At 52.6% G+C, this 115,343-nt stretch carries 104 protein-coding genes, 3 tRNA genes, 1 other RNA gene and 3 pseudogenes (1 of these 111 running past the window's edge); 12 read left to right on the top strand and 99 right to left on the bottom strand.

The window, feature by feature from the left end; translation table 11 throughout:
- Window positions 1-79 precede the first annotated feature (79 nt).
- The 4 genes and pseudogenes from C162_RS00345 to C162_RS00355 form a co-directional block, all read right to left on the bottom strand.
- Window positions 80-814, bottom strand: a complete 735-nt coding sequence (locus tag C162_RS00345) for a hypothetical protein (RefSeq protein WP_156949511.1) — start codon at window positions 812-814, stop codon at window positions 80-82.
- A gap of 778 nt (window positions 815-1,592) precedes the next feature.
- Complete coding sequence (locus C162_RS00350) at window positions 1,593-2,408, bottom strand: hypothetical protein (protein WP_051493108.1); 816 nt, start codon at window positions 2,406-2,408, stop codon at window positions 1,593-1,595.
- Between the two features lie 234 nt (window positions 2,409-2,642).
- Window positions 2,643-2,832: pseudogene (locus tag C162_RS36775) on the bottom strand (transposase); the annotation flags it as partial.
- Between the two features lie 102 nt (window positions 2,833-2,934).
- Window positions 2,935-3,000 (bottom strand) — tRNA-Met (locus C162_RS00355).
- Between the two features lie 772 nt (window positions 3,001-3,772).
- Between C162_RS00355 and C162_RS00365 the strand changes: the two genes are divergently transcribed.
- From C162_RS00365 to C162_RS35105, 3 genes and pseudogenes are all read left to right on the top strand, one after another.
- Window positions 3,773-4,255 (top strand): hypothetical protein, encoded by a 483-nt coding sequence (locus C162_RS00365; RefSeq protein ID WP_036690142.1) that lies wholly within the window; start codon window positions 3,773-3,775, stop codon window positions 4,253-4,255.
- Window positions 4,256-4,635: 380 nt separating this feature from the next.
- Entirely contained in the window at window positions 4,636-4,878 is a 243-nt protein-coding gene (gene tnpB / locus C162_RS37520) for an IS66 family insertion sequence element accessory protein TnpB (RefSeq protein ID WP_156949512.1), read from the top strand.
- A pseudogene (locus C162_RS35105) lies at window positions 4,859-5,214 on the top strand (IS66 family transposase); the annotation flags it as partial. The gene tnpB and the pseudogene C162_RS35105, both read left to right, overlap by 20 nt.
- 258 nt (window positions 5,215-5,472) lie before the next feature.
- Here the strand turns inward: C162_RS35105 and C162_RS00380 are convergent.
- The 11 genes from C162_RS00380 to C162_RS00425 form a co-directional block, all read right to left on the bottom strand.
- Window positions 5,473-5,546: transfer RNA gene (locus C162_RS00380), tRNA-Ile, on the bottom strand.
- 49 nt (window positions 5,547-5,595) lie between these two features.
- A tRNA-Met gene (locus C162_RS00385) sits at window positions 5,596-5,669 on the bottom strand.
- An 85-nt stretch (window positions 5,670-5,754) separates the two neighbouring features.
- Entirely contained in the window at window positions 5,755-5,919 is a 165-nt protein-coding gene (locus C162_RS36545; RefSeq protein ID WP_167347621.1) for a hypothetical protein, read from the bottom strand.
- 567 nt (window positions 5,920-6,486) lie between these two features.
- Window positions 6,487-7,128, bottom strand: coding sequence for an orotate phosphoribosyltransferase (gene pyrE, locus C162_RS00390; protein ID WP_036690144.1), 642 nt, complete (start codon window positions 7,126-7,128; stop codon window positions 6,487-6,489).
- Window positions 7,125-7,910: an orotidine-5'-phosphate decarboxylase gene (gene pyrF, locus C162_RS00395; protein WP_051493109.1), complete on the bottom strand. Its 786-nt coding sequence runs from the start codon at window positions 7,908-7,910 to the stop codon at window positions 7,125-7,127. The genes pyrE and pyrF overlap by 4 nt, the downstream gene beginning before the upstream one ends.
- Before the next feature lie 128 nt (window positions 7,911-8,038).
- Window positions 8,039-11,260 (bottom strand): carbamoyl-phosphate synthase large subunit, encoded by a 3,222-nt coding sequence (gene carB, locus C162_RS00400; RefSeq protein WP_036690146.1) that lies wholly within the window; start codon window positions 11,258-11,260, stop codon window positions 8,039-8,041.
- Between the two features lies 1 nt (window position 11,261).
- Complete coding sequence (gene carA / locus C162_RS00405; protein WP_051493110.1) at window positions 11,262-12,443, bottom strand: glutamine-hydrolyzing carbamoyl-phosphate synthase small subunit; 1,182 nt, start codon at window positions 12,441-12,443, stop codon at window positions 11,262-11,264.
- Between the two features lie 84 nt (window positions 12,444-12,527).
- Window positions 12,528-13,802, bottom strand: coding sequence for a dihydroorotase (locus C162_RS00410; RefSeq protein WP_442792414.1), 1,275 nt, complete (start codon window positions 13,800-13,802; stop codon window positions 12,528-12,530).
- Window positions 13,803-13,931: 129 nt separating this feature from the next.
- Complete coding sequence (locus tag C162_RS00415) at window positions 13,932-14,840, bottom strand: aspartate carbamoyltransferase catalytic subunit (RefSeq protein WP_036690149.1); 909 nt, start codon at window positions 14,838-14,840, stop codon at window positions 13,932-13,934.
- A 2-nt stretch (window positions 14,841-14,842) separates the two neighbouring features.
- On the bottom strand, window positions 14,843-15,424 hold the full coding sequence (gene pyrR, locus C162_RS00420) for a bifunctional pyr operon transcriptional regulator/uracil phosphoribosyltransferase PyrR (protein ID WP_036690150.1): 582 nt from the start codon (window positions 15,422-15,424) through the stop codon (window positions 14,843-14,845).
- A 593-nt stretch (window positions 15,425-16,017) separates the two neighbouring features.
- On the bottom strand, window positions 16,018-16,254 hold the full coding sequence (locus C162_RS00425; protein WP_036690152.1) for a hypothetical protein: 237 nt from the start codon (window positions 16,252-16,254) through the stop codon (window positions 16,018-16,020).
- Window positions 16,255-16,424: 170 nt separating this feature from the next.
- On the opposite strand from C162_RS00425, the gene C162_RS00430 reads away from it, so the two are divergent.
- Window positions 16,425-16,985 (top strand): GNAT family N-acetyltransferase, encoded by a 561-nt coding sequence (locus tag C162_RS00430; RefSeq protein ID WP_051493111.1) that lies wholly within the window; start codon window positions 16,425-16,427, stop codon window positions 16,983-16,985.
- Between the two features lie 123 nt (window positions 16,986-17,108).
- Here the strand turns inward: C162_RS00430 and C162_RS00435 are convergent, their stop codons facing one another.
- The 3 genes from C162_RS00435 to lspA form a co-directional block, all read right to left on the bottom strand.
- Entirely contained in the window at window positions 17,109-18,362 is a 1,254-nt protein-coding gene (locus tag C162_RS00435; protein ID WP_036690154.1) for an LL-diaminopimelate aminotransferase, read from the bottom strand.
- A gap of 101 nt (window positions 18,363-18,463) precedes the next feature.
- Entirely contained in the window at window positions 18,464-19,438 is a 975-nt protein-coding gene (locus tag C162_RS00440; protein ID WP_036690155.1) for an RluA family pseudouridine synthase, read from the bottom strand.
- Complete coding sequence (lspA, locus tag C162_RS00445) at window positions 19,431-19,934, bottom strand: signal peptidase II (protein WP_036690157.1); 504 nt, start codon at window positions 19,932-19,934, stop codon at window positions 19,431-19,433. The genes C162_RS00440 and lspA overlap by 8 nt, the downstream gene beginning before the upstream one ends.
- 287 nt (window positions 19,935-20,221) lie before the next feature.
- Here lspA and C162_RS00450 point away from each other — a divergent pair, with 287 nt between their 5' ends.
- Window positions 20,222-20,950, top strand: coding sequence for a TraR/DksA C4-type zinc finger protein (locus C162_RS00450; RefSeq protein ID WP_036690159.1), 729 nt, complete (start codon window positions 20,222-20,224; stop codon window positions 20,948-20,950).
- Between the two features lie 306 nt (window positions 20,951-21,256).
- On the opposite strand, the gene C162_RS00455 is transcribed toward C162_RS00450, so the two are convergent.
- The 14 genes from C162_RS00455 to C162_RS00520 form a co-directional block, all read right to left on the bottom strand.
- Window positions 21,257-21,592, bottom strand: a complete 336-nt coding sequence (locus tag C162_RS00455; protein WP_036690337.1) for a DUF5665 domain-containing protein — start codon at window positions 21,590-21,592, stop codon at window positions 21,257-21,259.
- Between the two features lie 411 nt (window positions 21,593-22,003).
- Window positions 22,004-25,096: an isoleucine--tRNA ligase gene (gene ileS / locus C162_RS00460; protein WP_036690160.1), complete on the bottom strand. Its 3,093-nt coding sequence runs from the start codon at window positions 25,094-25,096 to the stop codon at window positions 22,004-22,006.
- Window positions 25,097-26,066: 970 nt separating this feature from the next.
- Window positions 26,067-27,119 (bottom strand): pseudaminic acid synthase, encoded by a 1,053-nt coding sequence (gene pseI, locus C162_RS00465; protein ID WP_036690162.1) that lies wholly within the window; start codon window positions 27,117-27,119, stop codon window positions 26,067-26,069.
- Window positions 27,097-27,669 carry a UDP-4-amino-4,6-dideoxy-N-acetyl-beta-L-altrosamine N-acetyltransferase gene (gene pseH / locus C162_RS00470; RefSeq protein ID WP_036690163.1) on the bottom strand — a complete coding sequence of 191 codons (573 nt, stop codon included), beginning with the start codon at window positions 27,667-27,669 and terminating at the stop codon, window positions 27,097-27,099. The genes pseI and pseH overlap by 23 nt, the downstream gene beginning before the upstream one ends.
- On the bottom strand, window positions 27,641-28,735 hold the full coding sequence (gene pseG, locus C162_RS00475) for a UDP-2,4-diacetamido-2,4,6-trideoxy-beta-L-altropyranose hydrolase (RefSeq protein ID WP_036690338.1): 1,095 nt from the start codon (window positions 28,733-28,735) through the stop codon (window positions 27,641-27,643). The genes pseH and pseG overlap by 29 nt, the downstream gene beginning before the upstream one ends.
- A 17-nt stretch (window positions 28,736-28,752) precedes the next feature.
- A complete protein-coding gene (locus C162_RS00480) occupies window positions 28,753-29,550 on the bottom strand; it encodes an SDR family oxidoreductase (protein WP_036690165.1) in 798 nt (265 codons plus the stop codon).
- A gap of 4 nt (window positions 29,551-29,554) precedes the next feature.
- A complete protein-coding gene (locus C162_RS00485; protein WP_036690166.1) occupies window positions 29,555-30,472 on the bottom strand; it encodes an aldo/keto reductase in 918 nt (305 codons plus the stop codon).
- A 17-nt stretch (window positions 30,473-30,489) separates the two neighbouring features.
- On the bottom strand, window positions 30,490-32,259 hold the full coding sequence (locus tag C162_RS35110; protein ID WP_051493117.1) for an N-acetylneuraminate synthase family protein: 1,770 nt from the start codon (window positions 32,257-32,259) through the stop codon (window positions 30,490-30,492).
- A gap of 23 nt (window positions 32,260-32,282) precedes the next feature.
- Window positions 32,283-33,479, bottom strand: coding sequence for a UDP-4-amino-4,6-dideoxy-N-acetyl-beta-L-altrosamine transaminase (gene pseC, locus C162_RS00495; protein WP_036690168.1), 1,197 nt, complete (start codon window positions 33,477-33,479; stop codon window positions 32,283-32,285).
- Window positions 33,476-34,441 carry a dTDP-glucose 4,6-dehydratase gene (locus tag C162_RS00500; RefSeq protein ID WP_036690169.1) on the bottom strand — a complete coding sequence of 322 codons (966 nt, stop codon included), beginning with the start codon at window positions 34,439-34,441 and terminating at the stop codon, window positions 33,476-33,478. The genes pseC and C162_RS00500 overlap by 4 nt, the downstream gene beginning before the upstream one ends.
- A gap of 11 nt (window positions 34,442-34,452) precedes the next feature.
- Complete coding sequence (locus C162_RS00505) at window positions 34,453-35,457, bottom strand: SDR family NAD(P)-dependent oxidoreductase (RefSeq protein ID WP_036690342.1); 1,005 nt, start codon at window positions 35,455-35,457, stop codon at window positions 34,453-34,455.
- Window positions 35,458-35,474: 17 nt separating this feature from the next.
- Window positions 35,475-36,902 carry a CDP-glycerol glycerophosphotransferase family protein gene (locus C162_RS00510; protein ID WP_051493113.1) on the bottom strand — a complete coding sequence of 476 codons (1,428 nt, stop codon included), beginning with the start codon at window positions 36,900-36,902 and terminating at the stop codon, window positions 35,475-35,477.
- Window positions 36,903-36,942: 40 nt separating this feature from the next.
- Complete coding sequence (locus C162_RS00515; RefSeq protein ID WP_036690170.1) at window positions 36,943-37,719, bottom strand: glycosyltransferase family 2 protein; 777 nt, start codon at window positions 37,717-37,719, stop codon at window positions 36,943-36,945.
- Between the two features lie 179 nt (window positions 37,720-37,898).
- Window positions 37,899-38,873 carry a CgeB family protein gene (locus C162_RS00520; RefSeq protein ID WP_036690172.1) on the bottom strand — a complete coding sequence of 325 codons (975 nt, stop codon included), beginning with the start codon at window positions 38,871-38,873 and terminating at the stop codon, window positions 37,899-37,901.
- 113 nt (window positions 38,874-38,986) lie between these two features.
- On the opposite strand from C162_RS00520, the gene C162_RS00525 reads away from it, so the two are divergent.
- A complete protein-coding gene (locus C162_RS00525; RefSeq protein ID WP_036690174.1) occupies window positions 38,987-39,424 on the top strand; it encodes a hypothetical protein in 438 nt (145 codons plus the stop codon).
- A gap of 93 nt (window positions 39,425-39,517) precedes the next feature.
- Here C162_RS00525 and C162_RS00530 read toward each other — a convergent pair whose 3' ends face one another.
- The 36 genes and pseudogenes from C162_RS00530 to C162_RS00705 form a co-directional block, all read right to left on the bottom strand.
- On the bottom strand, window positions 39,518-40,003 hold the full coding sequence (locus tag C162_RS00530; protein ID WP_036690176.1) for a DivIVA domain-containing protein: 486 nt from the start codon (window positions 40,001-40,003) through the stop codon (window positions 39,518-39,520).
- A 131-nt stretch (window positions 40,004-40,134) separates the two neighbouring features.
- The gene (locus tag C162_RS00535; RefSeq protein ID WP_036690178.1) at window positions 40,135-40,917 is read right to left on the bottom strand and encodes a YlmH family RNA-binding protein; all 783 of its coding nucleotides are present in this window, start codon (window positions 40,915-40,917) and stop codon (window positions 40,135-40,137) included.
- Window positions 40,918-40,922: 5 nt separating this feature from the next.
- On the bottom strand, window positions 40,923-41,192 hold the full coding sequence (locus C162_RS00540; protein ID WP_036690179.1) for a YggT family protein: 270 nt from the start codon (window positions 41,190-41,192) through the stop codon (window positions 40,923-40,925).
- Between the two features lie 7 nt (window positions 41,193-41,199).
- Window positions 41,200-41,643, bottom strand: a complete 444-nt coding sequence (locus C162_RS00545; protein WP_036690181.1) for a cell division protein SepF — start codon at window positions 41,641-41,643, stop codon at window positions 41,200-41,202.
- The gene (locus C162_RS00550; RefSeq protein WP_036690182.1) at window positions 41,643-42,338 is read right to left on the bottom strand and encodes a YggS family pyridoxal phosphate-dependent enzyme; all 696 of its coding nucleotides are present in this window, start codon (window positions 42,336-42,338) and stop codon (window positions 41,643-41,645) included. Before C162_RS00550 ends, C162_RS00545 begins: the two co-directional genes overlap by 1 nt.
- Window positions 42,339-42,342: 4 nt before the next feature.
- The gene (gene pgeF / locus C162_RS00555; RefSeq protein WP_036690184.1) at window positions 42,343-43,200 is read right to left on the bottom strand and encodes a peptidoglycan editing factor PgeF; all 858 of its coding nucleotides are present in this window, start codon (window positions 43,198-43,200) and stop codon (window positions 42,343-42,345) included.
- A 90-nt stretch (window positions 43,201-43,290) separates the two neighbouring features.
- Window positions 43,291-43,635: a YlmC/YmxH family sporulation protein gene (locus C162_RS00560; RefSeq protein ID WP_036690185.1), complete on the bottom strand. Its 345-nt coding sequence runs from the start codon at window positions 43,633-43,635 to the stop codon at window positions 43,291-43,293.
- 164 nt (window positions 43,636-43,799) lie between these two features.
- The gene (gene sigG, locus C162_RS00565) at window positions 43,800-44,582 is read right to left on the bottom strand and encodes an RNA polymerase sporulation sigma factor SigG (RefSeq protein ID WP_036690188.1); all 783 of its coding nucleotides are present in this window, start codon (window positions 44,580-44,582) and stop codon (window positions 43,800-43,802) included.
- Window positions 44,583-44,660: 78 nt separating this feature from the next.
- Complete coding sequence (gene sigE, locus C162_RS00570; protein WP_036690190.1) at window positions 44,661-45,383, bottom strand: RNA polymerase sporulation sigma factor SigE; 723 nt, start codon at window positions 45,381-45,383, stop codon at window positions 44,661-44,663.
- Between the two features lie 19 nt (window positions 45,384-45,402).
- Window positions 45,403-46,359 carry a sigma-E processing peptidase SpoIIGA gene (gene spoIIGA, locus C162_RS00575; protein WP_036690192.1) on the bottom strand — a complete coding sequence of 319 codons (957 nt, stop codon included), beginning with the start codon at window positions 46,357-46,359 and terminating at the stop codon, window positions 45,403-45,405.
- Between the two features lie 216 nt (window positions 46,360-46,575).
- The gene (locus C162_RS00580; RefSeq protein WP_036690194.1) at window positions 46,576-47,427 is read right to left on the bottom strand and encodes an Rpn family recombination-promoting nuclease/putative transposase; all 852 of its coding nucleotides are present in this window, start codon (window positions 47,425-47,427) and stop codon (window positions 46,576-46,578) included.
- 122 nt (window positions 47,428-47,549) lie between these two features.
- The gene (gene ftsZ, locus C162_RS00585; protein WP_036690196.1) at window positions 47,550-48,668 is read right to left on the bottom strand and encodes a cell division protein FtsZ; all 1,119 of its coding nucleotides are present in this window, start codon (window positions 48,666-48,668) and stop codon (window positions 47,550-47,552) included.
- 63 nt (window positions 48,669-48,731) lie between these two features.
- The gene (gene ftsA, locus C162_RS00590; RefSeq protein WP_036690197.1) at window positions 48,732-49,994 is read right to left on the bottom strand and encodes a cell division protein FtsA; all 1,263 of its coding nucleotides are present in this window, start codon (window positions 49,992-49,994) and stop codon (window positions 48,732-48,734) included.
- 326 nt (window positions 49,995-50,320) lie between these two features.
- Window positions 50,321-51,085, bottom strand: coding sequence for a cell division protein FtsQ/DivIB (locus C162_RS00595; protein WP_036690199.1), 765 nt, complete (start codon window positions 51,083-51,085; stop codon window positions 50,321-50,323).
- A gap of 65 nt (window positions 51,086-51,150) precedes the next feature.
- The gene (murA, locus tag C162_RS00600) at window positions 51,151-52,434 is read right to left on the bottom strand and encodes a UDP-N-acetylglucosamine 1-carboxyvinyltransferase (protein WP_036690200.1); all 1,284 of its coding nucleotides are present in this window, start codon (window positions 52,432-52,434) and stop codon (window positions 51,151-51,153) included.
- Window positions 52,435-52,620: 186 nt separating this feature from the next.
- A complete protein-coding gene (gene murG, locus C162_RS00605) occupies window positions 52,621-53,736 on the bottom strand; it encodes an undecaprenyldiphospho-muramoylpentapeptide beta-N-acetylglucosaminyltransferase (protein ID WP_036690202.1) in 1,116 nt (371 codons plus the stop codon).
- A 5-nt stretch (window positions 53,737-53,741) separates the two neighbouring features.
- Window positions 53,742-54,839 (bottom strand): stage V sporulation protein E, encoded by a 1,098-nt coding sequence (spoVE, locus tag C162_RS00610; RefSeq protein WP_036690204.1) that lies wholly within the window; start codon window positions 54,837-54,839, stop codon window positions 53,742-53,744.
- Window positions 54,840-54,888: 49 nt separating this feature from the next.
- Complete coding sequence (murD, locus tag C162_RS00615) at window positions 54,889-56,310, bottom strand: UDP-N-acetylmuramoyl-L-alanine--D-glutamate ligase (RefSeq protein ID WP_036690207.1); 1,422 nt, start codon at window positions 56,308-56,310, stop codon at window positions 54,889-54,891.
- A 3-nt stretch (window positions 56,311-56,313) separates the two neighbouring features.
- Window positions 56,314-57,279, bottom strand: coding sequence for a phospho-N-acetylmuramoyl-pentapeptide-transferase (gene mraY / locus C162_RS00620; protein WP_036690209.1), 966 nt, complete (start codon window positions 57,277-57,279; stop codon window positions 56,314-56,316).
- Between the two features lie 15 nt (window positions 57,280-57,294).
- A complete protein-coding gene (locus C162_RS00625; protein WP_327196369.1) occupies window positions 57,295-58,704 on the bottom strand; it encodes a UDP-N-acetylmuramoyl-tripeptide--D-alanyl-D-alanine ligase in 1,410 nt (469 codons plus the stop codon).
- A complete protein-coding gene (locus C162_RS00630) occupies window positions 58,704-60,191 on the bottom strand; it encodes a UDP-N-acetylmuramoyl-L-alanyl-D-glutamate--2,6-diaminopimelate ligase (protein ID WP_036690213.1) in 1,488 nt (495 codons plus the stop codon). Before C162_RS00630 ends, C162_RS00625 begins: the two co-directional genes overlap by 1 nt.
- 95 nt (window positions 60,192-60,286) lie before the next feature.
- Window positions 60,287-62,215: a stage V sporulation protein D gene (locus C162_RS00635; RefSeq protein WP_036690345.1), complete on the bottom strand. Its 1,929-nt coding sequence runs from the start codon at window positions 62,213-62,215 to the stop codon at window positions 60,287-60,289.
- A gap of 90 nt (window positions 62,216-62,305) precedes the next feature.
- Complete coding sequence (locus tag C162_RS00640; RefSeq protein ID WP_036690215.1) at window positions 62,306-64,537, bottom strand: PASTA domain-containing penicillin-binding protein; 2,232 nt, start codon at window positions 64,535-64,537, stop codon at window positions 62,306-62,308.
- 42 nt (window positions 64,538-64,579) lie between these two features.
- Window positions 64,580-64,978 carry a hypothetical protein gene (locus tag C162_RS00645; RefSeq protein ID WP_036690217.1) on the bottom strand — a complete coding sequence of 133 codons (399 nt, stop codon included), beginning with the start codon at window positions 64,976-64,978 and terminating at the stop codon, window positions 64,580-64,582.
- A 23-nt stretch (window positions 64,979-65,001) separates the two neighbouring features.
- A complete protein-coding gene (gene rsmH, locus C162_RS00650; protein ID WP_036690219.1) occupies window positions 65,002-65,955 on the bottom strand; it encodes a 16S rRNA (cytosine(1402)-N(4))-methyltransferase RsmH in 954 nt (317 codons plus the stop codon).
- Between the two features lie 39 nt (window positions 65,956-65,994).
- The gene (gene mraZ, locus C162_RS00655) at window positions 65,995-66,432 is read right to left on the bottom strand and encodes a division/cell wall cluster transcriptional repressor MraZ (RefSeq protein WP_036690220.1); all 438 of its coding nucleotides are present in this window, start codon (window positions 66,430-66,432) and stop codon (window positions 65,995-65,997) included.
- 209 nt (window positions 66,433-66,641) lie between these two features.
- Entirely contained in the window at window positions 66,642-67,913 is a 1,272-nt protein-coding gene (locus tag C162_RS00660) for an adenosylhomocysteinase (protein ID WP_036690222.1), read from the bottom strand.
- Window positions 67,914-67,938: 25 nt separating this feature from the next.
- Complete coding sequence (gene bshC / locus C162_RS00665) at window positions 67,939-69,570, bottom strand: bacillithiol biosynthesis cysteine-adding enzyme BshC (protein WP_036690223.1); 1,632 nt, start codon at window positions 69,568-69,570, stop codon at window positions 67,939-67,941.
- Between the two features lie 194 nt (window positions 69,571-69,764).
- Window positions 69,765-70,685: an ABC transporter ATP-binding protein gene (locus C162_RS00670; RefSeq protein WP_036690346.1), complete on the bottom strand. Its 921-nt coding sequence runs from the start codon at window positions 70,683-70,685 to the stop codon at window positions 69,765-69,767.
- 8 nt (window positions 70,686-70,693) lie between these two features.
- Window positions 70,694-71,233: pseudogene (locus C162_RS37525) on the bottom strand (peptide ABC transporter ATP-binding protein); the annotation flags it as partial.
- A 26-nt stretch (window positions 71,234-71,259) separates the two neighbouring features.
- Entirely contained in the window at window positions 71,260-72,207 is a 948-nt protein-coding gene (locus tag C162_RS00680) for an ABC transporter permease (protein WP_036690225.1), read from the bottom strand.
- Window positions 72,208-72,210: 3 nt separating this feature from the next.
- Complete coding sequence (locus C162_RS00685; RefSeq protein WP_036690348.1) at window positions 72,211-73,143, bottom strand: ABC transporter permease; 933 nt, start codon at window positions 73,141-73,143, stop codon at window positions 72,211-72,213.
- Window positions 73,144-73,367: 224 nt separating this feature from the next.
- Window positions 73,368-75,080: a peptide ABC transporter substrate-binding protein gene (locus C162_RS00690; protein ID WP_036690226.1), complete on the bottom strand. Its 1,713-nt coding sequence runs from the start codon at window positions 75,078-75,080 to the stop codon at window positions 73,368-73,370.
- Between the two features lie 150 nt (window positions 75,081-75,230).
- Window positions 75,231-75,590 (bottom strand): DUF3397 domain-containing protein, encoded by a 360-nt coding sequence (locus tag C162_RS00695; RefSeq protein ID WP_305954367.1) that lies wholly within the window; start codon window positions 75,588-75,590, stop codon window positions 75,231-75,233.
- A gap of 33 nt (window positions 75,591-75,623) precedes the next feature.
- Window positions 75,624-76,604 (bottom strand): ketopantoate reductase family protein, encoded by a 981-nt coding sequence (locus C162_RS00700; protein WP_036690230.1) that lies wholly within the window; start codon window positions 76,602-76,604, stop codon window positions 75,624-75,626.
- A 139-nt stretch (window positions 76,605-76,743) separates the two neighbouring features.
- Window positions 76,744-77,391 carry an RsfA family transcriptional regulator gene (locus C162_RS00705; RefSeq protein ID WP_036690232.1) on the bottom strand — a complete coding sequence of 216 codons (648 nt, stop codon included), beginning with the start codon at window positions 77,389-77,391 and terminating at the stop codon, window positions 76,744-76,746.
- A 346-nt stretch (window positions 77,392-77,737) separates the two neighbouring features.
- On the opposite strand from C162_RS00705, the gene C162_RS00710 reads away from it, so the two are divergent.
- Window positions 77,738-77,974: a DUF2626 family protein gene (locus C162_RS00710; protein WP_036690233.1), complete on the top strand. Its 237-nt coding sequence runs from the start codon at window positions 77,738-77,740 to the stop codon at window positions 77,972-77,974.
- Between the two features lie 171 nt (window positions 77,975-78,145).
- Window positions 78,146-79,282, top strand: coding sequence for a hypothetical protein (locus tag C162_RS00715; protein WP_036690234.1), 1,137 nt, complete (start codon window positions 78,146-78,148; stop codon window positions 79,280-79,282).
- Here the strand turns inward: C162_RS00715 and C162_RS00720 are convergent.
- Window positions 79,274-80,506, bottom strand: a complete 1,233-nt coding sequence (locus tag C162_RS00720) for an extracellular solute-binding protein (protein ID WP_036690236.1) — start codon at window positions 80,504-80,506, stop codon at window positions 79,274-79,276. The genes C162_RS00715 and C162_RS00720 overlap by 9 nt on opposite strands.
- Window positions 80,507-80,884: 378 nt before the next feature.
- Window positions 80,885-82,216, bottom strand: coding sequence for a PhoH family protein (locus C162_RS00725; protein ID WP_036690238.1), 1,332 nt, complete (start codon window positions 82,214-82,216; stop codon window positions 80,885-80,887).
- A gap of 106 nt (window positions 82,217-82,322) precedes the next feature.
- Here C162_RS00725 and C162_RS00730 point away from each other — a divergent pair, with 106 nt between their 5' ends.
- On the top strand, window positions 82,323-82,898 hold the full coding sequence (locus C162_RS00730) for a YhcN/YlaJ family sporulation lipoprotein (protein WP_036690240.1): 576 nt from the start codon (window positions 82,323-82,325) through the stop codon (window positions 82,896-82,898).
- A gap of 34 nt (window positions 82,899-82,932) precedes the next feature.
- On the opposite strand, the gene C162_RS00735 is transcribed toward C162_RS00730, so the two are convergent.
- The 6 genes from C162_RS00735 to C162_RS00760 all read right to left on the bottom strand — a co-directional run bounded on the left by C162_RS00735 (window position 82,933) and on the right by C162_RS00760 (window position 88,611).
- Window positions 82,933-83,385, bottom strand: a complete 453-nt coding sequence (locus C162_RS00735; protein ID WP_036690242.1) for a pyridoxamine 5'-phosphate oxidase family protein — start codon at window positions 83,383-83,385, stop codon at window positions 82,933-82,935.
- Between the two features lie 100 nt (window positions 83,386-83,485).
- Window positions 83,486-84,589: an LCP family protein gene (locus C162_RS00740; protein WP_036690244.1), complete on the bottom strand. Its 1,104-nt coding sequence runs from the start codon at window positions 84,587-84,589 to the stop codon at window positions 83,486-83,488.
- Window positions 84,590-84,676: 87 nt separating this feature from the next.
- The gene (locus C162_RS00745) at window positions 84,677-84,973 is read right to left on the bottom strand and encodes a YlaH-like family protein (RefSeq protein ID WP_036690246.1); all 297 of its coding nucleotides are present in this window, start codon (window positions 84,971-84,973) and stop codon (window positions 84,677-84,679) included.
- A 155-nt stretch (window positions 84,974-85,128) separates the two neighbouring features.
- Window positions 85,129-86,973, bottom strand: a complete 1,845-nt coding sequence (typA, locus tag C162_RS00750) for a translational GTPase TypA (protein WP_036690248.1) — start codon at window positions 86,971-86,973, stop codon at window positions 85,129-85,131.
- A 253-nt stretch (window positions 86,974-87,226) separates the two neighbouring features.
- Entirely contained in the window at window positions 87,227-87,739 is a 513-nt protein-coding gene (locus tag C162_RS00755) for a hypothetical protein (protein ID WP_036690250.1), read from the bottom strand.
- Window positions 87,740-87,951: 212 nt separating this feature from the next.
- Complete coding sequence (locus C162_RS00760; protein ID WP_036690252.1) at window positions 87,952-88,611, bottom strand: TerC family protein; 660 nt, start codon at window positions 88,609-88,611, stop codon at window positions 87,952-87,954.
- Between the two features lie 183 nt (window positions 88,612-88,794).
- On the opposite strand from C162_RS00760, the gene C162_RS00765 reads away from it, so the two are divergent.
- A complete protein-coding gene (locus C162_RS00765; protein WP_036690254.1) occupies window positions 88,795-89,484 on the top strand; it encodes a TerC family protein in 690 nt (229 codons plus the stop codon).
- Here C162_RS00765 and thiI read toward each other — a convergent pair.
- The 6 genes from thiI to C162_RS00795 all read right to left on the bottom strand — a co-directional run bounded on the left by thiI (window position 89,466) and on the right by C162_RS00795 (window position 94,193).
- Window positions 89,466-90,707, bottom strand: a complete 1,242-nt coding sequence (thiI, locus tag C162_RS00770) for a tRNA uracil 4-sulfurtransferase ThiI (protein ID WP_036690349.1) — start codon at window positions 90,705-90,707, stop codon at window positions 89,466-89,468. The two genes, C162_RS00765 and thiI, sit on opposite strands and share 19 nt — an antisense overlap.
- A 57-nt stretch (window positions 90,708-90,764) precedes the next feature.
- Window positions 90,765-91,916, bottom strand: coding sequence for a cysteine desulfurase family protein (locus C162_RS00775; protein WP_036690256.1), 1,152 nt, complete (start codon window positions 91,914-91,916; stop codon window positions 90,765-90,767).
- 114 nt (window positions 91,917-92,030) lie between these two features.
- Entirely contained in the window at window positions 92,031-92,741 is a 711-nt protein-coding gene (locus C162_RS00780; RefSeq protein WP_036690258.1) for a lytic transglycosylase domain-containing protein, read from the bottom strand.
- Between the two features lie 155 nt (window positions 92,742-92,896).
- The gene (locus tag C162_RS00785; protein WP_051493115.1) at window positions 92,897-93,307 is read right to left on the bottom strand and encodes a hypothetical protein; all 411 of its coding nucleotides are present in this window, start codon (window positions 93,305-93,307) and stop codon (window positions 92,897-92,899) included.
- A gap of 13 nt (window positions 93,308-93,320) precedes the next feature.
- On the bottom strand, window positions 93,321-93,542 hold the full coding sequence (locus C162_RS00790; RefSeq protein ID WP_036690260.1) for a DUF1540 domain-containing protein: 222 nt from the start codon (window positions 93,540-93,542) through the stop codon (window positions 93,321-93,323).
- Window positions 93,543-93,695: 153 nt separating this feature from the next.
- A complete protein-coding gene (locus C162_RS00795; RefSeq protein ID WP_036690261.1) occupies window positions 93,696-94,193 on the bottom strand; it encodes a YpuI family protein in 498 nt (165 codons plus the stop codon).
- 288 nt (window positions 94,194-94,481) lie between these two features.
- Between C162_RS00795 and C162_RS00800 the strand changes: the two genes are divergently transcribed.
- A complete protein-coding gene (locus tag C162_RS00800; RefSeq protein WP_036690263.1) occupies window positions 94,482-96,353 on the top strand; it encodes a S8 family peptidase in 1,872 nt (623 codons plus the stop codon).
- 4 nt (window positions 96,354-96,357) lie between these two features.
- On the opposite strand, the gene pdxR is transcribed toward C162_RS00800, so the two are convergent.
- On the bottom strand, window positions 96,358-97,797 hold the full coding sequence (pdxR, locus tag C162_RS00805; RefSeq protein WP_036690265.1) for a MocR-like pyridoxine biosynthesis transcription factor PdxR: 1,440 nt from the start codon (window positions 97,795-97,797) through the stop codon (window positions 96,358-96,360).
- A 96-nt stretch (window positions 97,798-97,893) separates the two neighbouring features.
- On the opposite strand from pdxR, the gene C162_RS00810 reads away from it, so the two are divergent.
- Window positions 97,894-99,108, top strand: a complete 1,215-nt coding sequence (locus C162_RS00810; RefSeq protein ID WP_036690354.1) for an aminotransferase-like domain-containing protein — start codon at window positions 97,894-97,896, stop codon at window positions 99,106-99,108.
- Window positions 99,109-99,216: 108 nt separating this feature from the next.
- Here the strand turns inward: C162_RS00810 and rnpB are convergent.
- The 16 genes from rnpB to C162_RS00885 form a co-directional block, all read right to left on the bottom strand.
- Window positions 99,217-99,634: RNase P RNA component class A (gene rnpB, locus C162_RS33960), an RNA gene on the bottom strand.
- Window positions 99,635-99,697: 63 nt separating this feature from the next.
- Window positions 99,698-100,813: a Nif3-like dinuclear metal center hexameric protein gene (locus tag C162_RS00815; RefSeq protein WP_036690267.1), complete on the bottom strand. Its 1,116-nt coding sequence runs from the start codon at window positions 100,811-100,813 to the stop codon at window positions 99,698-99,700.
- A complete protein-coding gene (locus tag C162_RS00820) occupies window positions 100,789-101,568 on the bottom strand; it encodes a tRNA (adenine(22)-N(1))-methyltransferase (RefSeq protein WP_036690269.1) in 780 nt (259 codons plus the stop codon). The genes C162_RS00815 and C162_RS00820 overlap by 25 nt, the downstream gene beginning before the upstream one ends.
- A complete protein-coding gene (locus C162_RS00825; protein WP_036690271.1) occupies window positions 101,565-102,389 on the bottom strand; it encodes a hypothetical protein in 825 nt (274 codons plus the stop codon). The genes C162_RS00820 and C162_RS00825 overlap by 4 nt, the downstream gene beginning before the upstream one ends.
- Window positions 102,390-102,528: 139 nt before the next feature.
- Window positions 102,529-103,662: an RNA polymerase sigma factor RpoD gene (gene rpoD / locus C162_RS00830; protein ID WP_036690273.1), complete on the bottom strand. Its 1,134-nt coding sequence runs from the start codon at window positions 103,660-103,662 to the stop codon at window positions 102,529-102,531.
- Between the two features lie 40 nt (window positions 103,663-103,702).
- Window positions 103,703-105,538: a DNA primase gene (dnaG, locus tag C162_RS00835; RefSeq protein ID WP_372238047.1), complete on the bottom strand. Its 1,836-nt coding sequence runs from the start codon at window positions 105,536-105,538 to the stop codon at window positions 103,703-103,705.
- Between the two features lie 25 nt (window positions 105,539-105,563).
- Window positions 105,564-106,013 (bottom strand): YaiI/YqxD family protein, encoded by a 450-nt coding sequence (locus tag C162_RS00840; protein WP_235218323.1) that lies wholly within the window; start codon window positions 106,011-106,013, stop codon window positions 105,564-105,566.
- Window positions 106,014-106,219: 206 nt separating this feature from the next.
- Entirely contained in the window at window positions 106,220-108,301 is a 2,082-nt protein-coding gene (glyS, locus tag C162_RS00845) for a glycine--tRNA ligase subunit beta (RefSeq protein ID WP_036690278.1), read from the bottom strand.
- Complete coding sequence (glyQ, locus tag C162_RS00850; protein WP_036690280.1) at window positions 108,294-109,181, bottom strand: glycine--tRNA ligase subunit alpha; 888 nt, start codon at window positions 109,179-109,181, stop codon at window positions 108,294-108,296. Before glyQ ends, glyS begins: the two co-directional genes overlap by 8 nt.
- A 446-nt stretch (window positions 109,182-109,627) precedes the next feature.
- Entirely contained in the window at window positions 109,628-110,383 is a 756-nt protein-coding gene (gene recO, locus C162_RS00860; RefSeq protein WP_036690283.1) for a DNA repair protein RecO, read from the bottom strand.
- 36 nt (window positions 110,384-110,419) lie between these two features.
- On the bottom strand, window positions 110,420-110,563 hold the full coding sequence (locus C162_RS35120) for a YqzL family protein (RefSeq protein ID WP_076154224.1): 144 nt from the start codon (window positions 110,561-110,563) through the stop codon (window positions 110,420-110,422).
- A 110-nt stretch (window positions 110,564-110,673) separates the two neighbouring features.
- Window positions 110,674-111,564, bottom strand: a complete 891-nt coding sequence (gene era, locus C162_RS00865; protein WP_036690285.1) for a GTPase Era — start codon at window positions 111,562-111,564, stop codon at window positions 110,674-110,676.
- An 822-nt stretch (window positions 111,565-112,386) separates the two neighbouring features.
- Window positions 112,387-112,806: a cytidine deaminase gene (locus C162_RS00870; protein ID WP_036690287.1), complete on the bottom strand. Its 420-nt coding sequence runs from the start codon at window positions 112,804-112,806 to the stop codon at window positions 112,387-112,389.
- A 318-nt stretch (window positions 112,807-113,124) separates the two neighbouring features.
- Window positions 113,125-113,520 (bottom strand): diacylglycerol kinase family protein, encoded by a 396-nt coding sequence (locus tag C162_RS00875; RefSeq protein WP_036690289.1) that lies wholly within the window; start codon window positions 113,518-113,520, stop codon window positions 113,125-113,127.
- Window positions 113,520-114,020 carry an rRNA maturation RNase YbeY gene (gene ybeY / locus C162_RS00880; RefSeq protein ID WP_036690291.1) on the bottom strand — a complete coding sequence of 167 codons (501 nt, stop codon included), beginning with the start codon at window positions 114,018-114,020 and terminating at the stop codon, window positions 113,520-113,522. Before ybeY ends, C162_RS00875 begins: the two co-directional genes overlap by 1 nt.
- Window positions 113,992-115,343 carry the 3' portion of an HD family phosphohydrolase gene (locus C162_RS00885; protein ID WP_036690292.1) on the bottom strand. 928 nt of this gene lie beyond the right edge of the window, so 1,352 of the gene's 2,280 nt are visible here — the last part of the coding sequence; its start codon lies off the right edge, out of view; the stop codon is at window positions 113,992-113,994. Before C162_RS00885 ends, ybeY begins: the two co-directional genes overlap by 29 nt.

The raw sequence follows: 115,343 nt of genomic DNA on the forward strand, positions 1-115,343 counted from the left end.
ACTTTTTAAGCTTTGCCTTTCTCGCTTCCGCGATGATTCTGTTGAAGTAGCTTCAATATGATTAGTTTTCAGACACGCCCTAATAAAAAGCTATATTTTTCTTCCTAAATAAATAGAAAACTACGCTGACTTCGATGATCAAATATATGACAAGCACCCCTGTAATCCGAAGTAAATCCTCCCACTGTCCATTAACATATCCCATACTATTCAGCCCAGATGGTAGCCAGTTCCCGACATTAATAATCGGCAAAGCTGCGAGTACCAGCACACCCTGTGCTATAAGACTGTGGGACGCCTCCTTGAACAACCAGGCAGTGACAAATACAATCATGATCCCACTCATTATTTGTAACCAGCCATTGATCAGGAACTGATACAGTACTTGATTAAAATTCACATCAGACTGTACAGTAACTTCTGGCTCAAGAGTTTGTCCGGAGGCTAGACTGACGACTATTGTCAGGACAAGTAATGTAACAAGTAACATAGCTGCCCCCACTCCTACTTGGATACCTAGACGTGCGAACAAGCGGTATAGGGATCGGGAGCGGATCGCAACATAATAGAAACGGCCTGATAAATATTCCGTAATGTACACCTGAAACAGATACACAAAACCCATAAATACAACAACATAGAACAGAAAAGACAATAAGGAAAACCCAGCTTCTGGTGAAACGCCGTAGAAACGGAGATATAGCGTATCCCACACCGTCACCGATTCTCCCCACGGATTATGAAATGGGCTAATGATACCGAATAAGCATAACAAAGCATACACTAAATAAGGATAGCGATCTTTTATCCACATTTTAATCACCGCCATTTTTTTAGAAGAGGTATTACATAGAGGCTAATAAATAAAATTGCTATTATAATCAAAAATGCCGGATAAACAGAACGATATGTCCCATAACTTGATGGAAATGTCATGTAGTTATAAGCTATCAGCTTTGGGAATTCTGGAAAATACCTAAAAGTCACCAGGTTGTATAATAAAATAGCGAAACTGACAATCCCTAAATACAGTAGATTGGAAAAATAAATATAAATAGTTGCAATGAAAGCATGTACAGAAAGCAAGAAAAAAGTTAACAAGCAAAGTTGAAGAATAATGACTAAGTAAGGAGATAAATTAGATTGTCTTGATAATGAACTCATATGATTAAAAGTAGAAATATCTGCTGAACTAAATAAACTCCAATTTGTTTCATACGGTAAACCCAGTGTTAGAAGAAATGAGGTAATCAACACTAATATTGTAGTGACTACAACTACCGGACTGAATGTTTTAACTGTATACAAAACCCATTTCGACCAACTTTGCAAGCGAACCAGATAAGTTAAATTCCATGTTTCCCGAATAGTTAGACAAGATAAAAGGATCATGAAAGGGAGAATTAGGTAGAGCAACAAAATTGGATCACTGGAAATACCGATTAATAGGTCCCACTGATTTAATCTAGATCTTATAGATATGGAGGAATTAATGAGATGTTGACGCTGACCCCAACCAAATATGAATATGAAAATAAATAGAACAGACCATTTCCACGATAAGAACTCATCAAAAATACTTTTAATATATCTCATGAGAAACTGTCAACCTTAGAAGTATTGCGTCTTACATATATCATTAAACAAAAGAGAATAACTACAAGAACCAGGAATGGAACAAAAGCAGTCCATATTGGACTTTGTATACGGTCGAAAGGAAAAATAACATAGCTTAGCCGGTAAATTTCTAAATCCAATGCAATAAGCGTAAATATGACAATAATATATCCGATAAAGGGTAGACTTAGCGCTAGAAAACGATTCTTTATAATTAATACTAGAAAAAAACTTATTGCTGAATATAGGGCTGCATTGATTCCTACCCAAAGCGAGTACAAAATGCTATATGTAAAAGTTCCATATTCAAGAAGTTGCGTGAATGTATACCGTGTGTAGGTATCTACTGTTATATTATCTTTTGTCAATCCAAACCCTTCTGGGTCATAATCAGCAATTCCCAAATAAGGTTCAATATAATAAGCAAATAGAAAGGATATGAAAATCAGACTAAAAAAGAAAAGACATGTTAGGATAATATTAGCTGTTAGTTTTATATATATAGTTTCTATTATTGGCCTACGCATACGAGTATAGACCAAAAAACGATGGTTCACTTCTCCCGAAAATGAAGCTACATATACCAAAACAGCTAAAATTGGAAAGGTAATAGGCAATGCGCCATTCAAAATAAATGAGAAATACTCTAGAGAATCCCTTAACTGATAGTTGTGGCTTCTGTAAACAGCAAAGGAAATAAGAGCGGCAGTTATTGCAATCCAGAAAAAAAGAAGCTTTAATGTCAATTTACTTCTAACTTCTCGAATTACTTCTCCCAGCATTCTCCTCATCCTTTCGCTTCCTAAAATTATTTAAACTAAATTTTAACTCACTCCATAATTCAAATCATTCAAATTCTCAAAGAAACATTACATCGGAAGGGTATAATTAACTTTATTAACATATCATAGTTTTTATTTAAAAAATAGACTATCTCACTAGTCCGAATGGTCGCTGGAAAGTAATTAAGACTGTCTGAGGCTGAGACCATTACAGCCTTTCTTTCCTGTTTATCCAGATAAGTTACCCAAACCCACCGTGCAATAGAGATGTGTCCAGGCTAAAAGCGCCCATAAGCGGATAATCGCTTGAGCGGAACGTACTTGATGGGTGTCAAAACCCAAGTTGTTTTTGGACTGGTGAAAAAGGATTTCAGTGGGCCAGCGTTTGGCATTGTACGTTAGCAATCGTTTTGGTTTCCAGTGAAAGATCCGTGCTTTTCGTTCCCCAAAAGCATGTTTCGGGTCAATTTGTTAACATGGAGTATAGAGCCATAAATAGTAAAACCCCCTTGCTAGGCAAGGGGGTTAAGTGAAGTGGGCCCTACAGGACTCGAACCTGTGACCAATCGGTTATGAGCCGACCGCTCTAACCAACTGAGCTTGGGGAAAGGTTAAATTACATATAAACATGTTCAAAATCCCCTATTCCCGCTGTTATTCGGCTCAGTGTATTTAACCTTATTATAAACAGTTCGTTTACAAATTTGTTAGCAAATAAAGCCCTTCAGTTACACATAAATTTTGCGATCCGATGCTATTCCAGATGATTTCTTAAGGGTCTGTATGATGTATCTACATACTGTATTTATCATAATAAAGATCTACAAGGTTTTGTAAAGTAATGTAGCGGCTCTGCTACTTGCCTAATTAACTCTGTAATATTATTAAACTCAAGAAACTCTTAATAAGATTTTAGGTTTACTTAAGAGAATAACAGCGAACCCAATATTAACAAAAGACTATTTCGTCTGATTATTGAAAGAAGACTTAGCCTTTCTATAAAGAATTTCATTCATAACGGCAATCAAGAAAAAAATTAGTGCAAATATTCCAAAAACACTCATATCATTGTTGTTAAACATATAAATCAAAAAATACGTTAGTCCTGCAAATACCAGTGCACGGATTAACAAAAAAAGCCATTTATTTTTCATAATCCTCACCTTTCTAAACACTAATTAATTACAACCTGCAATAGCTTGGCCATTAGGCGGAGCATTAACTAATTCATCAGCGAGTACTTATGTAACTGAAAATCCACCTCCATACTTCTCTTTTGGTTTATAATTTTTATGCTAAGATTAGAACATACGAGTTTGTTGTATGCTCTAATCTTTTTTGTATTTTCAAATCTTCTTTTGAGAGGAGATATAATGAAACATAAAAGAATAAGCTTGCTTGTTCTGGTTGTAGGTATGCTCTTTATAGGATTCCTGGCTGTACGTTATTTCGGGTGGGTAAATAGCCCTGAGGAAGCATCTATGCCTGAAGCAAATATCAAGGTTCAAACGAAGATAGTGGAAGGCGTAACTTTTGCCTTACGAAATGCCAATTATACTGAAAATGAAATTAAAGTTGGTTACGAGATAAATGGAATTGCTATTATTAAGGATTATAATATAGTCTGCAAATTCTATAATAACGGGAAAGATATAACAGATTCAAATACATCTGGAGGGGGATTAGTAAGTTTAGGCGATAAGCATTATTACCTGACCGGCATAGAGAAAGTTAGAAATGATGCTCTACCCGATCCGCTAAGCTTAACGGTCGAGATAACGGCGGTACCTTCTGATTCCCGCTTAAACCATATTACTGCATCATTTGACTTGTCCTTAAATAAAGAAAAGAATTAAATTCACAGTGTATGAGTGTTCACACTGTATTGAGGAGTAAATATTCTTAGAAATTAACCCCAGGATGATCTCCTGGGGTTTTGTTATGTAGCTTTGTTCGTAAGCGTCAAACCCAGCCCACCCTGTAAACCCAGCACCTGTCATTAGATCATACGCCTATCTTAAATCAAGGAGATCTGCCTTACATCAATTGAAATATTGCATCCGGAAAATCGATCCCAGCCAGCCCCGACTTCCTCCCCTCCCTCTATTCCGGTGACCGTATCCCCGCTATTCTCCCCTTCCTCTTTGACGCTTCGCATCGGTCCCGCGTCTGTTGACGTGCAGGTAGGTTTTTATCCTGAACTGCTTCGTCAAGTGGTTCAAGCGCTGGAGACCTTATGTTAACGCTGGCGGAAAAGGTGTATTTAGCCGGAGGCAGCACGGATTTACGCAAGTCCATCGACGGCCTGGCCGTCCTGGTTCAGGAGCGATTTCAGCCCGATCCGTTCGCGCCCTGTCTGTTTGTATTTTGTAACCGCCAGCGCGACAAACTCAAAATGCTCTATTGGAACATAATGGCATCTGGCTGCTGTACCGTCGCCTGGAACGTGGAACCTTCCTCTCCACTACGAACTGCCTGAAGACGAGCAGGTTTGTGCGTGCTGTGGCGGAGACCCTCATCCTATGAGCACAGAGACCCGCAGCGAAATTACCTTGATTCCAGCAGAAGTCCGACCCAAAAATATGTGGAGAGCCAGCCTCTCTACCGCCAGGAGCAACAGTTTTCCCGGCTCGGGCTGACGCTCTCGCGGCAGACCATGGCGAATTGGATGATGTATGGGGCAGATCAGTGGCTTACGACGCTGCAGGTGCTGCGTGAGCCAGGAAAGTCCGCTGAGTCGCAGTCGTACCTGTGGTTGTACCGGACCGGATGCAGTGGACCGCCCATTGTGCTTTATGAATACTGCAGGACGCGTGGGTTGCCGCCGAACGCCTGGACATGACTCCAGCGATGTTCAATGAGAGGTACTCCCATCTGTTACCGATCATGCAGGAAGAGGCTGTTGACAGAATTGAAAATGAACTCAATAAATTCGCAGAAAAGCAGCTTGAATCTGTCGAATAAAGTCTCCGTTAGCAAGCTTAAAAATATGGCCTTTCCCCACTCAAGCATATTCGCTCCTATGAGCCTATAAACAGCAAAAAACCCTTACAAAGTAAGGGTTTGAGTGAAGTGGGCCCTACAGGACTCGAACCTGTGACCAATCGGTTATGAGCCGACCGCTCTAACCAACTGAGCTAAGGGCCCGGACTAGGATATCCGTATTATACGAGTGCTGTCCGGTGTAATAAGGTAATTGCGGGGGCAGGATTTGAACCTGCGGCCTTCGGGTTATGAGCCCGACGAGCTACCGGGCTGCTCCACCCCGCGTCAGTTAATAATTATTTAAACAGCGACAATAGATAATATACAATATACCCATGGATAAAGTCAAGGATGATTTTGGATTTTCTGTCTAAGGCAGAAAACGCACACCATAACGGCCCTTACGCGAACGGTATATTTCCACAAAACTCGGATCATGATAGCCATAGATCCAGCCGTCCTGCTCCAGTCTTTTGGCAAGGCAGCCCGCTTGAAATCTGGTCCTGAACAACTTGGCAAAATAGATCCAATTCATGATACCCTCTTCTCCTTCATCACAATAATATATGTCCCGGTGCTATTTATCATGCCCAGTTTTGCAAGAAAATTAGAGGATTGCTCAGCGGATCGGATGGCAATTTCTGCCCGAAAGCTTAGGTGGCTGGTTGAAGGATAACGCTCGCCTGGAGCAGATTACTGGGGGGATGGATTATAAAAAATGAGTTGAAAACAGGAAGAGAGTGCGCAGCTAATTAGGGGCTGTGGAGATAATGAGCAGTTGAGGGGAAACAGTTGGATTTTGTACACTTAATTTGGTGGAAATCTCCTCTTAAAAGGAAATAAGTGGATTTAGATCATCTAGTTCTGGCGGTATCTGCGTTATTGTCCATTTCAGGTTTCAACAAGTGTATTTTATCCAACTAAAGTCTCCAGAAATGTGCTGAGCCATTGAATAAATGCTATTTTTCCAGTTATCCCCTAAAAAGGTGTTTCGAGAGTGAACGGGCGCCCGACCGAAAAAGGAGTCCATCATGTGAAAGTACTCAAAAAGAAGCCCGATCCCCTTCAAAGGGGACTGAGCTTCTTTTATACGTCCTCTTCTCTACACGCCGAAGGCGGCAGGGTCCTGGCGCCAGGATTGCAGCAGCGCTACATCGCTCTCCGCGATCTTGCCATGGGCCAACGCCACATTAATCAGTGTGCTGTAATTGGACAGGCTCTGGAGCGGAAGCTGTGCAGCGGCGAAGGCTTCTTCGGCGCGGTCCAGCTCGTAGCTGAAGATGGCCAGTACGGCCAACGGGAGGCCGCCTGCTTCTTGTACGGCCTGCGCAGCCTTGATGGAGCTGCCGCCGGTGGAGATCAGGTCCTCGATCACGACGACCTTCTGGCCGGGTGTGATCAGTCCTTCGATTTGGTTCTGCTTGCCATGGCCTTTGGCCTTGTCCCGGATGTAAGCCATCGGGAGACCGAGCTTATCGGCCACCCAGGCCGCATGCGGGATACCGGCGGTTGCTGTCCCGGCAATCACCTCGGCGTCCGGGTAGCTGGTTCTGATCAGCTCTGCGAAGGCCTCGGCAATGTAGTTGCGGACGGCCGGGAAGGCCATGGTCAGACGGTTGTCGCAGTAGATCGGCGATTTGATGCCGGAGGTCCAGGTGAACGGCTCCTGCGGACGCAGGGCTACCGCTCCGATCTCCAGCAGATGACTTGCGACCTGTTCACTTCGATTCTCTAATATGCTCATGCTTGGCTCATCTCCTCAATAATAGTCAGTGCTGCTGCACGCGGATCTGCCGCTGCTGTAATCGGCCGGCCCACTACCAGGTAGTGGCTGCCTTGGCGGATAGCCTGTCCGGGAGTCATGACCCGGGACTGGTCGTCCAGTGTCGAACCAGCGGGCCGGATGCCCGGAGTAACCGTACGGAACTCGGGTCCGCACGCTTCAGCAATCACCACGGATTCCTGCGGGGATGCTACCACTCCATGCAAGCCTGCTTCCGCTGCAAGCTTGGCGTAACGCACCACTGCATCAGTCACTGTTCCGGCTATGCCGATTTCGCGGTTCATCACTTCCTGGCTGGTGCTGGTAAGCTGTGTTACTGCAATGATCAGCGGCATGTGCAAGGGTGGCTTCAGGCTGACCGCCTGGGCCGCTCCTTCCAGTGCAGCCGCCATCATGGAGGCTCCTCCAGCGGCATGTACGTTGAACATATCCACGCCGAGCAGGGTCAAGCTCTCTGCCCCGCCCCGTACGGTGTTGGGGATATCATGCATTTTGACATCGAGGAATACCGAATATCCGCGTTCCTTCAGCTCCCGGATGAAGTCTGGCCCCGCTGCATAGAACAGCTGCATGCCCACCTTCATATAACAGGGGATGCCTTCGAGCTGTTCGATCAGCGCCCGCGCCTGGTCTGGGTTCGGGTAATCGAGGGCAACCATCAGCCGTCCGGCCATTTCATTCCACTTCTCAATCTGTCCGACATTCTCATGTACGTGCTGCTGCTCTGCTGCTGTCCGTTCCATTCGCCAACCTTCTTTCTTAGATATCGTATCCATCGCCTTTGATATTTAGGTCCCGGGCATAGGGGAACGGTCTGCGTTAACGCAAACCGTTCCTGTAGCAGCCTGTTACAGCTGCCTCACCCTCTATCTTATTGTCCGACAAAAGCAGGCATCGGCTGGGACGAGAAGTTAATCGTCTGCAGCATTCTCAGCAGCGCCGTTACCGTATCGAGCGAGGTCATACATACGACTCCGTTCTCTACCGCTTCACGGCGGATGCGGAATCCGTCACGCTCAGGCGTTTTGCCCTTGGTCAGTGTATTGAAGACGAAGTTCGCTTGACCGCCGCGGATCAGATCCAGAATGGTCGGCTCACCCTCATCCAGCTTGTTAACATTCATGACGTTCAGCCCGGCCTGCTCCAGCGCCGCTGCTGTACCGCCGGTGGCGATAATTTTGTAGCCCATGGCATGGAAGCCCTTCATCAGTTCAACTGCTTCAGCCTTGTCTTTGTCGGCTACGGTTACGATGATTGCGCCGGTGGCGGGAATCTTCATTCCTGCACCGATCAGGCCTTTGTAGAGCGCCTTGGCATACAGTTTGTCGCGGCCCATGACTTCTCCGGTAGATTTCATCTCCGGTCCAAGCGTAGGCTCTACTCTGCGCAGCTTGGCAAAAGAGAACACCGGCACTTTTACCGACACATAATCGCTCTCCGGCCATAAACCTTCAGTATACCCATCTTCCTTCAGCTTGCCGCCGAGAATGATCTTGGTCGCCAGGTTCGCCATCGGAATACCTGTTACTTTACTCAGGAACGGAACCGTACGTGAGGAGCGCGGGTTGACCTCAATGACATACACTTCATTCTGATAAATGACGAACTGGATGTTCACCAGACCGATGGTCTTGAGCTCCTTGGCAATCTTGATGGTAATCTCGGCAATCTTCTGCTTCAGACCTTCATCCAGATATTGCGGCGGGTAGACAGCGATAGAGTCGCCGGAGTGAACCCCTGCGCGTTCCACATGCTCCATGATGCCCGGAATGACAACTGTCTCTCCGTCGCAGATGGCGTCCACTTCCACTTCCTTGCCCAGCATGTAACGGTCGATCAGCACCGGATGCTCCGGATTCACTTTTACCGCTTCAACCATGTAGCTCAGCAGCTCTGTGTCGTTGTAGACAATCTCCATGGCGCGTCCGCCCAGGACATACGATGGACGAACCAGCACCGGATAACCGAGGGATTGCGCGGTTTCGACGGCTTCATCGATGTTGATTACGGTTTTGCCTTTAGGTTGTGCGATATCCAGACGGGCCAGCAGCGCTTCGAACTTCTTGCGGTTCTCGGCTTCATCGATGCTCTCCAGGCTGGTCCCCAGAATGTTCACGCCTGCAGCAGCAAGCGGTGCAGCCAGGTTAATCGCGGTCTGTCCGCCGAACTGTACGATGACTCCGATCGGATTCTCCTGAGCAATCACGTTCATGACATCCTCGAAGAACAGCGGCTCAAAGTACAGACGGTCCGAGGTATTGAAATCCGTCGATACGGTCTCTGGATTATTATTGATAATTACAGCTTCATAGCCGGCCTTCTGAATCGCCCACACCGCATGCACTGTGGAGTAGTCAAATTCAATCCCCTGGCCGATACGGATCGGGCCGGAGCCGAGTACAATAACCTTCTGCTTGTCGGAATGAATGACCTCATTCTCCGTCTCATAGGTCGAGTAGTAATATGGTGTTGTGGCCTCAAATTCAGCGGCGCAGGTATCTACCATTTTGAATACCGGAACCAGACCCTGCTGCAGACGCAGCACACGTACCTCTGACTCCTTAGTGAATGCTCCGCCTGGACGGCCTTCGGCACGGATCTCGGCAATCGCCCGGTCTGTGAAGCCCTTGCGCTTGGCCTGATACAGCGTCTCAGCAGACAAGGTCTCTTCGGCACGGATCTCCTCCTCGAAGCTCACGAGCCCCTCGATCTTGGAGAGGAACCACCAGTCCACATTCGTAATATCCTGAATCTCCTGCAGTTCATAGCCGCGGCGGAAGGCTTCCGCGATCAGGAACAGGCGTTCATCATCCGGCTTGGCAAGTCTATAGCGCAACACACTCTCTTCAAGCAGCTCCGCTCCCGGCAGACGGAAACGGTGGACACCGATCTCCAGCGACCGGATCGCCTTGTGAATCGACTCTTCAAAAGTCCGGCCAATCGCCATGACCTCTCCGGTCGCCTTCATCTGCGTTCCCAGCTTGCGGTTCGCCGAGATGAACTTGTCAAACGGCCAGCGTGGGATCTTGCTGACGATATAGTCCAGCGTAGGCTCGAAGCAAGCATACGTCTGGCCGGTTACCGGGTTGACGATTTCATCCAGCGTATAACCGAGGGCAATCTTGGCCGCCATCTTGGCAATCGGATAACCGGTCGCCTTCGAGGCCAGCGCCGACGAGCGGCTTACACGCGGGTTCACTTCAATGACGTAGTACTGATAGCTCTGCGGGTCGAGTGCGAACTGAACATTACAGCCGCCTTCAATATTCAGCGCGCGGATAATCTTCAGGGAAGCACTGCGCAGCATCTGATATTCACGGTCGGACAGCGTCTGGCTCGGCGCCACAACGATACTGTCGCCCGTATGTACGCCAACCGGATCAAAGTTCTCCATGTTGCAGACTACAATACAGTTGTCATTCGCATCACGCATAACCTCATATTCGACTTCCTTCATGCCGGCGATACTCTTCTCGACCAGACATTGGCCAATCGGGCTGTAACGGATACCTGCCTTAACGGTCTCGCGCAGCTCTTCTTCGTTGTCGCAGATCCCGCCGCCGGTTCCGCCCAGCGTGTAGGCCGGACGAACGATCAGCGGATAGCCGATCCCTGCGGCGAAGCCAAGAGCTTCTTCCACACTGGTAATGATCGCACTTTCCGGCACAGGCTGTTCCAGCTCACGCATCAGGTCGCGGAACAAATCACGGTCTTCTGCTTTCTCAATGGATTCGAGCTGGGTCCCCAGCAGCTTCACATTCTCCTGCTCCAGGACTCCAGCACGGGCCAGCTCTACGGCCATGTTCAGGCCGGTCTGTCCGCCGAGGGTCGGCAGCAGCCCGTCCGGGCGCTCCTGGCGGATAATACCCGTAACGAACTCCAGCGTGATCGGCTCGATGTATACTTTGTCAGCCATATTGGTATCGGTCATAATCGTCGCCGGGTTGCTGTTGATCAGCACGACCTCGACGCCCTCTTCTTTAAGGGCTTGACAGGCCTGTGTGCCTGCATAGTCGAATTCGGCAGCTTGACCAATAACGATCGGGCCGGAGCCGATAACCAGAATTTTTTTGAGTTTATTGTTCTTAGGCATGTTATAGAGCTCCTTTCACGGCTTCAAGCTGGGGTGCGGATGATTTCGGTGCCGTGATTCTGGCATTGGCCGCAAGCTGTGCCTGGCGCGATCCGGCCGGCCGCTGCGCCTTGTGATCTGCGATCAGCTGCAGGAAGCGGTCGAACAGATAACTGCTGTCATGCGGTCCCGGCGCCGCTTCCGGATGATACTGCACCGAAAAAGCGGGGTAGCGGGTATGCTTCAGTCCTTCAACGGTCTTGTCATTGTTATTGATATGGGTAACTTCCAGGTCTGTGCTGGCAATCGATTCCTCGTTCACGGTGTAGCCATGATTCTGGGAGGTGATGAAGCAGCGTCCGCTCTCCAGCTCCTTCACCGGATGGTTCCCGCCGCGATGGCCGAACTTAAGCTTCTCTGTATCAGCGCCGCAAGCCAGTGCGAACAGCTGGTGTCCCAGGCAGATGCCGAAGATCGGGTATTCGCCGAGCAGCTCGGAGATTGTCTGTACCGCATAAGGCACATCCTTCGGGTCCCCAGGGCCGTTCGAGAGCTGAATGCCATCCGGGTTCAGTCGGCGGATCTCGTCTGCTGTAACATCATGAGGCACAACCACTACATCACAGCCACGGCTGTTCAGCTCGCGCAGGATGCCTGTCTTCGCGCCGTAATCGACCAGCACAATACGCTCCTTATTGCCCGGGCTAGTGTAGCTTTTAGTCGTAGAGGTACGGGCCACTTGATTGCGCAGCTCCTCAATAGTAGTATCACCCATCATCTCCATCAGTTCTTCCACACGCTTGTTAGAAGTGGTGAGGATCGCCTTCATGGTGCCATAGTGGCGGATAATGCGGGTAAGCATACGGGTATCAATCTCGCTGATGCCGGGAATATCATATTCCTTGAGCAGATCGTCTACACTGTATTCAGCACGCCAGTTGCTGGGTACGGATTCGTGACGCCGCACAACAAAGCCGTGTACAAAAGGGCGCACGGACTCGAAGTCATCACGGGTAATGCCGTAATTCCCGATCAGCGGATACGTCATGGTGACGATTTGGCCGCAGTACGAAGGGTCCGATAGTACCTCCTGATAGCCTGTAATTCCTGTGTTAAAAACAACCTCGCCCGTCTTCTCGCCTTCCGCGCCAAATGCGGTGCCTGTAAACAGTGTTCCGTCCTGAAGCAGCAATCTCGCCTGCATGCCTTCCACTCCTTCTTGTTTCTGTAGTCTGATTCTTATGTCACAGCCATGCAGCCGGGCTGCATGGGCTACTGCTTACTTCTGTTAAGCCTCACTCCATACGGCTGTGCCGTCTACCCAGGTCTTCACCGGCCAGCCCTTAAGCTTCCATCCGGTAAAAGGTGTATTGCGGCCTTTGCTCGCAAACGTTGCAGGATCTACTGCCTTCTCTTCATTCAAGTCAATCAGGGTCAGATCGGCAGGAGCCCCTACTGTAAGGCTGCCTGTATTCAGTCTGAACACCCGGGCCGGATCAGCGGTCATCCGCTGCACCAGCAGGGACAGATCCCATTTGCCTGTGGCCACAAAAGCGGTATACAGCAGCGGGAAGGCCGTCTCAAAGCCGACGATGCCAAACGGTGCAAGCTGCATGCCTTTGGCTTTCTCTTCCTCGCTGTGCGGGGCATGGTCAGTCACGATGATATCCAGCGTGCCGTCCAGCAGCCCTTCGATGCAAGCTTCCACGTCGCGTCGCGAGCGCAGCGGCGGGTTCATTTTCCAATTGGCGTCCATGCCCGGAATATCTTCCTCCGAGAGCAGCAGATGATGCGGGCATACCTCGGCGGTCACCTTAATGCCGATTTGCTTCGCCTGGCGGATCAGCCGGACCGATTGCTCGGTGCTGACATGGCACACATGATAGTGAACACCCGTTGCTTCAGACAACAGAATGTCACGGCCTACATGAATGGCTTCCGACTCATTCGGAATTCCCTTCAGGCCATGCTTGTCGGCAAAAGTGCCCTCAGCTACCGGCGCTCCTTCTACCAGCGAGTTATCCTCACAGTGGGCAATCACCGGCATATCCAGTTCCTTCGCCAGCTTCATTGCATCCTTCATCATCTGCGCACTCTGCACGCCTACGCCGTCATCGGTGAAGCCGATCGCTCCCGCTTCCTTCAGTGCCGCAAAATCCGTCAGCTCGCGTCCCAGCTCATTCTTGGTAATGGCCGCGTAAGGCAGAACCTTCACAAGTCCCGCTTCGCGCGCCTTATCCTTAACCAGCTGTACGATCTCTGCACTGTCAGTTACCGGGCGTGTGTTCGGCATACAGGCTATTGTAGTGAATCCGCCCTTGGCCGCCGAACGCGCACCCGTCTCAATGGTTTCCTTATGCTCGAAGCCCGGCTCACGCAGGTGCACATGCATATCGATCAGTCCCGGTATCAGCAGCTTACCTTCCGCTTCAACGGTCTCTCCGGCTTCCTCTACCGCTTCCGCGGCATCCTGAATCTTCGAGATAATTCCGTCCTGCACAACAATATGCTTGCGCTCCAGTACGCCTTCTTCGTTCAGTACACTGGCATTTTTGATGATCACGGTTATGATTCTCCTTTGTGCCTTCCGGCCGCAGCCGTAAGCTCTGTAGTTATTATATAATAAAAATTCATCTTTGTGTATATTTATTAATACTCTTATGTGAGGTTTTTCTGTTGTAGTTCTGCTGCGCTATTGCAGCGCCCGCTCCATAACAGCCATCCGTACCGGCACTCCGTTCGCCATCTGCGGGAAAATCCGGGACTGGCTGCTCTCCACCACCGCATCGTCGATCTCCACATTGCGGTTCACCGGCGCAGGGTGCATGATGATCGTTGCCGGGTCCAGTCTCGACGCCCGTTCCTCGGTCAGCCCGAAGTGCTCCCGGTACTGCTCAGCCGATAAAATAATGCCTGAGGCATGCCGCTCCAGCTGCACTCTCAGCATCATGACCGCATCCGCTTTCAGCGCTTCTTCCATAGATACGTATGGAGCGTAGGCCGCAAGCTCAGGAGCCTGCATATTCACCGGGGCGCAGAACTGCACGCTTGCCCCCATTTTGGTGAGTGCCCAGAGGTTGGACCGTGCGACCCGGCTGTGCATAATATCCCCAATAATCGAAACCTTCAAGCCCTTCAATCCGCCAAAATGCTTGCGCATCGTGTACAGGTCCAGCAGCGCCTGCGTCGGATGTTCGTTGTTGCCGTCCCCGGCATTGATCAGCGGAACGCCTACCTTCTCGGCTAGCTGCTGCAGTACCCCGGCTGGCTTCAGCCGGACCACTCCGGCATCGATGCCCATTGACTCCAGTGTGCGCACTGTGTCGTAGATGGACTCGCCCTTCTCTACACTGGAGGCCGCAGCCGTGAAGTTAAGTACTTGTACACCCAGGCGTTTCTCGGCCATTTCGAAGGAAAAGCGGGTTCTTGTACTATTCTCGAAAAACATATTGGCAACAAAATGTGCTCTCAGCACCGGCGTGAGCTTCTCGCTCTGATTATCCCAGTAGGCTGTTCTGTCTAACAGCTGGTTAATCTCCGACCCCGCCAGCTCCTTCATCCCCAGCAGACTGCGTTCCTTCACTTTGGTTGCCGTCATCATTGTTATCGTTCCTCCCGGTTTGAAATAATGTACACTTCGTCCTTGCCGTCATATTCGCTCAGGGACACTTCAATCTGCTCATGCCTGGAGGTAGGTACGTTCTTGCCGATATAATCGGGGCGGATCGGCAGTTCCCGGTGGCCGCGGTCAGCCAGTACAGCCAGCTGGATCATCCGGGGCCGTCCGCAATCCATCAGCGCATCCATTGCCGCGCGGATCGTTCTTCCGGTGTACAGTACATCGTCGAACAGGATCACTTTCTTGTCCCGGGTGCCGCTCGAGCCCGGAGGCAGGATCAGGTTGCTGTTCACAACTGTCTTATCCATCGCGTCCCGGTTGTCCCCGCCGCCTTCGCGGTCATCACGGTAATGGGTAATGTCCAGCTCCCCGTAAGGGATGTCCACACCTTCAATTTCCTTAATCCGCTCTGCGATCCGCTGAGCCAGGTAGATCCCCCGGGTCCGGATGCCGACCAGCAGGCAATTCTCGATACCCTTGTTTTTCTCCAAAATCTCATGTGCAATGCGTGACAGTGCCCGGCGAATCGCCGTTTCGTCCATAATGACATTTTTTTCAGTAACCATCCTCTTTGCCATCCTCCTGCTTGATCGCCTGTTCAAGTTCCCCGGAAACAAAAAAACTCCTTGCCCAAAACAGGCAAGGAGTGAAATCCGCAGATTCAAAAAGATGGCGTGTCCGCGCGCAGAAAAAGGCCCTCCGTACTCCTACGGATTCCTGCTTTCTTACGCGAACCTCGATTCACGTTACCTTGCCAGCCTCACGGGACTGAATTAAAGGCGCTATTCAACTATAGGGAATTATGACAGATGGACGGGGGGATGTCAAATTTTCTTCACAGACATTTCATTTAGGTGAAGTGCGCGGCTGCGGTGATTTTGGACTTTCGGTCGCTGTTGTCTCCAGATTGATTTGAATTAACCGCTTAGCGGATTAAATCCGGAGACAAAGGCGAACGCTATCGCTCCTACAGTTCCAAAATCCCCTCCGCCGCTTCCACCTAAACGGTGCAAGGGACAAGGACTTGCCATCCCCCCTTGGGGGAGGGGCAGGCAGAAGGGGCACTATGGCGCTGCGCTGATCGTGCGAATTACACAACTGCGGAATGCAGAAATTGCACCAATGGCACAAGACACCGCATCAGCGGCAATAGGCCGGCTCATTTAAAAAAAGTAACCGCCACAATCAAACCTACTAACAACATGGGGATACCGTAGACAATCATGTATCCTATATATTTCACGGGTCCGGGAAGGCAGGTTAGATCAACTCGCCGAAAAGGCCCCCCGCCTTCGATCAGCTGCTGAGGCAGCAATTGTTCATCAATATAACCGGCACTGTCTTCAGCAATATCAGCTTTCTTATGGGTTTCAGCATGTGTGGGTGTTGTGTTCATCTTCTCTCTCCTAATGGAAATATAATGTCGTACGAAATCCAATAGCCCAAGAGTCTGATTATTAGCTCTCATAATATACCATTTTTTTACACGAGCGATCTACCCTGATTTCGTTCCAGCCCCTGCTCTGTTATGATAAAACTGGAATGGAACTGGAGGCGAATACAATCATGAACATGGAGTTTATTACTATAGAAGAGTGGGATGAAGCGTGGTGGGGGCGGATGGAGCGGATCTACCATGAGGCTTTTCCGAGCGGGGCTAAGACTAAGGGGATTCTGCGCAGTATGCTGAACCGGGGGGTTGGCTACTTACATGCGGGGGTGCATCAGGGGGTGGTTGTCGCGATGGGTGTTACCGGTGTAGTGGGACAAGCTGCGGACAAGATCCTGATTATCGATTACCTGGCAGTAGATAAGCTATTGCGCGGGGAGGGTACGGGGACCTGGATACTGGAGCAGATCAAAGCTTGGGCGGTGCAGGAACATGGCATCCGGGGAGTCATCATCGAAGCGGAATCGGGGGCTACGGAATCGCACAAGGAGCGTATTCATTTCTGGGAGCGGAACGGATTCGTCCTGACCTCCTATGTGCATCAATATCGAATGGTACCGGAGCCTTATCAGGCCATGATGCTGCCGCTGGGTGGATCAGGGAATGTGCCGGATGATGGTGAAGCGCTGTTTCGGTACATTAATGCTTTCCATCGGGTGGCTTACCGGAAGGGTTAGACAGGCTCTCGCGGCGCAATATGATCGGTTTTCCGATTACATTTGGCCACCCCTCCCTATCATTACGCGCACCACAAAAAAGCCGCCGCAGATTGCTCCGCAGCGGCCCCATATAAACCAAACTTAAAATTCAAATTCAACATCGCTCAGACGTCTTTGGATTTCGGAGATGACACGCTTCTCCTCTTCCTCGCCCTTGGCGACGAAGGTCACGGAGAAACGCACGAACGCGCCGGCATCATCCCAAGGCACGGTGGAGATGAGCTTCTCACGGATCAGGAACTGTGAGAAATCCTCGCCGGATTCGAAGCGGCGTCCGCCCTTGACGCCTTTTGGCGCGGCTACATAGAGGAAGAAGGAGCCCTTCGGCTTCTCGGCCTTGAAGCCCAGGCTGTTCAGCGCATCCACCAGCATGTTGTGGCGGCGGGAGTACTTGACGGCAATAGCTTCGGTAATCTCAGGATGAGAGAGACCGTAAGCAGCAGCTTTTTGAATCGCGATGAACTGGCCGGAATCATTGTTGTCCTTCACATCACTGAACGCCTTCACGATCAGCGGGTTGCCGGCCACGAAGCCGATTCTCCAGCCGGTCATGTTATAGGACTTGGACAGGGAGTGCAGCTCAACACCGACATCCTTGGCACCAGGCACGGACAGGAAGCTCAGCGGCTTCACGCCGTCATACGTCAATGCAGCATAAGGAGCGTCATGGATTACGACTACATCATATTTTTTGGCCCAGGCCACTACTTCAGTGAAGAATTCAGGTGTGGCACTTGCACCGGTAGGGTTGTTCGGATAGTTGAGGTAGAGCAGCTTCGCCTTGCGGGCTACATCCTCAGGAATGGAGTTCAGGTCAGGCAGGAAGTTGTTCTCCTTCTTAAGCTCCACGGAGTAGACTTGTCCCCCCAGATACTTGGTATGAGTACCCAGCACCGGATAGCCCGGAATGGTCATGATCGTGATGTCGCCCGGATTAATGAATACGGATGGCAGCATAGCCAGCGCAGGCTTCGAGCCGATCGAATGCACGATTTCCGTTACAGGGTCAATTCCGTCCACCTGAAAAACTTCCTTAAGATACACGGCCGCAGCGTCCTTGAATTCAGGAATACCGTTATCGGAGTAGCCGCGGTTCTCTTCCTTGGCCGCTTCCAGTGCAAGTCTGGACACAATGCCTTCATCTGCCATTTCGTCCGGCTCGCCGACGCCCATGTCGATCAGTTCAATGTTCGGAAAATCCTGCTTCGCCGAGGCTTTGGCGCGTTTGATTTTCTCAAATTTGTAGATGGAGGTGTCCTTGCCGTATCCTTCGCCGCCGATGCGGTCTGCAAAATTCGTCTGAATGAATGTAGCCTGATAGTGTTCAATACTCATAATCTTCTACTCATCTCCTGGGCCTATGTTGTGAATCTATGCTCTAAATATGACGCAAATCCGGCCGCTGTACCATGGATTTATAATCTATTGATTTGTACTTATCTGCTGCGCAGCGTAAATAGAAGTTCTTCCATATCCGCCGGAATCGGCGCGCTGAACTCCTTGTACTCGCCTGTAGAAGGATGTACAAAACCCAGTACCGCTGCATGCAGGGCTTGTCCGTTCATAGTAGTTCCCTTGCTGCGCCCGTAGATCGGATCCCCCACCAGCGGATGGCCGATGAACTTCATGTGAACACGGATCTGATGCGTGCGCCCTGTCTCCAGCTGAAGCTCCAGCAGTGTGCAGTCACCAAACCGCTCCAGCACGGTAAAATGCGTCACGGAGCGCTTGCTGTTCTTCTCGGTTACGGTATACAGCTTGCGGTCATGCGGATCACGGCCGATCGGAGCATCTACGGTTCCCTTGTCATGAGACAGATTGCCGTGCACCACTGCGATATAGCGGCGGGTCACACTGTGCTCCTTAAGCTGGGCGGACAGCGAAGCATGACTGGCGTCATTCTTGGCCGCCATAATCAGACCGGAGGTATCCTTGTCGATCCGGTGGACAATGCCTGGACGAATCTCGCCGTTAATGCCAGACAGGTCCTTGCAATGATACATCAGCGCATTGACCAGGGTGCCGGAGGGATGTCCCACTGCCGGATGCACAACCATGCCGCGCACCTTGTTCACTACAATCACATCGCTGTCCTCATAAGCCACATCAAGCGGAATATCCTGTGCGATCAGGTCCGTAACCTCGGGCTCGGGCACCGTAACAGTTACCTTATCGCCTTCATTCAGCTTGTAGTTCGCTTTGACCGGCGAGCCGTTGACCACTACATGGCCGCTGCTGATCCATAGCTGAACCTGGGAGCGCGAGATCTCGTCTTCCATGGCCTCTGTAACATATTTATCAATCCGCTCCCGCGCATTGCCCTCGGCAACGATCCATTCGGTGACGTCTCTTTCTTCCTCGAGGGCGCCAGAATCCGCCAGCCCTTTGACGTCTTTGTTCAAATCATTCATTCCCTTCTTTGACTTCCTGTGATTCCTTCACCTCGGTGACTTCCTGTTCACCCTTCACTTCCAGCAGCGTGTCCAGAATAATCAGACCCACCCCGACCACGATACAGGAATCGGCCACGTTGAAGATCGGGAACGTATAGCTTCCGAAATTGAACATGAGGAAATCCACAACCTCACCGTTAAGAATCCGGTCCAGGAAGTTGCCGACTGCTCCGCCAAGGACAAGCGCCAGCGCGGTAGGCAGCAGCTTGCGGGTCTTGCGGGCCTTGTTCAGGTACCAGACGATTCCGCATACAACGATTACTGTAATCACAATGAAGAACCACTGCTGCCCCTCCAGAATTCCGAAGGCGGCTCCACGATTGCGGTGCGACGTAATAATGAAGAAATCCTTGATTACCGGAATTTGCTCTGCGAGCTCCAGCCGGGTGGCAATCAGATATTTGGTACCCTGGTCAATCAGAAATACAATTAGCGCAATCAGAAAGTACACCACAGAAGTTGTCACTCCGTTCTTATTTTTCCCGCGGCTACGCGGTACGAATACTGAATAAAGACTTGTATATTGTAGCACAGGCCTCAAGAACCCGTCTATTGCATGACCTGGCAAACCGGTTAAGGCAGGGCACTATTTGCCAGCGCTAAAAAAGGGCCCCGGAGGCCAAGCTATCTTTAGAACAAAACGGCTTCGCCGGTTCCTGCCGGGGTACTCTTCCATCCTTCCTCCCTGGCGCCGGCGCTAAGCCCATTTCAGCGATTAGCTACCGAAAGGAGCTCACAGCAATGAGCCATCTGACATCAAAGCAGCTCTCCGGGCTGCGTACTGCTCTCCTGCAGCAGCAGGAGGATATTGAGCACAGGCTGAAGAGCAGCGGACAATACGGATTGCAGGAGGCAATGCGGGACAACACTGGAGAGCTGTCCGAAATCGACAACCATCCCGGTGATGCCGCCACAGAGCTGTATAACCGTTCCATGGATATCTCCCTGCTGGAGCGCGATGAGCATGAGCTGGACGATATTGAATCCGCCCTGCGGGCGATGGACGAAGGAACCTACGGCATCTGCATCGCCAGCGGCGAACCAATTCCTTATGAACGCCTGGCCGCCCTTCCCTCCACCCGCTACACGAAAGAGCATGCTCCCCGCCAGAGCGCTCCATTCACCCGTCCGGCCGAGGAGGAGCTGCTGACTCCGCCGTTTGGCCGCACCAGTCTGGATGAGCGGGATGACCAGAACGGCTTCGATGGTGAGGATGCCTGGCAGATCGTGGAGAGCTGGGGCAATTCGGATTCCCCTGCGATGGCTGAAGGCAGCAATATCGGCTCTTACAATGATATGGAGATCGAAGCGGACGAAACCGAGGGCTTCGTGGAGCCCTGGGAGAACTTCGTGGCTACCGACATCACCGGCAACCATCTGACGATCATCAAAGGCAACAGCTACCGCCATTACATGGACGACGAGGAAGGCGACTACCTGCTGGACCCGACTCGAAAAGAACGGAAGTAGCGCAGCAGCCGATGAGGGAGCTGGAAAGGCTTAAATGCACTTTGTACAACTAAAACATCTGATTCATACGCTCTATCCTATTTAGTTGCATTCCGTACATTTAAAAAGGCTCGAATTCTAAGTTGAGGCCTCTTTAGGCGAATTTAGTTGTACAGATTGCAGTTATCCGTTTAAAGCAGGCTATTTTGCTGCATTTAGTTGTACATTCTACAATTATCTGTCCCTGTGCTTGTCTTGGAACCCTGTTCCACTACCTACTAATCGCAAGGCCCCACCATTGTGGGGTTCTTTCAGGTTCAGCGCCGCTCAGAACGTCTTCAGCTCCAGCTGATGCTGGACAATCCGCACAATATCCGCGATATAGTCGCCGATAATCGGCAGGTTGAGCGCACCCAGCACCTGAAGCACATAAATAATCGTCGCCGCAAAAAAAGTAAACCCGAGCGCAATCCCCAGCCCCCTGGCTACTCCGGAGAGGATGTTCAGCCAGATCAGCCGGAAGGGGGAATACAGCAGCTCGGTATATTCCGAGATCCTTGACTTCTCCATCTGCTGGGCCAGACTCGTGGTCATCCGGTACAGGGCATTCAGCTTCTCTTCCGGGGGAAGATCGGCCGGATCAACGGCTGCTGTGACAGCCACCTTAGGCTTAGGATGGGAAGAAGCGGCTGGCTGACTTTTCTCAGGATATTCTGTGCCCGGATCTGTCTTGCCCGATGAGCCTGCTCCAGAATGCGGGGGCTGCTCCTCATGCGGTGCGTCCTCCCTGTTGTTCCCGCTGTCCGTAGTTCTGATCAAAATTCTGCCTGGCTCTTCCGGCTCTTCCGGCTGCTTCGGCTGCTCTGCAGGATTCTTCCCGCCTTTCCATCCCCCCATGCCCCTGCACCTCCTGGTTGTCTATACGCCGCAAAACAAACGAGCCCGGTCGAAGAGAATTCTCTCTTCAAGCACAGGGCTCGTCATTTGCATTCTAACCCGTGGAAACTTTTCCTTTGCGGCTAGTATATGCCAGATAGGGACAAGCAATACAGGAAATGCGCGGCCGCTCCGGAGTTAAGCGCCGATATGAATACCGATGCTCTTGCCGCCGGCATCCACTGTCTCATAGGTATAATCTCCGTCAAAATCCACCGTAGTCACCAGTACATTCTCACGCAGCACATGCTCGAATGCAGTCACCGCCGCCTTCAGCTCATCATCGACATGCAGGGTCAGGGCAATCCGCTTGTCGATCGGCAGATCCAGACGTTTGCGGTAATCCTGCACCGCACGTACAACTTCGCGTACCCAGCCTTCCTGGACCAGCTCCGGCGTGATTTCTGTGTTCAAGGCCACAGTCAGTCCATAGCCGGAAGCGGAGGCAAAGCCTGGCTTGGCCTGCTTCTCAACCAGCAGCTCCTCAGACGTAATCTGCAGCTCTTCTCCGTCCGGTGACACAATGGCGATAACGCCTTCTTGCACCGCTTTGCGGGTAGCGTCACTGTCCATTGCTTTGAGGAAGCCTTGCAGGAAGCCGACGCTCTTGCCATATTTCTTGCCTGCCACCTTCAGGTTCAGCTTCAGGGTGAAGTCTACGAAGCCGCTGTCGCTGTGCTCGATAACGATATTTTTGACGTTGATCTCTTCTTTGATCAGTTCTTCATAATCCGCCACGTTGAAGTCGTCCGGAGTAGACGCGATCAGCTCGGATAACGGCTGGCGGGTCTTGATGCCGCTCTCGTTGCGGACGTTACGGGCCAGTTCGACGATGCCGCGGGCGTACTCCATATCTTTTTCCAGGGCAAGATCGATCAGGTTCTCATCTGCTGCTGGATAGTCTGCCAGATGCACACTCTCCCCGCCGCCCAGGTTGGTGAAGATATCCTCGGATAGCATCGGGGTGAATGGAGCCATCAGCTTAGCTGTGGTCAGCAGGACATGCGTAAGGGTGCGGTAAGCATCCAGCTTCTCTTCACCCAGCCCGCTGCCCCAGAAACGGTCACGGGACCGGCGGATGTACCAGTTGCTTAGCTCATCCACGAAGTTCTCAATGGCCTTGGAGGTGTTCACGAAATCATTCACGGCCAGCCCCTTATCGAGCAGCACGATCAGGCTGTTCAGGCGGGAGAGAATCCAGCGGTCGAGCTTATGCTCAGACAACTTGAACGGGTGATCTGCAGGATCATAGCCGTCGATCCCGGCATACAGCGTAAGGAAGGCATGCGTGTTCACCAGCGTATCCACTACCTTAGACTTCGTCTCCCCGACCAGACCACGCGAGAACCGCTTGTTGTTCCACGGCGCACTGTCAGACAGAATAGCCCAGCGGAAGGCATCCGTACCGTATTCGTTCATGATTTCCCAAGGGTCGATGACATTGCCTTTGGATTTGGACATCTTCTGACCGTTCTCATCGAAAATATGGCCGTGGGCGATAACCGCCTTGTATGGCGCCTTGCCTGTGAACAGGGTTGATACCGCCAGCAGGCTGTAGAACCAGCCCCGCGTCTGGTCGATCCCTTCGCAGATCATATCTGCCGGATACTGGTCCTCGAACCGGTCTTGATTCTCAAACGGATAATGACTCTGGGCGAATGGCATCGAGCCGCTGTCGAACCAGACGTCGATCACTTCCGGAGTGCGGATCATGATGCCGCCTTCGCTGAACGGGCTGCGCAGCTGGATATTATCCACGTACGGCTTATGCAGCTCGATATCCTCAGCGACCTCTCCGATCGCCATTGCTCTCAGCTCGGCGATGCTGTGCGGTGCAAATTCCTTGCCTGTATCCTGGCATACCCATACGTTAAGCGGCGTACCCCAGTAGCGGTTACGGCTGATATTCCAGTCCACCAGCTCTTCCAGGAACTTGCCGAAGCGGCCTTCACGCACATGGTCTGGGTACCAGTCTACACTGTTATTGTTGGCAATCAGCTGATCCTTGATCGCTGTCGTCTGGATGAACCAGCTGTCTGTTGCGTAATAGAGCAGCGGGGTGTCGCAGCGCCAGCAGAACGGATAGCTGTGCTCGTATTTCTCTTTGTGGTAGAGCAGTCCGCGTTCAGACAGCACCTTCACGATATCCAGATCACAGTCCTTCACGAACCGTCCGGCAAAATCAATCACTACATCTGTGTATTTCCCGGAAGTATCTACTACATTCACAAAGCTGATCCCATTCTCGCGGCAGCTTTTATAGTCGTCTTCCCCGTGTGCCGGAGCCATATGTACGATCCCGGTACCGCTGGAATCCGTTACAAAAGAGGCTCCGACGATCACATTATGCTTCTCCGCCTTGATATAACCGAACGGCGGTGTATAGCTCTGGCCGATAAAGTCAGCGCCAGTGTGTGTAGACAGGATGGTGTACTCGCCCTTCAGCACTTCGTCCACCAGATTCTTGGCCAGTACATATACGCCGTCTTCCTGCTGCGCACGCACATATTCCATCGCCGGATTCATCGCCAGCGCCATATGTGCCGGAAGCGTCCAAGGCGTAGTCGTCCAGGCCAGCACATAGTCACCGCTGCCGTCCAGCTTGAACTTGGCGGTAGCACTCAGATCCTTAACTGTCTTATACCCCTGGGCAACTTCATGGGAGCTGAGGGTCGTCTGGCAGCTCGGGCAGTAAGGGCTAACGCGGTGCCCCCGGTACATCAGGCCCTTCTCATGAACCGTAGCCAGGATGTTCCACACGCTCTCGATATACGTATTGTCCAGCGTTACATACGGATGATCCAGGTCCGTCCAATAGCCGATCGCTTCTGTGAATTCCCGCCACTGCTTCTCATAGCCGAAGACACTTTCCTTACATTCCTTGATGAACTTCTCCACGCCGTATTCTTCGATATCCTGCTTGCCGGAGATGCCGAGCTTCTTCTGCACCCCGAGCTCTACCGGCAGGCCGTGCGTATCCCAGCCCGCTTTGCGGATGACGCGGAAGCCCTTCATGGTCTGGTAGCGGCCGATAAAATCCTTGATGACCCGGCCCAGCACGTGCCCGATATGCGGCACTCCGTTCGCCGTCGGCGGCCCTTCATAGAACACATAGTTCGGTCGTCCCTCACGGTTCTCCATGGATCGGCGGAACGTGTCCTCCTCGCTCCACTTTTTCAAGATCCGGACATCTCTGGCCCGGGCTTTTTCTTTGACGTCTACCTTATGCATAATGGTCAATCCCTTCGTTTAAAAAAATATTTCAAAACCTTTAACCTTTTATAAAAGCTTTTCGATCCCTCCCAAACCCTCCCTTCGCCAAGGGAGGGCCCCAAGGGCGCCGCCCTCTGGACACCCGAAATAAGTGCATCGCGTAAGGAGCAGGGTCAGTGGACGGGAAGGATTACTTCGGTGGAGTCCTCGGCCCTTCTTAGGCTCCCCTGACGGGTACGCCTGCGGGGCCTTAACTGCGCTAGTGCACCACCGGGCTTCCGCCCGGGGTCCTTGCCGTTCGTTCTTGGCCTCCCGGCCCGCGAACCCGGAGGGCAGCACTGGACGGGGGGCTTGCCGTTAGCTCTTGGGCCACCCGGCCCGCGATCCCGGAGGGCAGCACTGGACGGGTTACGCCCTGCCTTTAGCGCTGTTGAGGCCCCGCAGGCGTACCCGATAGGGCAGCCTAAGAAGGGCCGGTCCTACGCCGAACAAATTTTTCCCCTTCCGCGGACGCCCGCCCAACCTCGATGCACTTGCCTGCGGGTGTCCAGAGGGCGGCCAGCCCTTGGGGTCCCCCTTGGAAGGGGGATTTAGGGGGATCTAAGCCGATTTAGGGGGATGCCCACCACACAAATAAACGCCGCCCCGCCCCCAAAGGGGCGAGACGACGCTCGCGATACCACCCTAATTTGCACTGCACGCACATCCTAAGGGGTGTGGATTCAGTACAATCTCAGTCCGCAGGCAATAGACAACCTTGCGGGTCCGGGATAACGTCCGGCAGACGGCGGAGCCTACACACGTATACACGCTTCAGCTTAGCTTCTAGGGGAGGATCTTCGGGTAAGGCGTGAACGATCGGCTCGCAGCAAGCACCGACTCTCTGGAGAACGTTACCTTATCGTACTTGTCCCGTCATCGAATTTAGATTCAATGGATACAGATATGTTCTAGTTATAGACGTTTTCGCCCCAATTGTCAAGGCGGATTACAGCAGCAGGTCCCAGCTCAGCGGAGTGCCGGCGGGCAGATCGGTTCTCAAGCGTTTGCCGAGAAGCAAGTCATAATACTTTGGCGCGAGGCCGTAGCCGGGACGGATGACTTTGAGGTTATCCGCAGTGAGCAGGTCTCCGGCCTTGATGTCCTTGGAGGTATAGACAGACCGTCTGAATTGCAGGGATTTCTCTTCTTCGGGGGTGGGGCCGATGGAGACGCCGCCGAGTGCTCTCCAGGCCGTATCTGTCTCCCGGACCAGGGAAGCAAACTCTGCCGGCTCCAGAGAGAAGGCAGCATCCACCCCGCCTTCCGCACGGTTCAGGGTGAAATGCTTTTCGATTACGGTACTGCCCAGAGCTACGCTTGCTACTGCTGCCCCTACGCCCAGAGTATGGTCGGACAGGCCCACCTGAGCATGGAAGACGTCGCGCAGATACGGAATGGTGTTAAGGTTGGTATTCTCGGGCGAAGCCGGATAGCTGCTGGTGCATTTGAGCAGTATATATTCCCGGCAGCCAGCCGCAGTTATGGTACCGATAGCCTGTTCAATATCGCCGAGCGAGGCCATCCCGGTGGAAATAATCATTGGTTTCCCTTTGGAGGCCACCTTCCGCAATAAGGGAATATCATTATTTTCGAAGGAAGCGATCTTGTAGCAGTCGACGCCGAGGGTCTCCAGGAATTCGAGCGAGGATTCATCGAACGGGGTACTGAATGGAATCATCCCGAGCGCCCTGCACGAAGCAAAGATAGGCTCATGCCACTCCCAGGGCGTATATGCTTCAGCATACAGCTCATACAGTGACTTCCCTTTCCACAGTCCGTTCGTTTCCCCAATCATGAAATCCTTATTCTGCAGATTAAGCGTCATGGTGTCCGGCGTATAGGTCTGGATTTTGAACGCATGTGCGCCAGCCCGGGCTGCGGCCTTAACGATTTCGAGCGCACGGTCCAAGGACTTATTATGATTACCGGACATCTCTGCGATGACAAAAGGCGGATGCCCGCTGCCGATGGTGCGGTTACCGATCCTGATTTCCTTCATGGCCTGTCGTTGCCTCCTCTGTCAGCCGTAGCCTGCGGCTCTCCCATTGCTCCCGGAACAGGGCCATCAAGACCACATCCACAGGCTGATGATTTCTGATCCGTTGCCTGCCTAGCCTGCCTTCCTCCACGAAGCCTAGTTTGCGGTGATAGGACAAGCTTCTCTGATTGAAATCAAGAATTTGCGCGCACACCTTACTTAACTGCTCCTCCCGGAAAATATGCTCCAGCGCCAAGATTCCCATCATGGTGCCGGAGCCGGGAGGACAGCTCTTCTCCCCTATATAAAAGCCCCATTCACAGGTCTTGTGGACCCTGTCGATCTGCGAGAACTGCACGAAGCCCGCCGGTGTGTCCAGATAGTAACAGATCCGGATCACCCGGCTGGCATCCTCCGCTATGGCATGCATCCAGCTAAGATGCTCTTCCAGCGGAATCATCCCGTCATGATTCATATAGGGCCGGATGTGATCGGCATTGCGCCATTCCCAGATTAGCCGGCTATGCTCCTCGCTCAGCTTCTCAAGCCTGTAGTCCCTTAGGTCTGCCATAGTCCCCTCCCATAATCCTGTCTATGACCTCATCCCATTTATCCTCGCCCATCAGGCAGAGCGCCTGCTCCGACATGCCCCGTACCCTCGCCGGGTCAGCCAGCATAGTCCTAAGCCCCTGCTCAATCCCGTGGGCAGTCACCTCATTACTCTTCCCCAGGCTTAATGCAGCCCCCTGCGCATGAACCAAGGCCGTGATCTCCCGCTGATTATCCGCCGTAATAATGCACAGCGAAGGGAGGCCCAGGTAACAACGCTCCCAGGTCGTACTTCCGCCTGCTCCGATGGAGAGGTCTGCCTTCTGCATTAAGTCAGCCATGTAATCGATCTGACAATGGAAGCTGGCCTGCGGCATCGAGCTACATAACGCTGCAATCTCTTCTTTGCGGCGGTTCATTCCGCCAACTACGACATCCAGCTGCAGATTACCGAAGGCGGGATGTTGGAGGGCCTGCAAGGTTTTGAGAGTCTCCCCTGTAGGATCGGTGCCGCCAAAAAACACCAGAACCCGGTTTATGCTTCCGTCCCGTTCAGCCAGCCCCAGCTTAGCCGCACGGAATTCCGGCCGCAGCAGCGTATAGCAGGTGCCTGTCAATTTCGTGCAGTAAGCAGGAAGCAGCCCCTGGTAACGGTCCCTGGCAGCGGATGGATTGGAGTCCAGCAGCAGATCACATTGATGCAGGCGGTCCGCTAAATCGTCGATGGCTACTATCTTCTTCACTTTCCCCTGTACCCATATCTCCCACCGCTTATCAATCCCGTAATGGTCGATAATGAGGCAATCTGCAAGAGCAGCCCCCTCCAGCCGCTGCACCGTCTCCATGGCATCGGTCCGCCAATCCACCTGAAGCCAGAATGCGGCGTACGACGGATCATCCGGCGGCGGCAGCTGCTCCACCGCATAGCCCTGGGCCCTGATATAGTCGGCCAGATTCCCCGGCAGCTCGCGGCAAACGAACGTGATCTGCCCGCCTCTGGCGGCAAGCCCGCCTGCAAGTGTCAGGCAGCGCATGATATGGCCCGTGCCCATAGAATACGAGGAATCGGCCCGAATCCATATATTCATTGGATTAGCTGCTGTGCTTACCATGCAGTCCAGCCTCCGTCGACAGAGATATTCTCACCTGTAACATAGCTTGAGGCAGCGGAAGCGAGGAACACCATCACTCCCTTCAAATCTTCTGGGGTGCCGATTCTGCTCAGCGGATTCTTCCTTTCCAGCTGGCGGATGAACTGGGGATCGGCAGCTTGAACCGCTGCATTAGGAAAAGGCCCCGGCGATACGGTATTCGCTCGGATTCCTTGTGGCCCGAAGTGGCAGGCAATGTAGCGGGTAAACTGGCCAATCGCCGCTTTACCAGCCCCGTAATTGGCGGGATTATTCATCCCGCTGTCTCCGTAGACCTCCGGGTTAGGTGAGACCAGCCCGTACATCGAGGAGACGTTAATGATGGAGCCCCCCTTTTGCTTAACCATATAGGGAAGGACGGCCTTGACACATCTGAAGGTTCCATTGATCGTCCCGTCCAGCCCTGTCAGCCACTGCTCTTCACTCATGGCGGCCAAGCTGGCCGCTGAGCTGAACGCGGCATTATTCACCAGGATATCAATGCTTCCGGCCGATTCAGCGATGCTCTGAATACATTGTCTGACAGAGGCTTCCTGCCGGATATCCATAGCCTTGCCGAAGCAGGCTGCTCCAGTGGTGCGGGCGATTGCTTCAGCGGTCTCCTTGCAGCGCTGCCCGCTTGAGCTTACCAGATAGACTGCCGCACCAGCCTCAGCCAGCCCCTCCGCTATGGCTCTGCCCAGATAACCAGCCCCTCCGGTCACAACCGCTGCCTTGCCTTGCAGATTAAATAATTCCTGAAGAGTACGCATCCGGTTACTTCCACCTCCTGGGGTCAATGATCTCTACAGGAATATCCGTAAAGGATTCACCAAGCGTCTGTCTCACCGCCGGGCTTAGTGGGGGCAATGCCATCATCCGCAGATTCTCCTGCACCTGCTCCGCCGTCTCGCAGCCAATCACCAGCCCGGTTACCCCCGGAAGATCCCTCACATAGAGGAAGCACAGCTCTTTAACCGGTATCCCGGTTTCCTTGCTGTATCTGATTAATCGTAACAACGGCTGCTCCGCTTGCTTCAGCCCCGCCGGAAGCTGCTCCGGTGCCATCAGCAGCAGGCCCTGCAGATAGACACTGCGGACGAAGATTTCTGTTCCCTTCCGGGCGAGCCGCTCCAGCATTCCATTCGCGAGCCATCTCTGGTCCAGGACATTCAGCGGAATTTGAATACTGTCCAGCCCCTCCACGCGCATAAAGTTCGCAATATTCTCCGCATCATACACGGATACGCCGATTCTGCGGATCGTGTGCTGCCGCTTCAGTTCCTGAAGCACTCGCAGAATTTCGCCGCCCTGGTATATCATATCCAGCGGATCATGCAAGAGACAGATATCCAGCGCAGAACACTTCAGCCGGTCCAGGGAAGCATGCACGGAAGAGATGACGAACCTTCTCCGCGCTTCCTCCGTGTGCAGCCGCAACCGCTGGACGGAAGGGAGCTTCGTCACAATCTGCGGCCGGCTCTGCGGCTCAGTGTGCTCCAGGCAATCTCCGATGATAGACTCGCTGTCCCCGTATCCCGGCGCGGTATCCAAATAACCGATCCCTGAAGAGAGGGCATATTGGAGCAGTTCGTTCCTCTGTTGAACAGAGGGGTTCGCAGCTGCATTCGCAATCCCGTAATTTCCGCCCAGCTGGGCCGTCCCCAGCACAAGGCTCGCTTTATTTATCATCATCCGATGCCTCGCTAACGTTATAATTTCTTGTTCAGGGTGGTTGCTGCATTCAGCTCCTTAACCAGCTCCGTATCATCCCGCCATTTCACCTGAATACCCCGGTTGTGCTCAGCCACCTCAGGGTGTTCCTGCAGGAATGCCTTCAATTCCTCGAAGAATAGCGGTCTTGCCCCCACATTCAGTGCCTGGTAGACCGACTCGAACAGCTCCAGATCCTGAATTTCATCCATGGTTAACCGCCACTTGGGATGCACCCACTCCGCAGGAAGGTCCACAGCATTGATCTTGAAGAGATGCGGATTGTTGAAAAAGTAAAAGGACAGATACTCCGCATGCGTAAGCGGATTGGAATAGTGCAGCAGCCTGCTCAGCGCTTCAACGGTAAAAACATCCCCCACCGTCCCTATGGTCGACTCCTTGGCGTAGGTGAAGTCGGCACCGCTTGCCAGATGCCGGTCGATCAGAAGCTTAAGCATCTCCGGGGAGACCGCCGGATTGTCGCCGGTCACCCGGACTACGATATCCGCCTGGGCCGCTTCTGCCACGCTCAGCATTCTTGCAGCCACATTGTCCGGATCGCCGGTGACCACCTTCACCAGACCGTTCAGGGTGAACGCCGTAAGCAGCTGGTCGTCCGGCAGATCCGAGGTGGCCAGCATTACCTCATAGCCGCCCGGCACAGCCAGACAATTCATCAGGCATCTTTCGATGGCGGCAATACCGTGAATCTCGCGCAGCGCCTTGCGGCGGAGCCGGGTGGATTTCAATCTGCAGATGACAGCAATGCAGATTTTGGGTGCTTTTACCTTCCCGGGCGTGAGGGGTGTGTTCGCAGGAATGACTGAGGTGGCAATCATAGGAAATGGTAGGGAAGCATTGCTTGCCATGAGGGCATCCGACATAGAGGAACGTTTATAGCATATGTTCTCAGGCGTGATCATTTCACCCGGGCGCAGCTCTCTGCGGGAGACGATCCTCAGAGAGGAATCCTCCAGATACCTTCTTTCCGATTCCTTAATTTCGAGACTGCCCTGTACACACTCTGCCCGGCGCAGCTTCTCCACCATCCGCCCGAATTCCTCCGGCTCAAGCGCGGAATAATAGTCAATGCCTTTCTCCGCACGGTTCAGGGTAATGTGCTTCTCAATGACACTAGCCCCCAGCAGATAGGCATAGACCGGAAGATCGACCGCCATTTCATGATCAGCATCCTCATGATCCGCGAAGCCCACCTCCAGCTGATAGGTCTGCTTGATATGGGCGATGCGGCTCAGGTTAGAATCCTCTGTCCGGGTCGGATAGCCCTGGAAGCCGTGCATCAGCACGATTGGACCTTTGAAATGGCTCCGAATGTAGGATAATTGGGAATCCATCTCTTCCTCCAGCCAGCCGCTTACGCCGATGAGTAAGGGCTTATTGAACCTGTGCAGGGCTAGAGTCAAGGGGATCGACTGGAGTACGGTTGTGGGTAATTTCAAGCCGTCTATCTGCGATTCAAGCTCCGCGAGTAGCTGAGCGCCCCATTCATCATAGAGGTCTACCCAGACCTCCAGTCCCTCAGCCTTGGCAAGCTGGACAGCCTCCGCCCATTGCTGCTTGCCGATGAACAAATCGATATACGTCTGATAATGGATGAAATCCGGCACCGCCAGGCTGTCGTAATGGAACCATTGAAATTTCACCCCGTCAGCGCCGCTGCGTGCGGCTGCAAGGATCAGCTCCCGCAGCCGGCCGGGGTCGCCCCAATGGGCATTGGCAATTTCAGCAATCACCTTCACTTTGGCCACAATAATCACTCCCTTCTCTATTTTTACTTGGAGTAGTGGCAGATCACCTTCTTGACCGCGGCGACCACATCCAGCACATCTTCAGGTTCCATGCCCGCATATAGCGGGAGTGTAATGAATTCCTCGTAGCAGCTTTCAGCGACCGGACAGATTCCCTTGCGGAACCCCAGACTTTCGTAGTACGGATGCAGATAGGCGGGGATGTAGTGGACGTTTACGCCGATGTTCTCCTTTTGCAGCGCCTGAAAGACCGTCTTGCGGGTGGCCTTCAGCCTTGCGAGCTGAAGTCTGACAATGAACAGATGCCAGCTTGACTCCGCCTCTGGAAGCTGATGCGGCAGAATAAGCTCCTTGGTCGCGCCCAGCTCCTGCAGATACAAGGCGGCAAGCTGTTTGCGCTTCTCGATGAAGCCCCCGATTCTGCGCAGCTGGGAAATGCCGAGTGAGGTCTGTATGTCTGTGATCCGGTAGTTGTACCCGAGGAATTGCATCTCATAATACCAGGGCCCGTGGTTCTCCCTTAACTTGCGCTCATCCCTGGTGATGCCGTGGGTGCGGAACTGCAGCAGCTTCTCATAATATAACGGGTTATTGGTCGTAATCATTCCGCCTTCTCCCGTTGTTATATGCTTTACAGGATGGAAGCTGAACATAGTCATGTCCCCGATAGCCCCAATGCTTCTATCCTTATATCTCGCACCCAGCGCATGGGCGGCATCCTCAATCACGATCAGATTATGCTCCCTGGCAATCTGCAGGATCTCATCAAGCTCTGCCGGCTGACCCGTGAAGTGGACGGGAATAATGGCTTTTGTTCTGGCCGTAATTCTCTCCCTAATCCGCTGCGGATCAAGATTATATGTCCGCGGATCGATATCGGCAAATACCGGTACGCCCCCCTGATACAGCACACAGTTCGCAGTAGCGGCAAACGTCATGGGCGTCGTAATCACCTCATCCCCTTCGCCGATCCCGGCGGCATAACAGGCCCCGTGCAGGGCCGCAGTTCCGCTGGAGAAGGCCACCGCATATCGGGCCCCGGTAAACGCTGCGATCTCTGCTTCGAATTGCTCAATGGCCGGGCCGCTGGTCAAATAATCACTTTGCAGCACCTTGACCACGGACTCAATATCCTCGTCATCGATCATCTGTCTCCCATACGGCAAGTAGTGGGCACGTACAGGCTTCCCGCCGTCAATGGCCAGTTTGCTCTTACTCATGATTGGTTCGGCTCCTTTCGGTGAAAGGTCTCCAGAATCCATTGCTCTGTCTGCCGGATGCCCTCTTGGATGGTAACCTTAGGTGTCCAGGACAATTGCTTCTCTGCCTTGTTGTAATTGCATAACAGCTTCTGGATCTCACTCTGCGGGTGAATATGGGGAACATGCTGGACCGGTGCCTGCCCGTCTGCAATCAGCTCGGCCAATTGATTGACGGTGATATCCTCACCCGTGCCTGCATTGACAATTTCTCCGTGCAGCTTGTCGCTGTAGCCCGCCTCCACTACGAAATCTGCACAGTCCAAGACATATAATAGATCCCGTGACTGGGTGCCGTCCCCATAGATATTAAGCGGCTGGCCTTCTAATTTGCTGTGAATGAAGATCGCCACGACACCGCCTTCGCCTCCGGTTTTCTGATAGGGACCATACGTGTTAAACGGCCTTACGACCACCACTGGCAGATCATAGGCATAGAAATAGGATAGCACCATGTTCTCCGCAGCAATCTTGGCCCCTGCATAGGGAGAGGCTGGTTTGATAGGGGATTGCTCGTCAATTCCCTGTTCATCCGCCGCCCGGGCGTAGACCATGCAGGTACTCATGAAGACCATCTTCACCTGCTGCTTGCGGCATTCCTCAAGAAGATAGAAGGTGGCCAGCGTATCATTATTGAACGTGGTCTCAGGATCATCAATGCTGTCTTGCACATTAATGCTTGCCGCCAGATGGTAGCACAGGTCGAAGGAATTCTCCCGGAAAAGCTCCTTCAGAGCTTCTCTGTCCTTGAGGTCCATGACCTGTACCTTCTGCAAATGCTCGTGATCTTCATACTCCTTCAGATTATCCAGCGATGAATTCACCAGATTATCGATGACCCATACCCTTTGTCCATCCTTTAACAAACGTCCGACCACCCATCTGCCGATGAAGCCGGCGCCTCCGGTTACGAGTATATTCATAGTAGCCTCCACTAGATTAGATTTTGTTCCGATGCCAGCTTCTTAACCTGCTCCTTGGTCAGCGGAATCTCTCCTTCGGAGCTGTAAGTGCCCGGCTTCGGCCTGCTTGCTTCCCGGTAGGACTGCGGTGCAGCATAGGGGGAAGGGACAATATATACATCCTTTAATTCATAAGCACTTAAGGATTCCTCGTGGGTCATCAGTTCTTCATATCTCTTCTCGCCTGGCTTCAGGCCGATCTCCAGGATCTTCACCGTTGACGGGCGCACCCCGAATTTCTTCGGCACCTCCTCGGCTACAACCTCAGCCAGATCCTTCAGCCTGATCACCGGCATCTTCAGAATAAAAGTCTCACCACCCTTCGCCAGCTGCAGGGACTGAACGGTCAGCCGGGTCGCCTGCTCCAGCGTCATCATGAACCTTGTCATGGACAGATCTGTTACGGTGATCGCCCTGCCTTCTCTCGCCTGCTTCACGAACAAGGGAATGACAGACCCTCTGGAGCCCATCACATTCCCGAACCGTACGGTGCAGAACACCGTTTGGCCGGATCCGCCCGAGGTGACGGCAGAGGAAATCAGCTTCTCAGCAGACAGCTTGGTGGCCCCGTAGTTGTTGGTCGGCGAAATGGCCTTATCTGTACTTGTAAAAACGACCTTACCTACCTTCTGCTGCTTCGCTGCCTGAATCACGTTATAAGTGCCGATAATATTCGTAAGTACAGCCTCGAACGGGTTATATTCACAGAAGGATACATGCTTCATAGCAGCTGTATGGAACACATAATCTATTCCCTCCATGGCAGCCAGCACACGGTCATAATCCCGGACATCGCCGATCAGGTAGCTAATTCTTGCGTTCCCATGTAGCTCATCCTGCAGCTCGAACTGCTTATACTCGTCTCTGCTGAGAATCCGGATGATCTCTGGCTCCTGCTTCAGAAGGAGCTTCGCAATACTTTTCCCGATGGTGCCGGTACCGCCGATGATCAGAATGCTTTTATTCCGGAAGAACATGCTCTCCACCTCCCGCTTCATCGATTCCCGCTTCCATGGATCAGGCGGTCCATGAGATCCGCAAGCGCTTTGCCGGAGTCAGGAATCTGATAGGCTTGCTGCAAGAATTTCTCTTTTACAGTCTTGTAGTTTAATTTCTCTATATTGCTGCTGGAATAATAGCGGGCGATGATACTGGTTAAGTCAGAGGGTTCTTTTTGAATATAGCGGTCAAGGGCATCATAGTAATCATATTCACGGTTAGCCTGAATGAATTTGTAGACAAATACAGGCTTGCCGAATAAAAGGCCTTCAAGGGCAACCGTAGAGAGGGTGGCGACCACAGCGTCCGATTTCATAATCAGCTCACGGGTGTCTGCCTTGCGGTCGGTAACCACATGAACATTGCTATATTCTTCTTCGTACCCGGTATACAGCGAAATCAGCTTCTTGGACAGCTCCCAGGGATGGGGCTTGATGATCAGCTGAAACTGCGGATGTGAGGCCAATTGGGTGAGCAGGGTGCGGATCTTGGATTCATCCAGCGTCGGTCCTGTAGCGATTAGTAAGGTGATTTTATGAGGATCAAGCTGGTAGGTTTCTCTAAAAGACTCTGTAGACGTAATCTTCGAAGTAAAGATATCATCGTAACGGGCATGGCCGGTAATCACGATCCGCCCGGCTTCCAGCCCTCTGCGCACGTACCAATCATGTTCATATTGCCCGTAGATTGCGATATGGCTGGAGAATACAGGAATGAAGGCTTCCTCTCCCATCAGAATTCCGTGCTGCAGACATACACTGGGAATTCCCTTGATCCCTGCAACGACGGCAAGCGCTCGGCTGGCTACATCTTCTGTCGTACCTACCATTACAGAGGCTACCGGCAAGTCATTGTAGAGATTAAATACCATTTCAATGGTATCTACAATGGAAGGAATCCGGCTCAGGAAGGTCTGGGTAAAAAATTCATTGCTGAACGCAGGATGTCCTTCGGCCTTCGCGAAAAGGTCAGCAGCGCGCCGGACCAGCTCTTCTGCCTCTGCCTTGGTGTCTCGCTTGTAGCCCAGGCTGTATACATTCGGGATTCCATAGAGCTCGGTGGCTCTGGAGCGGGACAGAATCATGGCTGAATCTCCGCTGAAATGCTCGCTGATCGTTTGCTCCGACATTCTGATATAGTCCAGATTAATCAGTATTTTGCCCTTCAGATTGGACTTCACAGGCTGATAGAGCGGCGCAACCCTATTGTCAAAGAAAGGCTGAATCTGGTGCTGCTCATGAATACCGGAATGCTCCAGCTTCAGCTTAAAATCGCTGCTCCCCATTTCGCTCCTAAGCTCATCGTTGATTTGTTGATAGAAGTTCGTCATCAGGGCCAGAGGGATATTCCTGTACTTCAGCTCCTGCGCAGTATGGATAAATTCACTATAGAGCGACCAGTAATTGGACAGATAGATGGACAATCCGTTTTCCCTCCTCGTGGTGCCTTTCTATACAGAGGCCTTATTTCTTGTGCTGCCGGATACATTTCAGTTCTTCTCTCAGCTCCTTGCAGGTTCGCTGCGGGGGAAGCATCTGAATGAACTGGCTCTTCTCCTGATGCTGTAATTGATAGTGAATGGACAGCTCGGTGATATAGTTATCATCCAGAATCTCATCCACCGGGTAGAAGTCCCAGAACTGGTTCAGCCGCCAGAAGAACCGGCCGTCACCTATTCGATAGAACTCCGGATTCTCATCCCAGTAAGACCCGAACTTGTCATGAATGACCGGAAGAATGGAGCTTCTGTGCAGGATGGAGCAATGATCGATGACGCAAGGGGCCACCGAAACGACTTTTTTGGCTGGTCTTAGCTGGCTGCGGGTTACTTCATCCTGTTCGTTCAAGTAGTTGACCAGCGACGCAGAGTAGGCAATCATGACTTCGGGATTCTCCTCCAGATAGTTCACCATCTGCTCAAGTCTAGTATTTCTGTAACGGTTATCATCGGTAGCATAGGAAATATACTCCCCCTGTGCTTGAGCGAGGGCTTGATTGATCAGCGCGGAATATCTGACCTTCGCTACTCTCTGCTCCAGGGTTTCCGTATCACTTCTGAAGAATTTGATTCTCTTATCCTTGAGATAGGGCTCAATCACTTTCAGAGTTTCTTCATTCGAGTTATCATCCATTAAGTAGAATTCAAAGTCTGTAAGCGTCTGATTCAGAATGGATTCAATGGACTTTGCGACATATGCGGCCTTATTGTAGCTGGTCATAATGATCGTAACCTTTGGCAATCGAATACCTCCCCCGCTGTTTACTTGCTATCATATGTATCCTTCTTCGAAACGTTATAGGTTAGAAGACTAAATTTTCAAATGGAGGACAAAATAGCGGACTTAGTCTATGGGCAAACCTGAATAAACGCCCGGCAGATTAACTGCGGAGCGTCTATCAGGTCCGGTGAATCCGTCTATTAAGCTTGCACGTTCATCAACAAATCATGCAGCCGGTGCTCAAAGGTATGGGCTGCCAGCACCTGCTGTCTTGCTGCTTCAGCAATCCACTTGCGCTCCTCGTCATGCGCCATGTAGTAATGGATCTTTTGCAGCAAATCATGCTTATCCTGATAAGAAACCACCTGAGTGCCCTCGTCAAACTGATGGCGGAGCCCGCTTTTATAATCGGTAAGCTGAAACGCTTCACAGCTGGCTGCATCAAAGGTACGGTTGTTGATGCTTGTGGCGATAATCCCTGCCCGGTTACGGTTGTACTTCTCAGCGGAAGGGCGGTGAATATTCAGCACAATCTTCGCCCCGTTGTAAAACTTGGCAGCCGTCTCCGGCTGGACCCAGGCATTCACCAGCTCCACATTGCGGTTAGCGCCCTGCTTCCATTCATGATAGTGCCGGCCCCACCCCCGCCCCACCAGCTGGATGCGATAGGCTGTGCCTGCAAGTAAGGCTTCTATAAGCTCAATCCGGTTACTGTAAGGCACGCCTACTAAGCAGATATCACTTCTATACTCATCGGATACGGCTGCGGGGTGAAACAGATCAGGGTCTGTACCCAGCGGCAGATGATAGACCCGGGGATGACCCAGCGCCCGATAATGCTCCATTGCAGCCTGGTCAATCGTGAAAATATAATCAAAATAAGCAATCAGCGGAGCCGTCCAATCCATGTAATAGGGGTCCTCTGTCATCCACACCGCCGACTTCACCCCGGATTGTCTGATGTACTCCAGCACAGGCTCTGGAACCTTCACACCGGCCATAAGCAAAATCAGCTCCGGCTGCCAAAAATGCTGGTTAAGCTTTATTTCATTCAACACACTGCCAGGCTGCAAAGCTTTGCAATGATGCCCCGCTTTCTGTAAAGCCTCTGCGATACGCTGCTCGAAGAAAGAATAGACGCCCTGGAAGCCTGATGTTATCAATAGGATATTCATAGCTATCACCACCATAATTACCGATATTTTTCAAAGTCCATAGGATGTTGTCTCTAACATAATATTCACTCAAAACATAGGATGGAACTATGCCATAATATGGAGGTGAAAAAATGTCGCATACCCTAGTAGAATTTGCGCGGAGTGTCAGCACCAATCTATCCTTTGGACCTCCGATTCCAATCGATGGAACACCCCACCTGATCTTGGAATTCGGTATGCCTGTTCCTCCTGCTCCAAGCAATTTCGTTGAGCTTGCTACAACTGTTGGCTGGGAGGCTGTTAACGTCTTTGCCACACCGCCCGTTCAACCCACCCTCCTGCTGGAATTGCTTGTGAATGGAATTCTCGTAGGCAGTGCCGAACAAGCTGCTATCCCGGCGGATGGAGATCCGATTCGAATGACAACCATGTTTCAGACGATCCTTACCGATTTTCCCGAAGGTTATTATGCATTTCAGATCTTTGCCTCCAATGTGGAAGATCTTCAAGGCGAAATTAACCTTAGGGGCCCCATCCACATTACAGGCAAAGTTATCGTTCCCGCTTAAAATGCACAAAAAAACTCCTTGGCAGAGGTCTTGATTGACCTACTGCTAAGGAGTTTTTGTGTATTAGGGTACAAGCTAACCGTCATCTTAGGCTCAGAGCGCGTTCTCGCTAACCTCACGGCTCTCCAGCGCATTCCAGTCATCCTGGGACAGCAGCTCCAGCTGGGCTTCCAGCAGCGTCCGGAACCGGGTACGATAGATCGAAGCCTGCTTGCGCAGCTCCTCGGTCTCGATCGCCACCTTGCGGGATTTGGACAACGCTTCGTTGATAATCCGGTCCGCATTCTTCTCCGCTTCCTTGAGGATCAGCTGGGATTCCTTCTTGGAGTTGTTCTTCACATCATCTGCAGCCTCCTGGGCTACAAGAATGGTCTTGGACAGACTCTCTTCAATATTGACGAAATGATCCAGGCGTTCCTGAAGGGTTAACAGCTGGTTGTGCAGTTCCTTATTCTCGCGGATCACGCTCTCGTAATCCTTAATCACCTGATCCAGAAATTCATTGACCTCATCTTCGTCATAACCGCGGATTCTCCGGGAGAATTCCTTGTTATGTATGTCGAGCGGTGTTAATGGCATGCTGTGCACCTCCTAGAAATTTCGGTGAAGATTATAGATGAAAGACAATTACCGGCGCACGGCCTGCTAAATGTCCATATTTCCCTGAGATTATCAATTTCGACAAGCACAGCTGTAATCCTGCAAAGACTTCAGACAAATTTGCCTACCAAAATCCGGTAACGGCCCTTCTTCGTCAAGCTGCCGATCTCCAGCACCTTGAACCGTCCGAAGCCCTGGATCGAGACCATGTCCCCGTCCTTCAGCGAACAGGACGGATCTTCCTCGACCTTCCAGTTCACGCGGACGCGCCCGGCCTTGATCGGGGCCAGAATCTTGCTCCGGCTCAGCCGCGTCACATCCGCTGCAATCCCGTCAAGCCGGAGGGATGCCACTGTGAACTCCATCGCCTCCAGCTTGACCTCACTGCTGCGCAGCCCGGATAACGGCAAGATCTCCGTACTGACGTTAATCCGGTGTACACCGGTCAAATGAATGGACAGGTAATCTGCGATATCAGCAGCCACCACTACGTGACAGCCGTCTTCCAGCACATGAATATCACCGATCTTGCCTCTTTTGATGCCAAGTCCCAGGATTGCTCCCATATAATCCCCATGCTCCAGCGAGAGAAATTTCTGTTCGCCTGAGGTGATCGCCAGCACGCTTAATTCCATATCCTCATCCGTGAGGTCACGATAATCCGGAGCCACCAGCCCGCGCTTCCGCTCGGCATCCGAAGAACCGCCCTCCCAGCGCACAATCACATCAGGGTGGCGGTTCACCAGACTCTGCAGAATATAGCTCTGACGGGGGTCCAGAAATTCGGTCAGCTTCGTCTCATGATACTCCCCGGCATTCGTGACCCACTCCCAGGCCTTGTCCACAAATGGCCGCTCGTCCGGGTGGAAATGCCCGTAGATTTCATTCTTCATGGGACTCAGCCGAAGACCGAGGTTACGATAGACTGAAGCCCGACTGCGGCAAAACGCAGCATGATAATCGCGACAATCGGGGAAATATCCAGCGTTCCAAACAGCGGAGGGATAATCCTCCGGAACGGTGCCAGATACGGCTCCACCAGCTTGCCCAGCAGCTCGCCGATAAAGTTCTCACGCAGATTTGGCAGCCAGGACATTAGAATGTATACGAGAATCATGTAATAGTAAATCTGGAATAGGATGTATATAATTGAAGATACTTCGTTCAAAACCTGCTCACCTCATTCTGTTGTAATCTTGCTCGTCACCCAGGATCTCGGTAATGGAGCCTTGAATCTCCACGGTGTCCGGTGTGCACATAAATATATTGCCCCCAATTTTGGATATTCCTCCACCCAGAGCATAAACAGTTCCGCTGAGAAAATCGATGATCCGCATCGCCTGGTCATTGCGCACCCGCTGCAGGTTAATTACTACCGTGCGGTGTGAACGCAGATGGTCGGCAATCTCCTGCGCCTCGTCATACGAGCGCGGCTCGTAGAGCACAACCTTCACATTTTTTTGGGAATGAATGCTGACGACGTTGGCCCTCTGATTCTTGCGTGTTTCTACAGGGGCGGGTTCGTATTCATCCTCATCACGGGAGATTTGCTCCCGTTCCACAATCTCCTCTTCCTCCTGCAAACCCAAGAAACTCATAAATCGGTTCATCACGCCCATCATTCTCCCTCCTCATGACCTACTAATACCGTTCCCAGGCGTACCCGGGTGGCTCCTTCCTGTATCGCCACTTCAAAGTCATTCGACATGCCCATCGACAGCTCTTGTATTGGCTCAGGTGTCAAACCCAACAGATTCAAGCGGTCACGCAGCTCACGGAGTCCGCGGAATACCGGCCGGGTCGCCTCGGGGTCTTCTTCGTGAGGGGCCATCGTCATCAGGCCGATGACCTTCACCCGGTCAAGCGGAGCGATCTCCCGCAGGAAGTCCTCCACCGCTTCCGGCGCCAGGCCGAACTTGGTATCCTCGCCTGAAATATTCACCTGCAGGAACACCTTCACAACAAGTCCCGCAGCTTCCGCCTTCTTATGCAGCTCCCTGGCCAGCGACAGCCGGTCCAGAGAGTGAATATATTGAAATTTACCGATAACGTCCTTCACCTTATTCGTCTGCAGATGCCCGATAAAGTGCCATATTCCCTTATGCCCAAGCGCATTCCATTTCGGCTCCGCATCCTGCCAGCGGCTCTCGGCGATCTCCTCAAGACCTGCCTCCAGCACAGCGGCAACCGTATTCAGCGATACGTATTTCGTTACCGCAATCAGCTTGACTTCACTGGCATCCCGGCCGCTGGCCGCGCAGGCCCGTGCGACACGTTCCCGGGTAGTGGCTATTCTTTCTTGTAGCGAGGCCAAAATTTCAACTCTCCTTTATTCCGATCCAGCTCGTCATTCTCCCAGTGACCCCGTTTTCCTTCCGGTACGAAAAGAACAGATCACTGTTACAGCTTGTACACCAAGTTGTACATTCGATATGAGTCGGCAATATTCCTGCTTTTATCATAATGCGTTGATTCAATTCTTTCAAGTTCAGCATCATTTTGCTGCTGTCTGTCTCCGATGGTCTATATACAGCCCGCGCGCCTTCCGCCACAGCCGGCAGGTTCAGCCTGGCCTCCAGGCGCCGGACAGGGTCCATTACATAATCATCCACCTCATAGCAGCAGTCTCCGATGGAAGGCCCTATAGCAGCCTGTATGTCCTCAGGACGGCTCCCGTACGTCTGTCCCATGCGCTCCACCATCGCGGCCGCGATTTCCGCCACGGTCCCCTTCCAGCCTGCATGCGCCAGCCCCACCACCTGGTTCAGTGGATCATGGAAGAACAGCGGCACACAATCAGCGTAAAAAGAAGTCAACAGCACCCCGGGCACATTCGTCAGCAGCCCGTCAGTGGCTTGAAAGGCAGAGGCCCGGTCCAGGCTGCCCCGGCCGCGATCCTGTTCTGTAATGACAGCGATCTCTTTGCCATGGGTCTGTTCCCCGCAGGTCCAATCGGCAAGCCGGAAGCCCAGACTCGCAGCCAGCAGGCTGCGGTTAGCCAGCACATCCGCCGGATCATCGCCTACATGAAAAGCACAATTGAAGCTGTCATACGGTTCTTTGCCGCTGCCGCCTGCTCTGCCGGTGAAGCCTGCAGTAATGCTCCTATACGGCTCACGCCACGGCTCCAGATGCAGCAGCATGCTCGCTGTGCCATTTTGCATAAACGGTTCCATCTCTTCACCTCCGCTTAAGTGTACCACACTCAGCCCCGAAAACATTCTCCTATGACTTTACCCATATCCGCAGAAAAAAGACGCACCTCATTAATAAGTGCGCCGTTCACTGCGGTCCGGCCGTTCCAGGTACATCATCTCGCGGTCTTCCTGTCCCTGCGGTATGCGGGGCTCCTCCAGCTTCACGAGCACGACATCCGCACCGATCTTCACGATATTCCGCCATGGAATCACCAGATCGGCACCGCCGCCGAACAACCCCATGAATCTGGTATAGCCCGGGACAATCACAGCGTCAATGACGCCTCTACGCAAATCCAGCTCCAGATCGCTGATCTGGCCCAGCCGTTTACCGTCGACAATATTGATTACATCTTTGGTTTGAAAATCGGAGATTTTCATCTTTTTACCCGAAGCTGACGTTTCCTCAATCATCCTGCCACCCCTGTACATTCAGACCTATAGCTCAGTATATGTCCTTAAGGCTTGGCCGCATGACTGATTCCAGATCCTCTGTGCCCCGGACATATAAAAGGATATCCCGGCTAGCCGCTAGTTGCCGCCATCCGGAATATCCTCCGCTCATTTATAGACTGTGGTCAGGACTTTACATGCTTTTGCATTTGCTGGATTGCTGATTTCTCAAGCCGTGAGACCTGAGCCTGGGAGATGCCAATCTCGTCGGCGACCTCCATCTGGGTCTTACCTTCGAAGAAGCGCATCGACAAAATGCGTTTCTCACGCTGCCCCAGCCGCTGCATGGCCTCCCGCAGCGCAATCTCCTCAATCCAGGAGACATCCTTGTTCTTGTCGTCACTGATCTGATCCATCACATAGATCGGGTCCCCGCCGTCATGATAGATCGGCTCGAACAGAGAGACCGGGTCCTGGATCGCATCAAGGGCGAAGACAACATCCTCCTTCGGAACACCGAGCGCTTCGGATATTTCGAAGATCGTCGGCTCCCGCGAATTCTGGTTCGTCAGGCTGTCACGCACCTGCAGCGCCTTATAGGCAATGTCGCGCAGGGAGCGGGATACCCGGATCGGGTTGTTGTCGCGCAAGTAGCGGCGGATCTCTCCGATGATCATCGGCACCGCATAGGTGGAGAACTTGACATTCTGCGATAAATCGAAATTATCGATGGCTTTCATGAGTCCGATGCAGCCTACCTGAAACAAATCATCCACGAACTCTCCACGATTATTGAACCTTTGAATCACGCTTAGCACAAGCCTGAGGTTGCCATTTACCAATTTCTCTCTGGCGGATCGCTCGCCCTGCTGCTGCAGCGAAGTGAACAATGCCCGCATTTCCACGTTCGTGAGAACAGGCAGCTTGGCGGTGTCCACACCGCAAATCTCGACTTTATTTCGGGTCATGATGATTAACCTCCCAAGGAGAAACATTACTGTACATTATCTCCCCGGCCCGGCATTTTATTCCTCAGCGTTTATCACTTACACCATCTTGTTGAACTCCTTGCGCAGCCGCTTGATAATTCTTTTTTCCAGGCGCGAAATATAAGATTGGGAGATGCCCAGCAGATCAGCTACATCCTTTTGCGTTTTTTCCTCGCCGCCCCGCAGCCCGAACCGCAGCTCCATAATCAGCCGTTCCCGCTCGCTGAGCTTCTCCAGCGCCTTCTGCAGCAGCTTGCGGTCGACCTGCTCCTCAATGTTCCGGTAGATCGTATCGTTCTCCGTGCCCAGCACATCCGAGAGCAGCAGCTCGTTGCCGTCCCAATCAATATTCAGCGGTTCATCAAAAGAAACCTCGCTTCTGGTCTTGCTGTTACGCCGCAGATACATCAGAATTTCATTCTCGATGCAGCGTGAGGCGTAGGTGGCGAGTTTGATTTTTTTCTCCGGATCAAAGGTGTTGACCGCCTTAATCAGTCCGATCGCGCCAATGGATACCAGATCCTCGATGTTAATGCCGGTGTTCTCGAATTTCCGGGCGATGTAGACCACCAGCCGCAGGTTGCGCTCAATCAGCATAGCCCGGACTGCTGCATCCCCGCTGGAGAGCCGCTGGAGCAGGAATTCCTCCTCCTCGCGTGTCAACGGCGGCGGCAGCGCTTCACTTCCCCCGATATAATAAATCTCCTGGCTCTTCAGACCGAGCAGAAACAGCATGCGGTAATACTGCAGTTGCAGCACAAGCTTGAATTTGACCATTATTGTTCCTCCTATAGGTTACTTAGCCCATCACCTTGTCAGCCGGCGCTTCTGGAGCACTCTCTTTGTGGGTCAGGTCAGGATGTATGACCGCCCGGTACGCGCCGTCTCCCGACAGTGTCCCGCCATCCAGCCCGATGAGTACCCTTGTGCTGCAAAAGGTATCACCGCCAAGTTCTATACTCACCTTATCCGGCTTCAGCGCGAGCATGAAGGATGCCCCGCGATTGACGCCTCTGTACGGCACCAGCCGTATCCTGTCCTGCCAGGCGAACGACTGCCCGTCCGTTTCCAGTACAAGTGTATCTGCACCCGTCTGGGTCAGCCTTCCTTTCCAGGAAGCCGGCAAATGGCCCTCCCACAGCGAGGCTTCCATCACCATGACCGGAATCCTCGTCAGCGGATCGCTGAGCCGGTTCCCGGTATCCAGCAGTCCGGGGCAGGTAACCGACACTCCGTCGATCTCCACCGTCACTTCCCCAATATAGGAATCCAGTTGTTCTCTGTGCCGGCGGGAGGATTGGATCAGCTTGAAGAGCAACAGCACCAGCGGAAGCAGGGCAAGCACGAACCAGAACCCGATCTTCAGCCGGTAAGCTTGGCCTCCCGATGAGGTGAAGATCATGCCCTTCCAGAGGTCACCAGAGCTTTGCAGCAGATAATGAACGCCTATGATCCCTCCCGCCGCCGCAAAATTAATGATATAAAACGCCCCAAATGCCCGAAGATAGCTTTGCAGACTTCTAAATCCAAAGGCTATCCAGATCATCAAAACCGATAACCCGAATTTGATGAGAAAGGTATACAGAAAGGACAGCTCCGGTACGAACATCATGACGACATAGAGTGCACCCGCCAGCGCTGAGAGAGTCAGCCGCCACCAGGATACCTTGTGCTTAACCAGCCAGCTTGTCAGCCACAGCAGGACTCCGTCGATCAGCAGATTGGCGGCAAAAATCAAGTCAATATAGACAACCATCGCTCTCACCTGCCTGCAAGCGGATATCTATCCGGAGGCCTCGGTGCAGGCTCTCTTTTTAGACGATAAGATTAGTATAGAAACTCCTGTATCCAAAGTCTGTCTAAACATGGGGGGCGTTCTTGCAGTTTTTTTGTCGACTTATGGGCATTGAGAGGAACTTCAGTGCACAACACAAAAGCCAGCCCTAAGCGGCTGGCTTCATGAGAAACGTATTTAGTTATTGATAGATTTCAGCTCTTCTTCGGAGAGTCCGGTTGCTTTCTGCACTGAAGCACGATCCATTCCCATCGACAGGAGATTCTTTGCTATTACCCGCTTGGCCTCCAGTTCACCCGCCGCAGTTCCCTTAGCGAAGCCTTCTCTAAGCGCACCATCCCGCTGCGAGGCTTCGTCCATCAGAAATTTCTGGCGGTCCTCATATTTGCGGCGGGCCTCCGAATCCTGGCTCAGAAATTCCAGCGTCTCCATCGCCTTCTTCAAGGCTGGCTCATTCATTTGCAGCACCTCCCATTCAGAGTAGTCAATGCCTTTCAGGAACAACAGCCAGTTCACAAGGCCGCCCTCGCCGGGCGTAACCGGCTGGTTCAGCTTGGGCAGCTCCAGGAAATGAATCTCTATATCATCTGTCAGCGGCGCTCCGCTGCTGTCCTCCCGCAAATGAAATACACTATGTGTATGTTCATTAGGGAGCACCTTGTAATTCAGAATGTTAATCGTCACGCATTTCTTAAGCTCGGTATATTTCCCGCTGACTTGAAGCTGCCCGGCATAACGCTTGCTCCAATAATACAGCGTGCGTTTCTCAATATCATATTTGTTGAACAGCTGCATCTCAATGTTAATCAGCTTGCCGTCCACCGTCTTGGCCCATATATCAAATATCGCCTGCTTATCCAGCGGATCATCCTTATCCGTATAAGGATTGAGCAGCACCACTTCCTCCAGGGGAAGATCGCCCGCATCCAAGAATATCTGATTCAGAAAAGCGAGCAGTACATCCTTGTTGCCCTCGCTTGCAAAAATCCGCTTAAATACAAAATCCACCCGGGGGTCCAGCATTTCCATGGTATCGTCTCCCGTTAACGTAATTATACAGCCTGAAAAGCAAAAAAACACCATACCCCGCAGTTCAAAGCTGCGTGATACGGTGCTTCCGTAACAGTCTATGCTATTAATGGCTCTTAATCTTAATCATTATTGCCGCGTGTCCGGTTGCGCAGGAAGGTTGGAATATCCAGCTGATCAGAGCTTGTCTGATTCCCGAACGGACGAAGATTCTCACTCTTGCTCTTATTATCAGCAGCCGGTTCGCTGTTTGCCGCGGGACGGCGTACAGGAGCTATTGGAGAAGGCTTGTGTTCAAAGCCGGTCGCAATAACAGTAACCTTGATCTCGTCCTTCATACTCTCTTCGATAATGGCACCGAAGATCATATTCACTTCAGGGTCCGAAGCCGAAGTAACAATCTCTGCAGCTTCATTCACTTCGTACAGGGAGAGGTTAGAGCCGCCTGTAATGTTCATAATGACACCGCGTGCACCTTCGATGGAGGTTTCAAGCAGCGGGCTCATAATCGCTTTGCGGGCCGCCTCAGACGCCCGGTTCTCACCGGTGGCAATCCCGATGCCCATAAGCGCTGAACCGCGCTCCGTCATAATCGTCTTCACATCAGCAAAGTCAAGGTTGATCAGTCCGGGAACCTGAATAAGGTCGGAGATGCCTTGTACCGCCTGCCGGAGTACATTGTCCGCTTCACGGAACGCTTCCAGCATTGGAGTTTTCTTATCCACAATTTCTAGGAGGCGGTCATTTGGAATCACAATCAGCGTATCAACCTTTTCCTTGAGCGCTTCGATTCCAAGCTCTGCCTGGTTGGCACGTTTTCTGCCTTCAAAAGTGAACGGGCGGGTCACGACGCCTACCGTCAATGCTCCGCATTCTCTAGCGATTTCGGCAATGACAGGCGCTGCGCCTGTTCCGGTACCGCCGCCCATACCTGCGGTAACGAAGACCATGTCCGCGCCCTTCAGCGTATTCGAGATCAGATCGCGGGATTCCTCTGCCGCCTTCTTGCCAACCTCAGGATTCGCTCCTGCGCCAAGTCCGCGGGTCAATTTATCCCCGATTTGTAATTTATGCTCCGATTTGGCCATATGCAGCGCTTGGGCGTCTGTATTAACCGTGATGAACTCAACACCCTGAACGCCATTTTCAATCATCCGGTTCACAGCGTTGCTTCCGCCACCGCCGACGCCGATGACTTTTATTTGCGCCAAGCTCTCCATTTCAAAATCAAATTCCAACATATTGTTTCCATCTCCCCCTCGAGTAGTGCTTGGATGGCCAATCCAAGTATATCTGGATTACACTTATATGAACTCGCTAAACATATTCTTTAGTCGTTCCACCAGACCTGGCTTCTTGGAAGAATCCTGAACCGGCGCTGCGCTCTGCTTGCTGCGGTTAACGGTCTTCTTGTTGGCACTTCCGCCGCTGCTCCGTCCGCGGTAGTTGCGTACCACATTATGAAGGATGCCTACGCCGCCGGTGAAGCCGGGGTCACGCACTCCGATATAATCCGGTACAGCGATCCGTACGGAGGCTGCGAGCTCGTTCTGGGCTACCTTAAGCACCCCTGGCATCGAAACTGTGCCACCCGTAAGTATATAACCTCCCGGGAGCTCCGTATAACCAAGCCGCTTCACTTCCTGACGGATCAGGTGGAAGATTTCCTGGACTCTTGGCTCGATAATCGCTGCCAAATCCTCCTGGTTGAATTCCTTCTCCACATTGCTGCCGATACGCAGGACCTTGAAGACGACCTCCGAAGCAGCATCATCGATCCAGGCACAGCCGTATTTCAGCTTGACCTTCTCGGCCTGGTCGGTAAGTGTCCGAAGTCCGTACGCAATATCATTGGTTATGAATTCTCCTCCGATCGGAATCGTGGAGGTTGCACTAAGGGAACCTTCTTCATATACGGCTATCGTGGCTTGTCCGGCACCGATATCCACCAGTACAGCCCCCATTGATTTCTCATCTTTGGAGAGCGCTAATCCGCCAGCCCCGAGAGACATAAGGACAAGATCTTTAACCTTCAGACCTGATTTCTCCACGCAGCGGAGCAGATTATGTATGGGGGTCTTGGCACCGGTAATGATCGTAGCTTCCACTTCCAGGCGGACGCCGATCATTCCGCGCGGGTCCTGAATACCTTCAAGGCCGTCGACGATATACTGCTTGGCGACAACATCAATGACCTCGCGTTCCGGCGGGAGTGCAATAACCTCCGCTGCCTTGATTACACGGTCGATGTCATCTTCGCCGATCTCACGGTCCTCATTCTGAACGGCAACTACGCCGTGGCTGGATTGCAGGCCGATATGGTTGCCGGATATGCCGACATACACCTCGGATATTTGAATACCGACCATTTGCTCCGCATGCTCTACGGCACTCCTGATCGATTGCACAGTCTGATCGATGTCTACAATCGCACCCTTGCGTATCCCTTCCGAATCAGCAGATCCAACGCCAATAATATTGAAGGTTCCACTAGTAACTTCCCCGATTATTGCCCGAACTTTGGATGTACCGATGTCCAAACTAACAATGATGTCATTGTTGCTCAAGCCCTATGGCACCTCCTGTTATAATCATAATAAACAAGCTTTTGATCCCGGTCGCGGGAAACATCTCTGTACATATTCAACATCCCTAATCCTTTCCCTCTTTTTTCAACAAATTTTTTGAGAGGAATAATATGACAAGGTATTCACGTACCGGCAGGCGCCCTCCGCTAAGCGGGATCAGCACCTGACCTTCAAACAAGAAAAACAAGAGAACAGCGGCTATATCCTGAATTGCATCTCAAAAAATCCGCAGAAAAAAGAGGGATATTGCTTATTACCCGTAAAACAGATTGTAGCATTTATTCCGCTTCATTAGTAGGGACTATTTACTCTTGTGCATCTGCGTCTTCTCCGTTGTCCCCGGCTTCAGAATGGAATGGAACATAGGAATCCGCCTCCAGCATTTTGATAAGTCCCGGCTCCTCCGTCTGAATCACCTGATTCAAATAGCCTACTTTATCCTTGAGCAGCGAAATGGCCGTTATGACCTCAAAGCGTGAACGTGTGTAGAGCTTGATCCGGTCCGGAAAAGACAACGTCGGGGAAGGTACAATCTCCGATATATCACTGGTCAGCTCATTCGGAATTCCGGCCAGCGCCTGGCACAGCTTGGTCTTATAAGGATCGTCAGCCTTCCAGTTGGTCAATATCGGCTTCTCTACAGCAATTCCGGTATCCGTCACAGAGACGGCGGCCCCGCTCGACAGAATAGCTTCCAGCACGCCTGCCTGGTCCAGTTCATAGGCAACCGCCGGGTACTCCTTCACAGTGATCGTAACCACACCGGGGAACTTCTTGCTGACCTGCGCCTCCTGAACTGTTTTCAGCTCCTCCAGCGCCTTCCCCACGGAATCTCCGGAGACTGCAAAGAACTGTCCTCCGATCTTCAGGCCGCTTGCTGCCAGCAGCTGCTCACGGGACGTATATTTATCCCCCTGCATTTCAATGGCTGTAATCTTGCTGATCGACGAACGGAAGAAGATTACAGCCAGCAGCGCAGTGAACAGCAGTGCCAGGATGATGATAATTTTACGGTTTTTTCTCTTGCTAGGCTTGTCCTCTTTCAAAAGAGGTATTCGCGTTTTTGGCATTCTCATATCTCCGTAATAAGGCCCTGTCTCCTTCCTCACGGCTTCGCCGAAGGAGACAGGGAGCTTTAATTGGCCAAATCCAGCGGGTCAGGCACAGGCACCTTGCGGCTAATGCGCGCCCCCAGCTTTTGAAACAGTAATTCGATGCCGTCATATCCTCGGTCTATATGATGAGCCTGCTCTACAACAGTCGTTCCCTGAGCAGCCAGTCCGGCGATTACTAGGGCAGCTCCTGCCCGCAGGTCAGTGGCCTCAACCGTTGCTCCATACAACCGCTGAACGCCGCGTATGAAGGCCCTGTTAAGATCAATAGAGATATCCGCTCCCATCCGGGCCATCTCCTCCACATGCTTGAAGCGCCCTTCAAAGACCGTCTCCTTAATTACACTGAACCCGTCCGCCAGGGACAATAGAACCATTACCTGGGACTGCAGGTCCGTAGGAAAGGACGGATACGGAGAGGTAACAATACGCTCAACCGCACGGGGACGTCCCATACAGCTGATATTAATTATATCATTGCACACTGTAATTTGAACACCGGCGCGCCTCAGGATGTGGATCAGGGAGGTCAAATGTCCTGCATTGGTGTGGGTCAGCGTTACATTGCCCCGCGTGGCGGCGGCGGCAATCATCACGGTTCCGGCAACAATCCGGTCGGGGATCACCTCATAGCTGCAGGCATGGAGCTTGCGGACACCCTGAATGGTGATCGTATCGGTCCCTGCCCCGATAATCTGTGCCCCCATCGCATTGAGGAAGTTCTGTAGGTCCTGGATTTCCGGTTCTCTCGCTGCCCCGGAGACGGTAGTCGTGCCCTCGGCCATGGCGGCGGCCATCATGATATTCTCCGTGGCGCCCACGCTGGGATAATCCAGATGGATATCACAGCCTCTCAAGCTAGCAGCCCGGCAGCAGATCCTGCCGCCCGTCTCCTCAATCTCTGCCCCGAGCAGCTTGAGGCTCTGCAGGTGGAGATCAATCTTGCGCTCCCCGATCGCACAGCCTCCCGGCTGATAGATCGTCACTTCCCCGAACTTGGCCAGAAGAGGCCCCATCAGGAATATGGAGGATCTCATCTGCCGCATCAGGTCCTCCGGCACATGAGAGGTCAAGAGAAAGGATGTATCGACGGTGACCGTCTCCTCTTCATGCACTGTCCTGCAGCCCAGCCGCTGCAGAATATGCAGCATCGTTTCGATGTCCAGCAGCTTCGGCACATTATGCAGTGAGTGAACTCCTTCGGCCAGCAGGCTCGCTGCCAGAATCGGCAGTGCCGCATTTTTTGCTCCATGGATACGTATGGTGCCTGACAGGGGGGTTCCACCCTCAATCACCAATTTGTCCAATGTATCACCTCCGAGATTACCGCTCACCCACCGTAAGCACTTCCTGGCCCCGCTGTCCTGCGAAATGGGTCAGAACGAATTCCGTCTCCGAATCTCAGACATCAAGAAGCGCTCTGGGTGATTGTCACGATTATAGGATCATCCTATGTTCGGAGCTCCGTGTGTGTGACAATGTAAGCCCGGATTCTAGCGTCCCCGGCCTGCAGCCAGCCTGTGCAGCTCACTGACTACCAGGGAAGCGGAATCTCTTTTGCCGAGGCGTCTTGAGGCCTCCGACATGCTGCGATGCAGCGTATCCGCTCCGATGATCTTCTGAACCGCTGTGAACAGCGCCTCTCCGCTCAGATCCTTCTCCAGAAGCACCACTGCCGCACCTTCACCTTCCAGCGCTCTGGCGTTGGCTTCCTGATGGTTGTTCGTTACATTAGGAGACGGAATGAGGACAGAGGGTATGCCAAGCGCGGTAATCTCTGCAAGAAAAGAGGCGCCTGCCCGGTTCACGATCAGGGAAGTGCAGGCCAGCACCTCAGGCATATTGTGAACATAAGGGAGGACATGCAGCCAATTCGGAATACCGCCGAGCTGCTCGCGTACCGCTTTGCGGGTATCCTCGAAGTAAGACTCTCCGGTGACATACACATAGTGAACACCATTCCCCTTACCCACAAATGGTGCCATTTCAATCATGGCACGGTTAATCGCCTTGGCCCCCCCGCTTCCTCCGACAACCAGCACCACCGTACTACCTTCAGGAACTCCTAGTGAAGCAAAGCCGCGCTGCGGGTTCGCTGTCATGACCGTAGTGGCCCGGGGATTGCCCGTATAGATTACATTCTTGGCCCCGGAAAAAGCCGCCTCTGTGCCTTCAAAGCTCACCGCGACCGTGCTGGCATACCGGCTGAGAAAACGGTTGGTCAGTCCCGGAATCGCATTCTGTTCATGGATCAGGGTAGGGATGCCGAGCCGCGAGGCTGCATACACTACAGGCCCGCAGACATACCCCCCGGTACCGACAACCACATCAGGCTTGAACTCGCGCAGCATGGCTTTGGAGGCTTTGACCCCCTTCAGGAACCGCATAACCGTCTTCACATTATCCATCGACAGCTTGCGGCGGAAGCCTGTAATATCAATGGACTGGAAAGGCAGATTCTCCTGGGGAACCAGCTTGCTCTCCAGACCTCGCTTGCCTCCGATATACAGGAAGACAGAATCCGTATCTTCGGATTCCAGTTGTCTGGCTACGGCTACGGCAGGATAAATATGTCCTCCCGTGCCGCCGCCGCTAAGTACAATACGCATGTCTTTCACCTCGCATAACGTGATAAATTAAGCAGAATGCCCAGAGCTGTGAGCATCAGGGTCAGCGATGAGCCGCCGTAGCTGATCAGCGGAAGCGTGATGCCGGTTACCGGAATCAGGCCGATCACCACACCGATGTTGATGACAACCTGAACCGCTACCATACATACAATGCCTACAGCAAGATAGCTTCCGAAGCGGTCCGGCAGGCTCATAGCGACCTTCATTCCGCGCCAGATCAGCAGCAGGAACAGCAGCAGTACGGCCAGCCCCCCGATAAACCCCAGCTCCTCGGCCAAAATTGAGAAAATAAAATCAGTCTGCGGCTCCGGGACGTAGCTGTATTTTTGCCGGCTCATCCCGAAGCCCAGTCCGCCCAGCCCGCCGGGACCCACCGCATAGAGTGACTGGATGATCTGATAACCGGCGCCCAGCGGGTCGGACCAGGGGTCCAGAAAGGCGGTGATCCGCTGCAGCCGGTAAGGCGCCGCTGCAATGAGTCCGGCGAACCCGGCCAGCCCCAGCGCACCAAGGGAGAGCAGATGCTTCATCCGCGCCCCCGCTGTGAAGACCATCATCAGGGCCGCGCCGAACATGACAGTGCCTGTGCCGAGATCCGGCTGAAGCATAATCAGCGCGAACGCGGAGCCGATCAACGCAAGCGGCGGAAGCAGCCCGCGCATGAAGCTGGAAATGTCATACTCCTCGGTTCCGAGCCATTTGGCCAGGAAGAGGATCATCCCCATCTTCATGAATTCCGAGGGCTGAATGCCGAAGGAGCTGATGCCGATCCAGCTGCGTGCCCCGCCGCGCACCACTCCGATGCCGGGTATCAGCACCAGCACCAGCAGGGCGAAGCACACGATCAGGAGCGGCCGGGCGAACCTTTTCAGCACCAGATAATCGGTGTTCGCCGTAATGAACATCGCGATGAGGCCCAGGCCTGCGAACAGCATCTGTCTTTTGACAAAGTAAAACGAATCGCCATAATTGCGGAAGCCCAGAACGGACCCGGCACTGTATACCATTACCATACCGATAGCCAGTAAGGCCAGTATCGGAAGCAGCAGCCAGATATCGGGCGCATGACGGGATTTGTTCATCAGGAGCACACCTCTTGCATCCGTAGTAGGGGCTTATCCACCCCCCTACTTAAAGGTTATGCACCGCCTCTTTAAAAATACGCCCGCGCTCCTCATAGGAGGTAAACATATCCCAGCTGGCACAGGCAGGGGACAGGAGAACTACATCCCCAGCTTCCGCCAGGGCGGAAGCCTCCCGCACAGCCTGCTCCAGCACGGCAGCGGCACTCTCCCCATTATCGACGGAGATGACCGTCTTTACTCCTGCCAGCCGGGCTACAGCCGCCAGCTTGTCCCGGGTCTGTCCAAGCGTCACCAGGGCTTTGACATTCTCCCCGAGGACAGGCAGCAGCTCCATATAATCCGAGCCGCGGTCTAGGCCCCCGGCAATAAGAATGACCGGCTTAAGGAAGGAGGCCAGCGCCATGGAGGTAGCTTTGGAATTGGTAGCCTTGGAATTGTTATAATAGGCCGCACCTGCGTTATCTGTTACATACTCCAGCCTGTGCTCCACCCCGCGGAAGGAAGCCAGCACCGGACCCAGCACCGCCGGGTCCGCCCCTGCGGCAATGGCAATGCCGCAGGCAGCCAGCGCATTCCCCACATTGAAGCGGCCGGGAAGTCCGATAGAATCGACATCAGCTATTTCGGTCTCGCTCTCGGTGTAATCGCGGTAGATAATAACCCGCTTCAGCTCGTCTACCGTATCCGCCACATAGGACGGGCGGACGAAGATGCCCTGCACCAGCTCCTCATTCATGGAGAAGGGCAGAATTCCCGCCTTCAGATAGGGCACCAGCTCGCGGCAGACCGGATCATCCCAGTTCAGCACAGCGGTATCCTCCGGTCCCTGATTGGCGAACAGCTTGGACTTAGAGGCTACATAGTCCTCCATGCCTCCATGGTAGTCCAGGTGGGTCTCCGCGACATTCAGCAAGGCAGCAATCTTGGGCCGGAACGCTTCCGTGCCCTTCAGCTGGAAGCTGCTTAGCTCGACCACCATCCAGTTGTCCGCGTCAGCCTCCTGTGCGGCCTGAGAGAGCGGCGTTCCTATGTTCCCGGCCACAATAGGGCGCATCCCTGCCGCCTCCAGCATAAGGCCTACCCAGGTCGTTGTAGTGGTCTTGCCGTTGGAACCGGTAATGCCGATCATCGGGGCAGCGCAGAGATGGTAAGCTACCTCTACCTCGGTCACCACCTCAATCCCCAGCTCCAGCGCCTGCTGTACGGGAGCGACCGAATAGGGAATCCCCGGATTCTTCACAACCAGCTCCACACCCTCGTGGATCAAGTTCTCCGGATGCCCGCCACATATAACAGAAATTCCCAAAGATTCCAGTTTGGAAGCTTCGGGACTCTGATCTCTTTCCTTTTTATCATTGACCGTCACCACAGCGCCGTGTTCATGCAGCACCTTGGCCACCTGGACGCCGCTTTTGGCGAGCCCCAGGACGACCACCTTTTGACCACGGTACAGATCCGGATGTTTCATTCGTTACAACCCCTTGATGAGATATAGTCCAGCTGCCGCCAGCACAAGGCCCACCGCCCAGAAGGAGACGACTACGCGCCACTCCGACCAGCCGCCCAGCTCAAAGTGATGATGGATCGGGCTCATTCTGAATACCCGTTTGCCGCGTGTCTTAAACGAAGCGACCTGAATAATTACGGACAGCATTTCAACCACGAAGATTCCGCCGATCACCACAAAGAGCAGCTCGGTCTTGGTGACAATAGCAATCGCGCCAATCGCCCCGCCAATCCCGAAGGAGCCGAAATCGCCCATGAACACCTTGGCAGGATGGGCATTGAATACGAGAAACCCAAGCACTGCGCCAATCATCGCAGCCGCACAGACACCAGCGGCAATCGAGGTTGCCTGCATGGCTACCACCGCGAAGGCAGCCAGCGCAATCGCACTTACGCCTGACAGCAGACCATCCACACCGTCCGTGAAGTTAACGGCATTCGTGACTGCCATCATCATCAGCACAATGAACGGATAATAGAACCAGGGGCCCCAGTCGAAGCTGAAGGAGGTTCCCGGAACGCTGATATTGGTATTATGCCCGGCCGAGATCAGCAGAACGCTGAGCACGACGCCAACCAGCAGCTGGCCTATCAGCTTCTGGCGCGCCGTAAGGCCGAGGGAGCGCTTGAACACAATTTTGATATAATCATCCAGGAATCCAATGAGTCCATAGCCCAGCGTAGCAGCCAGCAATACATAGAAATCCGAATTAATCACCGAGAATTTCAGAAAAGACAGCGTGAACGCGACCATGATGATTACGCCGCCCATGGTAGGGGTTCCCGCCTTTTTCAGATGGGTCTGGGGCCCGTCGTCACGAACCTGCTGTCCCAGCTTGAGCCGGCGCAGCAGCGGTATGATCAGCGGAGCGGCAATGACCGCAAGGATAAAGGACACAGCAATAGTCAGCAGAAGCAATTGATAATCCATGGGTACACCCCTCCTTTAGTTAGAATTCGCTTCAGAATGTTCTTTCAAGCGGTGGAGCACTTCCTCCAGCCGCATTCCTCTGGATGCTTTGAACAACACAACATCATTATTGCCGCACTTCGCATTCAAGGCATTGATCAAGTCTTCTTTATCTGTAAAAGCATAGATATGCCCGGCCTCGAACCGCTCCGAGGCCGCCGCCGCCAGCTGTACCGCCAGCGGGCCGAAGGTGAATACGTCATCCGTCAGCTCCGGGTCGAGATAGCTGCCGATCTGCCGGTGGAACTGAAGCTCCTCCGGCCCGAGTTCCAGCATGTCTCCCAGCACTGCGATTCTGCGGCCGCTGCATTTCATAGACTGCAGCACATCAATCGCCGCCCTCATGGAGGTCGGACTGGCATTGTAGGCGTCATTCAGCAGAACCAGCCCGCTGGCCGCCTGAATAACCTCAATCCGCATCCCAGTCAGCTTGAGGCCGCTTAGTCCTTCTGCCATATTCTCATCGGTCACCTTATAATGACGTGCCACTGCAAGCGCAGCGAGCGCATTAATTACATTATGCTGTCCCGGCAGCGGAAGGGTGAAGGCACGCTCCCCATGCTGCAGCGAGGTGAAGGTCATCCCCCCGCTGTGTGTCATGAGCCCGGTCGGATAATCATCATTGTCAGCCGACTGCCCGAAGCGGAAGGTCTTCAGCCCTTCAGGCGCGCGGAACCCTGGCTCTGCCAGAACCTCGGCAAGCAGCGGCTCATCCCCGTTATAGATCAGCAGCCCGCCCGGCTGAAGTCCGTCCACAATCTCAAGCTTCGCTCTGGCAATCTCCTTGCGGGAGCCAAGCTGCAGCAGATGGGATTCGCCAACATTGGTAATCACCGCTACGTCAGGAGAAGCGAGCAGAGACAGCAGAGCGATCTCTCCCCTTGAGCTCATGCCCATCTCCAGCACAGCGATCTCAACATCGCTGTCCATAGAGAGAATCGTAAGCGGCAGGCCGATATGATTGTTGAAGTTCCCTTGGGTCTTGTGCACCTTGTACTGCACTTCCAGCAGTGCGGTAATCATATCCTTGGTTGTCGTCTTGCCGTTGCTTCCCGTAACAGCAACTACACGGGGGGCAACTTCGGCCAAGTAGGCGGAGGACAGCTTCTGCAGTGCCGCTAAAGTGTCCTCTACCAGAATAACCGCGCCGCCTGCGGGTGCAGGCCCCTTATCCTTCTGCCAGAGGGTAGCGGCAGCTCCCGCCGCCAGGGAAGCGGCCGCATAGTGATGGCCGTCGAAGTTCTCTCCAACCAGCGGGACGAACAGGCAGTCCGGCGATATTTTCCGCGAATCGGTTACAACTCCCTGAATCTCTATATCCTTAGCTTCGGATGAGGACAGCTCTCCTCCGCACATTTCCGCGACATTATGCAATGTTCTAATAATCAATAGCTTCGGCCCCTTATCACTTCTTTGGCAACGATGCGGTCATCGAAATCATGAACGACTCCCTTGATCAGCTGATAGGTCTCATGACCTTTCCCCGCAATCAATACTACATCGCCGGGGCTTGCCATTTCAACAGCTTTTGTGATGGCTTCCCGCCGGTCCGGAATCATCTCGTAGCGCTCGCGCTCCACGCCATCCTCGCGCAGACCCGCCTCAATATCAGCCAGAATCTGCAGCGGGTCCTCCGTCCGGGGATTGTCGGAGGTGACCAGCACATGGTCGCTGTATTTGGCAGCTATTTTGCCCATGAGAGGCCGTTTGGTCGTATCGCGGTCCCCGCCGCAGCCGAAGACAGTGAGCACTTTGCCTGCTGCGAATTCACATACCGCCTTCAGTACATTCTCCAGACCATCCGGTGTATGCGCATAGTCAACGATTACTGCGAAATCCTGCCCGGCATCCACCGATTCGACACGGCCGTCCACACCGGCAACCGACTCCAGACTGGCCTTGATGCCTTCAAGCGGCACATCCTCCAGCAATGCAGCCGTAATGGCCGCAAGCGCATTATAGACGTTGAACTTGCCGACCATGCGAAGCGAAATATCCGTCTCACCCTTAAACGTCTCCACGTGGAAAAAAGTTCCTTTGGCGGTGATCGATATTTGCGAGGCCCGGACATTGGCAGCCTTGTCGATACCATATGTAATGACCTCGGCTGCGGTCTGGGCGGCAAAATAGGCGCTGGCTTCATCGTCTGCATTCAGCACAGCATATTTGCGTTCTTCCTTCCACGGCGAGATCACGTTGCCGAGCCGTGAGAAGAACAAGCCCTTCACTGCGCGGTACTCCTCCATCGTATGGTGGTAATCCAGGTGATCCTGGGTCAGATTCGTAAAGATCGCGGTGCGGTAGTCTGTCCCCTTTACCCGGCCCTGCTGGAGCGCATGAGAGGATACTTCCATCACACAGCACTGTACACCCTTAAGCGCCATATGATTCAGAGTGCGCTGAAGCTCCAGCGATTCCTGTGTCGTACCGGACATCGGATAGCTCTGACCGTCATACCGCATCTGGATCGTACCGATCAGGCCGGTCTTCACCCCATGATCCTGCATGATCCGTTCAATCAGATAGGTGGTGGTCGTCTTGCCGTTAGTACCGGTAATGCCGATCAGCTTCATCCGGCTGCTCGGTGAACCGAAGAAGGCATTCGACAGCACAGACATGGCATACCGGCAATCATCCACCACGATCTGCGGCAGGTCAATGTCCAGCTTCCGTTCGCAGACCAGGGCAGCCGCGCCCTTAGCGGCAGCCTGAGGTGCGTAATCATGTCCGTCCACTGTATGTCCGGGCAGACAGATGAACATATCGCCTTGACCCACCTTGCGAGAATCGACCTGCAAATCCGAAATTTCTATGTCTCCGTCCCCGTATAGACGGGCAGCAGCCAGACAAGAAGAGAGTTCTTTAATTAACATACCTATCCCTCACTCTGCATAAAATCCTTATATTTTGGTTATATTATCCACTTTTATTAAATAGCACTTGTAAGTTTTTTAGTATATAACAAAGCTTACGGTTCATTTGGCGTTCCCATGTAAATCCGGATGGTTGAGCCCTGCTGCACTCTTGCCCCCGCCTTCGGAGCCTGATTGATCACGGTGTTGCCGGTGCCGGAACGGACCAGCATGAAATTCATATTCAGATCCTCATAGATATCCTGAACAGTTGCCCCCGTAAGATCAGGGACCGTCACTATGGGGGTCTCTCCGTATTTATAGGTTCTCGGCAGCTGATCCTTACGCTCTGGAACCTTCAGATACAGAAGAGAATCCTCAAGAATATTCTGGACAATTGGAGCGGCTACTACACCCCCGAACTGAATTCCCTTCGGGTTATCGACCGCCGTATAGACCACGATCTGCGGATCATCCGCTGGCGCAAAGCCGATAAAGGAAACAATATGCTCCGTAGGAGAATACCGGCCGTTGATTACTTTCTGAGCTGTCCCCGTCTTGCCGCCCACACGGTAGCCGTCAATAAATGCCGGCCGGCCCGTGCCTTTGGCAACCACGCTCTCAAGGGCAGCCCGCACTTTCTTCGAGGTCTCCTCCGAGATCACCTGCCGCACTTCCTCCGGCTCAGTCTCGGAGACAATGTTCCCGGTATCCGGGTTAATCCAGGCCTTGGCCACATGCGGAGTATACAGCTTGCCGCCGTTGATGGCTGCCGATACCGCAGCAATCTGCTGGATCGGCGTGACGGATACCCCCTGGCCGAATGCAGTGGTCGCCAGTTCCACTGGACCCACCTGTGCCGGCTTGAACAGAATTCCGTTCGCCTCACCGTTCAGATCGATGCCCGTCTTGCTCCCGAAGCCGAAATCCCGGATGTACTTGAACAGCGTATCCTTACCCAGACGCTGTCCCAAGGCTACAAATCCCGGGTTGCAGGAGTTCTCGACCACTTCAAGGAAGGTCTGACTTCCATGCCCGCCCTTCTTCCAGCAGCGCAGCTTAGCTCCGCCGACCTCAATGTAGCCCGGATCGAAAAAATGCTCATGCTGGAGATCAACCTTCCCCTCCTGCAAAGCCGCAGCCAGCGTGATGATCTTGAAGGTGGAACCCGGCTCATACGTCATCCAGATCGGAAGATTCCGGTTATATACCTCGGCATCGTATTCCTGGTAAGCCCCCGGCTCATATCCCGGCCGGCTCGCCATCGCCAGAATCTCACCGTTACGGGGGTCCATGGCGATAGACCAGGCCCCCTGCGCCTGATATTTCACCATGGCCTGGTCCAGCTCGCGTTCCATAATGGATTGAATCTGCTTGTCGATGGTCAGCTGCAGGCTTAGTCCATCCTGCGGCTCAGTGTACTTCTCGGAGGACCCGGGCATCAGCCGGCCTCCCGCATCGGAGAGATAGGAGATATTGCCCGCGCTCCCCTGAAGCAGCTTATCATAGATGCTCTCTATCCCGGTAATCCCCTGATTATCGATACCAGTGAAACCCAGAATATGTGCGGCCAGATCCCCGAAGGGATAATACCGTTTGTTATCCTCAGCGACAACGATGCCCGGCAGCTGCAAATTACGGATGCTCGCGGCAAGCTCCATCGTAATTTTGCGGCCGCCGGGCTGCAGTTTCACTGAGGCTTTCTTTTGGGTCAGCAGCTGGGCCAGCTTCTCCTCGGTCATCCCGAGCAGCGGAGCCAGCTGCTTCGCGGTCTGTTCCTTCTCCTTCACCTGTACAGGAATGGCATAAATCGTCGGTGAGCTGATGTTATAAGCCAGCGCCACACCCTCCCTGTCCAATATCTCACCGCGTTTGGCGGTGAAGGGGATATTCCGCCGCCATAAATCCTCGGCTTTCTCGCTCAGCTTCTCACCCTGAGTTAACTGTACATAGGCAAGACGCACAGCCAGCGCGCCGAACAACACGGCCAGTCCCAGCAGCGTCCACAGCATTCTCCGCCGGCTAACGACTTTTGATACCTTCATAGTGTTCTCCCCGCTTTCACTCATAGACATGATCTCTTATCTTCATGACTATTCGGGACAAACAGAGGTTAGAACAAGCCTATATGGGTGTTACTTAGCAGCTTCTTCCTTATCGGCATCACTGGCTAAGGCAACAGGGATATTCTCGCCGTATTCATTGAGAGGACTAAGCGTCAGCGCAACCTGGGTTTTACCGTTATTCTTGGTCTGCGTCTGCTCCGTGACATAACCTTCTCCATTGACGGAGATCCCCACCTTCAGCAGGTTCAGAATCTCCAGAGCATCGCGCAGAGACTGCCCGCGCAGATCTGGAAGCGTCAGGTTCTCTCCCTGCTCGCTTAACAGATAGATCCGCTGCCCGGCGGTCAGTGCAGTGCCCTTCTCAGGGTACTGGCTGACTACATTCGCTCCTTGGCCTACAGCTTCAAAATCAAAGCCCTGATTAATGAGCTGCTGTCTTGCCGCCTTCACCGTCTTGCCGGTCAGATCCGGCGCTTTACGCTGGATGGCGGCCTCGACCTTCACCGTCTTCTTGTCGGCAGGGCCCGTGACATCTCCCGCTTTGGGTACGCCCATATAAGGAAGCGCCTGTGAGACGATATCCTTGAAGACCGGACCCGCAGCAGCACCGCCGCCGGCCGCATCGGCAGGCTCGTCAATAATGACGAAGACTGCGATCTTGGGGTCATTGGCCGGTGCATAACCGAGGAAGGAGGAGCGAACTTTGTCGCGGTCATACCCTCCTTTACCGTCTGGCTTAATCGCCGTACCTGTCTTGCCGGCCACCCGGTAACCCTCAATGTAGGCATGCCGGCCGGTTCCGTGCTGCTGATCTGCCACTACCTGCTCCAGATAGCTGCCTGTCTCCCTTGCACTTGCTTCGGAGAGCACCTGCCGTACAACCTCAGGCTGAGTAACCGTGGTCTTGCCGGTGTTCGGATCGGTAACCTCCTTCACCACATGCGGTACCAGTAGCTTGCCGCCGTTCGCAATCGCAGCGACGGCTGTGAGCTGTTGAATCGGGGTCACCAACAGCTTACCGTGTCCATAGGCAAGCGTTGCATTCTCTACCGCCCTGTTCGGATCAGGGTTGACAATACCCTTAACCTCTCCCGGGAGGTCAATGCCTGTCTTTTCCGTGAACCCGAAATCCGTGATATACTGCAGCAGCTTCTCCTTGCCCAGCATCTCGTAACCGAGCTTAACGAACGCAACGTTACTCGACCGCTTAACCCCTTCCAGGAAGCTGATCGTTCCGTAACCGGCTCTGTTCATATCAAAGATAGGCTTGCTGTATCCCTTAATCCGGACAGAACCGGACTGGAAGGTGGCATTCGGATTGAACAGCTTCTCTTGCACAGCACCTGCCAGAGGTACAATCTTGAACGTTGAACCCGGCTCGAATCTCGTCATGATAGCATGATTATAGAAGCCGGCCGCATCCTGATTCAGATCAAAGTATTCATTCGGGTTAAAAGTAGGCATATTCGCCAGACCCAGAATTTCCATCGTCTTCGGGTCGGCCGCAATCACACTGATCGACTTCGGCTTATACTCCGCATACGCCTTTTTCATAGCCTCTTCAATATAGAACTGAATCGTGCTGTCAATCGTCAGCTTGTAGTTGCTTCCATTCACCACAGGCTGGAATGTATCCTTCGAATCGGGCAGCTTGATGCCCTTGCCGTCACTCTGGTAGTTCAACTCGCCGTCCGTACCGGAGAGCTGTTTGTCCAGATACTTTTCCAGTCCCATGGCCGCTTTGCCATCCCTGTCGGTGTAACCCAGAATATGCGCAGCGAGCGAACCCTTCGGATAATAGCGCTTCTGCTCTCTGACGAGCCCGACACCGGTTTCCAGCGTATCATGCTCCTTCTTGAGCTTCTCAACGAAAGCCGTCACTTTATCGGCCATATCCTGGTCAATCTTCCAGCCTTCATTACGGATCTCGCGGTTTTTCAGGTATTTCCCGTCTTTATCCTTCGCCTCCACCAGCTTCTTCAGCTCATCCACCGGTTTGTTCAGCAGCTCATGCAAACCCTGAATTACCTCTTCACCGATTTTTTTCTCGGCAATGACCTCAGGGTTAACCACCACCGTGTAGGCAGGCACATCACTGGCCAGAACATTGCCGTTACGGTCTTCGATCACCCCGCGGACGGCCTTAATGGTTGAAGTATGGGCCCACTGCTTAGCGGCAGTCTCCTGCCACTCCTTGCCTTGCAGAACCTGAATCCAGAATACTCTGGCAACTAAAACAAGAAAAAAGAGGGTAATACACCCTCCTATAAACAGCGTGCGAAGTTTGATTCTCTTAACCATAAGGTACCTCACAACCTCTATTATTGCGATTGCCGTACATCGCTATTTTATACCGGCTTTGTCAGTAGCCTGGCTGCTAAGCGGAACATAGATAGTAGATTCCTCAGAAGGGACCCCAAAGCCCATTTCCTTCGCCCGCGGGACAATCGTCTGCTCCAGCGTCTGCTTCTCCATTTTGTACGTGGCAATTAGCTTTTTGTTGCTCGCGATTTTGCTGTCCAGCTGCTGGGCCTGCATATTCAAATCGTAAATATGGACGTAACGCCAGATCAGGGAGGCTGCTACCAGAATAAAGGCTCCCAGTGTCAGCATGTACAAAAGCTTCTCCTGCAGCGGCAGCACTCTTCGCTTGGTGACAACTTTCGTTTTCTCACGGTACAGCGGGTTTGCCTCTTGTTTTCTCTTAGGTTGAACTGCTAAATTTCCGCGGGTATAAGCCATCTCTGATTCTCCTTTATCGTCATCTACAATTTCTCTGCGATACGCAGCTTGGCTGAACGGGCACGCGAGTTAAGCTCCAGCTCTTCTTCCCCCGGCACAATAGGCTTGCGGTTGATCAGCTTCAGGGTGCCCTCAGCACCGCACACGCAGTACGGAAGGTCAGGCGGACAAGTGCAACGGCTCAGATAGCTGCTGAAAATCTGCTTGCAGATCCGGTCCTCCAGCGAGTGAAAGGTAATTACGGATACCCTTCCCTCAGGCGCCAGACAGCGTACAGCCGCATGCAGCCCTTCCTCAAAAGCACCCAGCTCATCATTGACGGCAATCCGCAGCCCCTGAAAACTCCGTTTGGCCGGATGTCCTCCGGTCCTTCTTGCAGCCGCAGGAATGCCTTCCTTGATCAGCTCGGCCAGTTCTCCGGTTGTCTCCACCGGGCGTTCTTCCCTGCGCTCTACAATTTTCCGGGCAATCCGCCGTGAGAATTTCTCTTCTCCATACTGGAAAAGCACCCTGGCAATCTCCTGCTCACTCCAGGTGTTGATAATATCTGCCGCACTCAGCTGTGCCGACTGGTCCATCCGCATATCCAGCGGGGCGTCGTGGTTGTAGCTGAAGCCTCGTTCCCCTTCATCAAACTGCGGAGATGATACCCCCAGATCAAAGAGAATCCCGTCTACTTGGGGAACTCCGTCCTTTTGCGGAACAAACGGCAGTCCCTTCAGCACCTGCTCCAGATCGCGGAAGTTGGTCTTGACGGTCACCACCTTGTCGCCGTATCCGGACAATCTCTCCTTCGCATTGTTCAGTGCCCAGTCATCCTGATCCAGACAAATCAGCCGTCCCCCGCCGCTCAGCTTGGATGCGATAAGGGCGCTGTGCCCGGCTCCCCCGAGCGTACAATCTACATATAGGCCATCCTTCTTGATGTGCAGCCCTTCTGTCGCTTCTTCTTTTAGTACCGTGATGTGGTGAAACAAGCTGCATCCCTCCAAGGCAGTAATTCGAAATGTTATGTTTTATAGATCAAAATTGAAATCCACCAATTTCTCGGCGATTTCGTTGAACGATTCCTCTGACTGTTCGAAGTACTGCTCCCATAGCTCCTTGTTCCAGATCTCCACCCGGTTCGAAACGCCCAGAATAACACAGTCCTTGTCCAGCTTGGCATATTGCCGCAGATTTCCCGGCAGATTCACCCTGCCTTGCTTGTCCCATACACACTCCGTCGCTCCCGAGAAAAAAAAGCGGCTGAAGGCACGGGCATCCGATTTCATCAGTGAAAGGCTTTTAAGCTTTTGCTCCATGATTCCCCATTCTTCCATGGGATAAACAAACAGGCATGAGTCCAGGCCGCGGGTCGCCACGAAGGAGGTTCCGAGCATATCACGGAACTTGGCAGGGATAATGATCCGGCCTTTATCGTCAATGCTGTGCTGGTATTCCCCCATAAACATGCTTGTACCCCACCCCTGAATCCCGATTCCCCACTTTGCCCCACTTTTCACCACCTAAGCATAATAGATTCGCCATTAAAAATCAAAAACCTTTTTCCGGAGCAAGGTAATTTTTTCTTATTTGTCAAGAGGCTATTCTTGCATCCCCTGCAGACACGCAAAAGCCCGGGCCAATGTGATTGGCTCCGGGCTCGTGCAGATCCATATCCTTAGTCGTTCAGATTCCAGCTGTCCAGATACTCGACTTGCGCCTGTGTCAGGCTGTCGATGGATATCCCCAGACTTTCCAGCTTGTAACGCGCTACCTGCTCATCCAGCTCATAGGGAACATTCTCCACTTTGACGCCAATACTCTTATAATTATCATTCACATATTTAAGGGACAAGGCCTGGAGTGCGAAGGTGGTATCCATAATCTCTGCCGGATGACCATCAGCCGCGCCGAGATTCACCAGACGTCCTTCAGCCAGGAGATAGAGCTTGCGTCCGTCCTTCAGCTGATACTCTTCGATGTTCTTGCGCACCGTCCGCTGGGACACCGAGCGCTCAGCCAGCTCCGGCTTATTGACCTCCACATCGAAATGTCCGGCATTGCAGAGAATCGCGCCATCCTTCATCACATCATAGTGCTCACCGCGGATCACATAGCGGTTACCTGTGACTGTAACGAAGAAATCACCTTGCTTCGCAGCTTCCAGCATCGGCATGACATGGAATCCGTCCATATGCGCCTCTACTGCCTTAATCGCATCCACTTCCGTAACGATCACGTTCGCCCCAAGCCCCTTGGCCCGCATCGCTACACCTTTACCGCACCAGCCGTAGCCGACCACAACCACCGTTTTGCCGGCCACAATCAGGTTGGTGGTGCGGACAATGCCGTCCCATGCCGACTGTCCTGTACCGTAGCGGTTATCGAACAAATATTTGCAATAAGCGTCATTTACCGCCACCATCGGGAATTTCAGCATGCCCTGCTTCTGCAGTGCCTTCAGCCGGATGATGCCTGTCGTCGTCTCCTCCGCTCCCCCGCGGACATTCTCCATCAGATCGGGGCGTTCGGAGTGCAGCAGTGTGGCGAAATCGCCGCCGTCATCGATAATGAGATCCGGCTTGCTCTCCAGTGCCCGGATGTTCAGTGCCTTGAACTCTTCTGGAGAAGGATTGTACTTGGCAAATACGGTAATGCCGTCCTCAACGAGTGCAGCACACACATCATCCTGGGTAGATAAAGGGTTGGAGCCTGTAATCGTTACCTCAGCACCACCAGCCTGTACTACCTTGGCCAGATAAGCGGTCTTGGCTTCCAGGTGAAGGGTGATCGATACCTTGAGCCCCTTGAACGGCTGCTCGGCTTCGAACTGCTCACGGATACGGTTCAGTACCGGCATATGCTGGCGAACCCAGTCGATTTTGAGATGCCCCTCGGGTGCAAGCGACATATCGGCAACAATACTGTTTTGCTTGGATAATGAACTCATGGTAGGACCCCCTAGAATAATTTGCTTACATATAAATAATACGGTGTGTTCCGCTGTAGTCAGCAGGCACAGCCATCAATTCCTCCAGCCATTCCAGCCCGTACCGGTTCAGATAATACATCATATTATAGACCCGCTCCTGAAGCTTACCCAGCGGCATAAGCGACAACTCGATCCGTTCCCACTGGCGAAGTGCAGCCTCATTCTGCTTCTCCATCGCATCCAGAGCTTTGCCCTGCAGGAAGGAGATCTGGTCGATAATCTTATCCTTGTTATTGCTCCCCAGCTTCAGCAGACCCGCCTGAATGCTGCCAAGCTGCTCGATCAGCGGCTCATACATCCCGCAGAATGCCGTCTTAATCTCTTCGAATTTGTCTTCGAGCTTCAGCTCATCCTGAGCGTGCAGCCAAGCCTTGCGTTTATCATCCAGACCCGTCTGCACATCCGTGAAGGATAAACCGTATTTATCCATATGCTTGCGAAGCGTTCCCTCAATAACTGTAAAAGACATGCGCGGAATAATCAGCGGCATCTGTCCGTCCATGATCTTGAACGCTTGATGCGGAATGGCCCAGTAAGCCATTTCCCCTTGTCCAAGCACCGTAGCAAGTACAGGAAGTACATAGTCCTGCATTAGCGGGCGCGTTAGCACATTGTTGCTGAACCGTTCGGGATGGCTCTCCAGCAGCTCCAGCAGCTCGGAACGGGAGAACGATACAGTAGCTTTCCGGTCTGCGAACCGCCCCTCCACCTTATGGAGCAGAAGCCGTGCACCCTCATGAATATAGAAAAGATTCGCATTACCGGGCGTCACATCGGCCTGAAGCTCATATCCGCTGGCCGTAATCCGTTCAGCTGCGGCAAGATAAGCTGCCTCCAGCTCGTCATTCCGCTCAATCATGGAAGCGAACATGGGCGCTTCCAGCCTACGCAGGGCAGGATCGGCAGAATCCAGCAGAATCAGCCCGAACTTACCGAACAAAGATCCCATCAGCTTGGCGAACGCCTCCGTCATATTCCCGGCGCCCGTAGATGCAGCCGTAACCAGCTCCATCAGCAGCGGTTTGAATTCACTGTCCTGTAATAAGCCGTCCAGCTGCGCAACCGCCTGAAGCCAGCTCTCGGCATCCACCTTGATCTCGCTGACCGAGGACCGGGGTCCTTCGCCTTTATCCAGCTTAATGCGGGTAATTTCGCCTGTCCGGTTAAGCACATAGGTATGATTGACCTCATCCCAGTCATGATCCTCTCCTGCAATCCAGAACAACGGAACGACCGGCCGCCCAAGCTGGGCCGCTGCCTCCTGTGCTGCCTGAATGGTAGTAACGGCCTTATAGACCACGAATAGAGGGCCTGTGAACAAGCCGCTCTGCTGGCCGCCTGTCACAACAAGAGTCTCTGGCTGTTCCAGCAATTCAAGCGAACGTAGAACTGCCTCATGGGTATTGTGCTTCTTGTTATAGCTGCGCAAGTATGAGACAACCTCTGCGCGGTCTGCCCGCAGGCTTCCTGTACGATCTAGCCATGCTGCACGTTCAGCCCGGCTCTCCTGACTGCGGAAATCCCCGCTATACAAATGTCCTACTGCTTCGTATTGATGTATATAGTCACTGGCGAGCGCTGATCCGCCCGGCAGTGGTTCCTGTACAACATTCATGGATAGTGGCCTCCTTGTTCTGCAATAACCTGCTGCTATATGTAATTCATAAATCGGTAAACCCTTTATGATTGTATCCAAAGTTAGGGGCGGCGTCAAAGTAATATACAGCATCCTTATGAAGGATATCCGTAAATTGAAAGAATAGGCGAGAGCTGAATGCTCCCGCCTACGTTCCACCTGCCATTTTAAGTTTAGGCAAACTGTTTGGCAACGAAATGTCCCTTGGACACCTCAATCATCTCAAAGTCGCTGTCATTTGTTTTTTCGCCGGCAGCATAAATCGGACTGCCCAGCTCATCATGCAGATGAATGCGTTTTTTGTTCGCTTCCACCTCTGGGTCCGGAACCGGAATCGCAGAGAGCAGGGATTTGGTATAAGGATGTAGCGGATTAGCGTACAATTCTTCGCTTTCCGCCAGCTCAACCATTTTGCCCAGGTACATAACGGCGACGCGGTCACTGATATGCTTCACCATGGACAAGTCATGCGCGATGAAGAGATAAGTAAGTCCAAGACGGTCCTGCAGCTCCTTGAGGAGGTTAACGACCTGTGCCTGGATGGATACGTCGAGTGCCGAGATCGGCTCATCACAGACGATGAACTTAGGGTTCACGGCAAGTGAGCGGGCAATCCCGATACGCTGGCGTTGTCCGCCGGAGAACTCATGCGGATAACGGGTGGCGTGATCATGGTTAAGACCAACCATATCCAGCAGCTCTTCAATCCGCTTCTTGCGTTCCTGCCGGCTTCCGGCCAGACCATGAATGTCCAGCGCTTCACCGATAATGTCAGACACCGTGAACCGCGGGTTAAGCGAGGCATACGGGTCCTGGAAGATCATTTGCATATCACGGCGCATCGTCTTCATCTTGCTGCCGGACAATTTGTAAATATCTGTACCATTGTATTTCACGCTGCCTGCAGTCGGCTCATACAAGCGGAGAACTGTACGGCCTGCAGTAGTCTTGCCGCAGCCGGACTCCCCTACCATTCCCAGGGTTTCGCCTTCGCGGATTGAGAAGCTAATATTATCAACTGCCTTAAGAACTCTTCCTTTGCCCACATTGAAATATTTCTTAAGACCTTCTACTTCAATCAGATTCTTGCTCAGATTCTTACTCAAACGAACTGCACCTCCTTGGCCATCGAATGCAGATTCCAGCAGTGCGCTATAAGCGTATCACTGAACTCTGTGATGCCGGGATCAATCCATTCCTTCACAGGGGGCACTGCTTCGCTGCAGCACGCTGTGAACGGACAACCGACCGGCGGCTTAATCAGATCCGGGGAAGCTAAAGTGATTGGTATCACCGGCTCGCCCTTCTTCGGGTAAGCTGCGGCACCAGCCGCACAAGACCCTTGGTGTACTACGATTACCCGGTCACATCTCACGGCAATTACGCCAAGAATGTGTTGTCAGGATGATGGAGGTCCCAAGCGAATGTAGCACATCGCCAGAGATTTCTTGGGGATATTGGTTAAAGCGAGCCTCCGCATTCACAATGCCCACTAGCTTCAGCATTTCAATAGCTTGATTATTCGCTTCGGCCGCTGATATATTCTGATGTTAATCAAAACTTCGGTTATCTGTTTGCCCACTTGGATCATTGGGTTCAAAGAAGTCATCGGGTCTTGAAATATCATGCCAATATCTTTGCCGCATGGGTTCCATCATTGTTTAATTCCTATTTCTTCAGCTTAGGATCAAGCGCATCACGCAGACCGTCACCAAAAATATTAAAGGAAAGCATCGTTAAACTGATAAGAATCGCCGGGAACAGGAAGCGCCACGGGTAATAAAGCCAGCCGGTCAGAGAGTCATTGATCATCGAACCGAGTGAAGCTACCGGAGCCTGTACACCAAGACCGAGGAAGCTCAGGAACGCTTCGGCAAAGATGGCATTCGGTACGGACAGCGTAATCGTTACAATAATCGGCCCTACAGCATTCGGCAAAAGATGCTTGAACAGCAGCCGCTTGGACCCTGCACCCATCGAACGCGAAGCCAATACGAACTCACGGTTCTTAAGCTGCATAATCTCGCCGCGCACAATCCAGGACATCGTAATCCAGCCCGTTATCGTCAGCGCTAGGATAATGGTACCAAGGCTTGGTTCAAGTACAACCAGCAGCAGGATAACTACCAGCAGGTATGGAATGGAGTACAAAATTTCAGAGATCTTATTCATGATATTGTCTACACGGCCACCGAAGTAACCCATGATTCCGCCGTAGATAACCCCGATAAAGAGGTCAATTGCAGCAGCGGCAAGGCCGACAATCAGTGAGATTCGTGCGCCGTACCAGGTGCGGACAAAGATATCGCGTCCCAGATCATCTGTACCAAACCAGTGCTCGGATGACGGGGGCTTATTCGTGTTGAGCAAATCATTAGAATAGTAATTGAACTTTGAGAACAACGGACCAATAATCGCAGCCAGTACGATCAGGCCAAGAACCCCTAGAGCCGTCATTGCCATTTTGTTCTGGCGCAGGCGTTCCCAGGAATCCCGCCAAGCGGACAGACTTTCGCGCTGAATGACTTCAGCCTGCCGTTCATCAATTCCAATCTTACGGAAATCTTCCGGTTTCAGGTTCGCATCCTGCGATACCAAGTTTTTGTCAGAAGCCACTCGTTAGCCCTCCTTTCCGCCAGATAGTTTTATACGCGGATCTATAAACACATAAGCAATGTCAGTGATGAACCGCGCTACCATAAGCAGTACACCATAGAAGATCGTAATCCCCATAATAACAGTATAATCGCGGACACCTATCGCTTCGACGAATTGCTTGCCGATACCGCCGACACCGAAGATCTGCTCAATAACGACAGAACCGGTCACGATGTTAGCTGTCATAGGTCCCATATAGGTTACCACCGGCAGAATTCCGTTACGCAACACGTGCCGGCTCAAGATGGCAGCCCAGCTTAGGCCCTTGGCCTTAGCAGTCTTGATATAATCGGCATGCAGGACCTCCAGCATACTGGAGCGCGTCAGCCTCGCTATGAAGGCTATGGGCTGTGCCGATAGCGCAGCTACAGGTAAAACATAATACATCGGCCCTTTGAACCCGGAGACCGGGAACATATGGAACTTGTAAGCAAACACATATTGCAGCAGCGAGGCGACTACAAAGCTCGGAACCGCAATCCCCAGCACCGCCAGCACCATTGCTGCACTGTCAATAAACTTGCGGTGATAGAGTGCCGCCATCATGCCGAGGAAAACTCCGACAATAACCGACACAAGAATTGCGATAAGCCCCAGCTTCAGAGACGCCGAGAACGTCTGGCCGATCAAGTGTGTTACATCCTGATTCAGACGCTTCATGGATACACCCAGATCACCCTGGGCAATTTCACCCAAATACTTGAAATACTGATGATAGAGCGGCTTGTCCAGTCCATATTGCTCGTATAAACGCGCTTTAATTTCTGGCGGAACCTTCTTTTCAGCCGTGAATGGGTCCCCCGGAATAGCTTTCATCAGAAAAAAGGTCGCTGAAATCAGCACAAATAGTGAGACAAGCATATAGAAAAACTTATTAGCAACATAACGAACCATCCCCATCAACACCTCCTTTAACTTTTTTGAGACACATAATTAGATTTTATGAAAAAAATGGCCATTTGTCTAATTTCTTATTTTGTAAGTTCGTGAAAACTTTAACAAAAAGCCCGAAATGCAAAAAAAAGGGATATATATGGAATTCCACATATATATCCCGAAGTGTAACTCCCCTCCAGATAACCACTATTTAGTTAAGCGAAGCTGAAGAGTAATACAATTTAATGTTCAAGCAAATATCCACGAGTTAAGTCAATAGCACCACTATAATCAAGCGTTACACCCTTCAGATACTCTTTAGTGAGGGAGTTGTTAGTGTAGTAGTAGAATGGAATTACAATCATATCATCCTGAATGATCATTTTTTCCATTTGTGCAAACAGCTCTTGACGTTTAGCCAGATCGGAGCTTGCTTTTGCTTCTTTAACCAGTTTGTCATATTCAGGGTTGGCATAACCTGTATCATTGTTACCGCCGCCTGTTACGAACATGTCCAGGAAGGTCATCGGATCATTGTAATCCGCAGTCCAGCCTGCACGGGCAACCTGGAAGTTCTGATTCTGGCGGTTATCGATGAATACTGCCCATTCCTGATTCACAGTGTTAACAGTGATACCCAGAGCTTGTTTCCACATATCAGCTACAGCCAGAGCAACCTTCTTATGGCCTTCACTGGTGTTGTAAGTCAATTCAACTGGTGGAAGTGTAGTCAGGCCTTCTTCAGCCAGACCTTCAGCCAGCAATTTTTTAGCTTCTTCTGTATCTTCCTTGAAGTAGTCGTCCTTAACTGCATTACGGAATTCACCGTCAGCACCGGCGATACCTGGAGGTACGAAGCCAAATGCAGGCAATTGTCCGCCTAGTGTTACATTGTCGATCAGCGATTGGCGGTTAACTGTCATGGCTAATGCTTTACGGATTTTGACATTACTGAATGGTTTCTCTGTAATGTTGAATTCATAATAGTATACTGCAGCAATACCTTTTCTCTGGAATTCGTTAGGAAGCTCTTTTGCAACAATAGGAAGCTGTTCTTGCGGAATTTCACCGTGTGGTCCACCAGAGCGGTCAAGTTCGCCGTTCTTGTAGCTCAGCAGCTCAGTTGCGCCGCTGTTCACCAGGGAGAAGTCAATCTTGGACAGCTTGATGTTAGCAGCATCCCAATACTTATCGTTCTTGCTAACTTGTAGAGTTTGGCCTGTAGTCCACTGAGTCAATGTGAACGCACCATTAGTGATCATAGTGTCTTTGTTTGTAGCCCATTTTGCATTACCCTCAACGGATTTGTGTACAGGGTAATAAGTATAAAAGGACAGAAGACCAAGGAAGTAAGGAGTTGGCGCTGCCAGTGTAACTTCAAGAGTCTTGGCATCGACAGCTTTCACGCCCACTTGGCTGAAATCTGTAATTTTCTTAGTGTAGTAACCTTCAGCATTCTTAATGTAATACAACTGATAGGCATAAGGTGCTGTAGGATCTGTATTCGGATCGAGCACAATCTTCCATGCGCGAACGAAGTCAGCAGCTTCTACAGGGTCACCGTTGCTCCACTGTGCATCACGCAGGTGGAATGTATATACCAGACCGTCAGCGGAAACATCCCACTTCTCGGCAATACCTGGCTCAGCTTGGCCAGTTTCATCATTCATGCGGGTCAAGCCTTCGTACATTGTCTTCAGGACGGTGTTGGCTTGGCTGTCCTGAGCTTGCGCTGGGTTAAAAGTAGGTGGTTCGGACATCAGGTTAATTCTGAGTGTCTGGTCAGCAGCCAGCTTCTCGTCACCTGTTGTTCCTGTGTTCGTGCTGCCCTCTGGTGCAGTCGTCGCCGCAGCATTGGTGCCGCTGTTGTTCTTGTTCCCGCCGCAGCCTGCAAGCACTGTGCCGATCACCAGAACTATTGCGATCATGAGCAATAGACTTTTACTCTTCTTCATCTAGCAGTTCCCCCTAAATAGAATGTGGTATATGGTTTATGATTATACAACCAGTGGTCAAAAAAATCTAGAGCAATATTTTCTGAAAACGACTTTTTTTTAATTCTTTAAAATTTTGTGACGTTGACGCTTCACCGGAGCAGTGGAACGTTACATCGCTTGTGATATGTATTGAATGAGGCCTACAACCATAAATAATACGTAACCTACGCCCAGGAAAAAGAAAGAAAGCCGCCATACAGCACGAAGTAACCGTTTTCCGTCCACCCCTCCTTTGAGGCGGTTTTGCGCGCCGCCAATCAGTCCGGCGGATATTAATACAATAAGTAGTATAAGAAAGAATCCAAAGGTTGAGTCAAAAATAATATTGAACAGTCCCGAAACTGACAGCAATAAAAATAAAGTTGTTACATCCATCGCCAGCATCATCGTTTTCCTCTTATCATGCCTGAGCCCGATTCCTGCGAAATACACAATCAAAAAAGGAACAATCGGAATAACGCTTAACACGCCGAACGAATTCCGGAGAAATTCCAAACAGCTTCACCCCTCCCTCACAGTCATGCCTTCTACCAGTCCGCATATCCAGCGGTGGAGCGGAGCCTGAACGCCCTGCTGCAGCCCCATATCTACAATGCTTCCGTTAATCCAGCGGATTTCAGTCTCCCTTGCAGCAAGTACATCAGCCAGCATCGATGATGTATTGCCCGAGGTTGCGCGGCACACTTCAAGAATGGCCTCCCAGGCACCATGCTCAAGGGAAATCCCGCAGGCCTCTAATATCCCGGCTGCCTCTGTATACAGTTCCTTCATAAGCTGTACACGTGCAGTGGAGGCCAGTAATTCGCCGTTCCGGACCCGCCAAATGGCGGTTAGAGGATTAATGACAGCATTGATCAGAAGCTTCCGGTAAATGATGGTATCCACTTCTTTCGACAGAGAAGCGTGAAATCCTGCTGAGGCAAGAGCTTCTATGAAACTAATTATAGCCTCAGGCTCAGATGCCTGCAGATCAGTTTCATGAATATTAATAGTAGAGCTGCTCTTCCCTATACATATTTCCCCTTTACCAGCATGAATAACCTCTGTTAATGTTTTCCTCTTGGCCGCCTCTGTTGTTACAGCCGCCCAGATGGATGACCCCGGCAACAGCCCCCTGAGCAGCTCCAGATGTCCGCAGCCGTTCTGGAATCCTACGATGACAAGCTTCCTGGCGCTTAGCGGCCGGAGAATCTCTGGCAAAGACTCATGAAGCACCTTCTGCTTAACCGTTAAAAGCGTAACCTCCCCGGGCTTGTCCAGCTGACACTGTGTATATTCTTGTACCGGCGCAGCGGAGAAACTCCCTCCTGGAAGCCGTGTTGCCTCCCTGCCATCTTCATAGCTGACAGTCAGCCCCTCTGCGGTTAGCGCCCTGCTCTGCTCCTTCCCCCTGCACCATATCCGCACTTCAGCCCCGCCGGCAATCAGCCGTCCTGCAAGCAGCAGGCCCAGTGACCCCGCGCCTATCACATCTACTCTCATGCTAAACCCTGCCCCCTGCTATGCCTTGCTCCAATAATTTTCCTAATTATATCCTGCTTGTCTCTGCAAAAGCAAAACAAAAACCCTGCTAATCCGTTGCTGTAACGCACGCGGACGCAGGGCTTGCTGCCTAAATCTTCTATTCAATCCGTTCCAGGTTTCCGTTCGCATCCATTTTGAAGCGGGTTTTCTCTTCATCCTCTTCATTAAGAAAAGCCAGCCTGCGGGCACGGTCCATAATCTGGATCAGCGCCTTGTAATCATCATTAACCACACGGTAATCGCTCTGGGCAAGATTCACTTCTCTGGATAGACGTTCATTCTCTACTCTCAGTTCTGAAAGTTCCTCTTCCTTCTCCCGCAGATCACGCTCTAGCATCTTAAGCTGTCTTCCGGCCTCCTGGAACGTTCCTTTCCATTGCCGCAAAAAGCGGATGACGGCATCGATAGACAAGCTGTTCTCGCTTAATCCTTCGCTGCGGCTGTAGTCTTCCTCAATGTCACCGAGAATCAGTCCGGCGACCTGTGCCCCGCGCGAGGCAGGCTGTTTTTTCAGATAGCTCCGTTTCTGGCGCTGTCCTTTGGCAATCCCAATGGCATCCTCATAGCTTTTGCGCACACAGCTGTTCCAGCGGAAACCGCAGGCCGCCGAAGTTCTGCCGATTTTTTCACCCACCTCTTCAAAAGCAGCAAGCTGTGTGCTGCCCTCGCGGATATGACGCAGCGTTATTTCTGCCAATATCAGATCATCTTCTGCACTCCAAGCATCCTGTCTAACGGCTGTCATAAAGCCTAACCCTCCTAACAACATCATGAAATAACCATCTTCAGAACCGGCAGCTCCGCCGGGTAGTGAATAGGGATAAAAGCTGCTTACTACATTTCTATGCCTCTATTAGAGTTCATAGAATCTATTTGATACTAATTTGTATTGCCAATTTGTCTGCACCTCATACTACTTTTGCTATAAATTCTCCTCTTCCGCTCAGAGGACTTGTGTCAATAATAAAAATCATATATTTTATGAAATTTTGAATTTTTTTCAATGAATTCGTTTACAGTGTTTTAGAGAGCCGTTATAATAAATGGTAAGCAGCTGTTAGCCGGATTCATACTGGAAGGGGGACCCTCTCTTGGACCGCATGTTTCGCGTTTTAGGTTTTTTTACACTCACCATCGGACTTATGGCTTTTGCCGGTAATCTGACGGAAATGGCCCTGCTATTCTTTTTGCAAAGCGCTTTTTTTGTCATTCTGGGCTATATGAAATTTACGGAAAAGACCTACATCCTGCTCTTTTGGGGGTATATGATCCTGACGTTTACAGGCTTCAGCTATTGGACGATATTTGAGATGGAATTGCCGCTCTAACGCATATATAGAAATGAACGGATATGGCTTCTTGCCTTCAAGAAGCATTTCCGTTCTTTTTGTTTGCAAAATTGTAGTTCGGGGGGACGCAAAACAGGGTATGATATTTTAGCAGGCTGAAACATATTAATAGTACATACCTGTCTAACTCTGTTCAAGGTGGTGGTGCAAGTGTTATCCCGTAATACGGTTCGCCGGTTATTCGCAGCAATATTGATCCTCACCTGCATCGCTATGCCGCCGGCTTCTCTGGTGTATCTGTCCGCCGGTTCCGGCTTCACTTCAGGAGTCAGCGCTCCGCCGCCCTCTATGCCGGATGATGAAGCGACCCGCAAGCTGCTGGAGCAGACGCTGTCCTCTGCAGAGATTGAACGTGAGATTGCCCGGATTACCGCAGAACAACAGACGCTGGAGCACAAAGCCGCTGCGCTGGAAGAGCAGGCTGCTGCCAAACAGAGTAATATCGCAGATCAGCAGGAACGGGCGGGCGCTGTTGTGCGGGCCTATTATATGGGGGAGCGGGATGGACTTCTTACCGCATTCCTCTCCGCCAAAAGCATCAGCAGGCTAATCGCTCTATTCGACTATTATGAGATTATTATGGGGCAGGACCGGAAGACGCTCACGGAATATGAGATGCAGTACAAGGATTTAAAAAGCACACTCACGGCCGCCCGGCGCAGCAGTCAGGAGCTGGCAGAGCTCAAAACAGCGCTCGAAGCGCAGCAGAAGCGTGTGCTTGCCTTAGATAAGGAGATTACAGGCGGGATTCAGGCCAGTACAGATCCTGAGAGTATGGAGCGGCTGCTGGCAGAGTTCAGTAAATATTGGGAGAATATCGGCCTGCATGAGGTGCGGAAGTATTTCAAAGCGCTGGCTTCTGCCATGAAGCAGCTGCCGGAGTTCGTCCAGAGCCGGGATGGCGTACTGGTGCGCAAGGGGATGACCTATAATCTGGCCCTGTCCGAAAAGGATCTTAATGAGTTCCTGGTCACCCAGAACCCGCTGTTTGAGGATTTCCGGTTTGCGTTCAAGGATAATTCAGTCTCGGCAACGGGTAAAAGCGGGGGCTTGTCGCTGTCGCTGACCGGCCGCTATACCATACAGCAGGAGCCTGTCAACGGCTTGATGTTCCATGTTGATCATGTGGTATTCAATGGTCTGGAGCTGCCGGATACCACCCGCCAGGCTCTGGAGGAAGAATTCGATCTCGGCTTCTATCCGGCGAAGATCGTCTCCTTCCTGCAGGCCACCGAGGTCGCAAGCTCGGACGGCATTCTGCATGTGAAGCTGTCCCTCTCATTCTAAAGGAAGCTTTACTACCGCTTCATAAGCGGCGGCATTCAGCTTGCCGGTTAACAAATCAAGTGCTGCCTCCGCCTTCCGGCTCCACTCTGCCTCAGAGCCGGGACCGGGGGTATTATCCTCTGCAAGGAACCAGCCGGCGTCCATTGGCAGCTTGCCAATCTTGGGCTGAGCGGAGCGGTACAACTCATCCAGTGCCGGCAGACGGTCCGTGTTCTCCAGCCATTCCAGCTGGGCCGTGCTTGAAGTGACGTAGGCGAGCCATTTGACCGCTGCTTCCGGACTGCCTGATTGTGCCGGAAGGGCAAAAAAGCGGCTGTGAATAACCTCATAGCTTGATATACCCTCCTGCTTCTTCGGCATCTGCACCGCCAGCGTCGAATTCCCGTGCTTCTTCCACTCCGAGAGCGGCACAGCCGCCACCGCAAGCTTCCCATCCTGCAGCAGCCCCCAGATCTCCTTATTGAACCGGCTGGTCAGATACAAAGAGCTGCGCGCTGCTTCTGTCCACTGAGCCTGTTCAAGGCTGGCGGAGTGCAGACTGCTGCCCATGCTATGCAGCACGGCGGCATACCCGTAAGGATTCCGCGTATCCATAGCCAGCAGATAACGCTTCTTCTCCGGTTCCTCCTTCAGCCGGCTTAGCAGCATATTCCACTGCTCCAGGCTTGCGGGCACCTCTGCAAGACCCATTCCGGCGAGCCGCTCCGGCGAATACACGAGGACATAGGGATCGATATCCAGCGGCACTCCCCAGTTATATCCGTTCCACTGCATCTGCGGAATCAGCATCGTAAGCGGCGTGCTCCCGGGAACACTTTGGTAGATATCTACAGGCAGCAAATAGCCCCTGGTGGCCAGATCATAAATGCTGTGACCGTCCAGCATCACGATATCCGGGCTTGTCCCAATGGTTAGTTCATCACGCACCTGTGCTCCCACGTCTTCCGCCTCCACATTCTTAAGGATCACGCTGACTCCGCTGGATAAAGTGTACTCTTTGCTAATCTGCTCCAATACGCTGAACTCCTCTGTACTGAGTGAGACGCGGATCTGGAGGCTCTCGATTTCCCCTGCTTCCCCTGAAGGAGGACGCTCTGATTGGTCCAGCGGCTGTCTGGGCGGATAGCTTCCATGATCCGTATTCAGCTCCATGCTGGGTGACAGGCTTGTCAGGGCCAGCAGCAGAACTGCAAACAGCAGCCAGTAATTTTTGCGTTTCAGCACATGCGCTCTCTCCTTCAGCGTTTCTTATTCCTCATTTTAGCAGAGATGCTGGCGCTTGTCTTGGGTTGTGAAACCGTTCTCTTTATATAGAAGGAAACGGTGGGATTGTTCAGTGCAGGTTAAAACCCAGGTGCGCAAGACGCTGCGTGTGCGGATTATTCTTCCGATCGCTGTTAAAGCCCGATTTCTTATTCAATAACTGATTAGAGGTTGAAATCCGTCTTTAAAGGCGAACGCTACGCTTCTCCAGAACAATTCCGCTCCCTCCGCTGATCGCACTTTTTAACTGCACAAAAACTCTCCCGCCGCTTCCGGGGGCGGGCAGCAAAAAGCCGGGAGTCTTGAGCTCCCGGCTGGAATAAGGTTTGTTGTTGGAGGTTAGAGCAGATCGGCGGCCAGCTGAGCCAGATGCGAACGCTCGCCCTTTTCCAGTGTAATATGTCCGCTAATGCCCTGCTGCTTAAACTTCTCAACGATATAGCTGAGGCCGTTGCTCGCAGCATCCAGATAAGGGTGGTCAATCTGCTCGGGGTCCCCCATCAGGATCACCTTACTGCCCTCGCCGGCCCGGGAGACAATCGTCTTCACTTCGTGGCGGGACAGGTTCTGCGCCTCATCAATGATAATGAACTGCGACGGAATGGAGCGGCCGCGGATATAGGTCAGCGCCTCTACCTGGATACTTCCCAGCCCCATCAATATTTTATCGATATCCCCTGCCTTCTTGGTGTCGAACAGGAATTCGAGGTTATCATAAATCGGCTGCATCCATGGACGGAGCTTCTCATCCTTCTCTCCTGGCAGATAGCCGATATCCTTACCCATCGGTACCACCGGGCGGGCAATCAGCAGCTTCTTGTATTTGTGTTCATCCTCTACCTTGAACAACCCGGCGGCTAACGCCAGCAGCGTCTTGCCTGTACCCGCCTTGCCCGTGATGGTCACCAGCGGAATATCATCATTCAGCAGAAGCTCAAGTGCCATCCGCTGCTGTGCATTCCGGGCGCTGATGCCCCATACCGCATCGTTGCCCAGATAGAGCGGCTCCAGACGGGAGGCATCACTGTTGACCTTCAGAAGCGCAGATTTGCCGCTGCCGATCTCATCCTTCAGAATTACGAATTCATGCGGATACAGCGGATAGGACAGCGACAGCTGCTTCGTGGACAGGAACCGGTGACTGTAATATTCATCAATCAGTGAAGGATGGGCCATCAGCGACTGGCAGCCGGAATAGAGCTCATTCAGATCGCCGGTGCGGTCGGACAGATAATCCTCCGGAGTTATGCCAAGCACATCCGCTTTGATGCGGACGAGAACATCTTTACTTACAAGTACCACAGGACTCGGGTCAGCCTTCTCGTTCTCCTCATGGAGATAATTGAGCGCTACAGCCAATATCCGGTTGTCATTGGAGATTTCGCCGAACATCTCCTGTACCTTGACGAAGCTTCGGTGGTTAAGCTCCACCTTCAGCGTGCCTCCATGGTCCAGTACCACCCCGCTATGCAGGTGGCCCAGCTCCCGGAGCCCGTCTAACAGACGCGATACGGTGCGGGCGTTGCGGCCGATTTCATCGGCATTACGCTTCTTGGAGTCGATTTCTTCCAGGACTACAGCAGGAATGACCACCTCATTCGCCTTGAAAGCAAAAATCGAATTGGGGTCGTGCAACAGCACGTTAGTGTCCAGTACGAATATCTTTTTCATGTTATCCCCTCCACAGCGCCTGGTTTGATTGATCATACATAACTCTTTTCAGCAAGGGCAAGATAAGGTAAATTACTAGTTCTCAGGCTGAAAGGAGTACTCACATATGAGAAAATCAATGTGTCTGTTGCTGGTACTGCTGCTGCTGACAAGCTGCGGTATCGCTAATAAAGAGACATCACCCTCTCCTCAGGATAAACAGTCGGCTGAAGCGGTGCACAGCCAGGGGAACCGCGGAGTGCGGACATTGTCGGAAGATGGTACAGCCGTACAGGAGGCCACCCCGGATTCGAAACAACCTTCAGAAGGCAAGCACGACAGCGATGTGGCACTCAAGGATCATTTTGAACAATTAGCGCGAAGAGTCCCAGGTGTGGAAGGCGTCCACTGTGTCGTCATGAACAACCTTGCCGTGGTCGGCATTGATGTGGACGGCGCCCTTACCCGTTCGCGGGTCGGAAGTGTGAAATATTCAGTAGCTGAAGCGATCCGCAAGGACCCGAGGGGCGTAAGAGTCCTGGTGACTGCCGACATGGACCTCAGCAGCAGGCTGGCCGAGATGGGCAAGCATATCTCCAAGGGCAACCCGGTCTCGGGCTTCGCCTCCGAGATGGCCGATATTATCGGCCGGATCATTCCGCAGCTGCCGGAGGATATTGAGCCGCAAGGCAATACCCGATAGGAGCTAATTTCAAAAAAAGCCTAGTGATAGCACACTAGGCTTTTTGCATGGCGGCAAACACTTGTCCGTCCAGCTTCTCAGCCGCACGTGCATCGTATACCTTCGCATATTTCGGAGCAGATTCCAGGTGCGCACCATAGAACAGCGCATTGCGGACCGCTTCAATCTCAATATCAAAACAGCACATCTTAAACGGAACATCCGGCAACGGGTCCAGCCGAACCGCAGCATGACCATTAATGGCATGCACCGTCCCTTCGCCAAACACGGTAATCGTTACCCTGGGATTAACCTTCATGTTGTTCACCAGTCTGGAGCGGTGGTCCACAGCCAGCCGGACAATGGAAGGGCTCACAGCATAGATCCAGGAGATCGCAGTCGACGTAGGTCCTCCGGATTCTGCATCCACAGTATTAAGAAGAACAAACGTCTCCGATTGCAGCATAGCTAGCAGAGTTTCATTGAGCTGAGCAACGGCTTCAGACATAGTTACAGGCCCCCTATGCGGCAAGAATACTTTCAATTTATTATATTATAGCACAGGACGAAACTTGCATTCAATTTACAGATTGTACCCTGCCCGCTGCTCAAGGCTGGCCTGAGACCACTGCAGCGGACACTCCGGATATCCGGTCCTGGAGGCTTTTCTTAGCTGCGTCCAGCTCCTTATCGTTAATATATACATAGGGGCTGCGCCAGGTTCCGGTTACCGGTACATATTCGACATTCTCCTTGGGTATATCCCAGTACGTTGCGATCAGGCTCTTAATCTGCGCATTCTCGATATCGCTCTCCAGATTATTATCCACCGCATCCAGCACCCGGCCGATTTTGAGGACGCCGCCCAGCGACTGCATCTGAGAGATCAATGAAGTCAGTACCTCGTTCTGGCGCTTATTGCGTTCAAAATCATCCGATGGCTTCGTCGCCGGCTTGCAGTTGGACTTGCGGTAACGCACATAATCCAGCGCTTTATCACCATTTAGCTTGGCTTCGCCTTTTTTGAGATTAATGTTGGTGCCGTCCACACTGTCCGTGTAACACATATTGGCGCTGATATTAACGTCCACGCCGCCGAACTCATCTACAATATCCCGGAAGCCCTGGAAATCCAGCACGGTAGCGTAATCGACCTTAATGTCCAGATATTTGCCCATCATCTTCTTCATCTCATCCTCAGCCAGAGTCCCGGAGGTCTTCTCCTTACTCTTGAAGCGAGAGTAAAAGGCATTAATCTTCGTCTTCTTGTATCCGCCAAGCTCGACATATGTATCGCGGGGTAATGAGACCACTGTAGCCGATTTGGTCTCCGGGTTCAAGGCCGCGACCATGATCACATCCGTCAGGTTGGACGGGTGCTTCGGACGGTTGTCCGTACCGAGCAGCAGCATCGTCAGCGGCTTCTCCGAGGCGGATTGCCCTGCGGCAACCGGCTGGTCCACTCCGAATCCTCCGTGATCCACCTTCCAGTACAAATACCCTGCGTAGCCTAATGCAGCTATAACAGCAATCAGGAGAATGGTGAGCAGCACTCTCATCAGCCGGGCGAAGAATCCGCGCTTTTTCGGCTTCCGCGCTTTTTTCTTTGCGGTTGTAGTTGAAGCAGCAGACCTAGGCTGCTGCCTGTTAGTATTGGCGCTTCCTTGCTGGCCGTTCCTTCTGGGTGGCAAATTACCCTTGCTTGTATTCATAATCCATTTAGTTCCTTTTCATTCAACTGGAATTGAAGTAGATAACTTCGTAATAACTTAGACGAACCCTATCATCAAAAGTTGCGCCTACTGCCGTTTTGCAGCCGCTGCAGCCTTCCGCTTCTGCCGGGCCTCCACCAGGTAGCGGACCCGCACAAGCAGCATCAGCCCGACCGCTACCAGCAGGCACTGGATGATCGGCAGCTTGTCATGCTGGAAGATAAGAAGCATGCCTGAGCCTGCCGCCATCATCACATACAGCACGATCTCTTTGCCGACCGGCAGCTTCTGATTGACGCGGAATACTCGGTTGTACACATAAGTCAGTAAGATAAAAATGACAATATAAGCGATAACTGGGTGCTCAGCGAACCAGCTTTGCATAACCCGTCACTCCTCCCGGATCATAAGTTACGCTTACATTATATCACCCGCCGCCGTTTTGTACTGCTATTAATCCCTGCAATTTGAAAGATCCGTTACCGGAAAAATAATAAAAGCCGCCGGATTGTTCATCCGGCGGCTTCATTGTCATCCGCTTACGCTTGGCTGGCTTGCGCCGCCTTACGCTGCTTCTCTACACGCTCGCGTTCGCCCTTATTCAGGATCTTTTTGCGCAGACGTACAGATTTAGGAGTGATTTCACAATATTCATCATCATTCAAATATTCAAGTGCACCTTCCAAAGAGAAACTACGTGGTGTCTTCATTTTTACAGTATCATCTTTGCCTGAGGTACGCATGTTGGTAAGTGCTTTTTCTTTACAAATGTTAACGATAATATCGTTATCACGTGTATGCTCGCCTACAATCATACCTTCATAAATTTCTGTACCTGCATCCAGGAAGAGAATACCACGATCCTCAACACCCACGATTCCGTATTGGGTTGTTGTTCCACTTTCGCTTGCAACAAGCACACCCTGATGACGTCCGCCAACTTGGCCGCCAACCAGTGGAGCATAGCTATCGAAGGCATGGTTCATTACACCGTAGCCGCGTGTCAGCGTCAGGAAGTGTGTGTTGTAGCCGATCAGGCCGCGTGCCGGAATCAGGAATTCCAGACGGACTTGGCCGGTGCCGTGGTTGATCATGTTGACCATCTCGGCTTTACGGCTGCCCAGACTTTCCATAACGGAACCCATGCTATCTTCTGGAATGTCAATCATGAGGCGCTCAAGCGGCTCAGATCTAACACCATCGATGTCTTTAATGATTACTTGTGGTTTGGACACTTGCATTTCATAACCTTCACGACGCATATTCTCGATCAGAATACCAAGGTGAAGCTCACCGCGTCCAGAAACGATAAACGCATCAGGACTGTCTGTTTCATCTACACGCAAGCTCACATCCGTTTCCAGTTCTTTGAACAGACGCTCACGAAGCTTACGGGAAGTAACCCACTTGCCTTCTTTACCTGCGAACGGGCTGTTGTTCACGAGGAACGTCATCTGCATGGTAGGCTCGTCAATCTTCAAAACAGGCAGTGCTTCAGGATGCTGCGAATCAGCAATCGTCTCACCGATGTTGATGTCCTTGATACCGGCAATAGCCACGATGTCGCCTGCGCCGGCCTCTTCTGTCTCCACGCGCTTCAGACCCTGGAAGCCAAACAGCTTCTCGATACGGGCAGTCTTGCTCTTGCCGTCACGCATGATGACTGTAACGGACTGGCCTTGCTTGATTACACCGCGGTTGACGCGGCCAATAGCGATACGGCCCAGGTATTCGTTGTAGTCCATCAGAGTTACCAGGAACTGCAGCGGCTCTTCAACCTTCTCAGTTGGAGCAGGGATATGCTCAACGATTGTTTCATAAAGTGAAAGCATTGTCTCATCCTGCTTCTCAGGAACCATGCTCGATGTGCCGTTAAGCGCAGATGCGTAAACTACAGGGAATTCAAGCTGGTCGTCACTGGCTTCAAGCTCAATGAACAAGTCCAGCACTTCGTCAATAACTTCCTTCGGACGCGCAGCCGGACGGTCAATCTTGTTCACGACTACAATTGGGGTCAGGTGCTGTTCCAGCGCCTTGCGCAGTACGAACTTGGTCTGCGGCATGCAGCCTTCATAAGCGTCAACAACGAGCAGTACACCGTCAACCATCTTCATGATCCGTTCTACTTCGCCGCCGAAGTCAGCGTGTCCAGGTGTATCTACGATGTTAATCAGGAACTCTTTATAAGTGATTGCTGTATTTTTAGCTAGGATTGTAATTCCACGTTCCCGTTCGATATCGTTAGAGTCCATGGCGCGTTCTTGAACGTGCTCGTGCGCGCTGAAAATCCCGGACTGCTGGAGAAGCTGATCGACGAGTGTTGTTTTACCATGGTCAACGTGGGCAATGATCGCAATATTACGGATATCTTTTCTTGAATGCATGATTTGTATCCAAATCCTCTCATTTATCAAATTAAAACTGTTTAAATTCTTAGCATGTCACGGCAGTCTCACAAAAGAAGCGCCAGGCAGAAAGCCGACGCTCCAACATTCCTTAATTTTATAGTGAAAGTACTATGAAAAGCAAGTCTTTTTCTGAAAAAAACGTTGCCAAGTCCGCTTAATTTTTCTAATTTTGCCTCATGTCCGGCTCAGCGGTCTTGAATTAACCTATCAGGGCGTGTTGCCGGTCTGTTTACCAGCCACCGTTCCACTTCTTGCGGCTTCCCGGTCTGCCTCTCCCCAGCATCAGCCACAGTCCCGCAGCTACCAGCACAGCGCCGAGCAGATAGAGCGCCCCGGTGCCGAGCAGGGTGAAGATAACCAGCACAAGGCTAAGCAGCCCCAGAATTACCGCGGCGGTGGTCAAGCCTCTTGTTCTGACTGAAGCATACAGGGAATATTCGTACAGTCCCACCGCGATCCCCAGCAGAAGAACAGGCCATAAGTGTCTCATGAGGTCCCAGCCCCAGGTATTGCATAAGCCGAAGAGCAAGCCGTACACCGATAGTATGCCCGCTGGAATGAGTACAGATGCAGAAGCCCGGCGGGTGAAAAAGAGCACATGCAGGAACAGGCCCGGAACCAGAATGATGAGCGGCCATAAGGCCCGTCCCAGAAAACCGAACACCCCCAGCTTGCCCAGCAGAATCACGAGGCCGGCCGCGGCGATGAACACACCCAGTTTCATGTCATTTTTGGAAGACATCTTTCACCTATCCCTTCAAAATTTCGTGTCTTTTCACCAGTCCTTGCCCCTTCAGCAGACAAATCCGGCGACAGGTTTCCCTTTATTTTAGCTGATAAACGCATAAAACACCATCATTCTTCACACATCGCGGCAGAGCATTCTCTAGAAAAACGAAATAAGGCTGCACCAAAGCCTTCCAGCTTTTGGTACAGCCTTATTATTACCGGTTATCAGCCTGCGGATACTTTCCTGTGCTTCAGCATGCCCGTAACAACCACGATAATGCCCAGCAGTATCGGCAGCATAGCATGAAGCGACGGCAACAGGAACGAAATCACCGGGCCGAATTTGGCATCCTGCAGCAGCATGTTCCCGGCGGTATACGCCAGAATATAGGCACCGATGAAGATCAGCACCGGGAAGCGGTGCAGCCAGCCCACGATAATGCCGCTCCCCCAGACGACAATCGGAATGCTGATCGCAATCCCGATTACGATGAGTGCCAGATCCCCTTTGGCAAGCCCGGCAATCGCCAGTACATTATCCAGACTCATGATGAAGTCCGCCAGCAGGATGGTGCGTACCGACTTCCAGACGCTGGGGCTTCCCTCAATTCTCAGCTCTTCCTCGTCCTCGAGCAGCAGCTTGAAGGAAATCCATAGCAGCAGCATAGCCCCTCCAGCCTCAATATAGGGAATCTTGAGCAGCAGCACTGCGGCGAAGGTCAGGATACAACGCAGCGCGACCGCTCCGGCGGCCCCCCACCAGACAGCCAGCTTCCTGTGCTTCTCCGGCAGATTTTTGCTGGCCATCGCAATGACCATGGCGTTGTCTCCGCTGAGCACCAGATTAATCATTAGAATTTCACCAAGCAGCAATAATGAATCCATCCACCTCAGCCTCCCTGAACTCCATGTATCTACATGTATGCCGGGGGGCGACAAGCTATGCTTCTTGTCCCGCTATTTCAGAAACTGTGCATGTACGGCCTGATTGCAGCGTATATCTATAGTCTCCGGCCTGACTGGCTGCAAGAGGACTGCAAGCTATCAAACCTATAGGAGTGACCCGGGATGAATACATCCGCTGCGGATTTCATATTATCTCTGCTAAATATTGTGTTCCTCGATCTTATTCTGGCGGGCGACAATGCCATCGTCATCGGCCTCGCCGCGCGGAACCTGCAAGGAAAGCGGCAGAAGCAGGCGATTCTGCTTGGCACAGGCGGTGCAGTGATCCTGAGAATCATCGCGACGATTCTTGTGGTGTGGCTGCTAAAGATTCCATGGCTGCTGGCGATCGGCGGGCTGCTGCTGATCCTTATAGCCTATAAGCTGCTGTCCGGCGGCAGTGCAGAGACGGATATTCAGGCCGGTGGAACTCTGTGGGCAGCTGTTCGGACGATTGTGATAGCAGACGCAGCCATGGGACTGGACAACGTCATTGCTGTTGCCGGTGCAGCGAATCATAATATTACGTTAGTGGTGCTGGGACTGCTGATCAGTGTGCCTATTGTGGTCTGGGGAAGTACCCTGTTTATCCGGTTAATCAACAGATATCCATGGATTATCTATCTCGGGTCAGGCGTACTCGGCTTCACAGCCTCCACTATGATTTCCGGCGAGAAGGTTATTGCCCCTTACTTCAAGGCACATCCGCTGCTGCACATTCTGTTCATCGCCGCAGTAATTGCCGGTATCCTGGCTGCGGGACACTGGAAGCGCCGCCGGACGGACCCCGCTCTTCAGAACCACTCTTCCTGAAGGCCTGCCTGTGCCGGTACTAAGTCTTCCGGCTTCTCGTTGCCATAAGGTGTAATGAGTACGGTTTCGGTTCCGGCAACCGCCGTATCAAGTAAGGCCTGATAGCCTGGCAGCGTCGCTTCAATCTTGTCTACAATCCGCATATTCGGATTCGTTGTCGGCGATTTGGGCACGAACAGTGTACAGCAATCTTCATATGGCAGAATGGACAAGTCATACGTACCTATGGTCTTCGAGAGCTCCACGATCTCACTCTTGTCCATCATCACCAGCGGACGCAGCAGCGGCAGAGCCGTTGCACGCCCGATCACATTCATACTGGGCAGAGTCTGGCTGGCCACCTGGCCCAGACTGTCGCCGGTAATCAGCGCAAGCGCCCCCTCCTTCTCCGCAAGGGCGGTAGCAATCCGCAGCATAGCCCGGCGCATCAGCGTAATAATCAGATTATCCTGCCCGATCCCGGTAAAAGAGGTCTGCACCTCCGTAAACGGAACCAGATGCAGCTTAATTACACCGGCATAACGCGACAAGATACGCGTCAAATCTACAACCTTCTGGCGGGCAAGCTCACTCGTATAAGGATAGCTGTAAAAGTGGATGCACTCCACCTCCAGCCCCCTGCGCATGGATGACCAGCCAGCCACCGGACTGTCGATCCCGCCGGAGAGCAGCAGCATAGCTTTGCCGTTCGTTCCCAGAGGGAAGCCGCCGACTCCGGCAATATTCTCGCAGAAAATAAGAGTATGACCTTCTCGAATCTCAATCTTCAGCTCCAAATCGGGAGACTTCACATCTACAAGCAGCCCCGGATAGCCCTGCAGCAGCGGTGTAGCTATAAGCTTATTCATCTCTATAGAGCCGTAAGGGAAGCCCTTCCACACCCGGCGCGCGCTAAGCTTGAAGCTGGTTCCCGCTGCCGGAGCAATAAGGTGGAGGAAGGTCCGGCTGGCCGCAAGAATATCCTCAAATTCCGGCCGGGAGACCTTCACCGGGCTAATCGAGGCGATCCCGAATACTTTTACGAGCGCCTCCGTTAATTCTCCTGCGGGTTCACCGTTCAATTCGACGTAGATCCGCCCGAATTCCCGGGTCAGCTTCACATTCGGATACGGCTTCACCATCTCCTTCACATGCCGCAGTACGGTCTTCTCGAACCGGCTGCGGTTCTTTCCTTTCAGGATGAACTCTCCGAAGCGCAGCAGGAGCATATCGGCATAGTCCATGCTGCTTGCGTATCCTGCATTCTGTGCTCCGCTACCTGTCTCTCTTGTTGTCATTGGTTATTTCATGCCTCCTTCTGCAATCTTCAAGGATTGGACGGCTGCCAGCAGCGCCTGTTCCAGCCGGCTCACGTCCTGCTGCGTATGACTGTCCCCCAGGCTGATCCGTATGCCGCCAAGCGCAGCAGCGGTATCCCTGCCCATCGACAGCAGAATCCGGCTCGGCTCGGCCAGACGCGAGGAACAGGCGGAGCGTGTGGCGACCGCCATCCCAAGCTCCTCCAGCCTGCGGGCCAAGACTTCCCCCTTCATGCCGGGGTAAGAGAAGTGGACAATATGCGGCGCCCCGTCCCTACTACTGTTCAGTACAAGCTCCGGTATCCCTGCTATATATTTCTCCAGCTGCGCCTTGAGCGGACGAATCCGGGCGCTGAATGCCTCCCGCTGTTCCCCGCTCATCCGCATGGCCTTGGCTGAAGCTACAATATTCGGCACATTCTCTGTCCCGGCGCGCTTACCTTGTTCCTGGGAACCGCCAGTCAACAAGGGAAACAACGTCACCCCTTCTCTCACATAGAGAAGTCCCGTCCCGCGCGGCCCGCGTAATTTATGTGCAGACAGGCTGTACAGATCTGCCTGCCAGGCCTTAAGTTCAACCTCAAGCTTCCCGTAGCCCTGCACGCCGTCAACATGGAATAACGTCCGGCGGTTCACCGCCTTGACTTGTTGTCCGATCTCGCGCAGCGGCTGAACCGTGCCGATCTCATTATTCACATGCATCACGCTGACGAGCACCGTATCCGGCCGGACCGCAGCGGCAATCCGCGAAGGTTCGACCACTCCCTGAGGATTAGGAGCTACGAAGGTAACCTCCCAACCCAGCTTCTGTAGCTGAAGACAGCTCTCGTAGACGGAAGGATGCTCCAGCTCCGTGGTCACAATATGCCGCCCCCTGCTCTGATACTGCAGTGCAGCCCCTTTGACCGCCAGATTGTTGCTCTCGGTAGCACCCGAGGTGAATATAATTTCCTGCGGCAGCACATCAAGCGCAGCTGCACACACCTCGCGCGCCCGCTTAATCAGCTTGTCCGCCTCTTCTCCCGCCCGGTGCAGGGAAGAGGGGTTGGCGAAGTGCTTCCTCATCACCTGCTCCAGTGTCTGCACTACCTCCTCATAGGGAGGGGCAGCAGCGGCGTAATCCCAATACAGCATATATCGGCCTTCTCCTTTGTTGAGTAGAATTCATAACTGCTTATATGTTGCAAAAAGGATCAAACGGCCCGACCCGCAAAAGAAGCAGGGTGCAGATTCCGTTTGATCCTTATATTATACCGCGAATTGCGCGCGGGCGCGTTCTATTTTGGCAATGTAAGCCTGAGTCTCCTTCGGAAGCTCAGAGAGGTTCGCCATAAGCTCAGCATCGCTGCTGACTCCAAGCTTGTTCACCCGGCCCGGCCCGGCATTATAGGCGGCCAGCGCCATCTTCTCCTGTCCGTCATACCGCTTAAGCTGGTACGAGAGGTATCGGACGCCGCCGTCAATGCTCTGGGCAGGATCGAAGGGATCGGAGACACCCAGGCCGCTCGCTGTTCCGTCCATTAACTGCATCAGTCCTTTGGCACCGGCAGAAGATACAACATTCGGATTGAAGGAGGATTCCGTATCAATAACCGCCTTGATCAGATCAACCGGAACGCCATATTTCGCGCTGGCAGTCTGAATCAGCTGTTCATAATCCGTCGGCACGGTCTGCGTTATTTCCCCGGAAATGCCGCTATTGGACGCTGCTGCTTCCCCAAGCTGCTGCCACAGCAGATTATCCATCGAAGAGGTACCTGCAAGAGCAACGTATGTGCTTTTATTGCTGTTGTCAGTGGTTTGAGACGTCCCCGCCGCCTGCTGAAGCATCGCGGTGAACGCTGCCGCCGAGGAACCGGTCACTCCGGGGTTCGCTTTGGTATCCTCACGCTTCATGCTTGAGCTTCTTAAGTCTACCCATTTCAACTGACCGCTTGGTCCAGCGGCATTGATTGACATGCATCCATTCCCTCTTTCACACGAAGTCTTATATTTGAACTTTACTATTTATTATCAGCAATTACTATATGCCTAAGCGAAAAAACAGACCTCAGACCTGCATAGTTAGGTCTGATAGCCTGTTTTGGAAATCGGATGTGTGGATTCAGCCGGCTCTAACGGGCAAAAGGAATTAAGACAAAATAGCTTAAAGTGGATACAATCCCCAGACCCATTGACCAGGCCCCGGCTGATTTTTGTCCTCTGGCATACGCATAATACCCCAGAACCGCGGCAATTGGCCCCAATATAATGGACCAGATGAATAAGGAGACAACACCGAAGCCCAGGCCTATATAGCCGATTCTCTTGTCTTCTCCCTCGCTCACGCCACCCGTCGTCCGCTGAGCTTCGCCGCTCCGTTCCATCGTGCTCTGAAGCTGCGATGGGAGCGGGCTGAGCTCAGCTGCATACTCCTCATTGTGGCTTCTGTCCCGGCGGGGGTAATCGACTCTGCTGCGCGGGCGCAAAATTACCTTTCTGCGGGCGGAACGGTCCACTTTGGGTTCATCATTCGGATTATCCATAAGGGCCTCCTTCTCAGGCGTTCGGCTTGAACGTCAGACAACAGGTTGCGGACGAGGTTCCGGCATGATCATGATGATTACCCGCCGTCATCTCCTCTGCGTATTCCTCCATGTAACGGCTGCCTGCATGCTGATCGATCTCAATGACAATTTCCTCGGCACGGCACAGGTTCTGTTCTCCCCAAAAATGACAGTTGCTCACACTACATTTCACAAGCGGTTTGGCGTTTGTCATAATGATCACCTCGCCATGTATTATGCCCGCCAGGGAAATTGGCTATGCGGCTGAAGGCTGCTCACCAGAAATAACAAAAAGACCGCCCCAAGCAGCCATGTCGGCAGTTGGGACAGCCTTTTACAGAAAAAAGATTATAGACCTGACAATCAATTACAGCTGATTCTGCATCCGCTTCTCCGTCAAATAATCATTCTCATAATAAGTCAGATCATCACGCAGTTCCTCATAGACCTTGGTGATCTCCATAATGATATCGCGTGCCGGACGCACTGGCTTCTTGCGGAAACGGATCGCATCTTGCCCGGTATAGGCGTAACGTCCATCCTCCGAATAACTCTCATTCTTAGGATAGAAGAAGTTATTAACTCCAAGATGATATACATTATATAGCGCTTTTTGCGCAAAAGGTTCATCGAAGGTAGCGCGGCGCAGTGCAAGCCCAAGCTTCTCATAAGACATTTCCGAGAACACCAGCAGATGGCGGAGATCGGACAAGAACCCCCGATAAAAATGCAGCGTTTCTTCATCCTCTTCGGTAACAAGCTGCGGCAGTGCATGCTCATTCAGGAACAGTTCCATTTTTTCGATAACGGATTTAAGCTTCTCTCTCGTCGATTCACACAATTTCTGCACATTGGCTGCTGACATGGCGGTTGCTCCCCCTTATTGTTCCTTGCATTAGTAGTTGTTAATGACACTTAGACATTGCAGTTGTACTCTCTTGATAGTATCACAAAATCTCCTAAGCCTCCACCGTACTGATAGCGGAGAAGAATCCTGCTTCTGGAAAGAGCAGTACACGCCCCGGAAGGCGCTTTCTTTTTGATATTAACATAAAACCAAGGACGGCGGTAGCCTTTTCGTAAGATGCATAAAACCGGCTTCTGCTCCGAACTCTAACAGGTATATGAAACCACGAGGAATGGAGCGGAAATCATGTCACGTAAAAATTTAACCGTCGCCGGTATAGTTACTGCCGCGCTGACCGTACTGCTGCTCACCTTCGCCCTGCGGCCGGAAGGCGGCGGCGGTACCCTTCAGCAAGCATCTGTGCCTAATCCCTCTCAGGAAAAAGTGATTAAGAAAACCACCCTTGTGCAGGATGTAACGGCCACTGACAAGCTGAACCGCGTCGATGTAAACAGACATCTGAGCACCCTGCTGGCCGATATGCATCACGCTTCGCCTGAAGCTATCTCAGCATATGCGCAGAGCCTTCAACAGGGGCACGGGCATATTACCATGCTGATGCTGGTTGATTTCAACACCCGTAAGACAACTACCTTCAAATCTTCTCTGCCCGAAGGAACCGATCAGGAGAATAAACAGCTGCTTCATTATCTGAACACCGCCAAATCTGCGATCAAAGGCCACCAGTCCTATGAATCCCCCTCGTTCATCATCGGCGACAAAAAGTATTATTTCGTAGCCCAGCGTAACCGGGAGGGTCAAATGGCTGTCATCGCCCTGATTAACCAGAAGATTCTGGACCGCGTTGCACTGCATCAGCTCAAGAATCTGCGGCTCATTCCGTACCCGAAGGAAGGCAAGTACCGGATAGAATCTGTCCACGCCGATACCTTGAAGGACATCACAGTCAAGACCGGACATGACAATGAGAACGCCAGCCATTACTACGAGAATGAGATTGTCGTCCGCTTCCCGAACGGACATCCCACTGCGGCACAGCTTCAGACCATCGCCGCCGATATCCGCTGCAAGGAGCCGCGCAAGCTGGGGTATGCTTATATTTTCCGGTCGGACAAGATGAGTTACTCCCAGCTCAAGACCTACTTCGCCAATAAGTGGCATCCGCTGTACGCAGAGCCTCACTATATGTACTTAACCAATGATGCGGTCAGCGAAAATCCGGGAGCGAATGTAATTACGCCCAATGACCTGCTCTTCTCCACTTACCAGTGGAATCTGCCGGCGATTGAAACCCCGCAGGGCTGGAATCTGTCCAAGGGCAGCAAGGAGATCGTAATCGCCGTTGTGGATACCGGTGTTCAAGCGAACCACCCGGATCTGAAGGGGCAGCTGCTCAAGGGCTACAATGCGATTACGAGCGGCAGCACGCCGGACGACGATGTTGGACATGGCACCCATGTGGCCGGCATCATTGGAGCGTTAACCAATAATGAAGAAGGGGTCGCCGGCATCAGCTGGTATAACAAGATCCTTCCGGTAAAAGCGCTGGATAATTCCGGGGCAGGCACCACCTATTCGGTGGCCGAAGGCATTATCTGGGCGGCAGATCAGGGGGCTAAGGTGATTAATCTCAGCCTGGGCAACTATGCCGACTCGCAGTTTCTGCATGATGCAATTAAGTATGCCTATGACCGGGATGTGGTGATTGTCTCCGCTTCCGGCAATGACAATACGGAGCGGCCGGGATATCCCGCAGCCTACGAAGAGGTGATTGCAGTCGCCGCAACGAATGCGGCGGGAGAGCGTGCTTCCTTCTCCAATTACGGGGACTACATCGATGTGGCTGCACCCGGGGAGAGCATTGCCAGCACCTATCCCGATAATCAGTATGCTGCGTTATCCGGCACCTCGATGGCCAGTCCCCATGTAGCGGCGCTGGCCGGACTGGTGCGCTCCTTGAACCCTGCGCTGACGAACAAGGAAGTGACCGCGCTCTTGACCTCTAATGCCATCGATCTGGGCACCGCTGGCCATGATAAGTATTACGGCTGGGGCCAGGTGGATATCTACCGTACCCTGCAGGCCGCAGGAGGAGGCCAGGTTCCGCTCCAGCTGTTCCCGCAGCAGGTCGGCAAACAGCTGGATTCTATACAATAAGCTGCTAAGAGTGCAGATGCCGTTCCAACAGCAGCAGGAACTTGCGGAGTCCGCGCTCCATCCCCTCCTGCGTCAGCTGCGAATAGCTTAAGCGGATATGCCTGGAGGGTATATCCCCGGCATAGCAGACATCGCCCGGCAGGAAGGAGATCCCTTCCTGCTCGGCGAGAGTGTGGAGCTCCTCAATTGCAGGGGATTCCGGCAGCTGCAGCCACAGATTCAGCCCTCCCCCCGGCAGTTGCCAGGTTACCCCGGCCGGAGCATACTGCTTCAGCAGCCTCGCTGCCGCCTCCTGGCGGACACGCAGCGCTGACCGCAGCTTCGCTGCGTACTCGTCATACTGGCGCTCGATGAAGGGCAGTACAGCCCGCTGGGTCAGCAGCGGACTGCCCAGATCACTGGCCGACTTGGCGGCGATCAGCCGGGAGAGGATATTGCCCTGAGCGGCGACACAGGCGATCCGGCAGCCGGGGGCGAGAACTTTGCTGAAGCTCTTCATGTAGACTACATGTCCGGCGGTATCCAGCGATTTAATGGACGCCGGGGGCGGCTGATGGAAGTACAGGTCACTGAACGGATCATCCTCCACAATGAGACAGCGGTAGCTGCGGGCAAGCTCCAGCAGGCGCTGTCTTCTTGGCATGCTCATGGTGACCCCGCTCGGATTCTGGAAGGTCGGATTGGTATAGATGAGCTTAGGCGGCCTCCGGTCACACATTGCGGTAAGCCGGTCCACCCGCATTCCGTCCCCGTCCATCGGAACGAAGATCATCTCAGCCCCCCGCCCTGCAAAAACATCTATCGCCCCAGTATAGCTGGGTGCCTCCAGATACACCGTATCCCCCGGACCGACAAAGGTCCGGGCGACCAGATCGATCCCCTGCTGTGCGCCGCTTGTGATCATCAAATCACTGGCGCCCAGCTGGATTCCCCGGCTCTGCAGGTGCCTGCGCATCACCTCGCGCAGCTCCGGGTCTCCTTGAAAATTACCGTAGGTGGCCATCAGCTCAGGCTGCTCCTTCACAAGTGTTGCCATGGTCGTGCCAATAGGTCCCAGTGGGAGCAAACTGCTGTGGATGGAGGCCAGATGAAAGGGATAGTCCACCTCTGAATAATCGAAATTACGCCATAGCTGGGCCCTTGGCAGATAGTCATCATAGCCGTCCTGCCACCCCGACCCCGCCTCTGCCACTTGCCTGCTTCGGTCCCGTTCTGCTACATAACAGCCCTTGCCCTGGCTGCACAGAATATGTCCGCGCAGCTCCAGGTCAGCATAAGCCTTGCTTACCGTTACCTGGCTTACATTCAAGGAGGAAGACAGACCTCTAACGGACGGCAGCTGTGTGCCCGGCTGGAGCAGACCCGAGGTGATCCGCTGTGCGATCGTCTCACTAATCTGCCGGGGCAGCGATTTGTCTCCGCTGCGGAGTAAATCAATATGCATGGTCTGCCGCCTCCTAACTGTTATATTTACCGCTTTACTGTTATACCGCTATACCGTTATGATACTACAAAATTCAGAATAGCAGGGAGCATGAATATGAAGATCAACTATGCGGATATGACGAACCACCTGGGGTCCTCCGCAGTCCGCGATATCCTTAAGATCACACAGGGTAAGGACATCATCTCGCTTGCCGGCGGGCTGCCTGCCGAAGAGCTGTTTCCGGCAGAAGCGATCCGGGAGGCTTACAGCCGCGTTCTGAGCGGCGACAGCTCTGCGCTGCAATATGGACTGACAGAAGGCTATCTTCCGCTGCGTGAACAGATTGCCGCCAGACTGGGGCAACAGGGCATCCCTGTCTCCACCGAGGAAATGATCCTCACTACCGGCTCCCAGCAGGCCATAGATTTGCTATGCAGAATTCTGCTTGATCCGGGAGACACCGTACTTGTAGAGGCACCGACCTATCTGGCCGCCTTGCAGGTACTGGGCTCGTACCGTGCAGACATCCATGTTGTAAAGAGCGATGAGGACGGGCTGCTGCCAGAGCATCTCGAAGATCAGCTTCGAGTGCACCGCCCTAAGCTGTTATACGCCGTTCCCACCTTCAACAATCCTTCAGGCGCAACCTGGAGCAGGGCACGCCGTGAGCAAGTGGTGGAGCTATGCCGGAAATACGGCGTGCTGATACTGGAGGATAATCCTTACGGAGAGATTAGGTTCGATGAATCCCCAGAAGCCTACCCTAAGGCCCTCGCAGCCATCGACAGGAATCAGGGCGGGGATACCTGCGTGGTCTATACAGGTACTTTCTCCAAGATCGTAGCTCCGGGACTGCGGACAGGCTGGATCGTTGGCCCCGCCGGGCTGGTCACAATGATCGCCAGAGCCAAGCAAGCCGCCGATTTGCACTCCAGCACCATCGATCAGCGCGCCCTGCATGAGCTGCTGCTGTCCTTCGACCTTGAAGCCCATATCCGGCTGGTCTCCCGGGAATACAAGTCACGGATGAAGCTGCTCTCGGCAGAGCTGGCTTCGCAAAGCTGGCAGGACACATCCTTCCTGGAGCCGCGCGGCGGCATGTTCCTGTGGCTGAGCCTGCCGGCCCGGATTCATACCGCCGAGCTGCTGCCGCTGGCCGTGGAGCAAGGGGTTGCCTTCGTTCCGGGCGAAGTTTTCTATTCGGAGCAGCCCATGAAGAACACGATGCGCCTGAATTTCACCCATACCCGGCCGGAACTGCTACCGCTCGCGGTGCAGCGTTTGACCACCGCGCTGTCCCGGTATGAGGAGCGTGTGTTGTCTCTATAATTCAGTTCAACTCTACGTTTTCATACAAAAAGGCGGCCCCCCTCAGGAGGCCGCCGTCTTATTATGCAGAAATTGTGATTACTGTAATGTCTTATTAAAGTTGTCAGTTAGGAAAGTTTGCCGTAAGCCGGGTTCTGTGCTCGTTGTGGTTCAGACGGGAACTACCCTCCCACCATAAGCGACAATCATCTATCTAGGCCATACATTACTGCACAGCTCCAGCGACCAACCTAGACACGCCTCAGGCGAAGGCTGCGGCTTCCGGTTAGGGAAGCGGCTGCGTCTCATTAGGTCTTGCTCCAGATGGGGTTTACCAGGAACGAAGTCACCAGCGTTCCTCGGGGTCTCTTACACCTCGGTTCCATCCTTGCCTGTGCCGCCCGAAAGCGGCCATCGGCGGTCCATTTCTGTGGCACTATCCTTCAGCTCGCGCCGACTGGACGTTATCCAGCACCCTGCCTTGTGGAGCCCGGACTTTCCTCCCGCATGCGCTCTCACGCATACCGGCGATTGTCTGTCAAACTTTCCGAAACAACATTGTATATTATACAGATATGCCGCCTAGTGCACAAGTGCAAATAATGACGGCCTACAGGAATATAAAAGGCTCGGTATCCGGCTGCGAGGCATGCACTGCCGTGCCGTACTTGTGCTCCGTCAGCTTGCCGGCGAGATACTCCGCTACCTTCACCTTCATGATCTTCTCCGCATTATGGCCCGGATCGATCAAGGCGATTCCTGCGAGGTGCGCATCCTGTGCCGTATGGTAATCGATATCGCCGGTCACCAGCACATCCGCTCCCCTGAAGATAGCGCTGCTGTAATACTTGGCACCGGACCCGCCCATGACTGCCGCCTTGCGGATCTTGCGGTCCAGATCTCCAACCACCCGCACGCTCTCCACATCCAGCCCGCGTTTGACTGTCTCGATGAATTCGCCAAGCGTCACCTGCTCCTTCAGCTTCCCCACTCTTCCAAGTCCAAGGCTGCGTCCCTTGAGGTCCATGGAATACAGGTCATAAGCCACCTCTTCATACGGGTGAGCCTTCAACATGGCCTGTACCACCTTGTTACGGATCGTATGGGGCACAATTGTCTCGATGCGGACTTCTTCAGCCCGCTCCAGCTTGCCTGGCGTGCCAATGTACGGGTCCGTGCCCTCCTGTGGAATGAAGGTGCCGTAGCCTTCGATATTGAAGCTGCAATGGCTGTAATTGCCGATCCAGCCTGCTCCGGCGTTAAGGATGGCATCCAGCACCTTCTGGTGATGATCCTTCGGCACGAATACAACCAGCTTGGACAGCTGCTCGGTATGAATATCCTTGATCGGTGCACCATTCTCAATACCAAGCGCATCAGCCATCCAGTCGTTCATTCCACCTTCGGCCACATCCAGATTCGTATGGCTGATGTACACGGCAATGTCGTTTTTGATCAGCTTCTCATATAAGCGGCCTGCCGGGGTATCCGTCAGAATCCCTTTGATCGGCCGGAAAATCACCGCATGATGGGCAATAATCAGATTACAGCCCTTGGTAATCGCCTCATCCACAATGCTCTCATTGACATCCAGTGCCACCAGCACCCCGGTGATTTCCTTCTGGAGACTGCCGACCTGAAGACCGACATTATCCCATTCCTCAGCCAGATGCTTTGGGGCAAGCTGCTCCATATATCCAATTACGGTCTGTCCTTTGGCAAACATTCCAGCACCTCCGCAATCCGTTTAATCTGAAGCTTGATTCTGCTGCTCTTCTCCTCAGCCGCCCCCAGCTCCGAACGTGCGAGTGAGGCCAGGATGCTCTCCAGCTTGGAGATTTCACCCTGCCATTTAGCAGCGAACACTTCACTTGGCGCTTGCAGCAGCAACGGTCCCATCTCGAGCAGCAGCGCCTGATCAAGAGCCATCTTCCCTCCGGCAAGCAGACGTTCGCTGTACAGCTCTTCATTCGTCCCCGCCGTTTCAGCACCCTCAGGGACAGCGGTCAGGATTTCATAGATTTTGCCGTCTTCCTCCAAAATATGCTCCGAGACCAGCACCCAGCCGCTCCGCAGCAGCCAGCGGCGCAGAATATCCTCGCCTACATTGGGCTGTAACGCGAGCGTCTTCACCCCTGCCAGCTTGCCAACCTTCTGCCCGCGTTCCAGAATGGCCGCGATCAGCGAGCCGCCCATTCCGGCAATGGTAATACAGTCCGCTTCCCCCGGCTCCAGCACCTCCAGCCCGTCTCCGCGCCGTACAGCGATCTTTGCACCGAGTCCTGCTTCCGCAACACCACGAAGCGCCGCTTCATAGGGTCCCGGATTTACTTCTCCGGCAATAGCCGAAGGCACACGGCCGCTCTTCACAGCGGCAACTGGCAGCAGAGCATGATCTGAGCCGATATCGGCAAGTCTGCTGCCCGCAGGGACCTGCTCCAGCAGCAGCTGAAGCCGGTCTGATAATTTTACGTTGTTCATGAGGCCACCCACGTTATCCATTTTTTTCTGAAGAGGAACAGCAGCGCAAGGCCCACTGCAATCTTCAGTATTATTATAAGCGAGGTCCATTCCGGGAATCCTCCTCTGAGCCATAGCGCGTCCACCTCCGGCATCAGCCAGAGAGCCACACCAGCCCCAAGGTACACCCCTGAGACCCCGCTAACCTTGTGATACATCAACCAGCTCATCCAGATCATAAGCACACACAGCGGAAGCCAGAGCAGCTCCAGCTCCAGCAGAGAGGCGTCCGGCCGGACATGTCCGAAGAAGCCTGCATAGAGCAGAGCCCAGAAGGCATATCCGCAGAAATGAAGCAGTCCGATACGCAGAAAAAAACCAAGCACACACCACAGCAGCCCGCAGGCCGCAATCAGCAGCGGTGTCCAAAAATCAGCATTCAGCTTATGCAGCTCAATCAGCCATAATCCGAATCCCAACGTTAAAATGCTGCCGATCCCCGCCAGCATCAGACTGATTGTCTTGTTGCGGTTCAGGTAAATCGCTGAATATCCATAACAAATAATTAGGACGCTGAGCGCTGTAGCAAGTTGCAAAGGCCAGGGAAAAACGCTAAAATAAAGACTAATCAAGAAAATCAAGGAAATAATTCCAAAACCAAACAGCCAAATTTTGATGCTTCCCTGCTGGAGATTCCGTAACGATACCGGATTGCTGTCCTCCGTCTCTGCCTGATCATCATACAGGTTGGTCAGGAAGTCACAGTATTGCTCCGGCAGAAGCTTGCTTCTTCTCCAATATTGAATTTCTCTTAATATAGTATCACGTTTCTCCAGGTTCAACCGGCATCCCTCTTTCCAGAACTTGCCTTCACTTCATTACAAGCTCCCGCACATGTCGGGGCTACAGCATTGGTGAATCCCCTTGACAACATAATAGGACCTCCTGCCACCGTGCAGCAGAAGGTCCCGGTTGTAAGGTCTATTCGAGGAAATCCTTCAGCCGCTTACTGCGGCTAGGGTGACGCAGCTTACGAAGCGCTTTGGCTTCGATCTGGCGAATCCGCTCGCGGGTTACGCCGAACACCTTGCCCACTTCCTCAAGGGTTCTCGTCCGTCCGTCATCCAGTCCGAAGCGCAGGCGGAGCACATTCTCTTCACGCTCAGTCAGCGTGTCCAGCACATCCTCCAGCTGTTCCTTCAGCAGCTCATACGCCGCTGCATCGGCAGGCGCCAGCGCCTCCTGGTCCTCAATGAAATCTCCCAGATGCGAATCATCTTCCTCACCGATTGGTGTTTCCAGCGATACCGGTTCCTGGGCAATCTTCATGATCTCTCTAACCTTCTCAACGGTAAGCTCCATCTCCGCTGCAATCTCTTCCGGCGATGGCTCGCGTCCCAGCTCCTGCAAGAGTTGACGGGAGACCCGGATCAGCTTGTTGATGGTTTCGACCATATGCACCGGAATACGGATCGTACGGGCCTGGTCGGCAATCGCACGCGTAATCGCCTGACGAATCCACCAGGTCGCATAGGTACTGAACTTGAAGCCTTTGTTATGGTCAAACTTCTCAACCGCTTTGATCAGACCCATGTTACCTTCCTGAATCAGATCCAGGAACAGCATGCCGCGTCCGACATAACGCTTGGCGATACTGACCACGAGCCGCAGGTTCGCTTCTGCCAGTCTCCGCTTCGCTTCCTCATCACCATTCTTGATTCGCATCGCCAGTTCTACTTCATCGTCAGCCGATAACAGCGGCACGCGGCCGATTTCCTTCAAGTACATCCGGACGGGGTCGTTAATCTTGATACCCGGAGGCAGCGACAGATCATCGTCAAAGCTGAAGTCGTCACCTTCTTTGTCCTCATTGTCTTCGCTTGGACGAAGGCTGTTCACCTCTTCATCGTTCTCATTGACAACCTCGATCCCCAGATCGCTCAGCTGCTCGTAGAATTCCTCCATCTGCTCGGGGTCCTGATCGAATGGCGACAATTTCTCCATGATATCTTTGTAATTAAGTGATGATCTTTTCTTCCCGTGATCAATAAGCTGATCCTTAACCTGATCCAGAGTAAATTCCGCTTCCAGTTCAGTGTGCTGATCGTTCGCCATAATTCGACTCCCTCCTCCCTAGGTACATCCTGTCAACAGCTCATTGTCTCTCTAGGGCTAAAATTTCACTTGCTATTTGTGCTGCACGCAAAAAGTCACCGGATTTCTCCGCCTGAATCATCTCTTCACGCTTGGGTTCAATTTTGCGCTGCAGAGGATACTTCCGCACTTCACGAATACAATCGTCCAGAACCTGCGTATTCCAGTCCGGAGGGGTATCCATCATGGAGATGGCCGTTGCGGTCTTCTCCAGACGGTCGTCCTGAAGCGATGATAGAAACCGGCTGATGCCGGGTGGTTTGCCTTGCGCATAATAAGCATATAGATAAGCGGCGATTGCCGCATGATCATCAATATTGAACTCTTCCCCGAGCCGTTCACCCACATAGGCTGCTGCTTCCGGGTCTTGAATCATTAAGGATAACAGGCGCCGTTCCGCAACATGGTAAGCAGGCAGCAACGTAGGTGTCTGCACTTGCCCTTTTTTATGCCTACCATTATTCCACCTATTGTCGTTATTATCCCCTTCGGGGTTGTTTTTTTGCATGGAGGCACGAAGTAAATTGCAATCCTGCTTCAGACTGTCATAGGACAGCTCAAGCTCGGAGGCGATTTCCCGCAAGTATACCTCCCGCTCCGTTGAAGAAGGGAGCCCGGCGATAATCTCCAGAGCCTCCTTGACATAGGCAATTTTGCCGTCTTCCTCTAGGAGTATATGGTTTTTTTTCAGATATATAAGCTTAAATTTGATGGAAGACACAGCAGAGTCAATCACCTGTTCCCTGAATCTGTCCCCGCCATGCCGGGAGATGAATTCATCCGGGTCGAGGCCGCTTGGAAGCAGTGCTACCTTGACCCGCAGTCCGCTGGCTTCCAGGATAGGAATGGCCTTAAGGGCGGCAGCTTGTCCAGCCTTATCTCCATCATAGGCAAGCACGATCTCATCTCCAAGGCTCTTCATCAGGGCCACATGACCCTCAGTGAGCGAGGTTCCCATCGTGGCTACCCCGTTCTGTACACCTGCCTCCCACGCCGAAATGACATCACCGTATCCCTCGAACAGGACGATTTGCCGCGTTTTGCGGATGGATGCTTTGGACTGGTGCAGATTGTACAGAATACGGCTTTTGTTGAATAACCGGCTCTCGGGAGAGTTCAAATACTTCGGCTGCCCCTCCCCGAGAATGCGTCCGGCGAAGGCGATCGTCTTACCCATGCGGTTCGCAATCGGAAAAATAACCCGGCCGCGGAAGCGGTCCAGATATCCTTTGCCTTCCCCTCTGGCAGACAATAGTCCGCCCTTCTCCATCTCGGCGAGATCGAAGCTGCGCTTCTCCAGAAACTGCAGCAGCGTATCCCAGCGGTCCGGCGCGTAGCCGATCTGGAACTGGTCAATCATTTTGTCGCTGAACCCCCGGGTTCTTAAGTAATCCATGGCGGCAGTGCCGTATTCCGTGTTCTTCAGCAAAAAATGATAAAACTTCGCCGATAATTCATACGCCTGAATCAGCCGGTCCCGCTCAGGATCGGGGGCAGCCAGCGCCCCGCCTCTCCCCTCAGGAACAGGGATATCACTCTCTTCCGCCATGATTCTGACTGCTTCGGGGAAGGATAATCCTTCGATTTCCATCCTGAATTTGATGGCATTTCCGCCCATACCGCAGCCAAAACAATGAAAGACTCCCCGGTCAGGGGTTACAGTGAAGGAAGGGGACTTCTCCGAATGGAACGGGCAGAGGCCCCATAAATATTTACCCTGCTTGGACAAATGGACAACCTTGCTGACTGTATCGACAATATCATGCCGCGCCAGCACGTTCTCGATAACCTCTTCGGGAATAGGACCATGTCCGCTAGCCACATTAGCCACCTTCATCTCTTATACAGTTAAATATAATTCGCTATAGCTGGACATTCTCCTGCAAAATTGTTAAAAGTTTTGTCAGTTTATGTTGAAAAAGATTTTTTTCCTCTGCGGTAATCGCTTTGGGACCCTTGGAATAGTTCCCGCGCCTGCGTTCAACCGCCTTGGCATGCCTGCTCTCCAGCATAAAATCCATGGTAGAATTCTCATATTCCTGGCCCCGGTTCGAAAGAGCAAGGCAGCGTTTGCCCAGCGCCAGCGCCGCCAGTCCATAATCCTGCGTAATTACGACATCTCCTGCAGAAATATGATTGGCGATATAGAGGTCGGCACTGTCTGCCCCGCGGTCCACCTGAACCACCGTAACGCCTTCTTCCGCCCGCAGCACATGATCATAGGAAGAGACCATCAGCACCGGAAGCCCGAACCTGCGCGCCACGGTAATAATCTCCTGCTTAACCGGACAAGCATCACCGTCCACAACAATCTTCCTTAGCCGGGAAATTCCCAAGTTCAGCCTCACCAAATTCCTGTGTAATATATATTACGCTCCCTATGGTCAAAAATCCTTCTTTCGTAAAGCATAAATACGGAACGAATGTCAACTACGCATTGGCACCGTTCCGTATATTTATACCCTAAACCCTCGATCTATACCATAAAATCGCAAACATTACTTAAAAGCTGCCTGAACTACCACACCAGCTTGCCGAAATCAGCAAACAACTTGGAGTCGGTATGAATGCCAGCCAGCAGCGCCAGACGGGTCGAGCGGACGGCTTCGTCTTCGGCCATAACCATTACAGAATCGAAGAATCCGGTAACTGCTGCTTCAAGTCCCGACAGAATCTGCAGGGCTTCAGCAGCATGTCTGGAAGCAAGGGCAGTGCGGTAAGGCTCATGAATACTCTGCCAAGTCGCATACAGCTTCTGTTCCGCTTCTTCCTTAAGCAGGGCCGGGTCGATAATTACACCTTCCGGAGCTTTGGCGGCCAGATTGCTGACACGGGTCAGTGAATCCACAGTGGTTTTGAAATCAGCCAGATCGGTTACAGCATTCATCAAAGCCAGACTTCTGCTTACTACATCAACGATATCATCGAAGCCTGCCGCAAGCGCTGCATCCACAACATCATAGCGTACATTGTTGTCGGCTAACAGACGTTTGACACGCAGACCGAAGAACTCATACAGGGTTATACGCAGTTCAGGGGTGAAATGTTTCTCTGCACGGGAACTTCCATGTACTTCCAGTGCCGCTGCAAAAATCTCCTTCAGGCTTAGGCTCAGCTGATGCTCCAGCACGATCTGGACAATGCCTGCCGCCTGACGGCGCAGAGCATACGGGTCCTGGGAGCCGGTTGGAATAATTCCGATGGAGAAGCAGCCGACAATCGTATCGATTTTATCAGCAAGGCTGACTACAAGACCTGCCTGTGTAGAAGGAACGGCATCTCCGGCGAAGCGCGGCTGATAGTGCTCGAAGACCGCTTTGGACACCTGCTCTGTTTCCCCGGCCTTACGGGCATAATCCTCACCCATCGTGCCTTGCAGTTCAGGGAATTCCCCTACCATCTGGGTCACCAGATCGAATTTGCAAATATCCGCTGTACGGCTCACTTCCGCAGCTGCCTCTGAAGACAGCTCAAGCTTCACAGCCAAGCGGTCAGCGATGGCACGGATACGGCGCACTTTGTCCCCTACACTGCCCAGCTCTTCATGGTAGACGATATTCTCCAGCTTGGCCAGAGCATCGTTAATCTGTAGCTTCTGGTCTTCTTCATAAAAGAATTTGGCATCCGACAAGCGGGCGCGCAGCACCTTCTCGTTCCCCTTGGCGATGACATCCAGCGATACCGCGTTCCCGTTACGTACCGTTACGAAGAACGGCAACAGCTTGCCGTCTTCACCAAACACCGGGAAGTAACGCTGATGCTCACGCATCGAGGTGATCAGCACCTCCTGCGGAATATTCAGGAAGGCCGGATCAAAGGTACCGAACAGCACAGTCGGCGTCTCTACCAGGAACAGGACCTCTTCCAGCAGATCCTCCTTGATCGCAATCTTCCAGTTCTTCTCTTCCGCAAGCTTATGAATACCGCTTAGAATCAGTTCTTCGCGCTCCTTCACATCCACCAGCACATGCTGGCTGCGCAGGGCTTCAACGTATGCAGCAGGCTCCGTAATCACAGCCTCTTCACCAAGGAAACGGTGGCCACGGCTCACATTGCCAGCCTTGACTCCGGTAATCGAAAGGTCAATGATCTCTTGGCCAAAGAGAGCCACCATCCAGCGGATCGGACGCACGAACTTGAAATCATAAGCGCCCCAACGCATATTTTTCGGGAAGGTCATGCTGCTGACAATGCCAGCCAAGCCTTCAGAGAGAAGTGAGGCTGTCTCAATGCCGGTGCTGCTCTTGGTCACATAGATGTATTCAACTCCTGCCAGTTCCTTGAACGTGAATTGCTCCGGCGTGGCTCCTTGACTGCGGGCAAAGCCCAGTGCAGCCTTGCTCCATTCGCCGCTGGCATCCAGTGCGATTTTGCGTGACGGTCCTTTAACCTCTTCGCTTACATCCTCCTGCCGCTCAGCGGCATCCTTCACCAGTACGGCAAGGCGGCGCGGTGTTGCATATGCACTGACGCCCTGATGACTGATCCGCGAGGCCTCCAGCCATTTCGCCGTTCTGTCCTTCAGTTGCTCCATCGCCGCCCGGATAAAGCGTGCAGGGATTTCCTCCAGACCGATCTCGAACAGAATATCCTTAGACATGGTCAGCACCTTCTTTCTTCAGCAGCGGGAAGCCCAGCTTCTCGCGTTCCTCCAGATATGTCGCCGCTACGGTGCGGGCCAAGTTGCGTACTCTCGTAATGAAGCCTGTGCGTTCCGTTACGCTGATCGCGCCGCGCGCATCCAGCAGGTTGAAGGTATGCGAGCATTTCAGCACGTAATCATACGCCGGGAAGACGAGGTGATTCTCCATTGCTCTGCGGGCTTCCTCTTCGTAGGTGTTGAACAAGCTGAACAGCATTTTGACATCCGAGACTTCAAAGGTATACGTGGAATGCTCGACCTCCGGCTGATGGAAAACATCTCCGTACGTCATGCCGTCTACCCATTCCAGGTCAAATACATTCTCCTTATCCTGAATATAAGAGGCCAGACGCTCCATCCCGTAGGTAATCTCCACCGCTACCGGACTTGCTTCAATTCCGCCAACCTGCTGGAAGTAGGTGAATTGGGTAATTTCCATACCGTCCAGCCACACTTCCCACCCGAGACCCGCACAGCCCAGGGACGGATTCTCCCAGTTATCTTCGACAAACCGCACATCATGCAGCAGGGGATCTACGCCAAGTGCCTTCAAGCTGTCCAGGTACAGCTCCTGAATATTGTCCGGGGACGGCTTGATGATGACCTGGAACTGGTGATGCTGATACAGGCGGTTCGGGTTCTCCCCGTAGCGGCCGTCAGACGGGCGCCGTGAAGGCTCCACATAAGCAACCTTCCACGGCTCCGGGCCCAGGGAACGCAAAAAAGTCATAGGGTTCATCGTGCCCGCCCCTTTTTCCGTATCATACGGCTGGACGAGAATACAATTCTGGGCTGCCCAGAACTGCTGCAGGGTCAGAATCATCTGCTGAAAGTTCATAACTACCGGCTCCTTCGCTTTACAAGTGTGTACTGCCTCTTGCTTATGACTGGCTCTTGCTGCTGCGCGATGGAGGCGGCACCAGCTTCTATGTACCTGCGGTCTATGATGGAAGAAGAATGTCCCCCACAGCCACAAGCCAAAAAGCTCCCGCCCCCATGCCTGATGAACAGACATAGGGACGAGAGCTCAAATCTATTCTCCCGCGGTTCCACCCTACTTGATTACGCAAAAATCACGAAATCCACTTTTCATGCTGCCGCTTCCGTACTCCCGGGTGCCCTGTTCATGAACGTCGTCCCGCCAGGCTTCCACTACCCCCGGCTCGCTGCTGCGACAATACCGCCCACTACTTTCCCGATCCACGCACTCTCTCCAGTTCTGGAGCAAACACGGCAATCTTATAAAAGAAACTGAACTTATAGTAACGGATAATTTGCGATTCGTCAAATATTGTATTTATCGAGCTGGTCCAGGAAGCTCTGGGACTTCAGTCTGAGCCCCAACTGCATATCCATGAATCCCCGCATGACGGTCTTCAGCTCCGCACGGGTCTCCGGCTTCACATCAACATTTCCCAGCCTGGTCAGATCCAGCGCCGCGAAGATCCGCAGCAGCTTCAAGGCACGCGGGGAAATCTCCATGGCCGGCGGATCGTTATGCCGGCAGCTGCGGCAGAGAACTCCCCCCAGACGGGGACTCATTCTAAGCTCCTCATCCGGCTTGTCTTTGCCGCAGACGATACAGGAGTCGAGCTGAGGCCCGTAACCCGCAGCCTGCAGTACCTTCATTTCAAATACATTATTGATAATGCCGGGCTCTTTGTCTTCCTCCAGTGCATTCAGGCAGGCGGTTAGCTGGCGGTACCAGAAGCTGCCAGTCTCTTCATCATGCAGTACCCGGTCCATCAGCTCGCAGGCATACGATGCATACGCCGCCTTGACCAGATCCTCACGTAGCGGATGATGGGACTTCGTGATCTCTCCGGCATTGAGTGTTCCCAGTCCACCGTTGTTGCGGAAGAACACGAACTCACCTGTTGTGAACAACTGGATCAGGGCAGCATGACGGCTTTTGACCTTCTTGGCGCCCCGCACCAGAACCCCTACTTTACCGGCGTTCTCGGTGCAAAGCGTAATAATGGCGTTCCCTTCACCGTAGTCCATGCTGCGGATGACGATCCCTTCCACCCTGTATAGCATGCCTCTTCCCCCAACCACTCGGCAAGCAACCAGTTCTTATTGTGCTTCTTCATCGATAGCCATCTCTTCCTCCGCCGGCAGCGTTCCGCTGCCCTCGGGCGAATCCCCAGCTTCCCTGTACAGCAAATACGCATCGAGATCTCCAGTCATTGCAAAATACTTCCACGAAAAATTCCGCATTCGTATTCATCCTTTCTTCGGAAACACGATGTCTCTTCAGATGTAGGATGTGCGATGCCCCAGGATCTATCCGTGCAATTCCTGCCAAGTAGAGGCGGCTTGAGAGGTGATCATTCTTTATGGAAGCCCAAATCCCGCAGGACGCGGTCCTGGTTACGCCAGTCTTTTTTCACCTTCACCCATAATTCCAGGAAAATCTTCGAGCCCAGCAGATTCTCAATATCCGTCCGCGCACGGCGTCCGACTTCCTTCAGCAGCGCTCCCTGCTTACCGATAATAATTCCCTTCTGGGAATCGCGCTCGACAAAAATAACCGCCGAAATATGCACAACCCCATTGGGTTCCACGCTCATATCCTCAATCGCCACTGCGATGGAATGCGGCACCTCTTCACGGGTCAGATGCAGAATCTTCTCGCGGATCAGCTCCGCGCAGACGAACTGCTCGGGGTGATCGGTAATCTGATCGTCCGGATAATACTGCGGGCCTTCCGGCAGATATTTCTGCACCTGCTCCAGCAGCGTGTTGACATTATTGCCCATCTTGGCTGAGATCGGCACGATCTCGGCGAACGTATGCAGCTTGTTATACTCCGTAATCATCGGCAGCAGCGCTTCCGGCTCAATCTTGTCAATCTTGTTCATGACCAGAATGACCGGAGTCTTAATGCTGCCAAGCTGTTCCGCGATAAAACGGTCTCCTCCGCCCATTCCCTCAGATGCATCCACCAGGAACAACACCGCTTCCACTTCATGCAGCGTGCTCATCGCGGTCTGATTCATGTAATCGCCGAGCTTGGACTGTCTTTTATGGATACCCGGGGTGTCCAGGAATACAATCTGTGAGTTATTCGCCGTGTATACTCCGTGAATCTTATTCCGTGTGGTCTGCGGCTTGTCCGACATAATGGCAATCTTCTGGCCGATTACCTGGTTCATGAGTGTTGATTTGCCTACGTTTGGTCTGCCGATAATGGCGACAAACCCTGATTTGAATTTCATATGATCTTCCTTCCTTACTACGTGGTTAGAATCGTTCAAACTTTAATTCCAAAGCGTTCAAAAGATTTTCGATCCCCCTAAGTCCCCCTTCGCCAAGGGGGACCCCAAGGGCCCCGGCCCTCTGGACACCCGGAATTGACGTGGATGCAGCGCTTGGCGCGGCAAGAAACTTTGGAAGGAGGATCGCTTTTCGTTCCCTGCGGGAACACGCTTGACTGCGGCGCATTTGATTGGCGGTGGCCAGCATGCTGCGCGGGACAGGGAGCTGTGGAGCATGAGCGCTTGCCGTTCCCTGCGGGAACACGCTTAACTGCGGCGCCTTTGATTGGCGGTGGCCAGCATGCTGCGCGGGACAGGGAGCTGTGGAGCATGAGCGCTTGCCGTTCCCACCGGGAACACGCTTGACTGCGAAGCGGGAAAGACTAATTTGTTGAACACCGAATCCTGCCCATGCCCACTCGCAATAACTAGCCCGGCATGCCCACAATAACTAACCTGCCATGCCTACAACTGTCTTAATTGTATTTTGTACACTTATTCCGCTCCAAATCAGCGGTAAATAGACTTTAGTTGTAATTCATACATCTATTTATCTCATCAACGTCACTTTCGACGATATCTGATGAATTTAGTTGTACAATTTACACTTAAATCAACTTTTGGCGGGAATAGGGGAGAGTTAGTTGTAGAATATACAGTTAACTTCGGAGCACCAGCGCTATTGGTTACCTCCGGGAACACGCTTGACTGCGGCGCGAATAGTTGGTTAGTTGCAATGCTTAGACCCACACGCTTCCCGCACGCACACGCTAGCTCCTGCCATCACTCCGCACTCTGCCCCTGCGCCAGATCCGCCGGGCCGAAGGCGCCAGGAAGCAGGTCACGGACCGTAGTCTCCACAATATCGCCCTTCAGGTTGCCGAGAATGACCGGCATATCGGGGCCGCACAGCTCGACCATCACCTGGCGGCAGACGCCGCAAGGTGATACGGGGCCATCCGTATCTGCTACTACTGCTATAGCTTTGAAGGTACCGGGCTTATGGCCGTCCGCAATGGCGCGGAACATGGCCGTCCGCTCCCCGCAGTTGGTGGGACCGTAAGCGGCATTCTCGATGTTGCAGCCGTGGTGGACTTTGCCGTCCTGATCCAGCAGCGCTGCCCCCACCCCGAAGTGGGAATACGGTATATATGCATTGGCTCTTGCCTTGATCGCTTCCTGAAGAAGTAGCGCAGAATCCATAGTTGTCCTCCTAAAAGTTTTTCATCTTCTTCGATTAATCTTCGTACAAAACTCGCTTCGTAAGCATACGCTTAGTTTTATTGAGCATTCGCTTCATCGAATCTTCATCGAAATAAAACTCGCTTCGTAAGCATCAGCTTAAGTTTTGTAAGCTTACGCTTCTTCGATTAGTTCTCGTACAAAACTCACTTCGTAAGCATTAGCCTAGTTTTATTGAGCACCCACTTCATTCATTGCCCTGAAAATGTCACTCTAATTAAAGATGACGGAGCGCGCAAAGCGGGTCCGCCTCTTACACCAGCTGAAGTTGTAAACTGATTATGACATAAGACCTGTGATCCAGTCCATCACGGGATGATAAAAAACATAGATTCCGGCAATCACGGCAAACACCGCCGTAAGCAGCACGGCGCCTGCGGCGGTATCTTTGGCCTTCTTGGCCAAGGGGTGAACCTCAGGCGACACCAGATCAATCGTCGCTTCAATCGCCGTGTTCAGCAGTTCGGCTGTCAGCACCAGCGTAATGGCCAGCAGCAGCAGCATCCAGCTTGACGGAGGAAGTCTGAACACAGCGGCGGCAGCCACTACCAGAACAGCAAGGCCGCTGTGCACCTTCATGTTCAGCTCCGATTTGAAGGCCGCTGCAATGCCGTGCGCTGCAAAGCGAAAGGAATGCCAGAATTTTTTGTGGCCCACCGCCGTATTCTTGACCATTAGCGTGTCAACCCGACCTGAGCCAGAGCCTTCTCCTGCTTAGACATCATTTCGGCCTCAGCCTCCGGCTCCTGATGATCATAGCCCAGCAAATGCAGGAACCCGTGCACGAACAGGAAGCCCAGCTCCCGCTCCAGGGAATGGCCGTATTCCTCAGCCTGCTCCTGCGCCCGGGTAACCGAGATGATAATATCCCCAAGCACATTCGGTACTTCTTCCAGCTCTTCGTCTTCATCTGCTAAATCATATTTAATCTCCAGCTCGTCTTCTCCGGCCTCGTTCATTGCGAAGGAGAGCACATCTGTCGGACGGTCAATACCGCGGTATTCCAGATTCAGCTCGTGAATGCGTTCGTTATTGACGAAGGTCAGATCCACTTCCCCCGTGTCAATTCCTTCAGCAATGCCTGCTGCCTGAAGAATCCGCTCCAGCAGTGCAATCAGATCGCCGTTAATTTCATGTTCATCCTGTTCATTGTTCCAAACGACGCTCAGACTCATTTTTGATGGCCCCTTCCTCTTTTTTGGGCTTACGCACATCCTCGGGGTATTCAATCCGGGAATGGAAAATACCCATAACAGTCTCTTTCAGTGTCCGCGAAATAATATCCAGCTCCTTGAGCGTCAGATCGCATTCATCGAACTGATGGTCATCCAGCCGACTTTTGATAATTTTCTCAATCATAGTCTCCACCTGCACCACGGTTGGCTTACGGAGCGAACGGACGGCGGCCTCCACACTATCGGCGATCCCGACGACTGCGGATTCCTTTGACTGCGCCTTCGGGCCGGGATAACGGAAATCCTCCTCCGTGAAGTCCGGCTCTACCCCCTTATCTTCTGCAAGCTTCAATGCCTTATGATAAAAATAATGCAGGAACGTCGTGCCGTGATGCTGCTCCGCTATATCGCGGATCGGCTTCGGCAGCTTGTATTCCTTCTGCATCTCCACCCCGTCCCGGGCGTGGGCCACAATGATCGACTTGCTCAGCTTCGGCTCAATCGAGTCATGCGGATTCTCCATATTGTTCTGGTTCTCTATGAAATAGAACGGGCGCTTCGTCTTGCCGATGTCATGATAATACGAGCCTACCCGGCACAGAAGTCCGTCCGCACCAATCGCTTCGGCCGCAGCCTCGGACAGATTACCTACCATCACGCTGTGGTGATAGGTGCCCGGCGTCTCAGTAAGCAGCTTACGCAGCAGCGGATGGTTCGGGTTAGACAGTTCTACGAGCTTCAGTGCCGACAGAATGCCGAACGTTACCTCGAAGAACGGCATCAAGCCGATGACCAGCACTGCGGTAAGCAGCCCCCCGGCAAAGGAGAAGCCCAGAGCATATAACGTATTCGTCTCGTTCCATACGCCTCCGCTCAGCATCGTCAGTATGGCCACAGTCAGGCAACCGAGCAGGGACACCATAATGCCGCCCTTCAGCAGCGTTGAACGTTGTCCGGCGCGGTGCGTCGAGAAGATGGCAACATAACTCACGATTAGGGCAAAGAAGCCGAAGGTGAAATCAAAGATAGTATTCTGCTGAACATTCAGCAGGATACTGGCCAGAATGCTGAACAGAATGGAACAGAAATAAGCTAAGGTCATGTCCAGCAGCATGGAAATCAGCATCGCGCCGAGAGCCACAGGTGCCAGATAGCCGATATATGTCCGCACATCGGTCTGCAGGAAGGCCGTAAGCTTCATCATAACAATCGTAATAATAAAGACCAGTACCAGCATAAGCAGCTGGGAGTTATTGTATTTGAAGCCTGAGGCTCCGCCATTGTAGCGGATGAAGGTCATCAGACCAAAGGACAACAGTGCAG

It is taken from the genome of Paenibacillus sp. FSL R7-269 (genome assembly GCF_000517865.1).
Lineage (GTDB): Bacteria > Bacillota > Bacilli > Paenibacillales > Paenibacillaceae > Paenibacillus_AQ.

What these genes read in the sequence shown, in the direction of transcription:
- C162_RS00345 (WP_156949511.1), bottom strand. Translation starts at nt 814, where the DNA reads ATGTGGATAAAAGATCGCTATCCTTATTTAGTGTATGCTTTGTTATGC.
- C162_RS00350 (WP_051493108.1), bottom strand. Translation starts at nt 2,408, where the DNA reads ATGAGGAGAATGCTGGGAGAAGTAATTCGAGAAGTTAGAAGTAAATTG.
- C162_RS00365 (WP_036690142.1), top strand. Translation starts at nt 3,773, where the DNA reads ATGAAACATAAAAGAATAAGCTTGCTTGTTCTGGTTGTAGGTATGCTC.
- tnpB (WP_156949512.1), top strand. Translation starts at nt 4,636, where the DNA reads ATGTTAACGCTGGCGGAAAAGGTGTATTTAGCCGGAGGCAGCACGGAT.
- C162_RS36545 (WP_167347621.1), bottom strand. Translation starts at nt 5,919, where the DNA reads ATGAATTGGATCTATTTTGCCAAGTTGTTCAGGACCAGATTTCAAGCG.
- pyrE (WP_036690144.1), bottom strand. Translation starts at nt 7,128, where the DNA reads ATGAGCATATTAGAGAATCGAAGTGAACAGGTCGCAAGTCATCTGCTG.
- pyrF (WP_051493109.1), bottom strand. Translation starts at nt 7,910, where the DNA reads ATGGAACGGACAGCAGCAGAGCAGCAGCACGTACATGAGAATGTCGGA.
- carB (WP_036690146.1), bottom strand. Translation starts at nt 11,260, where the DNA reads ATGCCTAAGAACAATAAACTCAAAAAAATTCTGGTTATCGGCTCCGGC.
- carA (WP_051493110.1), bottom strand. Translation starts at nt 12,443, where the DNA reads ATGCAGGCGAGATTGCTGCTTCAGGACGGAACACTGTTTACAGGCACC.
- C162_RS00415 (WP_036690149.1), bottom strand. Translation starts at nt 14,840, where the DNA reads ATGATGACGGCAACCAAAGTGAAGGAACGCAGTCTGCTGGGGATGAAG.
- pyrR (WP_036690150.1), bottom strand. Translation starts at nt 15,424, where the DNA reads ATGGTTACTGAAAAAAATGTCATTATGGACGAAACGGCGATTCGCCGG.
- C162_RS00425 (WP_036690152.1), bottom strand. Translation starts at nt 16,254, where the DNA reads ATGAACACAACACCCACACATGCTGAAACCCATAAGAAAGCTGATATT.
- C162_RS00430 (WP_051493111.1), top strand. Translation starts at nt 16,425, where the DNA reads ATGAACATGGAGTTTATTACTATAGAAGAGTGGGATGAAGCGTGGTGG.
- C162_RS00435 (WP_036690154.1), bottom strand. Translation starts at nt 18,362, where the DNA reads ATGAGTATTGAACACTATCAGGCTACATTCATTCAGACGAATTTTGCA.
- C162_RS00440 (WP_036690155.1), bottom strand. Translation starts at nt 19,438, where the DNA reads ATGAATGATTTGAACAAAGACGTCAAAGGGCTGGCGGATTCTGGCGCC.
- C162_RS00450 (WP_036690159.1), top strand. Translation starts at nt 20,222, where the DNA reads ATGAGCCATCTGACATCAAAGCAGCTCTCCGGGCTGCGTACTGCTCTC.
- ileS (WP_036690160.1), bottom strand. Translation starts at nt 25,096, where the DNA reads ATGCATAAGGTAGACGTCAAAGAAAAAGCCCGGGCCAGAGATGTCCGG.
- pseI (WP_036690162.1), bottom strand. Translation starts at nt 27,119, where the DNA reads ATGAAGGAAATCAGGATCGGTAACCGCACCATCGGCAGCGGGCATCCG.
- pseH (WP_036690163.1), bottom strand. Translation starts at nt 27,669, where the DNA reads ATGGCAGACCTAAGGGACTACAGGCTTGAGAAGCTGAGCGAGGAGCAT.
- pseG (WP_036690338.1), bottom strand. Translation starts at nt 28,735, where the DNA reads ATGAATATATGGATTCGGGCCGATTCCTCGTATTCTATGGGCACGGGC.
- C162_RS00480 (WP_036690165.1), bottom strand. Translation starts at nt 29,550, where the DNA reads ATGCGTACTCTTCAGGAATTATTTAATCTGCAAGGCAAGGCAGCGGTT.
- C162_RS00485 (WP_036690166.1), bottom strand. Translation starts at nt 30,472, where the DNA reads ATGATGATAAATAAAGCGAGCCTTGTGCTGGGGACGGCCCAGCTGGGC.
- pseC (WP_036690168.1), bottom strand. Translation starts at nt 33,479, where the DNA reads ATGAGTAAGAGCAAACTGGCCATTGACGGCGGGAAGCCTGTACGTGCC.
- C162_RS00500 (WP_036690169.1), bottom strand. Translation starts at nt 34,441, where the DNA reads ATGAATATACTCGTAACCGGAGGCGCCGGCTTCATCGGCAGATGGGTG.
- C162_RS00505 (WP_036690342.1), bottom strand. Translation starts at nt 35,457, where the DNA reads ATGTTCTTCCGGAATAAAAGCATTCTGATCATCGGCGGTACCGGCACC.
- C162_RS00520 (WP_036690172.1), bottom strand. Translation starts at nt 38,873, where the DNA reads ATGAATATCCTATTGATAACATCAGGCTTCCAGGGCGTCTATTCTTTC.
- C162_RS00525 (WP_036690174.1), top strand. Translation starts at nt 38,987, where the DNA reads ATGTCGCATACCCTAGTAGAATTTGCGCGGAGTGTCAGCACCAATCTA.
- C162_RS00530 (WP_036690176.1), bottom strand. Translation starts at nt 40,003, where the DNA reads ATGCCATTAACACCGCTCGACATACATAACAAGGAATTCTCCCGGAGA.
- C162_RS00535 (WP_036690178.1), bottom strand. Translation starts at nt 40,917, where the DNA reads ATGAAGAATGAAATCTACGGGCATTTCCACCCGGACGAGCGGCCATTT.
- C162_RS00545 (WP_036690181.1), bottom strand. Translation starts at nt 41,643, where the DNA reads ATGGGCGTGATGAACCGATTTATGAGTTTCTTGGGTTTGCAGGAGGAA.
- pgeF (WP_036690184.1), bottom strand. Translation starts at nt 43,200, where the DNA reads ATGGAACCGTTTATGCAAAATGGCACAGCGAGCATGCTGCTGCATCTG.
- C162_RS00560 (WP_036690185.1), bottom strand. Translation starts at nt 43,635, where the DNA reads ATGATTGAGGAAACGTCAGCTTCGGGTAAAAAGATGAAAATCTCCGAT.
- sigG (WP_036690188.1), bottom strand. Translation starts at nt 44,582, where the DNA reads ATGACCCGAAATAAAGTCGAGATTTGCGGTGTGGACACCGCCAAGCTG.
- spoIIGA (WP_036690192.1), bottom strand. Translation starts at nt 46,359, where the DNA reads ATGGTTGTCTATATTGACTTGATTTTTGCCGCCAATCTGCTGATCGAC.
- C162_RS00580 (WP_036690194.1), bottom strand. Translation starts at nt 47,427, where the DNA reads ATGGAAATGCTGGACCCCCGGGTGGATTTTGTATTTAAGCGGATTTTT.
- ftsZ (WP_036690196.1), bottom strand. Translation starts at nt 48,668, where the DNA reads ATGTTGGAATTTGATTTTGAAATGGAGAGCTTGGCGCAAATAAAAGTC.
- C162_RS00595 (WP_036690199.1), bottom strand. Translation starts at nt 51,085, where the DNA reads ATGCCAAAAACGCGAATACCTCTTTTGAAAGAGGACAAGCCTAGCAAG.
- murG (WP_036690202.1), bottom strand. Translation starts at nt 53,736, where the DNA reads ATGCGTATTGTACTTAGCGGCGGCGGCACGGGAGGACATATTTATCCT.
- spoVE (WP_036690204.1), bottom strand. Translation starts at nt 54,839, where the DNA reads ATGAACAAATCCCGTCATGCGCCCGATATCTGGCTGCTGCTTCCGATA.
- murD (WP_036690207.1), bottom strand. Translation starts at nt 56,310, where the DNA reads ATGAAACATCCGGATCTGTACCGTGGTCAAAAGGTGGTCGTCCTGGGG.
- mraY (WP_036690209.1), bottom strand. Translation starts at nt 57,279, where the DNA reads ATGGATTATCAATTGCTTCTGCTGACTATTGCTGTGTCCTTTATCCTT.
- C162_RS00630 (WP_036690213.1), bottom strand. Translation starts at nt 60,191, where the DNA reads ATGTTAATTAAAGAACTCTCTTCTTGTCTGGCTGCTGCCCGTCTATAC.
- C162_RS00635 (WP_036690345.1), bottom strand. Translation starts at nt 62,215, where the DNA reads ATGAAGGTATCAAAAGTCGTTAGCCGGCGGAGAATGCTGTGGACGCTG.
- C162_RS00640 (WP_036690215.1), bottom strand. Translation starts at nt 64,537, where the DNA reads ATGGTTAAGAGAATCAAACTTCGCACGCTGTTTATAGGAGGGTGTATT.
- C162_RS00645 (WP_036690217.1), bottom strand. Translation starts at nt 64,978, where the DNA reads ATGGCTTATACCCGCGGAAATTTAGCAGTTCAACCTAAGAGAAAACAA.
- mraZ (WP_036690220.1), bottom strand. Translation starts at nt 66,432, where the DNA reads ATGTTTATGGGGGAATACCAGCACAGCATTGACGATAAAGGCCGGATC.
- C162_RS00660 (WP_036690222.1), bottom strand. Translation starts at nt 67,913, where the DNA reads ATGAGTTCATTATCCAAGCAAAACAGTATTGTTGCCGATATGTCGCTT.
- bshC (WP_036690223.1), bottom strand. Translation starts at nt 69,570, where the DNA reads ATGAATGTTGTACAGGAACCACTGCCGGGCGGATCAGCGCTCGCCAGT.
- C162_RS00685 (WP_036690348.1), bottom strand. Translation starts at nt 73,143, where the DNA reads ATGGTTCGTTATGTTGCTAATAAGTTTTTCTATATGCTTGTCTCACTA.
- C162_RS00690 (WP_036690226.1), bottom strand. Translation starts at nt 75,080, where the DNA reads ATGAAGAAGAGTAAAAGTCTATTGCTCATGATCGCAATAGTTCTGGTG.
- C162_RS00700 (WP_036690230.1), bottom strand. Translation starts at nt 76,604, where the DNA reads ATGAGAGTAGATGTGATAGGCGCGGGGTCACTGGGCCTGCTGCTTGCA.
- C162_RS00705 (WP_036690232.1), bottom strand. Translation starts at nt 77,391, where the DNA reads ATGACAGCCGTTAGACAGGATGCTTGGAGTGCAGAAGATGATCTGATA.
- C162_RS00725 (WP_036690238.1), bottom strand. Translation starts at nt 82,216, where the DNA reads ATGAAAAAGATATTCGTACTGGACACTAACGTGCTGTTGCACGACCCC.
- C162_RS00730 (WP_036690240.1), top strand. Translation starts at nt 82,323, where the DNA reads ATGAGAAAATCAATGTGTCTGTTGCTGGTACTGCTGCTGCTGACAAGC.
- C162_RS00735 (WP_036690242.1), bottom strand. Translation starts at nt 83,385, where the DNA reads ATGTCTGAAGCCGTTGCTCAGCTCAATGAAACTCTGCTAGCTATGCTG.
- C162_RS00740 (WP_036690244.1), bottom strand. Translation starts at nt 84,589, where the DNA reads ATGAATACAAGCAAGGGTAATTTGCCACCCAGAAGGAACGGCCAGCAA.
- C162_RS00745 (WP_036690246.1), bottom strand. Translation starts at nt 84,973, where the DNA reads ATGCAAAGCTGGTTCGCTGAGCACCCAGTTATCGCTTATATTGTCATT.
- typA (WP_036690248.1), bottom strand. Translation starts at nt 86,973, where the DNA reads ATGCATTCAAGAAAAGATATCCGTAATATTGCGATCATTGCCCACGTT.
- C162_RS00755 (WP_036690250.1), bottom strand. Translation starts at nt 87,739, where the DNA reads ATGTCTTCCAAAAATGACATGAAACTGGGTGTGTTCATCGCCGCGGCC.
- C162_RS00760 (WP_036690252.1), bottom strand. Translation starts at nt 88,611, where the DNA reads ATGGATTCATTATTGCTGCTTGGTGAAATTCTAATGATTAATCTGGTG.
- C162_RS00765 (WP_036690254.1), top strand. Translation starts at nt 88,795, where the DNA reads ATGAATACATCCGCTGCGGATTTCATATTATCTCTGCTAAATATTGTG.
- thiI (WP_036690349.1), bottom strand. Translation starts at nt 90,707, where the DNA reads ATGGACTATGCCGATATGCTCCTGCTGCGCTTCGGAGAGTTCATCCTG.
- C162_RS00775 (WP_036690256.1), bottom strand. Translation starts at nt 91,916, where the DNA reads ATGCTGTATTGGGATTACGCCGCTGCTGCCCCTCCCTATGAGGAGGTA.
- C162_RS00780 (WP_036690258.1), bottom strand. Translation starts at nt 92,741, where the DNA reads ATGTCAATCAATGCCGCTGGACCAAGCGGTCAGTTGAAATGGGTAGAC.
- C162_RS00785 (WP_051493115.1), bottom strand. Translation starts at nt 93,307, where the DNA reads ATGGATAATCCGAATGATGAACCCAAAGTGGACCGTTCCGCCCGCAGA.
- C162_RS00790 (WP_036690260.1), bottom strand. Translation starts at nt 93,542, where the DNA reads ATGACAAACGCCAAACCGCTTGTGAAATGTAGTGTGAGCAACTGTCAT.
- C162_RS00795 (WP_036690261.1), bottom strand. Translation starts at nt 94,193, where the DNA reads ATGTCAGCAGCCAATGTGCAGAAATTGTGTGAATCGACGAGAGAGAAG.
- C162_RS00800 (WP_036690263.1), top strand. Translation starts at nt 94,482, where the DNA reads ATGTCACGTAAAAATTTAACCGTCGCCGGTATAGTTACTGCCGCGCTG.
- pdxR (WP_036690265.1), bottom strand. Translation starts at nt 97,797, where the DNA reads ATGCATATTGATTTACTCCGCAGCGGAGACAAATCGCTGCCCCGGCAG.
- C162_RS00810 (WP_036690354.1), top strand. Translation starts at nt 97,894, where the DNA reads ATGAAGATCAACTATGCGGATATGACGAACCACCTGGGGTCCTCCGCA.
- C162_RS00815 (WP_036690267.1), bottom strand. Translation starts at nt 100,813, where the DNA reads ATGTTTGCCAAAGGACAGACCGTAATTGGATATATGGAGCAGCTTGCC.
- C162_RS00820 (WP_036690269.1), bottom strand. Translation starts at nt 101,568, where the DNA reads ATGAACAACGTAAAATTATCAGACCGGCTTCAGCTGCTGCTGGAGCAG.
- rpoD (WP_036690273.1), bottom strand. Translation starts at nt 103,662, where the DNA reads ATGGCGAACGATCAGCACACTGAACTGGAAGCGGAATTTACTCTGGAT.
- dnaG (WP_372238047.1), bottom strand. Translation starts at nt 105,538, where the DNA reads ATGAAGGTGGCTAATGTGGCTAGCGGACATGGTCCTATTCCCGAAGAG.
- glyS (WP_036690278.1), bottom strand. Translation starts at nt 108,301, where the DNA reads ATGTCTAAGGATATTCTGTTCGAGATCGGTCTGGAGGAAATCCCTGCA.
- glyQ (WP_036690280.1), bottom strand. Translation starts at nt 109,181, where the DNA reads ATGAACTTTCAGCAGATGATTCTGACCCTGCAGCAGTTCTGGGCAGCC.
- recO (WP_036690283.1), bottom strand. Translation starts at nt 110,383, where the DNA reads ATGCTATACAGGGTGGAAGGGATCGTCATCCGCAGCATGGACTACGGT.
- C162_RS35120 (WP_076154224.1), bottom strand. Translation starts at nt 110,563, where the DNA reads ATGCGGAATTTTTCGTGGAAGTATTTTGCAATGACTGGAGATCTCGAT.
- era (WP_036690285.1), bottom strand. Translation starts at nt 111,564, where the DNA reads ATGAAATTCAAATCAGGGTTTGTCGCCATTATCGGCAGACCAAACGTA.
- C162_RS00870 (WP_036690287.1), bottom strand. Translation starts at nt 112,806, where the DNA reads ATGGATTCTGCGCTACTTCTTCAGGAAGCGATCAAGGCAAGAGCCAAT.
- C162_RS00875 (WP_036690289.1), bottom strand. Translation starts at nt 113,520, where the DNA reads ATGGTCAAGAATACGGCGGTGGGCCACAAAAAATTCTGGCATTCCTTT.
- ybeY (WP_036690291.1), bottom strand. Translation starts at nt 114,020, where the DNA reads ATGAGTCTGAGCGTCGTTTGGAACAATGAACAGGATGAACATGAAATT.